Source organism: Rhizobium anhuiense (genome assembly GCF_003985145.1).
GTDB classification, from domain to species: domain Bacteria; phylum Pseudomonadota; class Alphaproteobacteria; order Rhizobiales; family Rhizobiaceae; genus Rhizobium; species Rhizobium anhuiense.
Genome location: NZ_ML133522.1, coordinates 230,687 through 343,124, shown reverse-complemented (window position 1 = coordinate 343,124; position 112,438 = coordinate 230,687). Strand labels below are relative to the sequence as shown.

The window sequence follows — 112,438 nt, the reverse complement described above, 5'->3', positions numbered from 1 at the left end:
GTGCCGATCATCAGCTTGTAGCGTTCGCGCTCGCTGAGCTGTTTGAAATCGAAGGAAACGGACATGGCTCAGCCGGCTTTCCGGACTGGCGCAAAACCGCTCATCGCCCCGCTGAAGGGTTTCGGCAGCGGCGAGGCATAGGAGCCGCGCTTGCTGGTGGAAAGCCCGAGCGACACCAGCGCCTCGGCCTGCTTGACGGCGGCCGCAACGCCGTCGACGACCGGCACGCCGTAGATCTCCTGCAGCTCGCGCGCCAGATCGGTCATGCCGGCGCAGCCGAGCACGATCGCCTCGGCGCCGTCCTCTGAAAGCGCCCGCTCGATCTCGGCCCTGAGCTTGCCGATTGCGCCCGAGGCCGCATCTTCCAGCTCCAGCACCGGGATGTCGGAGGCCCGCACCTTGGCGCGCTCGCCCATGCCGTAGCGGCGCACGAGATTGTCGATCAGCACCCGCGAGCGCTCCAGCGTCGTCACCACGGTGAAGCGCTGCGCCAGGAATCCTGCCGTCACCACGGCGGATTCGCAAAGCCCGAGGATCGGCACATCGGCAAAGCTCCGTGCCGCTTCGAGCCCGGTATCGTCGAAGCAGGCGATCACAGCCGCGTCATAGCCGACCGCCTGCCGCTCCTGGAGTTCAGAGAGCAGACCGGGGATCGCCAGCGCGCCGTCGTAATGTCCCTCGATGGAAACCGGCCCCATGCGCGACGTCGCGGCGATGATCTCCGTGCCGGAGGCTGCCACCGCACGCGCGGCGGTCGCGGCCTTCTCGGTCATGGAGGCCGTTGTGTTCGGATTGACGATGAGGATGCGCATATCAGTTTATCTTTGCCTGCCGCCGGCTGAGCATCATCATGATGCCAAGGGCGATGAGTATGATGGTGAAGGAAAACAGCGTCGTCACCGTGCCGAGCGCATAGAGCACCGGCGTCGTGACGTTGGTCGTCATGCCGTAGATTTCGAGCGGCAAGGTGTTGTAGCTGCCTGAGGTCATCAGCGTGCGGGCAAATTCGTCATAGGAGAGCGTGAAGCCGAACAAGCCGACGCCGATCAGGCTTGGCGCGATCATCGGCAGCACGACATGGCGGAACGTCTGCCAGGAGCTGGCGCCGAGATCGCGCGCCGCCTCTTCGTAAGCCGGCGAGAAACGGTTGAAGACGGCAAACATGATCAGCACGCCGAAGGGCAGCGTCCAGGTGAGATGCGCGCCGAAGGCCGACGAATACCAGGCGGGCTTCAGCCCTCCCTGCTGGAAGACCACGCCGATGCCGAGCGAGATGATGATCGACGGCACGACGAGGCTTGCGACCGTGGCGTAAAACAGCGCGGTCGAACCGCGGAAGCGGCGGCGGAAGGCAAGCCCGGCAAGCAGCGACACGACGACCGTCACCGCCATCACCATCAGCCCGAGGGTGAAGGAACGGCGGAACGAGGCGCCGAAATCGCCGACCGCCTGCTTCTCGAACAGGTTGAAGAACCAATGGGTGGAAACGCCGTTCATCGGGAAGGTCAGGCCGCCGTCCGGTCCCTGGAAGGAGAGGATCAGGATCGCCGAAAGCGGGCCGTAGAGAAACAGTACGAAGATGATGAAGAAGATCGCCAGCAGATAGAATTGCAGGCCGCGTTTTTCGTGGTTCATCTCAAAGCTCCTTGCGGATGTCGACGACGCGCAGGATGGCCGCGACCATCAGGAGCACGACGGCGAGCAGCACCACGGCATTGGCGGCCGCTGCCGGATATTGCAGCAGCGACATCTGGTTCTTCATCATCAGCGCCACCGAGGCGCTCTGGCCGCCGGACATCACCTGAACCGTCGAAAAGTCGGCCATGACGAGCGTCACGACGAAGATCGTGCCGATCGCCATGCCGGGCTTGGCGAGCGGAATGACGACGTTCCACAATATCTGCCAGCCCGACGCACCGGCATCGCGCGCCGCCTCGAACAGCGACCGGTCGATGCGCATCAGCGTGTTGAAGATCGGCGTCACCATGAACAGCGTATAGAGATGCACCATGGCGAGCACGACGGCGAAATCGGAATAGAGCAGCCATTCGATCGGCTGCGGAATGATGCCCATTTTGATCAGCGCCGAATTGACCAGGCCGTTGCGCCCGAGCACCGGGATCCACGAGATCATCCGGATGATGTTCGACGTCATGAACGGCACGGTGCAGACGAGGAAGAGGATCATCTGCGTTGAGGTCTTGCGGATGTGGAAGGCCAGGAAATAGGCGACCCAGAAGCCGATGACGAGCGTCAGCGACCAGACGATCGCGGTGAATTTCAACGTGTTGAGATAGGTCTTCCACGTCACCCACGAACCGAGCGTGTCGGTATAGTTCATGGTGAGGAAATCGGGGTAGAGACCGGCGAAATCGTAGTCCCAGAAGCTGACGACCGCGATCATGGCGATCGGCAGCAGGAAGAAGAAGCCGAGAATGGCGAACAGCGGCGTCGCCTGGAGATAGGATATCGCCGATGGGGAGAGCCTCAGTCCACGCCCGCCGCGCGCGCCCTGACCGTCCTCCTCCGTTTCCGCTGCGATGGTCGCCATATCCGGTTCTCCGTTCTGATTACGTCAAGTGGAACGAAGGTGCGTGCCACCCCCTCATCCGCCTGCCGGCACCTTCTCCCCGCTGGGGGAGAAGAGAATCGCGGCGGCGTCCGGGCCACCTGCTTTCCGACAGGGAGGGCTCAAAGGACCCCTCCCCAACCCTCCCCACAAGGGGGAGGGAGTTCTCTGCCGCACCGCCTCCGGACTCCCTCCCCCTTGTGGGGAGGGTTGAGGAGGGGAAAACGGCAATCGCATTACGCAGCGATGAACTCGTTCCAGCGGCGGACCATGTAGCGGTCCTCGTCCATGACGGAGTTCCAGCAGGCGACCGCGCCCATGCGGGCTTCGAAGGCTCCGCCGTCGCGAACGGCGCCGGCCTTTTCCATGACCTTGCCTTCAGGCGACAGGATATCGCCCTGCGCCGGCTTGCCCTCGATCCAGTAGCCCCATTCGTCGGCTGTCATGAAGTTCTTGGCCGTTTCCATGCAGGCGGAATAGTAGCCCTGGCGGTTGAGGTAGCCGCCGACCCAGCCCGACGTGTACCAGTTGATATATTCGTAAGCCGCATCGAGCTGCGCGCCCTTGAGGTGCGAGGCAAGGCCGAGGCCGCCGCCCCATGCGCGGTAGCCTTCCTTGAGCGGCTGATACTTGCAGGCGATACCCTTGGAGCGGACGGCGGCGACGGCCGGCGACCACATGGACTGGATGACCACTTCACCCGATGCCATCAGGTTGACCGATTCGTCGAAGCTCTTCCAGAAGGCGCGGAACTGGCCGTCGCCCTTAGCCTTGATGAGGAATTCGATCGTCTTGTCGATCTCTTCCTTGGTCATGTTGCCCTTGTCGGCATACTTGATGTTGCCCATAGCCTCCATGATCATCGCAGCATCCATGATACCGATCGACGGGATGTTGAGGATCGAGGTCTTGCCCTTGAACTTCGGATCCATGATGTCGGCCCAGCTCGAAATATCGCGGCCGACGAGATCGGGGCGGATGCCGAGCGTATCGGCATTGTAGATGGTCGGAACCATCGTCATCCACTGCGTCGGTTCCTTGGCAAAGGTCTTGGCGCCCGGAGCCTCGACGAAGCCGACCGTGTGCGGCGCCGTGCCCTGGGCGATGACGCTTTCCGGCTTCAGCTTGCCGTTGATGAACAGCGGCACGATCTTGTCGTAATATTTCAGCTTCTTGACGTCCATCGGCTGCAGGACGCCTGTCGGGAACACCTTCTTGGCGATCCAGTATTCGATATCGGCAATGTCGTAGCTGTCGGGCTGGGTGACGGCGCGCTGGGCGGCGGCGTCGGAATCGGTCGCCGTCATCTCCAGCGTGATGCCGAGATCGGCTTTGCACTTCTCGGCGATGGCGTTGATGTTGGAAACGCCGGTGCCGAACTGGCGAAGCGTGATGTTCGTCTGCGCCCAGATTGTCGGAAAGCCGGTGATGGCGCCGGAGCCGGCGATGGCGCCGACGGCGGCAGCGCCCGTCTTCAGCAGTGTGCGGCGGGACAGACCCTTCTCCGCCTTGGTCGATGTCGTTTCAGTCGTCATGTCAGTTCCCCTTTTCTTGATATGGAAGGTTCATGGTTCTTGATGGTGATGGCTCACGCCGAGGAGCGGCCGAGAAGCACGGCATCCTCGAGCGCCCAGCTGAGCGCGACGGTGTCGCCGACGGCGACCGGCCGGGCGAAATAGTCGCCGTCGTCTGATATGACGGTGAAATCGTCGCTGCCGGCGCCGATAACGGTGATCTTCACGGAAGAGCCGCGATATTCGATGTTGGAGACGATGCCGTTGAAGCCGAGCGTCCATTCGGTCGCCACCTGCAGGCGCACGCGATCGGTGCGGATGCCGATATCGACGCGCTCGCCGACCTCCCTGCCCGTCCCGCGCACGGAAAAGCTCTGCCCCTCCGGCACCGTCATGACCAGCACCCCGTTTTCGCTCGATGTCACCTGGCCGGACAGCACATTGTGATCGCCCATGAAGCGCGCGACGAAGGCCGTCGCCGGCCGTTCGAAGACCTCGCGGGGTGCTGCGGCCTGCTCGATCCGGCCGTCATTCATGATGACGATGACATCGGCGAGCGCCATCGCCTCTTCCTGGCTGTGGGTGACGTGCACGAAGGTGATGCCGAGCGACTTCTGCAGCTTCTTCAGTTCGGCGCGCATGCGGATCTTCAGGAACGGATCGAGCGCCGACAACGGCTCATCGAGCAGCAGCGCTTCCGGATCGGTGATCAGCGCGCGCGCCAGCGCCACGCGCTGTTGCTGGCCGCCGGAAAGCTGGGCCGGACGCCTGCTGGCATAGGCCTCCATCTGCATCAGTTTGAGCATCTCGCGCGCCTTCGCCCGCCGCTCCTGCTTGTCGACGCCTTTCATCTTCAGGCTGAAGGCGACGTTGTCGATCAGGTCGAGATGCGGGAACAGCGCGTAGGACTGGAACATCATCGCCGTGCCACGCCTGGCCGGCGGAAAGTCGGTGACCACGACATTGCCGAGCCGAATATCGCCCGACGAAATGCTCTCGTGGCCGGCGATCATGCGCAGCGTCGAGGTCTTGCCGCAGCCCGACGGGCCGAGGAAGCAGCAATAGGAGCCGGCCGGAATTTTCAGGCTGATCGCATGGACGGCCGTCGTCGCGCCATAGACCTTCGAAACGGATACTATATCGATCTCTGCCGCTTTCGACATCATGCCTTCCCCTGTTTGGAAAAGGCGATGCATCTGCCGTGCCAATTGTAGTTTCCTGCACAAAACTACTGCAAAATAAGGATTTTATCGGCGCGGAACCTACGAGGGCAAATTATAAGCACAATGCTATCTGCTCACGATTTAGGCTATCGTGCGCAATTTGTGCAAAAGATCGTATACAATTTCGGCGCTACTTCGAGCACAAATTCTATTTAACTTTTGCAGCGAACATGGATATGGTTTGCCGACCATCAGGAAATCGATTTCATGAAATCCGCTGCCAAGGCTCAGCAGGCCGACGACTCCGCCGAAACCGGCGCGCAACAGATCCGCGATGCCATTCGCGAAGCGATCGTCGAGCGCAGGCTCTCGCCCGGTACCAAGCTTTCGGAAAGCGATGTCGGCAATCTCTTCAATGTCAGCCGCACGCTTGCCCGCGCCGCCCTGCAGGCACTCTCCTATGAAGGCCTCGTCAGCGTCGAGAAGAACCGCGGCGCTTTCGTCGCCTATCCCTCGCCGGATGAGGCGCGCCAGATCTTTTCCGCCCGCCGGCTCGTCGAACCCGGCATATTGCGCGAGGCAGCCGCCCGGATCACGCCGGGTGACATCGCCCATCTGAGACAGCTGCTGCTGGAAGAAGGCCGCCTCATGAGCGAGCGCGGCCAGACGGCGCGCCGAGCCGAGATCAAGGCATCGGGCGATTTTCACCTGACGCTGGCGGCGATATCCGGCAATGCGATCATGCAGCGCTTCATGGAGGAGCTCGTTGCCCGCTCATCCCTCGTCATTGCGCTCTATGGCCAGTCGACCGCATCGAGCTGCGGCCACTCCGAACATGGCGACATCATTTCGGCGATCGAAGTCAAGGAACTCGACCGCGCCTGCCAGCTGATGCTGCATCATATCGCCCATATCGAGGCCGACCTCGATCTGCGCGAACGCAAGAGCCTCGGCCTCAAGGAAGCCTTCGAGCTCTGAACACGCAAAGGGGGAGCGCAGCTTTCGCCACCCCCGCTTTCGTTTCAGACCGAAGGCTGAAGCCTTACCAGGGTGTCTCCTTCGGCAGCGTCTCGAAGGCCGCGAAAATTTCCTCCGCGGTTTGCGGCTCGCTCGACCGCAGTCGGACGGTTCCGTCGCGCCCAATCAGGATCAGGCCGAACTCACCGGCCGGCGGTCCCTGCAGCCGCGCGCGAATATCGTCGGCATCGAGCTCCCAGTCATCATCGAACAGCGCGAACGCGCCGCCGCCGGCAATGGTGAATACCTCGACGTCTTCCTCGATGAGGCGCATTTGCGCCTTGCGCAGCCATTCGTCCTGAATGATTGGACGGTCGTCTTGCGCGTCGGCGAAGATGATCAATACCCGCTTCCTGTCGCGAAACTGCTCCAGCGATTGCGGAAGCTCCGGCTCATGCCTGGATGCGCCGATGATTTCATGAACGATGGATTTCAGCATGATGCTCGTTCCTCGGCCGTCATCACTACAGAATTGCGCGTACAGAATTGCGCGTCCGAAGACGCGAGGCGCCGTAGTGGCGGGCTGTGCGGACTAAACGGCTGGGGATGAGCGAGGTTCCGCCGAAAAGCGGAAAAGGATCGCAGCCATGGCCGCGATCCTCGTCCTGTCAGTCGCGGCTCTGGTCTTCGGCCGCGTGGGCCGAAACGGCGACGAGATCCGCCGTGCCGTTGGCGAGAAGGCGCTTGCGCACCAGCACGCGCATGACGCGTGCCGCCGTCGAGAAGGTCATCTGGTCGAGCGGGCCTTCGCCCTCCCACGGCTTGGTCAGCCGTTCGGTGACGGCGCCGACGATATTCATCGGCACGATGTCGGTGCATTCGCGCATGGCTTCGAAAACGAAGCTGATGGGGATGATCCGTCCTTCGTGGGTCACGATCGGCTCGGTCAATTCGCTATCCCATTCCTCGAAGGCATAGAGCGCTTCGCGGAACAATTGCTGGAGGGTAAACGGCGCGTGGCCGTTATGAAGTGGCGGCAGTGCATTCATCATGTCTGTCTCCTCTTGTTGGATTGAAGCCAAGTCCTCCGGTATCGGTCGGCATCAACGCGGGAACGGAAAATATTGCCCCTGCGGACCGAATAACACGATTGATTCTATAGAGTAACGTGCCGGGGATAAAGCCATTTATCGGCCTCCGCGAAAGCCAATTTCATAACCGGCTGAAATTCTTGCATTTTTTAGGCGAAATTTTCTCAGGCGACACCCTTTTAGAAAATTCATGCCACCCGCATTCAGGCGCCCCAAAACGGTACGACGAGGCGAAAAAACCCTGAAAAATCACGGAACCTTTGTCGTTGTAATTTGTTTTGTTCTCATAATTCGCAAAACAGTCTGGGGTTATCACCAATGACGCAAATCCGTGAGCCGGAGCGCCGAAGCAGAATCCTGCGCGGCCGCCCCTATAGCCTTGATGAATTCGCTTCCAAATATGGCCTGCTGAGCGATCAGGCCGAAAGCCTGTTCACCCGTTTCGGGCCCTCCTCTATCGAACTCGACCTGCTGATGGCAGCCAAACGCCGGTCGCCGGTTCTGCCGGACAGAATTGCCGAATAACACTTTGACGAGTGGAATGGATAGATGAGCGACAGACGCCACGAATGGATCAGCAAAAGAGCTTACGCGATCTGGGAAGAACAGGGCCGGCCCATTGGCCGCGACGACGAACACTGGCGCCAGGCGGTTGCCGAACGCGATGCGCTTGAGCGCACGAAGGCCTCTTCCGATGGCCGCGAGGTGCTGGTGAAGTTTCGCCCGAGATCGCAGCAGCCCGAAATGCCGCGTCAAGACTGGGTCAATCCTTCCACAATGGTCGGCTGACCCCCAATCCCAAGCCGGCTTCAGCCGTTCGGCAGCGCTCGTCCATTGCCGGAGCCCCCCGTGGTGGCCTCGTCCTTAGAGGCCCCTGCGGCGCGCATCAGGATGAGGGGGAGAGGCGTCGCCGCTTGCCTCCCCGGAGAGCAGAACGGCAAGCCAGACTCTGCACGGCACCACTCAGCACCACACGGCATACCGATCGCCCGCCTGCCACACGGCCGCCGATCAGCCGCTAGCCACGCTACACACCAATCAACCCTCATCCTGAGATGCGCAGGCCGAAGGCCGGAGCCTCGAAGGACGGGGGATGGGTGCTGCGGCCGCTCCATTGCCGGAGCGGGACCCCGGTAGCCGGCCTTGCTTCTCTCGAGGCCCTGGCGCTTCAGGATGGAAAGAGGGCTCGGCTTGCCTTTCGCAAGAGAGCGTCAGCGACGGCACAGCGCAACCGTTTCCACAAACATCATCGCTCCCTCCGCAAAGTCTCCATCAATCGTTTCGAAACAAGTCGATGAAATAATGCGGATTTCTTAACCATAGATCCAGAACGCAAAGTCCGATCCTTTCACCGCCAAATCGAATCACGACATGAATGAAGACGTATTCATCGGCAGTTTTGCAGAGCAGAAATGCTGTGGGATTTGCCTGCCGGCCGGCGTGGGTGTCATGCCTGAATTGCGGAGAAAAGGCTGAGCCGTTCGGGAAGGCCGATCGTCAGAAAGCGTTGGTTTCCTGGCAGAGCGCCCGGTGAACCTCGGTCCAGAACAGTGCCAGCGGCCTGTCGCCGTTGCGTTCGGCAACGAGGGCGCGGATCAGCGCTTCGGAGCCTGCCATGTCCTGCCAGCTGGATTTCAGGCCCTTGGCGGCCTGTTGGCATTCGGCAATCTCGAATGGTCTCTTGCTGTCCATATGAGGTCTCCTCATGACAGGCGCTAGCAGATGGGACCCGAATTGTCATTCCCCGCATATGTGGGGATGCCTTGTATTTATGACGGCCCTCGCGGTAGGATTGAGGGAATTGGGGCAGTGGAAATGATTGAGAATACCTATAGCGAAAAGTTCGAGTCCGCTTTCGAACAGATCAAGGCCGCGGCCAATGTGGATGCCGCGATCCGCATTCTGCAGGCGGAATATGGCCTCGATTTCGTCACATACCATCTCGCCCAGACCATCGCCAGCAAGATCGATTCGCCCTTCGTGCGCACCACCTATCCGGATGCCTGGGTCTCCCGCTACCTCCTGAACAGCTATGTGAAGGTCGATCCGATCGTCAAAGAGGGCTTCGAACGCCAGCTGCCCTTCGACTGGAGCGAGGTCGAGCCGACGCCGGAGGCCTATGCCATGCTGGTCGACGCCCAGAAGCACGGCATCGGCGGCAACGGCTACTCCATTCCCGTCGCCGACAAGGCGCAGCGCCGCGCCCTGCTGTCGATGAATGCCCGCATACCGGCTGACCAATGGGCCGAACTCGTCCGCCGCTGCCGCAACGAATGGCTCGAGATCGCTCACCTGATCCACCGCAAGGCCGTCTACGAGCTGCATGGCGAGAACGATCCGGTGCCGGCACTGTCGCCGCGCGAAATCGAATGCCTGCACTGGACGGCGCTCGGCAAGGACTACAAGGATATTTCGCTCATCCTGGGCATATCCGAGCACACCACGCGCGATTATCTGAAGACCGCCCGCTTCAAGCTCGGCTGCGCGACGATCTCGGCCGCCGCGTCGCGGGCCGTGCAATTGCGCATCATCAATCCCTAGAGCCTTTCCTGGTCAGATTGAAGCATTCTGTTGGCTCAAACGGAGTCGGATGGTCGACCGGCTGGCGCGCGTCGTAGCCCAGTTCTACGGCCAGGCCGACCGGTCGATCAGCCGGCCCGTTTCAGCCAACCCTCCTGCAGATTTGCTAGGCAAATCTGCAGGACTTTAGAATCGCCGGACGCACCTATTGCTTCGCATGGCGAAGCAGTGCGGCCGGTGGGCCGGGCATCTCTACGCCAGGATCAAAGGCGATCGGCTCGGACGTACCAAGAGGTATGCCCTTCGCCAAGCGCCTTTGCCCTGACGAAAACCTGCTCCGGCAGAATGCTTCAATCTGGCCAGGAAAGGCTCTGGCGCGTTTTTTGGCGCATGTCGTGATCACAAAATCTCACTTTTGCGCGGCAGGCTCTGCCCCCCTCATCTGAGGGGGCCCATCTGAGGGAATTTCCGATCCGGCCCGCCTGAACCATTCTGCCTTCCACGAACTTGAAAACGCTGGAGGGCAAAATGTTCGTTATCATTCAGGCACATGAGTATCAGAAATACGCTGCCGTACTCGACCAGATGTTTCGCCTGCGCAAGAAGGTGTTCGCCGATACGCTCGGCTGGGACGTGCCCGTCATCGGCCCTTACGAACGCGACAGCTACGATTCGCTGGCTCCCGCCTATCTCGTCTGGTGCAACGACAACCGCACCCGTCTTTATGGCGGCATGCGCCTGATGCCGACGACGGGCCCGACCCTTCTCTACGACGTGTTCCGCGAGACCTTTCCCGATGCCGCCGATCTCATCTCCCCCGGCATCTGGGAAGGCACGCGGATGTGCATCGATGAAGAGGCGATCACCCGAGATTTCCCCGGCATCGATGCCGGCCGCGCCTTCTCCATGATGCTGCTTGCGCTTTGCGAATGCGCGCTCGATCACGGCATCCATACGATGATTTCCAACTACGAGCCCTACCTCAAGCGCGTTTACAAGCGCGCAGGCGCCGAAGTGGAAGAACTCGGCCGCGCCGACGGCTACGGCAAATATCCCGTCTGCTGCGGCGCCTTCGAAGTATCGGACCGCGTGCTGCGCAAGATGCGCGCCGCCCTCGGCCTCACCCTACCCCTTTATGTCAGGCACGTGCCGGCTCGCTCGGTCGTGACCCAATTCCTGGAGATGGCAGCATGAACCGCCTCGCTGAAACCGCCACGCAGAAGGATATCGGCGCGCTGGAACGCCATGTTCTCGCATCCCGCGACCTCGCTACGCAGATAGGGGATCCCTTCCTCTCCTATCTCCTCTCGATGGCGCTGTTCACGATCTACGAGAAGAAAGCCCATCACGAGAACGAGGCGCTGAAGAGCAGCTTCAGCTGAGGGCGCTGTTCCCCTCCGCCGTGCCTGAAGACGAGCCATGTCTCCCGGCGCCTCGCGCGCAGCCGCAAAACCAGTCCCCGTTTTGCGGCTGCGCGGTGTTACTACGTCATCAGGGAATTGATCGTCGAAATCAACGTGTCGTGCATATAGGGCTTCGGCAGGAAAGCGGTATTGGCGGGTAGCGCCATCGGATCGAGCCGCACCATGCCCGAGGTGATGATGATGCCGATGTTCGGCCGCATCGCCCTCACCCGATTGGCAAGCTGGAGACCGTCCATCGAGCCGGCCATGTTGACGTCGGTGAACAGGATATCGACATCCTGCCTGCCCTTCAGCACCACCAGCGCCTCATCGGCATTCGCCGCCTCCAGCGCCACGTGGCCGACATCCTCCAGCACATCGAGGATATTGAACCGGATCATCGGCTCATCCTCCACGATGAGCACCACGGCACTGTTCAAAGCCACCATCTGCGATCGCCCTTTTCATGCGGAACGTCACTTGAATAACTGTGGTCCGCGCGGGAAGCTTCCAGTGGCTGCCCACGAATATGCATCGTCCACAGATGCGTGCGCTCTCCGCTTGTGGCTCTTCCCGATTTGCGTTAGAGCGGAACCCGTGCCGCGGGAACCATTGCCCCGGCACCCAAGCGCCGGACACCCGGCGCCAAGGGCCTGTAGCTCAATGGTTAGAGCCGGCGGCTCATAACCGCTTGGTTGGGGGTTCGAGTCCCTCCGGGCCCACCATTCCTCCCATGTTTCAGAGGCCTTAGAAGGTGGTTAGCCAGCAAGGTTAGCCATCCGGTTAGCCCTTTGTTCCTGGCTTCGACTTGATATTGAGGACATCTTCCAAGCTTCTCGCTTGATTCCGTGTTTCGTGACGCGCCTCCCATTATCGAGGCGACGATGTTTGCGGTTGGCTTTCCAATATCGCCAATCAATCACACGCTCTGCGATTTCGCCCTGATAAAGATTGTGAGTTTTGAGGAACCTATCGGTGGTCTCAGCATCCGGATTGTAGCCGATACCTTTGCTGGTCCCAACGTCGTAAAACTGGTTCGCGAGCTTTTGGACCTCTCTATCATTAGCGCTGTAGATCGGCGACATCGTCCAGCTCCAATAATCGTAGTCATCATAGGGGTCGGATAACGACAGCACCCGATCGATGCGGTCATCCGGCAGCTGTATGGATTTCAACCCACGCACGATTTCTGCGATCGCTTCACGCTTTTGTTTCGGTGATAGGCCGCTCATTCGGTTATCACCCGCGATCTGCTGGACACTACGAGCAGCAAACACCTCAGCAAAGTCTTGAAGCTGCTTCACTGTGGCCCGAGCCTCTTCCAATTGTTTCGCCAGTTTTGCCGCCAGCCCTGTTGGACCAAATGTCAGGTCTTGGATGTCATCTAATCGCGTCGCTAAGACGGCAAAAACAAGCACGAACGCCACAGAAATGAAGCGAACCTGTTCTGCTCCAGTGAGGACGAGATAAAGGAAAACTGCGAAAAGGATTAACGATGCAATCCACGCACTAACACGCATCATTTCTTTCTCCACCGCTTTTGGCAGGCTGACTTCCGCGAGAATGCTCAATAACACTCTACCGCTCACAGATCATACCGGCGACACACCTTCACCGTCCGGGACGGAATAAGTCAATTGCGCCTCGCCGGCGCCTTCTTTATCGACAGCTTACGGGAGAGTTTGGCCATCGCGTCGCGGGCCAGTTTCTGCTGCTCGGCTTCGCGGCTATAAAGCTCCGCGTGCTCGATATCGTCGTGGCCGAGCATTTCCATCAGCTGTCGAGTTGTCGATCCGCTTTCGGCCAAAAGCTTGCCGAGCGTCTTGCGCAGGCCGTGCAGGGTGCAGCCCTTCGGCATGTCGGCCATCTTCGTCCAGTGCGCCATCATTCCCGTAAGCGACTTTTCGCTATAGGGGTTGCCATAGGCGTTCAGCAGCACGAATGGCTTTGAGCGATCAGAGGATCAAGCGAAAGACGCCACTTAGCCATCTGTTTTAGAACGATTTTATGACGCCCTCCAGGCCCACCATTCAACTCTCTAAGATCCTATTTTTCCTGCATATATTTGCGTTCAAGGTCCCAGCTTTCAAGCTTAGACCCACCGAGTTAGACATTTTAGTTCTCGTTCCGATCCGGCAAGAGGAGCTTGGCGCCGTCTCCGGCTAGCTTCTTGCGACGTGCTGCGCGGGTGTAACCATCCGAATATTGCCTTGAGCTGATCGCTAGTCGCACCGTTTTTTTGCGGCGATCGAGGCTCCGGCCTTTCGCGGACAGGGCATAGCACCTTGTCCAACCATATGATCGAGCAGAGTGGCGCCTATGCCGACACAAGCCGCGGCGGCCACGCAAACAGGGCATGTTGGTCAATAGCCGCCGGTTGGTAAGGCTGACGGCGCGCTATGGTAGGGCTTCCGTTTTGCTGCCGCCGCGATGATCGACTGGACGGATCGGCCGAGCAACTAGCGCACTTCAGAGCGCGTGTCGTACTTCTCGTCGTACCGCGGTTATTGCGCCCCCTGCCTAGCTCTAAATCAGCAGCCCCCTAATCCTTGCGAAAATTCACGAGGCGCATAAATTCAATCTATCGGATAGCTTTTGCTGGTGACCACGGATGTACTGGCACCGTGCGATGCAATCAAAGAAAGGTCGGCGCGAGCATTCGCCCGACCTTTCTTTTTATAGGTTGGCGCCCGTGGCAGTGCCGACTAAAAATCGAAATACACAGTCACTCCTGACCGACGACGATAGGAGTAATCGTCGCGATAGCCGTAATAGTCGCGATGACCGTAATACCGCGGACGGTAGCACGAGCCATAATACCTGCAGTCGCGGTGGGCGTATCGCTGTTTCCAGTGGCGATTTGCATGCCATTTCCCATGTTTCCGGTGTTTGACCTGCTCGACGTCTGGGGTGTGCAGTTGTGCTGCGTTCGGCACGACAATCGGCGTGGCGTTTAGCGGCAGGGCGAACGATGCAGACAAGACAATGGCTGCAAGTGACGAAAAAAGCATCTTCATCGGATCATCCTTTCAGGCTTCGATTCTGGGTTAACAAGGATTAACCTCCGATGAACGCGCGCTTCTCAGAAAAACACCGGCCGTTGAACTTCCTTCGGCTCGGCGGACGTGATTTTTTGGAATTTTGACACGAGGTTCCCGAATTTTTGAAAAGCCCAATCAGGTCTTAAGGACGGCTCAAGGAGCGTTTAAACCGTTCTCAAAGGGCCGGCAAAATATCCTCCCGCCCGAGGTCCAATCCCGTCCGATTTCCGAGCGCTTTGCCGCGACGCGCCAGCGGTCATTGCCGCTGAAGGTCGGCCGGCGGGGGGTGGGCACACTAAGTGCGCTTATAGATCGTCGCGGATAGAAAAAACGTAGTTGTAAGGCGTTCCGGAAGAGCCTTTCCGGACCTCGTCGATCGACAGGGAACGAAATTTTCGATCTTTCAGGCAATATACAGAATATCCAAACGGCTTAAGATAGTCGATCACACTGCCGACAGCGTTGGGTCGATGTCGGTCTTCCGCTTCGATAAGCAGATTTGGGCGATCCCGGTGCAATATAGCCTCCGCGCCTTCGAGTACTTTTAGTTCGTGCCCTTCAACGTCGATCTTGATGAAGCCTACAGTGTCGAACTGATAGCTATCCAGGCGCCGGGTTGGAACGGAAATTTCTTCGACATTTTGCGTCGAAAGCCTATTCTGCTCCTCAATCGTGGCGCAGCCATCCATGCGCTGATCACTGGGGATCCGCATCGTTGCAACGCCAGCGCTGTCGGAAAGTGCGACCTGCTCCACCCGAACCGACGAACCAAGCGCGGCCTTCAGAAAAGCTACCATGTTAGGTTGAGGCTCGAAGGCGACGACATTGCGCGCATACTTGGTCAAGAACCAAGAATAGACACCGTAGTTCGCACCTATATCGATGGCAGTCTGGCTCCGACGGCATAATCGATCGAGGATCCGAAGCTCGGGCTCACCATGGCGCCATTCTCGTGAAGCGCGCGTCCATAGCCTGAACCGAGGTGGCGCAATCTTAGCAATATGAAGCATGTAGGCTCCCGGTAACTCGAAAGCATGTGCTATCCACTCGTCGAGCGGCGTGCCCCTGTTTCTTCACCTTCCGTGAATTGGCAACCAGTGGCTAGATCATCGATAGTTGATGCCTTGCGTGGCCGTTTCGCCAAGCCTAGTTCTTTAGGTGAAGCCGACGTAGCCGTGGATCCCTTCTGCAGGCATGGCCAAACAACCTTGATCGTGGCAGCAAGCGCTTGCGAAGGGGTTTTCAACAAATAACAAAATCTTGATCGGCAACGACAGTTATCAGGACGCCTCTTCGGCCTACTTGCCACGAGTATACGGACACGTTGGACAGTGAAGGGTGGGGAGATGCTTCAAACTCGCAAACTATCGGGGGCCATGACAGCCGTCTTCGTCATTGCCATGTCGGCATCGGCCTGCACCACGAGCCCAAACGACTCGATGCAAACGGGCGGGTATACCGCCCGGAGCGCTGACTTTGACCTCCGGCCTGCCTGCCGCGATGGATTCGGCAATGATCGTCCGTGCAGCTATTAGCGCGGGAAAAATTGGAAGTCTGATTGCAGCGATAGTTCGCCTCCAGCGATTGCCAGTCAGACGACTTCATCCGGCGGCATCATGCCCGATCGGCGCAGATTTCTAATAGCTGCAAGAACGCCCATCGCTCGGCCTGAACCCACCACCGCAGGCTGGGTTGAGCGGCAGATCCTCGTGGTAGTAGCCGATCGAGGAGGTTTGGTCGACGCTTCCGGACGAAGTGCAGGCCGAGATGATCGAGGCAAGGCTGATCAGCGTTCCGGTCGCGATAAATGCGAAAAATCGGTTCATCTGAGCTTCTCCTTCGGAGGGGTATCGTTTTACCCCAAGCGGGCAATCTACCACGCCACGGCGACGACAGACGAGGATTTATCGTGGCCGACCGGCCTTAGCGGCCCGATCTAACGCCAATGTGATCAGCGTGCAGGCCATCTCCTCAAGCCATGCACTGTCGCATAACTGTCATGTGAAATTGCCCATTGTTCCGGCAGTCTGGGCAAAATATATGCTGTCGGCTAACAAAAAAAAGAATGAGTGAATTGCCATGAGTGCCATACAGAGACTTTTCCACCGCAATCTCCTGACCCGCTTCGTCTCCGGTCTCGGTGCGGTTCCCCAGCGCATTCGCGCCGCACGCGAAGAGCGCCAGCCCGCCATCCATCCATCCTTCATGGACGATTTCGGCGCCTAAGCGTCCAATACATTCCCCGGCCAACGGGTAGGGAAACGCCCCTACCCTCGCCGGCGCGCGTCCTTAGTTCACTGCGGGTGCAGCCGGTTCACCCCAGCTGGAAATGGCTTGGCCGGCCTTGGTCGCCACGCGCATGTCGTAGAGCGCCAGCGAAGCCTGGAGCTGCCGCATGTCGGTGCAGCGGTTGATGATGCCTCCGATATATTGCACGCAGTCGCTGGCGTTGCCCTGTGCCGAGCCAGTCGCCCAATCCTTGACGACCCCGTCGGCGCCCACCAGGAAATAGGAAAGCCGGTTGTTCTGCGAAACGGTGGAGCTGCCGACCAGACCGACGAAATTCGTGCCGGTTTCGGTCTTGGCGCCGGGCGCCATGTGCCGGTAGATCGTCATGCCGTTCGTCAATGACGTCGCACCGATCATCGGCCCGAAGGTCGCTTCCGAGCCGGAAAGCCGCGCCATCGGCGACTGGCCGAGATTGGCGACCTCCGCATAGGGCTTGCCCAGCGCATAGCTGGTGTAAGAGCGGTTGGCGGCATTCTCCGCCTTTTCCGCCACCTGAGAACAGCCCGCCAGATCGACGGCGAGGCTGATCGAAAGAATTGCCAAGAATCGCATGCTGCCCCCTTGCCGGCCGCACGATGTGCTGTGCGGCCGCCGCTTGTTCCTTAACCCGCCATATTTGCTATCAGGTTTGCGGAATTTGGGAAGCGGTGGCGTCGTCACGTCGGTTGATGCGAGGCGAAGTATCGTTTGCCTGCGCTTTACCGGTGTGCCGTGTGAGCCCCTCTGCCCGGCAGGGCAGAGAGGGTGACCGCGGCATATCCTCTCCTCGTTACTCCACATTTTTCTCGCGATGCGCATGCGCCTGTCTTTTCCGCCGCAATAGCTTCACAATCAACCGACAGAAAGCTGTTCAGGGAAACGACAACCAAGGAATGAAAACATGGCGCCGATCTACACCAGAACTGTTCTGATGACTGCCCTTCTGGCCCTGCCGCTGACCGCCGCAGCGCCGGCATTCGCGCAGGAGGTAAAGCCGCGCGAGCCGGTGATCTCGGTGACGGGCGACGGCGAATCGTCCGCAGCGCCCGATATGGCCGTCCTCAATCTTGCCGTCGTCAAACAGGCGAAAACCGCCCGCGAAGCGCTCGACGAGAACAACAAGGCGATGAACGACGTGCTGACCGCGCTGAAGAGCGGCGGCATCGCCGAGCGCGATCTGCAGACCTCCGGCTTTTCCATCCAACCACAATACAATTATCCGCAGCCCGTCGACGGCCAGCAGCAACAGCCGCAACTGGTCGGCTACCAGACCATCAATTCGGTCACCGTCAGGCTGCGCGATCTCGCCAAGCTCGGCCAGGTGATCGATCAGGCCGTCACCCTCGGCATCAACCAAGGCGGTGACATCCAGTTCACCAACGACAAACCGGAAGCCACTCTCGAAGAGGCACGCAAGGATGCCGTCGCCGATGCCGTCAAGAAGGCGAAGACGCTGAGCGAAGCCGCCGGCGTCAAGCTCGGCCGCATCCTCGAGATCAACGAGAATGTGCCGCGCGCCATGCCGCAGCCGGTCTATCGCGCCACGATGATGAAAGAGACCTCCGACACTGCCGTTCCCGTCCAGGGCGGCGAGAATAATTACAATGTCAGCGTCACCGTGACTTTCGCCATCGAGCAGTAAAAGGAGAGCACCGCGCGTTTGAAGAAACGTGCGGTGCTCAGGCTGCCGACAATACACGAGCAAGGGTTCAGCGTGACACGACCTCCCACCGCTTGGAGATCGACGAGAGGCAGCCCTCTATCCGCGTAAACCGGACAGCAGTGGCACAATTCCGAGGATGAGGCGGGGCGAGCGAGATTTGTCATTAAACGGAGCGCTCGGCGTCTTTTCAGACCCGCAGCGCTGTAAAAAGTCTTTCAAAAAGAAAACCGCCCTTGCCGATCCGGGAAGACTGGCAAAGGCGGTTCTGGCCGCCGCATCGGGGAGACGAGGCGGTATTCTACTTGATATCAGCGGCGCAGGGCGGGGCAGCCGCGCACGTTGCCGAAGCTCATTTCATCGGGACCACGACGCGTCCAGCCCTGGACGATCACGCGGCGCGGGGTGATGTCGACGACGCGGGCGCGGCGGAAGCCGTAATCCCGGGCGAGATTTTCGGCGAGCTGCGGATTGCAGCCGCGCGACGGGCGGCCGTAGCCCGGAGGCGGACGGTCATAGCCCGGAGGCGGACGGTCATAGCCCGGAGGCGGACGGCGGTAATCCTGTGGCGGACCACGGTCCGGCTCGCCGATAATGATATTCAACTGGGCGGCGGCCGGGGCCACCGTGCCGGCAAGAGTGCCGGCTGTCAGCATGACGGCAAGACCCGCCTTTGCCAAAAACTGCATCATCGAAAAACCTTTCGTTTGAAAGTCGGAGCGGTCGAGCCGCCCTCCCCACTCTCCACATTACGCCGAAGCGTCATTTGAGAATCACTCATACAGATCAGAGAAGAGACGGCTGAAAGTGTCGCCGTCAAGGCAAAACGGACCGGAAGCGCCGCTTCGGCGCCTCCGACCGCAGTCCTCAGCGCCGGATCAGCGGGCAGCCGCGGACATTCGCGAAGACCATTCTGTCCCAGCCGCGACGGTCGCGCCCTGCGACGACGACGACGCGCGGCGACAGGCGGGTGACATGGGCTCTCCGCAGGCCGAAATCGCGCGCCTTATTCACGGCGTGTATCGGCGAGCAGCCGCGGATCGGCCGATGGTATTGTGCCTCGACGACGAAGCTCGTCTGCGGCCCCGCGGCGGCGGCCGTGGAAACAGTGGCCGGAATGGTGCAGAGGGCGAGCAGAGCGGCAAGCGAAGCCTTGGTGAGGAAGTGCGTCATGGATGTCTCCGTCGATTGAATTCCAGGCTCTCCCTTCAGGGATTGTGTCGACAGTAAACGTTGCAAAATGAATGGTGTTCGAACCGGGCATTCAGTTTGCATTCACAACAGCATGATGCCGAAAACGTCGGCGGTTTCCGGCATTATCGACTCTCTCTTTCGATGTTCAGGGGCTGAGATGCAGCACGATCTCGCGCCGGTGCGGCCGGTCTCGATGTTCGAAGAGATAGAGCCCCTGCCAGGTGCCGAGCATCAGCCGCCCCCTGGCGACGGGAATGCCGATGGAGACCTGCGTCAGCGCCGCCTTGATATGCGCCGGCATATCATCCGGCCCCTCGGCCCTGTGCACGATCCAGCTCATCTCGGGATCGGAGGCCGGCGGCACGAGACGGCGGAAGAAGGAGAGAAGATCGGTGCGCACATCGGGATCGGCATTTTCCTGGATCAGCAGCGAACAGGATGTGTGGCGCACGAAGACGGTCAGAAGCCCCTCCTCCCGCCCCGAGGCGTTGACGAAAGCGCTCGCTTGGTCGGTGAATTCGTAAAGGCCCTGTCCGCGTGTGGACAGGCTAAGGATCGTCTGGGGCAAGGCGCTCTCCCATCTCGCAATGACATTCCCCGCGAGTTGGCGCACCGCTGGCGGCGAGTCAAGCTTGCCGGGGGAAGTCAAGGCTGCCGGGCGCCATCAGAGCTTGAGCAGCATCTCGAAGCCGCCATAGATCATCCGCTTGCCGTCGAACGGCATCTGCCATTGGTCGCCCTTGAGCCTCGGATCCTCCATCACCTTGGCATTGATATCGTCGCGCTCCCGGCGCGAGCCGTAGACGATCCAGGAAAACACCACCACCTCATCCGCCTTCGCCTGCACGGCGCGGGGAAAGGAGGTCAGTTCGCCATAGGGCACGTCGTCGCCGATGCACTCGACATATTCGAGGGCGCCATATTCCTTCCAGATCGTGCCGGCAAAGGTCGAGAACTTCTTGTAGGCCTCGACATTCTCCTTCGGCACCGCGACGATGAAACCATCGACATAGGACATTGCACTCCTCCTCTCACCCGTCTGTTATTGCGGGGGAGATAGGAGCTTGGCCAAGCGGGTCCAGCCCGCTGGCGAGCGGTTGACCGCGCCGCTGATCGGCTTCGGCCCGGTCAGGGACCATTCACCAGCTTCAAGATCAGTTGCTGGATATTGCCGCCGTCACCCATTTCGATCTTGTCGAAGTCGCGGCCGCGCTGGCGCTGGCGCATCGAGATCTCGCCGAGGCGCCGGGTCAGCTCGACCCGGATCTTCTTGCAATCGGGGTCATCGGCAACGGTGAGCCCGATGCTCGTCGCCTCGATTTCCTTGACCATTTCCTTGATGGTCACGCCATGCACCCGTTCATGGGCCGCAACACCCGATATAAAGGCCTGCCAGCTGCTGTCGACGGCCGCCGGCAGCTCGCTCGCCGGCTTCGGCAGCGTGTAGGTGATGATGAGCTTCGGCCGGTTGGTGACGATCACACAGGCATTGCCCTGCGGTTCGTATTTCCTCGTCCAGGTCAGCTTGAACGTCGTATGCGCGATCACCCGGCCCGTGACCCCGGCCTTCGGTCCCCGCGCCCCGATCGATTCGTAGAGTTCGGCCCCGGTCTTGCCCGATATCGAATAGGGCCGCACCTCCTCGACCGCCTGCCATTCGGCGAGCGCTGCCGCCGGCGCCAACGCGAAAAACGCTGTCAGCGCAGAAGATAGAAAATGCCTTGTCACGCGCCGCCCCGCCAAATGATTCCCGCCGCCGAACCTAATGGGACCGCTCCCGTCTTTCAACGCGGTTGAACGAGGTGCAAGCATCAGCCCTGCAGCGTCCTGACCCTGGTCAGATCGGGGAAGAGCCGCATCCACAGGACGACGACGACGATCGTGCCGAGCCCGCCGACGACGCCGGTGGCGACCGGCCCGAGGGCTGCAGCCATCATGCCGGATTCGAATTCACCGAGCTGGTTGGAGGTGCCGATGAACAGCGAGTTGACGGCGCTGACACGGCCACGCATCTCGTCCGGCGTCAGAAGCTGTACCAGCGAGCTGCGCACGACTACGCTCACCGTATCGGAGGCGCCGACGACAAGCAGCGCCGCGACGGAAAGCGCAATATTGGTGGAGAGCGAGAAGACGATGGTGGCGACGCCGAACACCGCGACGGCGGCCAGCATCTTGCGCCCGACATTGCTTTCGAGCGGCCGGCGGGCAAGCACGATCGACATGGCGAGCGCGCCGATTGCCGGCGCTGCGCGCAGCAGGCCGAGGCCCCAGGGGCCGGCATGCAGGATATCGCGGGCAAACATCGGCAAGAGCGCGGTGGCGCCGCCGAGCAGCACCGCGAAGAGATCGAGCGAGATCGTGCCGAGCATGACAGGCCGGCTGCGGATGAAGGAGACACCGGCAAAGACGGAAGCAAGCGTCACCGGCTCGCGCCTGGCAGGGCTCCATTGCATGCGGATCGAAATGACATTGAAGCTCGCAACGGCAAACAGCAGCGCCGCGATGGCAAAGGGCGCCACGGGATGAAGGCCATAGAGCAGGCCGCCGAGCGAGGGGCCGATGATCAGCGCCGTCTGCATCATCGAGGTGGACGTGGCGACCGCCTTCTGCAGCATCGAGGCCGGCACGATATTCGGCAGCAGCGCCGCCATGGTCGGCCGCTCGAAGGCGACGACGGCGCCAAGCACGGTGACGGCGGTAAGGATGCCGGCCGGCGTCAGCCATTGCTGCCAGGTGGCGATCGCCAGCACCAGCGCCGTCACCGCCTCGATCAACTGGCAGACAAGCCCGATGCGCCGCCGGTCGAACCGGTCGGCCACATGGCCAACGACAAAGGTCAGCACCGCCATCGGCAGGAACTGGCAGAAGCCGACGAGGCCGAGCGCAAAGGCGCTGTGCGTCTGATCGTAAATCATCCAGCCCATGGCGATGCCGATGGATTGGAAGGAAAGCGAGGAAAAGACGCGGGAGGCGGCGAAGTTCAGATAGCCGGGGTGGCGAAGAACGCTCCCCGGGCTTTGGGATATGTCCATTGCGATATCACCGGCCGACGCGGCGAAGCCGTGGCCTTCATGGGGTTTTCAAAAATATTGGCACGTGTTCTGCCCCAATAAATGGTTTGTCAATTGCAATGAGCTGTTGTCACCGGATTGTGCAATGCTCGGCCTCACAAAGTTAGCGCGGTTCCCTGGAGATGCTGAGATAGCCGGGGTCGAATTCGGCGATTTCCTGCAGGCGTTCCCAGTCGACGATGGTGATCGTCCGGTTCTCCCAGGTGAACACCCCCTCGCGCCTCAACGCCTGCAGCGTCTTGTTCAGATGGACGACGGAAACGCCGAGCACGTCGGCCATCTCGATCTGCGTCAACGGAAACTGGAAGCTTGCGCCGCGCGTCCGCTTCACCACCTGCAGCCGCACGAAGAGTTCGCAGACGAGGTGAGCGATATGGGCGCGTTTGGAGCGCCGGCCCATGGCGACGATCCATTCCCGGTGAATGGCGCCATCGACCAGCGTGTCGAGCCAGAGCAGCCGGGTCAGGTGCGGCATGCGCTCGGTGATCGCCCTGAGGTCGGCGTGATCGGCAAAGGCGACATGGCAGGACGACAGCGCAACGATGCCGTGATCCATCTTCTTGATCGGGAAAGCGTGCAGATCGACGAAATCGCCGGCGACATGCAGCGCCGTGATCTGGCGGCTGCCGTCGGCCATCACCTTGTAGCGCGCCGCAAAACCGTCGAGCAGTAGCGTGCTGTAGCCAGGCCTGCTTCCTTCGGAGACGAGATCCTCCCCGGCAGCAAAATACCTGTCTTTGACGATGATCGCCCTGAGATGGCTTTCCTCTTCATCCGACAGCACATCGCGGCTTCCAAGGTTGAGCAGCAGGGATTCAATCAAGGGCCTGCCCCCCGATATCGCGAGGGGCCCGACCGATTTCGATGCAACCCAGTTTTTCTATAAGAATCAATGCCTAGCCTCGGGAACAATTGTCTTCATCTGTGATTTCCCCTCTAACGCGTAGGGAAAAACCATGGCTCGCTACTATTTCGATCTACACAACGGGGAAGGTCCCACGCGCGATGAGCACGGCACCGAGCTCAGATCTCGTGAAGACATTCCGAAGGAAGTGACCCGCATCCTGCTGGATGTGGCCCGGGACGAACTGCCTGCGGGTGACCGCATGACGATCGCCGTCACCGTTCGCAACGAGAAAGGCGATCCGGTCACGGTTGCCAGCCTCGTCTTCAACAATGAATGGCTCGACATCTTGCGATAGCGGCCGCCGTTCAAGGGCTGCCGCCGGTCACACATACGCATCAATCCGACTCGGTCGATTGTGACGCGACGCTAAGACCCGTCTTCATAGCCGACAATTAAATTTGACATAGTCTTTCGATTGCTTCGGCTCGATCGACAGCTATTCAAGGCCGGCGCGCCGATCGCGGCTCTTTCGAAATTTCTTCGAGAACCAGCCGGATTTCCGCCAGCGGCCGCCGGCTTTCATCGAAGAGTTCCACCGACAGCATATTCAAAGGCGCAGCCGGCAGGCCTTCGGCGGCCATCTCCGCGAGCACGCGCCGCGCCTCCGCTTTGGCAGCCTCGACGGAGTCGAAATCATATCCCGTCTCGGTCGCCCCGACGCCATCCCGATCGAAAAGCTGAAAGTAGAATTTCGGCACGACACATCCCCCGCTAGATGGGCCTAACGGGCCGGCGGCAAACATGTTCCGCCGGAACGGCTGCAACGGACGCCGTCAGAAGGTGCCGGCTTCCGGAGAGGCCATTTCCTCGATACCGTCGACGCGGTCGGGGTAGAAGGCGAGATGGTCCTTGATATTGCTGACCGCTGCATTCGGCGCCTCATAGGTCCAGACGGCATTCTTCGAGCGCTCGCCGCCTGCAATGATGCTGTAATAGGAGGCATCGCCCTTATAGGGGCAATGGCTGGTGTGGTCGGTGCGCTGCAGCAGCGACATGTCCACATCCCTCCGCGGAATATACTGCACCGGCGGATAGGAGGCCTCGCGCAGCGTCAGCGCATCGTGGGTATCGGCGATGATCTTGCCGCCGAGCGTGACGACGACGCGGGAGGGATTGTGCTCGACGGTGATCGGGTGGTCCGGCCCCGGGATCTTGATCGTCTTGTCTGACATGGTGGTTCGTCTCCAGGAGATATCGGCCCCTTGGAGATAGGGCGGGCACGCTGCCGGCCCAAGGCCTGGAATGCCACCTTTGCTGAAGTGTCGCTCCCTTAGAATTCAAAATGCCGCGATTCCACGCTCAGCAACGCCGTTTTCGGCGCCGCCGGCCAATGGTGCGCAAGCGCATCGGCCACCGTGGCGGCCAACCCCTCCATGTCCTCACCGGCCGAAGCATGCAAGGCCTCGGCAACGATCAGCACCGAGCGCGTCGTCTGCCGCACGGCCGAAAGCCCGCTCTGCCGGTTCGTCCAGCGCCGCGCATGCGCGTTCCCCACCCCGTCTGCGAAGATCACCTCGTTCGGCTCCGGATGTTCGCTCACGCCGCCGAAGGTCAGATAGGTCTCGTCACCCCCGGCCCGTCGAACCTCGAGATCGCCGACGATCCTTTCCGCGTCGAAGACGGCGATCGGGATGGCGAAAGCGAGCGAAATCGCATTGCTGAGATCGATGAGCGGATGCAGGCGCGGCAGCGCATGCTCCTGACGGAAGCGCCGCAGCAGCGCCTCGGAAGCGCAGCGATATTGCGTCGGCTTCAGCCCCATACGGGAGAAGCCGCGCCGCCAGGCCTGGATTTCGGGGAATTCGCCTTCCTGCGTTTCGGCCAGCCGGGCCTCGGCGATCGCGCTGAAACCTGCGATCGCCTCCTCGACATCGACATCCGCATCGATGCCTCCCGCATGGAGCGCGCCAGCGCGAAGCTCCGGAAAGACCTGCCATATGGCATCGGAATGGCTGAACTGCATGGTCTATCTCCCCTCGACGCGCTTAACCGCGACACGGCTCCCGGCAAGGGCCAGCCCGAGCACGGCGGCCAGCACGCAGGTGATGCCGGCGATCTGGCTGAGCCCGACCGGCTCGCCAAGGATGATGAAGGCAAGCATGACGGCGGAAACGGGAGCAAGCGCGGTGAAGAGCGCAGCTTCCGTGCCGCTGACCCTCTCCGCCCCCGCATACCACAATAGAAATCCGCCGACGGTCGGCACCAGCGCATAGTAGACGACGGCGGCGACCGCGCTTCCCGACAGACCCTCTGCGAGAGGCGCTTCGAAAACAGCCGGGATGACGGCGACGATGAAGCCGATACCGGTCATCAGCGCCGACTGGGCAAGCGGCGCGATCTCCGTTTTCAGTTTTTTGTTCAGCAGGATGAACACTCCCTCGCAGACCACCGCCAGGAAGATCAGCGCATTCCCGGCAAGCGAGCCTCCTGCGGCCTCCGGCGTGGCGGCGATCGACAGAACGCCTGCCGTCGCCAGCGCCACAGCGAGAAGCAGGCCACGCTGCGGCCGTTCGCCAAGCAGCAGAATGGAGATTGCGGCCGACACCACCGGCAGCGTGCCGATGATGACACCGGCATCGGCCGCCGAGGTCAGGCTGAGGCCAGAAATTAGCAGCGTCGTATAGCCGACGCTACCGGCCCCGGCTTGAATGACGAGGATGAGGCGGTCTTTTCCGGAGAGCTTCGGCAGCCGCGCGCCGGTCGCCCGCATCAACACGAGAAAGATGGGAAAGGCGATGGCGAAACGCAACGCGGTGGCGCTGAACGGCGGCAGGCCTGATGCAATGAGCTTGCTTGATACAACCGTGCTTCCCACAGTCAGCATGGCCAGCGCCAGATAGAGATAACCTTGAACCTGTCTCGACATCCGCGTCTCCTGTTGGACGCGCCGAGAAAACAGCAAGGGCCTGCCGGGGTCTTGAACGAAATTGCAGGTTCAGAGAAAGGCGCCGGCATAGAGGCGCGGCGACAGACCGTATTTGCGCACGAAGACGCGCGTCATATGGCTCTGATCGGCAAAGCCGCTGGCAAAAGCCGCTTCCGCCAGCGGCATGCCCTGAGCAATCAGCCGCCGTGCAATATGGATGCGGGCCTGGACGAGATAGGCATGCGGTGTCAGGCCGGTCGCCTTGGCAAAACCACGCAGCACCTGGAAGCGGCTGAGCCCACTTTCCCGGGAGAGATCGGCAAGCGAGACGGCGGCAAGCGGATCGTCATCGATCAGCTCTCGCGCCGCACGGATCGACGCCGGCACCGGCGGCCTCTGTTCGGCGCCGCCGCGCTCGCGCATGACGTCGGCGACGAGTTGCAGAAGCAGTTCCTCGCAGAGCAGCCCGTCCGCCGCAGCGCCGGTTGCCGCACGGAACAGCGTTTCGAAGCGGCCGGCGATCGCGCGGTTACGGATGACGGGATGCGGAATTTCCGATCGCCCTGCCCCGTCTTGGCCGATCTCTTGCGCCAGACCGGTGACGATGGCGGGATCAAAATAGAGGATGCGCCAGGATCGTCGCTGGCCGATCGGCGCGCCGTCATGCACTTCATTGGGATTGACGGTGATGATGTCGCCGGCCTCAGCCTCCACCATGCCGCGGCCGCTCAGCGACGACTGTGCCCCGGCGGACATCAGGCCGATGCCGAACTGCTCATGCGTGTGGCGCGCGAAGCTGTGATGCGTTTCCGCTTCTACCGCTTCGACGCCTATCAGCGCCGAGCGCAACATCCTGAACTGGTTTTTCGCCATCGTCTGTCCGCAGGTCCGATCACGGGCCACTCTGCCAGTCGGACGGAGAGGAGGCAACGCCTAGAAGAACTCGTCGAGCAGTTGATAGTAGCCGAGCCTCGCCGGATCCGTGGCCGGCAGGCCGTAGCGGTCGAGGAAGGGCCGCACCAGCGCCTCGCCGAAATTATAGGCGATGCTGCGGCAGGCAAGCGCGATATCCTGATAGCGGTCGGCGACGCCAAGGCGACTGCAGTCGATATAGCCGGAAAATCCCTTTTCGGAGGCGATGAAATTCGGCAGGCAGGCATCGCCATGGGTGACGACGAGATCCTCGCGGCCCGGCCTTCTGCTTTCGAGTTCGGCAAACAGGGCTTCGGCACTCTTTCCAAGCCGCGTCTCATCGAAATCGGTCTCGTCGACGATGCCGGCCTGCATCCGCGCTTTCGCCGCCGCAATGCGTCTCTCCAGCCGATGGTCGAAAGGGCAGGATGCGATCGGCAGCCGATGCAGGTCGAGAAGGGCTACCGCCAGCAGTTCGACCCGCGCAAACGGCGTCAGCGCCGACGCGCTGGCGAGGTCACGACCCGGCAGCGCGCTGATCAGCAGCCGGTTGTGCGCACCGTCGCTATCCTCTGTTATGACATCGGGACAGGGCAGACCGGACGCCTTGAGCCAACGAAGCCTGGCTGCCTCGGCGGCGAACTCGCCGAAAGGAGCGGCCTGTTCGACCTTCAGATAAAGCGTCGGCAATCCGGGAGCTTCGAGCCGGAAGACGCTCGCCGCAGAACGTCCGAGCGCATCGCGCTCGAACCGGTATCCGGCCAGGCGGGCATCAAGCGCGCCCGCTGCCAGCGGTTGATCGTCTTGGGAATTCGACATGATATCCGTGCCATTGACGCCGCCGCATTATCCCGACAGGCCGATGCACTGCAAGCGGCACGATCGGTCAGCACATATCGGCGCTGGACGCCCTCTGCGACCTCAATGAACAGTTTCGGGGGGCGCGGCTTCGAGAAGGATTTCGAAAGCCTCTTCCAGAGCAGCCACCAGAATACCGGTCAGCTCGTCGCCTTTGTTTTCCAGGAACAGCGCGCTCACGGCTTCGTCCTGACGCTCCAAAAAACGCTCGATCTCGTTCGACATATCATTTGTCCTCTTCTTCACCGGAAACATCACGGCCATGAGAAGAGGCTAGGTGCGGTTCCTTGCGCGTAGCTTGTAGCGAAGCTCATCGATGCTCAGCGTCGCCCATTGGATAGTGATAGCGCGCCCACTCACTTTTAGGGATTACATTCCCGACACCAAATTCAAACGATACAATCTTCGTCGCGTTGTCATTCACTTCGCAGCTAAACGCCAATTGGTGCAACTTCTGACCGTCATAGAATGCGCTTCCCTTGAGCGCGAGGAAATTGCCATTCGGGAGCTCGTATTGAGGCACCTCAATAATATTGGGATCATATGCGGCAGACGAATGAAGAAGCTGTTCTCTGAGCTCGCTCCAACAAAGCCGACCGCCTCGCGTTGAACGTGGCAAGTTGTTCATCGCCATCTTGACCGCGCGGTCTGAGACAAAGTCGTCGGTAAATAGCGTCTTCGCTTTCGTGAGCTTGTTCGATTCCTTAGCCTCTACGTCTGGTGGCTTTGAGGAGGTCGTTGCCGTCGAATTCGTCGACGGCTTTGCCGGCTCGAAATTCGTCTTTGCCTCATCGTGTCCTGTGGCAGCCGGCCCGTTCTTTTCCGGATTGGCCTCAGCAGTCTCTACCTCGGGAAGTTCGATATCCTGCGGCAGCGGATTCGCGGCAGGCACAGTGTCCTGAACCTCAGGCTTTTGGGGTTGCGGCGGTTCGGCGGGCGATGTTTCTTCGGGTTTTGTCTCGACGACCGGGGACTTCGGTGCTTCGGCCTGCTGCGGTATACCCCGCTCGCTTTGTTCCGGCGCTGAATCCTTCTCGGCAAACTCGAAAACCGGGCGGGCGACACGTTGTGGCTGGGGAGCGACTGGCGCTTCCGGTAGCTTCGCAGCTTTCGGCGGCGGTGGTGGCTGCTTCTTGGCCTCTTCCGGCGGCTTCGGCTCCGGTGCATTTTCCTCGGGCTTGGGCTCCGGCTTCTTCTCCTCCGGTGGCGGAACGAGTTCCACCTTGACGCTCTCGTCTTCGGCGGGCTTCGGATCGATCTTCGGCAGCCCGAAAATCAGAAGAGCAATGATGGGAATATGCGCGACAACGGACGCGACGATGCCCCAGCGGATTTCAGGCCGCTGTTTTCCCGTTTCATGCTGCGTTTCCGCTGGTTCCACGTCTTCTTCTGTCACAGCAGCGATGTGGCCTCTAAAGCCGGCAGCATCAAGCCACAAAAGAAAAAAACCGTGTGATCGCAGCAGCCATCTAACGTGCTACAGCACCCTTTGCGCGTCCGAAAAGACGCGCGGCGCTATAGTGTCATTGGTCGGCGGCTCCATCGTCGGCCACCAGATCGTGGACCTGCCATTCGCTTCGCGGAATGGCATCTCCGATGAGAAAGGCGAAGGACGCGACCTTGCCGGAGCCGGCATTGAGCTCGCATTTGAACTGAACATTGTACCACTTCCGTTTGCTGCGGAAGGCGCCGCCCTTCACCTCGACGCTGTTGCCGCTGACCTTCTCCGCCGCCATCGCATAGGGCGCGAGCGCATCCGGCGCCATCGCCGGCTGCGCGCGGCGCACCTGCTCCAGCGCCTCCAGGTCACAGAGCTGCAGATTGCGCTCGCTGCCGGCAAGGCCGCGCAACGCCTCGCGGGCGCGCCGGCTGCGCGGATCTGACAACACCGTCTCCGAAAACAGCTGGCCCGCCTGGACGAATACCTCAGGCTTCGGCGGCACCGGAGGGACGGAAGCCACTTCAGGCGACCTCGCGGCCGTCGGCGCCTTCTCCTGATGTGGCGGAGCAATCTCCTGGACCCACGCACTCGCGTCCGGCTTTGCCGTAGTGGGTGCAGGCGTCGCGACCCGCTGCGCTATCGCAGAAGGTTTGGCGACTTCCGGAACGATATCAACCGTAATGCCGTCGTCCGGCAACGGTGCCGGCGGCTCAGGTCTCGGAAGCAGCAGGAGCAGCAGTGCAAGCATGACGGCATGCAGAGCGAACGAGGCGAAAGCGCCCCGCTCGATACCTTCGCCCCGATTTTCCCACACCAGTGCCATCGCTCAGGAAGCAGCTGTCGGACAATCGAAGGCGGCCATAAAACCTGGGAACGCTTTCATCAAGAGCCCTGCCGATACGCCACGAGGAATTAAGGACAGGGCGACAGTGCCAGTCTGACGCGAGTTGCGCAACGCTTATGACCGCCGATAGCGGTCCTTTGTCGCGATCAACCAAGCGAGCCGATGATCTCACGATAGGCGGCCTCCGGAAATGCCTTCAGTGTCTGGGTGCGGACATTGCCGCCCATCGCGAGCGAGAGGCCAAACCGCGCCATGACGGCATCGTCAGGCGCTTCGCAGACAGCCACCATGTCGTGGCCGCCCATCGTCAGAAAGAACTGGTTGAAGGAGCCGCCCATGTCGCCGAGCAATTTCTTCGCCGCATCCAGCCGTTTTGACGAGTCGCGAACGTTGCGCACACCTTGGTCCGTCCAGTTGATCAACACAATGTAAGTGGTCATTTCGCACCTCCCAACGGAGGATTCGCCCGACGCGGGCATGCACCGGTCCTCGCTCGCGCATCGCGATCGATTTCTTCCCCCGTGGCCGGACTATAATCTTGTCACCACCCAGCGACAAGAAAGCCGCCGGGATCATTGGTATTAGGCATGTCGCCCAAAAGTGTGCAGAAAGTCGAGATAACCCCGCGTCTGGGACTGCGTACAAAATTTCTTCGTACACGGAGCGTCAGTGCGCGCTCGCGTGGCACCTAAAAGCGGACCTCTAAACGTTCGACATGGCAGCAGATCACAGATTGAGACGAGGCGAGCAATGTGGGGCCGAAACACCGGTTGCGAGATAACGACTGGATGACACAAAGACGGAAAGCAAAAAGCCGGACATGAAGCCCGGCTTTCGCAATCGTAGAGATCGTGTCGTCGCTCAGCTGTCGAGGAACGAGCGCAGCTTTCTGGAGCGGCTCGGATGCTTCAGCTTGCGCAGCGCCTTTGCCTCGATCTGGCGGATACGTTCACGGGTGACCGAGAACTGCTGGCCGACTTCTTCGAGCGTGTGGTCGGTGTTCATGCCGATGCCGAAGCGCATGCGCAGGACGCGTTCCTCGCGCGGCGTCAGCGAGGCCAAAACGCGGGTCGTCGTTTCGCGCAGGTTCGCCTGGATGGCGGCGTCGATCGGCAGCAGCGCGTTCTTGTCCTCGATGAAATCGCCGAGATGCGAATCTTCTTCGTCGCCCACCGGGGTTTCGAGCGAGATCGGCTCCTTGGCGATCTTCAGGACCTTGCGGACCTTTTCGAGCGGCATCGCAAGCTTTTCGGCCAGTTCTTCCGGCGTCGGCTCGCGGCCGATCTCGTGCAGCATCTGGCGCGAGGTGCGGACGATCTTGTTGATCGTCTCGATCATGTGCACCGGAATGCGGATCGTGCGGGCCTGGTCGGCGATCGAACGGGTGATCGCCTGACGGATCCACCATGTCGCATAGGTCGAGAACTTGTAGCCGCGGCGATATTCGAACTTGTCGACCGCCTTCATCAGGCCGATATTGCCTTCCTGAATGAGGTCGAGGAACTGCAGGCCGCGGTTCGTGTACTTCTTGGCGATGGAGATGACGAGGCGAAGGTTTGCTTCGACCATTTCCTTCTTGGCGATGCGCGCTTCGCGCTCGCCCTTCTGCACCATATGCACGATGCGGCGGAATTCCGAGATCGAGATCCCGGTCTCGGTCGCCAGATTCTGGATTTCCTGGCGGATGTCGCGGATCGTCGTGTTTTCGCCCCTGGCGAATTCCTTCCAGCCGCGAGCAGCCAGATTGCCGATCGACTTCATCCAGTTCGGGTCGAGCTCGGCGCCCTGGTACTGCTCCAGGAAGGAGTCGCGCTTGACGCCATAGGATTCGGCCAGACGCAGCAGGCGGCCTTCGTTGGAAACGAGGCGCTTGTTGATGTCGTAGAGCTGCTCGACCAGAGCATCGATGCGGTTCTGGTTCAGGGACAGAGACTTGACGGCCTTGATGAGCTCATCCTTGAGTTCCTTGTAGCGGCGCTCCTGGGCGGTAGACAGCGTGCCGGAAGCCGACAGCCGCTGCTCGACCTGTTGGTCCTGCAGCTTGCGCAGCTTCTTGTAGGTCTCGGCGATCGTATCCAGCGTCTCCATCACCTGCGGACGAAGCTCTGCTTCCATCGCCGCCAGCGAAAGGTTGGATTCGTCCTCGTCCTCTTCCTCCTCTTCGGGAGGCAGGCCTTCGCCGCCGACATCGGTAATGTCGTCGTCGCCGGAGCGGGCGCGGCGGGTCTTTTCCTTTTCCTCGGCGAGCTTGCGGTCGGCCTCGATCTTCTCCGGGCTCTGGAACTGCGGCGCAGCCTTGGCTTCAGGACCTGAATAGGTCGTTTCGAGATCGATGATCTCCCGCAGCAGCGTCGTGCCTTCGTTGAGTTCGTCACGCCAGATGATCAGCGCCTGGAAGGTCAGCGGGCTCTCGCAGAGGCCTGCGATCATCGTTTCGCGGCCGGCCTCGATGCGCTTGGCGATCGCGATTTCGCCCTCGCGGGAGAGAAGCTCCACCGAGCCCATCTCACGCAGGTACATACGAACAGGATCGTCTGTCCGATCTGTCGGTTCTTTCTTCTTGGCGGTCGCAAGCGCCGTGCCGCTCGAAGGCGCGAGTTCGCCGCCTTCGCTGTCCTCGTCGCCGCCGGCGTCGTCGTCATCGCCGCCGCCGGAAGCACCGGCTTCCTCGGCTTCTTCGTCTTCGATGACATTGATGCCCATGTCCGACAGCATCGACATCGTGTCTTCGATCTGCTCGGACGTCACTTCCTCGGACGGCAGGACCGCGTTGAGCTCGTCCATCGTCACATAGCCGCGCTTCTTGGCGGCCTTGATCATCTTCTTGACCGCGTCGTCGGAAAGATCGAGAAGAGGGCCGTCGCTTGCGCCGTCGCGTTCGACTTCCGCGTCTTCGTTCTCTTTGACCTTGGTTGCCATTTATATCGTCGCCTTCCTGACGCTATCCAATCTCGCTACGGTGAATGGGCCGTCTCAGGGCCTGACGCGTCGCTCGCGCCGCCCTCGAATCACCTTTGCCCACCTAACGGGATGACATTTAAAGCCTGATTAACCACGATCGCCGGCACCGGACAGCAAAGCTTTCTTGCTTTTGGATTTCCGGCCATGGTTGCGCGATCCGCCTTGACCCAGTTCACCGTTTCAACAAGTCGAACGGTGATTCCCACATTTTTTGTTCTCGTCAAGCTTTTCCAGAAAAAAAGCTCACGAAATATCGGAAAAAGCCTTATCCACAGGCTTTGAACCGCGGCAGCGATTGCGAAGCCTTATTTAAGATGCGGCGAACAAAAGACAAGGGCAGCAAATATTTTGCCCGCCATACCCGTTATTTCCACCATTTTTGCAGTTGTACCGATGATATATGCGCCTTCAGCCTGAAGAATCTAACGCGCCGCGCCGTCATAGGCCTTCACCGTCAGCGCCCCGAGATCGACCGCGGGAATGCAGCGCAGATTGATCGAGGCCATCGCCGCGCCATCCGGGGTCACGGCTTCACCAAACGGCGCGATGCCGCAATTGGCGCAGAAGTGATGCCGGATGACATGGCTGTTGAAAGTATAGGTCGAGAGATTGGCCTCGGGCGTCTTCAGCACCAGCTTGTCACGCGGCACGAAGGCGAGAAGCCCGCCCCGCCTGCGGCAGAGCGAGCAGTTGCAATCCAGCGCCTCGGTGAATTCGCCTTCGACCTCGAAAGCAACGTTGCCGCAATGGCAGCTTCCTTCATAAATCATGTCGTCCTCCTCACATCCAATCCATGACGACCTTGCCGGAGTTGCCCGACCGCATCGCCTCGAAGCCATCGCGGAAATCGTCGATGCCGATCCGATGGGTGATGATGGGCGCAAGGTCGAGGCCGCCCTGGACGAAGGCGATCATCTTGTACCAGGTCTCGAACATCTCGCGGCCATAGATGCCCTTGAGATTGAGCATCTTGAAGATCACCTTGTTCCAGTCGATCTCGAAACCAGCAGGCGCGATGCCGAGAATGGCGATCTTGCCGCCATTGTTCATCTTGTCGATCATGTCGCGGAAGGCGGGGGCCGCTCCCGACATTTCAAGCCCGACGTCGAAACCCTCCGTCATGCCGATCGCCTTCATCACATCGGCGAGGTTTTCCTTGGAAGCATCGACGACGTGGTCAATGCCGAGTTTGCGGGCGAGATCCAGCCGGTGCGGATTGATATCGGTGATGACGACCTTGCGGGCGCCGGATCGCTTGGCGACGAGCGCGCCCATGATGCCGATCGGGCCGGCGCCGGTGACGAGCACGTCCTCGCCGACAAGATCGAAGGAGAGTGCGGTATGCACGGCATTGCCGAACGGGTCGAAGATTGCCGCGATCTCGTCTGATATATCGTCCGGGATCGGCACGACATTGCTTTCGGGGATGCAGACGAATTCGCCGAAGGAACCCGGGCGGTTGACGCCGACGCCAAGCGTGTTGCGGCAGAGGTGCCCCCTGCCCGCCCGGCAGTTGCGGCACTTGCCGCAGACGATATGCCCCTCGCCGGAGACGCGCTCGCCGACATGATAGCGGGTGACCGCCGAACCGATCTCGGCGATCTCGCCGGAAAATTCATGGCCGACCACCATCGGCACCGGAATGGTCTTCTGCGCCCACTGGTCCCAGTTCCAGATATGGACGTCGGTGCCGCAGATCGCCGATTTCTTCACCCGGATCAGCACATCGTTCGGCCCGACCTCGGGCACCGGCACATTCTCCATCCAGAGCCCGACTTCCGGTTTCGCTTTGACCAGTGCCTTCATCATGTTCGACATATCTGTATTCCTTGGCCCCGTATCTGTCGCAGCCCCTCATCCGCCTGCCGGCCCCTTCTCCCCGCAAGCGGGGCGAAGGGATATGCCGCACCGTTTCCGCATTCTCAAGCGGTCCGTTGGGCACGTCCCCTCTCCCCGCGAGCGGGGAGAGGGTTAGGGTGAGGGGCAGCATCGCCTATTCTCAAATCACACCCAATTCCCGCCCTGCCTCGGCAAAAGCCGCGATCGCCCGCTCCACATCCGCCCGCGAATGCGCCGCCGACATCTGCGTGCGAATGCGGGCCTGGCCTTTCGGCACCACGGGGAAGGAGAAGCCGATCACATAGATCCCCTTCTTCAGCATCAGGCCCGCCATGTCCTGGGCGAGCTTGGCGTCACCCAGCATGACGGGGATGATCGGATGGCCTTCGCCGGCAAGCGTGAAACCGAGCTTGGTCATCTCTGTGCGGAAGAGATCCGCATTGTCGGAAAGGCGCTTGCGCAAGGCATCGCCGTTTTCGATGAGATCGAACACCTTGAGCGAGGCCGCAGCGATGACAGGCGCCAGCGTGTTCGAGAACAGATAGGGCCGCGAGCGCTGCCGCAGCCATTCGACGACTTCAGCCTTGGCCGAAGTGTAACCGCCCGAGGCGCCGCCGAGCGCTTTGCCAAGCGTGCCGGTGATGATGTCGATCCGGCCCTCGACACCGCAATGTTCGGCCGAACCGCGGCCGTTCTTGCCGACGAAGCCAACGGCGTGGCTGTCATCGACCATGACCATCGCGCCGTATTTCTCGGCGAGATCGCAGACACCGCCGAGATTGGCGATGATGCCGTCCATCGAGAAGACACCGTCGGTGGCGACCAGCTTGAACCGGCTGCCTTCGGCCTTTTTCAATTCCTCTTCGAGTGCTGCCATGTCGTTATTGGCGTAGCGGAAACGCTTGGCCTTCGAAAGCCTGACGCCGTCGATGATCGAGGCGTGGTTCAGCGCGTCCGAGATGATCGCGTCCTCTTCGGACAGCAGCGTTTCGAACAGGCCGCCATTGGCATCGAAGCAGGAGGAATAGAGGATCGTGTCTTCCATGCCGAGGAAGGCGGAGATGCGCGCCTCGAGTTGCTTATGCTCCTCCTGCGTGCCGCAGATGAAGCGCACCGAAGCCATGCCATAACCGTAGCGGTCGAGCGCCTGCTTGCCGGCCTCGGCCAGTTCCTCGTTGTCGGCAAGGCCGAGATAGTTGTTGGCGCAGAAATTCAGCACCCGCTCACCGGTGGAAATGCCGATCTCGCCCGCCTGCTTGGAAGTGATGACCCGCTCGGATTTATAGAGGCCGGCATCCTTCAGCACCGAAATCTCGTTGCGGAGATGGGAGAGAAATTGCGAGGTCATGGGGCGGCCCTTCGTGAAGATTTCCGTGCCAGCCGGGTTAGCATATCGCCGCCGGCTTGTCTTCTTCAGCGCTGGACCGAGATCAGCCGTGAGCCTTCAGCCCTTGTCGTGCGAGAGAATGATCTCGAGGAAGGCATCGCCGTAGCGTTCGAGCTTCGCCTGCCCGACGCCCGATATGGCGAGCAATTCCTTGCGGCTTCGCGGCTTCTCCGTGGCGAAGGCGATGAGTGTCGTATCGGGAAAGACGACATAGGGCGGCACGCCGAGCGATTTCGCGATCGCCATGCGCTCGGCCCGCAGCGCCTCGAAGAGAGCGCCATCGGCGCCTGACAAGCCGGATTTGCGCTCGCCGCGCTCCGCCTTCTTCGTACGCCGCTCCGAGGCCGGGCGGTCCTTGCGAAAGAACACCTGCCGCTCGTGCTTGAAGACGGCCCGCGCCTCCGGCTCCAGCTTCAGCGCGCCGAAAGCTTCGTGATCGACGCGGATCAGACCCATGGCGAGCAGCTGACGGAACACGGATTGCCAGACACGCGCCGGAATATCCTTGCCGGCACCGAAGACCGGCATCTCGGCGTGACCGAAACGCTCGGTCTTTTCGTTGACGTTGCCGAGGAGCACGTCGACGACATGGCCGGCGCCGAAACGCTCGCCGGTGCGATAGATGGCGGCCAGCGCCTTGATCGCCGCCTCCGTGCCCTCCCAGGTTTCGACCGGCTTCAGGCAGGTGTCGCAATTGCCGCAATGGCCGGCATGCGCTTCGCCGAAATGGGCAAGGATCGCCTGGCGCCGGCAAGAAGCCGTCTCGCAGATCGCCAGCAATGCGTTGAGTTTGGCGCGTTCGACCCGCTTGATCTCGGCGGCGGCACTGCCCTCGTCGATCATCCGGCCGCGCTGGATGACGTCGGCCATGCCATAGGCCATCCAGACCTCCGACGGCAGGCCGTCGCGCCCGGCGCGCCCGGTCTCCTGATAATAGGCTTCCACCGAGCCCGGCAGGTCGAGATGGGCGACATACCGCACATTCGGCTTGTCTATGCCCATGCCGAAGGCGACGGTGGCGACCAGGCAAAGATTCTCTTCTTTCAGGAAGGCATCCTGATTGGCGTCGCGAACCGCCCTGTCCATGCCGGCATGATAGGCGAGCGCGCGGATGCCCTGCCCGTTCAGCCAGTCGGCCGTATCCTCGACCTTGGCGCGCGACAGGCAATAGACGATGCCGCTGTCGCCCTTATGGCCGGAGAGGAACCTCAAGAGCTGCTGGCGCGGCTGGTCACGCTCGACGATCTCGTAGGCAATGTTCGGCCGGTCGAAACTGGTGGTGAAGATCTCCGCGGCATCGAGCCCCAACCGCTCGATGATGTCGTCGCGCGTATGCGGATCGGCCGTCGCCGTCAGCGCCACGCGCGGCACGCCGGGATATTGTTCACCGAGCCGGCCGAGGGCACGATATTCCGGCCGGAAATCATGGCCCCATTGCGAGACGCAGTGGGCCTCGTCGATGGCAAAGAGCGCGATCTTCTCGTTGGCGATCAGCTCGCGGAACCCGTCGGTCAGAATGCGCTCGGGCGTCACGTAGAGAAGGTCGAGGTGGCCTGCCGAGAGCGCGCGACGAACCTCGACGAATTCCTCGCGCGACAGCGACGAATTGAGCGCTGCGGCACGGATGCCGAGCTGCTTCATCGCCTCCACCTGATCGCGCATCAGCGCAATCAGCGGCGAAACGACGATGCCGACGCCATCGCGGCAAAGCGCCGGGATCTGAAAACACAGCGATTTGCCCGCACCTGTGGGAAAGAGCACGACAGCGTCGCCGCCGGAAACCACATGTTCGACCACCTGCTGCTGCTTGCCGCGGAAGGAGGAATAGCCGTAGACCTGCTTGAGGATAGCGAGTGGCGAGCGGCCGGAAGAAAACAGCGCGCCGGAAGCGCAAAAGCCCGGTTCATTGCGTTCGGTCAGCGACATCAGTGGTTCGCCGCCCCTTTGACGCGGCCGGAAAGCACCCCGAAGCCATCGATGATCGCCTCCTGGTTCTCAAGGCGCACCCCTTCGAAATGCACTTCCTGCTGCGCGCGCATCAATTGAACGATCGCCTCGCCGTCGCCGGCTTCGGTCGCCAGCGCAATCTCTCGCTCGAGTTCGATCTTCTGCCGGCGCAGCGCCTTCGCCCGCTTGTGGAAGGCCAGCGCCTGGCGGTAGCCTTCGCGCGCATCCTCCATCGCCGCCTCCTCGGTCGCCGTCCAGAGCCGGGCATTGCGCACCTGCTGATCGAGGCTCTTGATGAGCGGACCGAAACCCTCGAATTCCAACCGTTCGGTGAGATATTCGCGTGTCAGATGCGGGCCGGCGACGGCAGCGGCAGCCCCGAGCATCGCCGACCAGAGCCGCTGCAGCTCGCGGCTGTCATAGTCGATCGCGGCGATTTCGTCATAATCGTCGATCATCAGCGAGGGGTGATTGATGACAGTCAGCGCCAACACGCTTTCGCGCAACGCCGTATTGTCCCGGTGGCCGCGCACGGGGCCGGAGCGGGCGAGCCGGTCGGAAATGATGCTGGGGCTTTTCGGCCCCGCCTTGCCGGCATTGTCGCGGCCCGGGCGGTAATTGCCATTGCCCGCGAAGCCGCCGCGGCGCTCGCCATTGTTGCGGTTCTGGAACTGCGGCTGGAAGAAAGCGTTCAGCCGGTCGCGAATATCCTGCTGGTAGTGGCGGCGCACATTCTCGTCGGCGATGACGGCGACCAGTTGCTTCAGCCGTGCTTCGAGCTCGGCGCGCGCCTCGGGCGTGTCGAACTTGCCGGTATTGATCTCCCGGCTCCACAGCATCTCGGAAAGCGGCTTTGCCTGGCTCATCACCTTGTCGAAGGGCGCGCGGCCCTCGTCGCGCACAAGATCGTCCGGGTCCTTGCCGTCGGGCAGAAGCGCGAAGCGGACGGAACGGCCGGGCTTCAGATGCGGCAGCGCCAGTTCGGCGGCGCGATTGGCGGCGCGGATACCGGCCCCGTCGCCATCGAAGCAGAGCACCGGTTGCGGCACCATCTTCCAGAGCAGTTCGAGCTGGTTTTCGGTAAGCGCCGTGCCGAGCGGCGCAACGGCATTCTCGACGCCGGCCTGATAGAGCGCGATCACGTCCATATAGCCTTCGACGGCGATGATGGTGCCCGTCGCATTGTCATCCTGAGGGTCGCCGCGGCCCGGTCCCTGGATCGCGCGCCGCGCACGGGCGAAATTATAAAGAACATTGCCCTTGTGGAAGAGCTCCGTCTCGTTCGAGTTCAGATATTTCGCCGGCGCATCCGCAGACATGGCACGGCCGCCGAAAGCGATGACCTTCTCTCGCGACGAAAGGATCGGGAACATAATGCGGTCGCGGAAGCGATCGTAGGAAACCGGCACGTTTTCATGGACGACCAGGCCACAGGCCTCGATCTGCTCCTTGAGCACGCCCTTGCCGGCAAGAAATTCCTTCAGCGCATTGCGGCTGTCGGGCGCATAGCCGAGACGGAAGGTCTCGATGGTGCGTCCCGTCAGCCCGCGGTCGCGCAGATAGGCCCGTGCCCTCGCCCCATTCGCCGTCTGCAACTGGTCCTGGAAAAATTGCGTCGCCATTTCCATGACGTCGATCAGCGAACCGCGCTCCTTCTCACGCTTCTCCATCACAGGATCGGCCAGCGGCATCGGCATGCCGGCCATATCGGCGATCTGCTGCACCGCCTCGGGAAAACTCAGGCCCTCGAGTTCGGTCAGGAAGCGGAAATGGTCGCCGGTGACCCCACAGCCGAAGCAGTGATAGCGGCCCTTTCGGTCCTCGCAGTGGAAGCTCGGCGATTTCTCGCCGTGGAACGGGCAGCAGGCCCAATAATCGCCGCGCGATACGTTGGTCTTGCGCTTGTCCCAGCTGACGCGGCGCGCAATCACGTTCGAAATCGGAACGCGGTCGCGGATCTCATCGAGAAAGGTGTTGGAAAAGCGCATCTATACCTCTTGGCCAAGCTCCATATAAGCTGCTTTGCCGCTCCATGCCACGAAACTTGTCATGAAAACCCGCTATTCACAGGCAAGTGCACCGGTTGCTTGCGATGTCGGTTTTCCAATCAACAACACGTTATCGCCCCTGCGACAGGGGTGCGACATTATTGTCCTCGCAGATCGGGAACGGCACCGTCGTGAGTGCTCCACAAAGAGCCAAAGCCTGCCGAATTCCCATATTAAATCCTTTAAAAACAGTGACATATCAATTCCGACGCTCGGACACCCCCGTCTTACAGCCTACTGCCCGACCTCCGCTTTGATGCCCCCCAAACCGCCGTTTTCGCCAATCATTATTTTTTTGTAATTTGAATAAGCAGCCAGCCCGCAATAGGTTCGATCTCAACAAAGCGATCCCCGAGCGAAGCACCATCCCTACCCCCGGCGCCGCTTCGCAAGGGTGCCTTTGCAAATACCCTCCGGCTTGGGCCTCGGCCCTGCGTTGCCGGCGGAAGCAAAGAGCAAGAAGGCAGGAGCGCCCCCAGCTCCTGCCTTCTTAAATTTCTGGCTCCCTCTGCGACAACTCTCCCTTTGAAATTAACCGCTTATTGACAAAACCGTTGACAGGCGGCGCTGGCATGAAAGATGTATGCGCCGAACTCCTGGACCTCTCCAATGGCTTTTACCGCGGAAAATCTTGCAGCAGACGATCGATTTTTCGCTGCGATCCTGCAGTGCGCCGATCAGATGCTCGCCATCTATCGCGAGAGCCCGCGCATCGCCTCGATCTTCGCCGCGCAGCAGCGCTGGCTGATGGCCCATGCCGGTTTCGCCCTTCACTACGGTCATCCCGACGGCGGCAAGAGCGGCCTCTATTCCGGCCGCTTCATCGATTTCGCGGTCAAGAACGATATCGCCAGCCGCAACACGGCCGCAGCCTTCATGCAGGAAATGCTGGCCTATCGCTTCCTGCGACCGGTTCCCGGCCCCGACAAGCGCACACGCTACCTGGAGCCGACCGAAATCGCCGAGCAGCATTTCACCCGTTGGCTCGTCACCCATATGATGATCCTCGATAGCCTCGACGGCGGTGAGCGCGCCGACAAGATCACTGCCGATCCCTCGGCGATGATGGCAGCGATCCAGCCGCTGATCGCCAAGGCGATCATCGGGAGTGAAGCGGTGCGCAATCCAGGCCCGACCTTCAACCTCTTCAACTGGGCAAATTCCGGCGGACTGGTGATGGACTACCTGATCTCGCGCCTTCCGGAATTTCCCCGGACGGCCGACCGCGTCGTTCTCGGCCCTCTATCGCTCAGGGAACTGCGCGAACAGTTCATGATCTCCAACACCCATCTCAAGCGGCTACTGACGCAGGCGGCGACCATGGAAAGCGTCGGCTGGACAGAACTCTCCCGCAAGGGCGACTTCTGGCTGTCGGGCCACTTCATCCGCGAATATTGGAATTATCAGGCGGCGAAATTCGCCATCGTCGATGCCGCCGCCGAAGCGGTGCTCGGGCCTGCGGTCCGTGACGAACCGCAGGCAAGACGCGTTATCTGAAACTTATCCGTTCAACAGTTCCTTGACGGTCGCCGAGGCCTTGGCGAAATCCATCTGGCCGGCATAACGCTCCTTCAGCGCTGCCATCACCTTGCCCATATCCTTGGCGCCTGCGGCACCCGTCTCGGCGATGATCGCCGAGACGTTGGCGCGCACTTCACTGTCGGAAAGCTGCTTCGGCATGAAATCCTGGATGACGGTGATTTCGGCGCGCTCCTTGGCGGCAAGCTCCGGTCGGGAATTCTCCTCGTAGATCTTTGCCGATTCGTCGCGCTGCTTCACCATCTTGGCGAGAATCTGCAGGATCTCGTCGTCGCTCGCCTGCTCCTTGCCGGTGCCGCGATTGGCGATATCGCGGTCCTTGACTGCGGCCTGAATCAGCCGGACGGTGGAAAGCCGCTCCGCATTCTTGGCCTTCATCGCCTCTTTCAGCTGGGTGGCGAGTTGATCGCGCAGCATGGTCTTCACTCCTGTTTTGATGCCGCTTCATAAACCACGCTGATGCGGCGGATCAAATAAATTGCGCGGTCGTTGCGACAAAGCGCAGGAAAACAGCGGCAATCTCGGCTACAAAGATTGACGCTAAGCGATTGCGTGGCTATTTACCGCCACCTGCACCAAAATTCGTGATCAGGCCTGAAGCGCGCGGCATTGCCGTGTCCACACGCCTGCGAGATCAAATGGCGACGAGCGCGGCAACGCGCCCACCTGCCGGAAACGGGATGAAGATGACCGCGACAGCACCCTGGACAATCGAAAAGCCGACCGCCCTGCTCGTTCTTGCCGACGGCACGGTCATCGAAGGCAAGGGCATCGGCGCCACCGGCAAAGTGCCGGCCGAAGTGGTCTTCAACACGGCGCTGACCGGCTATGAGGAGATCCTGACGGACCCCTCCTATCTCGGCCAGATCGTCACCTTCACCTTCCCGCATATCGGCAATATCGGCACCAACGAGGAAGACATCGAGGATCTGACGCCGGCCGCCCGGCACGGCGCCGTCGGCGTCATCTTCAAGGCCGACATCACCGACCCTTCGAACTACCGCGCCGCCAAGCACCTCGACCAATGGCTGAAGGCACGCGGCGTCATCGGCCTCTGCGGCATCGACACGCGCGCGCTGACAGCCTGGATCCGCGAGAACGGCGCCCCGAACGCGGTGATCGCCCACGATCCGAACGGCGTCTTCGACATCGAGACGCTGAAGGCCGAAGCCAAAGCCTGGAGCGGCCTCGAAGGTCTCGACCTTGCCAAGATCGCCTCGTCGGGCCAGTCCTCGCAGTGGACCGAAACGCCGTGGGTCTGGAACGAAGGTTACGGTGAACTCAAGGCTACGGACGCCAAATTCCACGTCGTCTGCCTCGATTACGGCGTCAAGCGCAACATCCTGCGCCTGTTTGCCGGCCTCGACTGCAAGGTGACCGTCATGCCGGCCACAACGAGCGCCGAAGACGTCCTCGCCATGCAGCCGGACGGCATCTTCCTGTCGAACGGCCCGGGCGATCCGGCGGCAACCGGCGAATATGCCGTGCCTGTCATCAAGACGCTGATCAAGACCGACATCCCGGTTTTCGGCATCTGCCTCGGCCACCAGATGCTGGGTCTCGCACTCGGCGCAAAGACCGAGAAGATGCATCAGGGCCATCACGGCGCCAACCACCCCGTCAAGGACCATACGACGGGCAAGGTCGAGATCGTCTCGATGAACCATGGCTTCGCGGTCGACTCGAAGTCGCTGCCTGATGGCGTTGAAGAGACTCACATTTCGCTTTTTGACGGCACCAATTGCGGCCTGCGCGTGCTCGGCAAGCAGGTCTTTTCCGTCCAGCATCATCCGGAAGCCTCTCCCGGCCCGCAGGACAGCCACTATCTCTTCCGCCGCTTCATCAACATGGTGCGCGAAAAGAAGGGCGAACCGGCACTCGCCGAACGCTGATTTCAAGCCACAGCGATTTCCGATGAAGGCTCGCCCAGGCGGGCCTTTTTCTTTATCCGCCCCTTGACCTCAGCTTAAGTTGAGGAATTACAGATCTGCCTGCAAACATCTGATGCAGGAGAAAACTGGATGAGCGGAGCTTTCTACAGGATAGACAAGTTCGTCGTGCCGGCAGCGGCGCGAGAAGAATTTCTCGTCAAAGTGATGATGACCCACAAGCTGTTGGAGGCGCAGGACGGTTTCATCGATCACAGGGTACTGGAACAGGTCGCCGGCCCAGGCGAATTCAATTTCGTCACGATCGCCGAATGGGAAAATACGGAGGTCGTCGAGCGCGCGCGGGCGGCCGTTGCAGCGGCCCATAGGGCCGCCCATTTCGATCCGCAGGAAATGTTTGCACGTCTCGGCATTCGCGCCGATATCGCCAGTTACAAGCCCGTCGCGGCCTGACGGCAGAGGCGGACGGCTCAGGCGTGGGCCAGTTCCGCCTCCCGGCGAAGGAGAAGGTAGAAGCGCGCACAGAGCATGACGGCGGCGGCTGCCAGCCCGACGAGGAAGCCGAACCAGATGCCGATACCGCCGAAACCCAGCGGGAAGGCAAAGGCCCAGGCCAGGAAGAAGCCGATCGGCCAGTAAGCGATCAACGCCATGATCATCGGTACGCGCGCGTCCTTGAGACCGCGCAGCAATCCATTGGCGATCACCTGCAGCCCGTCGACGAGCTGGAAAAGCCCGGCAACGACGATCAGCGGCCCGGCATAGGCAAGCACCTCCGGCGCTTCGGGCGAGTTGACGTCGAGGAACCAGCTGCCGAGGAATTGCGGCATGGTCGCAAAGAGTACCGAGCCCACCGCCGAAATGGCGCAGGCGAGGATGAGCACCATGATCGAAGCCCGCACCAGCCCCTGATGGTCGCCCTGCCCGTGCGCGACGCCGACGCGCACCGTCGCCGCCTGGCTGAGGCCGAGCGGGATCATGAATGCGATCGACGCCCATTGCAGGGCAATGCCGTGAGCCGCAAGCTCGATGGTGCCGATATAACCCATCAGCAGCGAGGCCACCGTGAACAGGCTGACTTCGGCAAGGATGGTGACGCTGATCGGGAAACCAAGCCGGATGACCTCCAGCAGCGCATGCCAGTCGGGTTTCCAGAACCGCACGAAGATCTCGTAGCGCCGGGTCTCTTCCCGCCGCTGCACGAAAGCCAGGATGAAGAGGAAGCCTGCCGTCTGCACGACGACCGAAACGATCGCCGCGCCCTCGAGCCCCATTGCCGGAAAGCCGAAATGGCCGAGCACGAGCATATAGGCGAAGATCGCATTCATCACCAGCGTGGCGATGGTGACGTTGAGGATGATGCCCGCCTTGCCGATGGCGCTGACCAGCGCCCGCATGACGTTGAAGAGCAGCGCCGGCAGCACGCCGAACTGGCCGATCATGATGTAGCCGTGGGCGAGTTTGGCCACCTCGGGCTTCTGCTGTGCGAAGAGAAGGACCTGCTCCGAATTGAAGAAGGCCGGCTGCATGATCACCCAGTACCCGATCACCACCCACAGACCCATGCGCAGCGACCGGCGCACCGAGACAACGTCGCCGCGGCCGTAGGCCTGCGCCACCATCGGAATGACGGCGATGGCAAAGCCCGAGCCGAAGATCAGGATCGTGAACAGGAACTGCGCCGCAAGCACCATCGCCGCCAGATGCTCGGCGCCGAGCCGGCCGACGATCATCACGTCGGTGGTGTTGATGCCGAGCTGGGCAAGCTGCGCGCCGATCAGCGGAATGCCGAGCGCCAGCGTTGCACGGAAATGTGCGCCCCAACGATTATCGGTTGTCGGCGCAAGCCTGCGCGCGTCGATCGGCGTGTCCATGACACCAGTCCTGTGATTGAAATATGCGTCGCCGCAGGTTGCGGCGAAATAACATCCGGACTTAGAGCAAAGCCCCGCAAAGAACTACCCCAGATGAGGCAGATGATGAAAAATTCATCATCGCATCAGCGTTTCTGATCGATCAACCTGCCGCTTCCAGTGCCTCGGCCGGTTCACGGACCCGAACCCGCATGAGGAACACGCCGGCGGCCACCAGGATGAACAGGGCAGCGGTCAGATAGGGTGCCCCGGCGAAGGTGACCGGCGCCTCGGGCCGCGTGAAATAACCGAACATCTGCGTGAAGATCAGTGGCCCAAGGATGGTGGTGATGCTGCTGAGGCTGGTCAGCGCGCCTTGCAACTCGCCTTGCGCCGAGGGCGGCACCTTGCCGGCGGCGATGCTGCGCAGCGGCGGATCGGCGACGTTTTCCATGACGGTCGCAACGATGATGACATAGACGACCCAGCCCTCCCAGGCGAAGGCATAGCCGGTGAGCCCGACGGCCGAGAAGCAGAGGCCGAGAAGAGCGGTCTTCCACTCGCCGAGTACCGGCACGATCCGCGGCAGAACCAGCCCCATGACGATCACCGCGCCGATGCCATAAATGCCGAGCGACAGGCCGATCTGTCCCTCGCTCCAGCCGTAACGATAGGTCGAGACGAACGACCAGACCGAGGGATAGACGGCATGCGCCAGGAAAAACAGGAACATGACGAGGCTGACCCAGCCGATGCCGGGATAATGGCGCATCTGGCGCAACGCGCCGAGCGGATTGGCGCGTTTCCATTCGAACCGGCGGCGGTTCTTCGCCGCCAGCGTTTCCGGCAGCAGGAAGCAGGCGGCGATGAAATTGATGAGCGATAGCGCGGCCGCGCCGAGGAACGGCACACGCGGGCCGAATTCGCCGAGGAAGCCGCCGACGACGGGGCCGATGGTGAAGCCGACGCCGAACGCAATGCCGATCAGCCCGAAATTCTTCGCCCGGTTCTCCTCGGTGCTGATATCGGCGATATAGGCCGAGCAGGTGGCGAAGCTGCCGCCGCTGATGCCGGCAAGCACGCGGCCGACGAACAGCATCCAGAAACTGGTGGCGATGCCGCAGATGAAATTGTCGATCGCAAAGGTCAGCACCGAAAGCAAAAGAATCGGACGACGGCCGAAACGGTCGGACAGGTTTCCGAGCAGCGGCGCGAACAGGAATTGCATACCGGCATAGACGAGCATCAGCCAGCCGCCGTCGATCGCCGCATCGCTGACGCTGCCGCCGGTCAACTGCTCCAGATAGGCGGGCAGCACCGGCATGATGATGGCGATGCCGATAATGTCGAGGAAGAGGATGATGAAGACCAGGAAAAGGCCGCGGCGAACGAATTTGGGGTCCAGCATGAGGCATCTCTACAGCGGTTGGTTCTGAAAAGACGATCTCATCGCCGAGAAAGTGACATAGCTCAGAAAAGAAACCGAAACAATCCGTGAACATTTCAAAGTTTTTGATAATGCTAGGCGGGAAGTTCATGAGATGCCTCAACCGGAGGGCGCGCGCTGCCGTTCCAGCTTCAGGAGATCGAGAGCCGCCCAGCCGATCGCCGGGCGACACGTTCCCTTGCAATCGCTGCGACGGCTTCCAGATCACCAGAGAACACCGGTAAAAAGACTGGTCATTGTGCATTTCGCCGCACAGCCCGTCCTGTGCCGCCCGATTATCGCCCGCATGCGAAAGCGGTAGAACGGCATCGAGGACACCCCGGCGCGGATACCCGATTGCGCCGCGTGGCGCAAACTGATGGAGAAGACAAATGCAGACTTATCGTTTGGGAAAGACCGGACCCGATGTCTCGGCCATCGGTCTCGGCTGCATGGGCATGTCGGGCATGTACGGTCCCTCGGATCGCGCAGAAAGCATCGCGACGATCCATGCCGCGCTCGATGCCGGCATCAACCTGCTCGACACCGGCGATTTCTACGGCATGGGCCACAATGAAATGCTGATCGGCGAGGCATTGAAAGGCCGTAGGCGCGAGAGCGCCGTCATCAGCGTCAAGTTCGGCGGCCTGCGCGATCCCGTCGGCGGCTGGAACGGCATCGATGCCCGCCCGGTCGCGGTGAAGAACTTCCTCAGCTACACGCTGCAGCGCCTCGGTGTCGACTATATCGACATCTACCGCCCGGCCCGCCTCGATCCGAACGTGCCGATCGAGGACACGGTCGGCGCCATCGCCGACATGGTCAAGGCAGGTTACGTCAGGCATATCGGCCTGTCGGAGGTCGGTGCCGATACGATCCGCCGCGCCGCCACTGTTGCCCCGATCATCGACCTGCAGATCGAATATTCGCTGATCTCGCGCGGCATCGAGGAGAAGATCCTGCCGACGACACGCGAACTCGGCATCTCGATCACCGCCTACGGCGTGCTCTCGCGCGGCCTGATCAGCGGCCACTGGCAGAAGGGCCAGGGTGCGACGGCCGGCGATTTCCGTGCCTACAGCCCGCGCTTCCAGGAAGGCAATATCGAACAAAACCTCGCTCTGGTGGAGAAGCTGCGCGAGATCGCCGAGGCAAAGAGCGTCTCGGTCGCCCAGATCGCCATCGCCTGGGTCGCCGCCAAGGGCAAGGATATCGTCCCGATCATCGGCGCCCGCCGCCGCGACCGGCTGAGCGAGGCGCTCGGCTCACGCGCGGTCGACCTGTCACCAGACGATTTCGCCGCCATCGAACGCGCCGTGCCGAAGGATGCGGCTGCAGGTGGGCGTTATCCCGAACATATGCTGCAGGATATGGACAGCGAGAAGTAAGCAAAAGGATTGAAACGGCTGCGTGGGCGCGTGCTACGCGCCTCTACCTCTCACCCTCTCAGATCGGCCCGGAAAACGTATCGCAGGCCGACAGCTGGCCGCTGTCGAAACCGCGCTTGAACCATTTGACGCGCTGCGCCGAGGTGCCGTGGTTGAAGCTTTCCGGGACGACGTAGCCCTGCGACCGTTTCTGCAGCGTGTCGTCGCCGATCTGCTGGGCAGCGTTCAGCGCTTCCTCCAGGTCGCCGGACTCCAAGAGGCCCTTCTGCTGGGTATATTTGCCCCAGATGCCGGCAAAGCAATCGGCCTGCAACTCGACGCGCACCGACATCTTGTTGGCTTCCTCCTCGCTCATGCGCTGGCGGGCCTGATTGAATTTCGGCAGGATGCCGAGCAGGTTCTGCACATGATGGCCCACCTCGTGGGCAACGACATAGGCCTCGGCAAAATCGCCCGACGCGCCGAACCGGTCGGAAAGCTCCTGGAAGAATTCGGTGTCGAGATAGACCTTGTGATCGCCAGGGCAGTAGAACGGCCCGGTAGCCGATGATGCGGAGCCGCAGGCCGATGCGGTCGAACCCGAGAACAGCACGAGGCGCGGCTCCTCGTAATTCTGGCCCTGCGCCTGGAAGATGCCCTGCCAGGTATCCTCGGTCTCGGCAAGAACGGTGCGCATGAAAGCGGTCATCTCGTCATTGGCAGGCGTGCGCGTTCCGCCCGACTGGCTCTGCTCGTAGCCGGGGCCGGTCGTCACGCCGCCGGTGTCGAGCACCTGCAACAGGTCGATGCCCATCATCTTGAAGATGAAATAGATGACGACGAGGAAGATGATCGTGCCGATACTGAGGCCGCCGCCGGCGCGGCGAACGCCACCGCCGGACGGAAAATTGAAGCCGCCCCCGCGGCCGAAACCTCCGCCGCCCGGATCACCGCGGCGATCCTCGACATTGTCGGACTGACGCCGGCCTCTCCATTCCATCTTCGCTCTCCCCGGCAATGCCCCGTGCTTGCACTCAAGGAATCTATATATCCGTCAGCGGCCGGAATTCCAGCGGCTTCATCGAGCCATCAGGCGCCCGCGCCGGCGACGCAGCGCGATTGCAGCCAGGATCGAGCCGATCACCGCCGCGGCAAGGGCCGCCGGCCATTGCCCGCCGGTGAAGACGACCGCATGCATGATCCGGCCGGGCAGGAAGGTAAACAGGCCGGCAAGAACGATGCCGCCGAAATAAAGACCGGCGACGATGCGCCTGTGAACACGGATATCGCCGCGACGAGCCGCCGCGATCGCATTCCAGCTGCCGAACAATGTTGCGATGGACAGAAGATGGATCGGGCTGAACCCGTAGAAAAGATCGAGCTCATGAATGAAGAAGCTCGATATCGCCGTCACGACCATCAGCGCCATCCAGATCCTACCGAACAGCCGGTGGCGCGGCGTGCCTTTGGGGCGCAGCAGGATATAGGCGCCGAGAAGTGCTGCCGGCGTAACGGCGGCGACATGGATCTGGACGGCAAGCGGGGCGTCGAGGAGCGGTTCGAGGGTCATGGGCGGCATCCGGTTGAATTCGATCCGTCTTTCCGCCAAGACTGCATCTGCCTCAATCCGAACCGCGCGAACGGCAGGAAAACTTCGTGATTCACCCCTTCTTGCAATCCACGCTTCGCGAATTGCAGGTCTTTCTCCATTCCCGGCGCTTCTGGGGAACCTTTGCCGCGATCGTCCTGCTCTTTGCCGTCACCGGCCCCTACGGCACGATGGAAAGCATGGCCTTCGGCGAACGCCTCGCCTACTGGCTGACCCTGCATGCCCTTGCCTGGGCGATCGCCATTCTCTGCGCGGTCATCGCCGAAAGACTGTTGCGGGAGGTGGTCGCTTCGATGTTTGCCCGCATGATGGCCGGTTCGCTCATAGCCGCCCTGCCGATCGGTTTTGCCATCGGCCTCGTCGACTACGCCTTCACCGGTGAAGCGACGACGCTGGAAAGCGGCCTCTACCGCGCGCTCTTCGCCATCCCTCTCTGCGCTCTTTTCTGCCTTCTGACTTACATGGCGATGAGCCAGAAAATCGCCGAAGCCGCAGTTCCTGAGGAAACCAGCCCCCGCCTCTCGATCCTCGATCGGCTGAAGCCTGACAATCGTGGCCCTCTGCTGCGCCTTTCCGTCCAGGATCACTATACCGAGGTGGTGACCAGCCGCGGGCGCGAACTGCTGCTCCTGCGTTTCGCCGACGCGCTGAAGGAAACCGCCGCGACGCCTGGTCTTCGTGTCCATCGCTCGCATTGGGTGGCCGACGCCCATGTCGAAAGCCTGAAACGCGACAATGGCAGGCTGCTGATCCTCACCCGTGACGGCACGCAAATCCCGGTCAGCCGCAGTTATGCCGAGGACGTGCGCCGCCGCTTCACCTAAAGAAGACGCACGGCGCCGCAGGCCCTTGGCGGGACTCCCGCTTTCGCTCGTCCCGAAGCAAGGCTAGGGATTCCGGCTGCTCGTCGGGCCGGACGCTAAATAGCCGTTCGCGCCGTGTTGGATTCCTGTCGATTCCGCGATTTATGGGGTTCCGTTTGCAAATACATTTGCCTATAAGCCGCTTCTAGCCTGAAAAGACCCTCAATGCGCGACCCGACCCGGTGATCTCCCACCCTGGCCGGCTTTTTGCGCAGCTAGAAATGGATATCGCCCATGCCGAAGCGCCAAGACATCAAATCGATCCTCATCATCGGCGCGGGACCGATCGTCATTGGCCAGGCTTGCGAGTTCGACTATTCCGGCACCCAGGCCTGCAAGGCGCTGAAGGAGGAAGGCTACCGCGTCATCCTCGTCAACTCCAACCCGGCGACGATCATGACCGATCCGGGCCTTGCCGACGCCACCTATGTCGAACCGATTACCCCCGAGGTCGTCGCCAAGATCATTGCCAAGGAGCGCCCGGATGCGCTGCTGCCGACCATGGGCGGCCAGACGGCGCTGAACACCGCGCTTTCGCTGAAGCGCATGGGCGTGCTCGATCGCTACAATGTCGAGATGATCGGCGCCAAGCCCGCCGCTATCGACATGGCCGAAGACCGCGCGCTGTTTCGCGAGGCGATGGCCCGTATCGGCCTGGAAACGCCGCGTTCGATGCTGGCCAACGCCACCGACATCAAGGACCTCGACCGCAAGACGCACGAGGCCGAGCGCAACAAGCTGCGCGAAAGCCTGTCCGGATCCGAGCTCGACAAGGCGCTGGACGAACTGGAAAACCAGTGGAACCTCGGCGAGAGCGACCGCAAGCAGCGTTACATGAGCCATGCCATGGCGATCGCCGCCCAGGCCATCGATCATGTCGGCCTGCCCGCCATCATCCGCCCCTCCTTCACGCTCGGCGGCACCGGCGGCGGCATCGCCTACAACCGCTCGGAATTCTTCGAGATCGTCGGCGGCGGCCTCGACGCCTCGCCGACCACCGAAGTGCTGGTCGAGGAATCGGTGCTTGGCTGGAAGGAATATGAAATGGAGGTCGTCCGCGACAAGGCGGACAACTGCATCATCATCTGCTCGATCGAAAACATCGATCCGATGGGCGTCCATACCGGCGATTCGATCACCGTCGCGCCGGCGCTGACGCTGACCGACAAGGAATACCAGATCATGCGCAACGCCTCGATTGCGGTGCTGCGCGAGATCGGCGTCGAAACCGGCGGCTCGAACGTCCAGTTCGCCGTCAATCCGAAGGACGGCCGTCTCGTCGTCATCGAAATGAACCCGCGCGTCTCGCGCTCGTCGGCGCTCGCCTCCAAGGCCACCGGCTTCCCGATCGCCAAGATCGCCGCCAAGCTCGCGATCGGTTATACGCTTGACGAACTGGAAAACGACATCACCGGCGGCGCAACGCCTGCCTCCTTCGAACCGTCGATCGACTACGTCGTCACCAAGATCCCGCGTTTCGCCTTCGAGAAATTCCCCGGCGCTTCGCCGGTGCTGACCACGGCGATGAAGTCGGTCGGCGAAGTCATGGCGATCGGCCGCACCTTCGCCGAATCACTGCAGAAGGCGCTGCGCGGTCTCGAAACCGGCCTGACCGGCCTCGACGAAATCGAGATTCCTGATTTCGAGGAAGGTGAATCCAGTCAGAACGCCATCCGCGCCGCCATCGGCACGCCGACGCCGGACCGCCTGCGCATGGTTGCCCAGGCGCTGCGCCAGGGCCTCAGCATCGAAGAGGTGCATGAAGGCTGCAAGATCGACCCGTGGTTCCTCGCTGAGCTCAAGAACATCGTCGACATGGAAGCCCGCATCCGCGAGCACGGCCTGCCGGAGGATGCCACCAACCTGCGCATGCTGAAGGCCATGGGCTTCTCCGACGCCCGCCTGGCGACGCTGACCGGCAAACGCCCGAAGGAAGTCGCCGAACTGCGCAACGGCCTGAACGTCCGGCCGGTCTTCAAGCGCATCGATACCTGTGCCGCCGAATTCGCTTCGCCGACTGCCTATATGTATTCGACCTACGAGACGCCCTTCGCCGGCGCCGCCCGCTCGGAGGCCGAAGTCTCCGACCGCAAGAAGGTCGTCATTCTCGGCGGTGGCCCGAACCGCATCGGCCAGGGCATCGAGTTCGACTATTGCTGCTGCCATGCCGCCTTCGCGCTGAAGGATGCCGGTTATGAAGCGATCATGATCAACTGCAATCCCGAAACCGTCTCGACCGATTACGACACGTCGGACCGCCTCTATTTCGAGCCGCTGACCGCCGAGGACGTGATCGAGATCCTGCGCGCCGAGCAGGAAAAGGGCGAAGTCGTCGGCGTCATCGTCCAGTTCGGCGGCCAGACGCCGCTGAAGCTTGCCGAGGCGCTGGAAAAGAACGGCATTCCGATCCTCGGCACCGCGCCTGACATGATCGACCTTGCCGAAGACCGCGACCGCTTCCAGAAGCTCCTGATGAAGCTCGATCTCAACCAGCCGAACAACGGCATCGCCTATTCGGTCGAGCAGGCCCGCCTGGTCGCGGCCGAAATCGGCTTCCCGCTGGTCGTGCGCCCGTCCTACGTGCTCGGCGGCCGCGCCATGCAGATCCTGCATTCTGAGGGCCAGTTGCAGAGCTACTTGCTCGACACGGTTCCGGAACTGGTGCCTGAAGATATCAAGCAGCGCTATCCCAACGACAAGACCGGCCAGATCAACACCCTGCTCGGCAAGAACCCGCTGCTCTTCGACAGCTATCTCTCTCATGCGATCGAAGTCGACGTCGACTGCCTCTCCGACGGCACCGACGTCTATGTCGCCGGTATTATGGAGCATATCGAGGAAGCCGGCATCCATTCCGGCGACAGCGCCTGCTCGCTGCCGCCGCGCTCGCTGCCCGTCGAACTGATCGACGAGCTGGAGCGCCAAGCCAAGGCGATGGCCAAGGCGCTCAATGTCGGCGGCCTGATGAACGTCCAGTTCGCCATCAAGGACGGCATCGTCTACGTTCTCGAGGTCAATCCGCGCGCCTCGCGTACCGTGCCCTTCGTCGCCAAGACCATCGGCGCGCCGATCGCCAAGATCGCCGCCCGCGTCATGGCCGGCGAGAAACTCGACGCGACCTTCGCCGCCTACGGCGAAAAGCCCGATCCGCGCAAGCTGAAGCACATCGCCGTCAAGGAAGCCGTCTTCCCCTTCGCCCGTTTCCCCGGCGTCGACACCCTGCTCGGCCCGGAAATGCGCTCGACCGGCGAAGTCATCGGCCTCGACACCGATTTCGCCCTTGCCTTCGCCAAGTCGCAGCTCGGCGCCGGCGTAGAGCTGCCGCGTGACGGGACGGTCTTCGTCTCAGTGCGCGACGAGGACAAGCCGCGCGTGCTGCCGGCGATCCGCATCCTTGTCGAGCAGGGCTTCAAGGTGCTGGCGACCGGCGGCACCGCCCGCTTCCTCGGCGAAAACGGCATCACCGCCACCAAGATCAACAAGGTGCTGGAAGGCCGTCCGCACATCGAGGACGCAATCCGCAACCGGCAGGTCCAGCTTGTCATCAACACCACCGACGGCAACAAGGCGATCTCGGACTCCAAGTCGCTGCGCCGTGCAACGCTGATGCAGAAGGTGCCCTATTATACGACGATGGCAGGTGCCGAGGCCGCCGCCCAGGCGATCAAGGCGCTGAAGGCCGGCAATCTCGAAGTGCGGCCGCTGCAGAGCTACTTCGCCTGAGATAGGGCAGCATCACCGCTCGATGAGCGGTGATGCACACCTCGAAGCTCCGGAATCGATTTATCCAGCCGCTGCCATAAGCCGCTGGATTTTCGCCATATCTTCGCGAAACCGCGCCAGCTCCTCGGCTTTCAGCCGCTCGTCGGGAATACGCAGCAGATAGGAAGGATGCACCGTCACGAAGAGCGTTCGCCTGTCGTCGATCGCAATGGCTTTCCCCCTGACATCCTGCAACCGCTGCTTCGCATCGGTCAGCGCCGCCAGCGCCGTCGCTCCCATGGCAACGATGAGCTTCGGTTTGACCAGCGCCATCTCCAGATCGAGCCACCAGCGGCAATGCTTCACCTCGCCCATATTGGGCTTCTGGTGGATACGACGCTTGCCGCGCGGCTCATATTTGAAATGCTTGACGGCATTGGTGACATAGAGCCGCGAGCGGTCGATGCCCGCTTCTGCGATCACCTGATCCAGCAGCCGGCCGGCCGGACCGACGAAGGGACGCCCTGATATATCCTCCTGGTCGCCTGGCTGCTCGCCGACGAACATCACCTCGGCATCGCGTGGCCCCTCCCCGAATACGGTTTGCGTCGCCGTCGCATGCAGCGGACAGCGGGTACAGACGGCAGCGTCCGCGCGCAGCGCTTCCAGCGTGCCCGCCGGCGCTTCGGGCACGACAGGAATATTGCGCGCGGCCTCCTGCAAGCGATCGTGGAAGGGCAGTGACTGCGTCGCCTCCCGTGCGGCCATGGCCCGCACCTTGCTCTCCGCCGAGGCGATCAGCCCGGGGATGAGATCGGCTTCCGGCAGGTTCTTCCAGTATTTTTTCGGCATCTCCGACTGCATCGCCTTCAGCTTCAATCGCGCTGGGTTGAAGATACTGGCGTAATAGGTGCGCCATAGTTCATCGGTGGCATCGGTGAGATTGGGCTTTTCACACGGCGCGTCGTTTAGCATCAGCCGCTCGCCGTCCCAGGCGGCTGACCCTTTGGGCGTGGCGATCAGCCAGTCCATGTCGGTGAAGCGTCGTTGGAAGAAGGGCGCTGTGCGCCTGACGATATGGTGGTCCGGCTCGAACCAGGCGAGGAATTTCCGACGGTCTGCCGATACCGCACCCACTTCCTTGAAGCGGACGAAAGCCGTCATCTTGTGCGCGTCGCGTCGAACGTTTTTCGCCATCAGCCTGGCACGGACAACGTCCTCGTCGGAGGCCACTTCGAGCAGCTGCCGGTCCAGCTGCAGCCGCCAGAGCAACCGGTAAAGCAGGGAAAACCGCACCGGATCGGAATGGCAGAGAACGGTCTCGGCAAGATCGATGAAGGCGGTCGGCACTATCATCGGCTTGCGTGCCATGATCGGCGCCGGCGGCATGGCGTCGCGCTGAAAAGCGAGATCGGCCTCTTCATCTTTTTCGCGCCAATCGATCTCTTCAGGCGATATGCCGGCGGCAGCAAAGGCCCGCGCGGCATCACGCCATTCGGCAAGATCCCCGCGTCCTGCCAGCACGACCCGGCGCATCACAGCAACGACAATTGTTCAGGTTGCGGCTCGAACATGGCGCGAAGGTCGGGGCGGTCGATCAGACGGCGCGGCGACCAGCCTTCCGCTGAAATAAAGGACTGGACCTTCTTGATCGAAATGCCGAGCCGCTGGAGATCGTCGATCCGCAGGCGGCGAAAACGGCGAGCCGAAACGATCGCTTTGACGGTCTTGGTGCCGAGACCGGGCACGCGCAGCAACCGCTCGCGCTCGGCTTTGTTGATATCGACAGGAAATTCGGCCCTGTTGGCGAGCGCCCAGGCAAGTTTCGGGTCGAGGGTGAGATCGAGCATGCCTCCCGCCTGGTTCGCGGTGATCTCATCGATGCCGAAACCGTAGAATCGGTAGAGCCAGTCGGCCTGATAAAGCCGGTGTTCACGCATCAGCGGCGGCTTGATCAGCGGCAGGTTTTTCGACGAATCCGGGATCGGGCTGAAGGCGGAATAATAGACGCGCTTCAGGCCATAGCTGCTGTAAAGCCGGCCGCTGGTGGCAAGGATCGTCGCGTCGTTGGCGCCATCGGCGCCGACGATCATCTGCGTGCTCTGACCGGCCGGCACAAAACGCTGACGCTTCTTCGTCCGCAGCGTCGGCTCGCCGGCGGCCTCGATCTTCAGCCTCAGATCCCCCATCGATCGCCTTATATTGGCGGGCTTCTTTTCCGGCGCGAAACGGGTAATGCCGCTATCCGTTGGCAACTCGATATTGAGGGACAGCCTGTCGGCATGAAGCCCCGCCTCCTCGATCAGATGCGGTGATGCTTCAGGGATCGACTTCAGATGGATATAGCCGCGAAAATTATGCGTCACACGCAGTTCGCGGACGACGCGAACCATCTGTTCCATCGTGTAATCGGACGAACGAATGATGCCGGAAGAAAGAAACAGGCCCTCGATATAATTGCGGCGATAGAATTCCAGTGTCCGCCAGATGACCTCTTCAGGCGTAAAGCGCGCCCGTTCGACATTGCTCGACGAGCGATTGACGCAATAGGCGCAGTCGTAGATGCAGAAATTGGTCAGCAGTATTTTCAGCAGCGAAATGCACCGTCCATCCGGCGCATAGGCATGACAAATGCCGGATCCCTCGGTCGAACCGAGGCCGCCGCTTGCGTGAGAATCACGTTTCACCGTGCCGCTGGAAGCGCAGGAAGCGTCATATTTCGCAGCATCGGAAAGGATGGCCAAGCGTTCTGTTAGCGACTTCTTCATAGTATGTTCACTATATGTTCTTATATGCAAAGTCAATGGGAGCGACGTCACCTTTGCCCATCTTTCAGGCGCGCCACCGGATGCCGCGGTGGGTTGCGTTTCGTTTATGCGAATTTTCTGGAAATCGGCCTTGGCGATCTGCTATAAGCACTTAACTAGGATTGTGGCACGGTTCCGAAGCTCCCCTTCGGGACCTGTTTTCTTTTGTGTCTGCGGCTGATTGCTCGAAAAGCACGGACGAGCGGATACAAGGAGTGAAGGACAGAAAAATGGTTGAAAAGGTACCGATGACACAGGGTGGTTTCGTCAAGCTGCAGGAAGAGCTGCGCTGGCGTCAGCAGGAGGAGCGCCCCCGAATCATCGAGGCGATCGCCGAAGCCCGTGCTCATGGCGACCTTTCCGAAAACGCCGAATATCACGCCGCCAAGGAAGCCCAGAGCCATAATGAAGGCCGCATCAGCGAACTGGAAGACCTGACGGCGCGTGCCGAGGTCATCGACCTCACGAAGATGTCGGGCGACAAGATCAAGTTCGGCGCCAAGGTGAAGCTCGTCGACGAGGACACCGAGGAAGAAAAGACTTATCAGATCGTTGGCGACCAGGAAGCCGACGTCAAGGCCGGCCGCATCTCCATCTCTTCGCCGATCGCCCGTGCGCTGATCGGCAAGGAAGTCGGCGACTCCATCGAGGTCAATGCGCCGGGCGGCTCCAAGGCCTACGAAATCCTCCAGGTTTCCTGGGGCTGATCGCCCGCCAGCCGCGAGACCTATCCCTTGCCCGATATGCGTGACGTCGAGATCATCGCGCCCAATTTCAAGCGCCGGCTCTCCGGCGTCACGTCGACCATTGTTCAGCTCATTCCCTGCCAGATCCGGCTCGGCATAAAGATCGCAACCCTTGGCCCCGGCCTGCCGGAAGGCCTGCCGAAACTGAGGTGGCGCCAGCTTCTTGGCCTCTGGCGCCCGCCGGCACGCCGGCGCCAGCGTGTCTGGCACGCGCGCCGCAACAACGAGATGGCCGTCGGCATCCTGCTTCGCCATCTCATGCGCATGCCGCTGAAGCTGCTCTTCACCTCGGCTGCCCAACGCCGCCACACCGCCTATACGAAATGGCTGATCCGCCGCATGGACGCCGTCATCGCGACCAGCGACCGTTCCGGCTCGTTCCTCGAGGTGCCGCACACGGTCATCCAGCACGGCGTCGACCTTGCCCTCTTTCATCCGCCGGAAACGGCAGAGGACGGCATCGCCGCCACCGGCCTGCCCGGACGCCATCTTATCGGCTGTTTCGGCCGCGTGCGCCACCAGAAGGGCACCGATCTTTTCGTCAAAGCGATGATCGAACTGCTGCCGCAGAATCCGGAATGGACAGCGATCGTCTCCGGCCGCGTGACGGCGGAGCATGCGGCATTCGGTGACAAGCTCAAGGCCGATGTCGCCGCCGCCGGGCTTAGCGACCGTATCCTCTTTCTCGGCGAAGTGCCCGACATCAAGATCTGGTATCGCCGCCTGACGCTTTACGTCGCGCCCTCCCGCAACGAGGGCTTCGGCCTGACGCCGCTTGAAGCCATGGCTTCGCGCACCGCGGTGGTGGCATCGGATGCGGGCGCCTACGCCGAGCTCATCGTTGAGGGCGAGACGGGTTCGGTCGTTGCCGCCGGCGATGGCGAGGCGCTGACGCGGGCAATCGCGCCCTATATCACCGATCCCGCCTTGGCGATTGCGCATGGCGAAAATGCGCTGCGGCATGTCAGGGCGAATTTCGCGCTGGAGAAGGAAGCAGGCGCGATCGCCGCCGTTTACAACAGCCTGCTCGGCGACAACCGCGGCTGAAGCAGAAAAGAGAAACGGCCCGCTGAAGAACGGGCCGCTGCAGGATTTTCAAGACTGTGAACGTCCTGGCCGATTACTCGGCCGGCTGGAGCCCGGCAGCCGGAGCGTCCTCGCTTGTCTGGCCGTCCAGCGCCGCGGCCAGCTGCGCCGTATCCAGCTCATTTTCCCAGCGTGCCACGACGATCGTTGCAACCGCATTGCCGACAAGGTTGGTCAGCGCCCGGCATTCCGACATGAAACGATCGATGCCGAGGATGAGCGCCATGCCGGCGACCGGTACGGAGGGGACGACGGAGAGCGTCGCTGCCAGGGTGATGAAGCCGGCGCCGGTGATGCCTGCGGCACCCTTGGAGCTCAGCATCGCCACCAGGAGCAGCAGGATCTGGTCACCCCAGGAGAGATGGATGCCGGTTGCCTGGGCAATGAAGAGTGCAGCCAGCGTCATGTAGATGTTGGTGCCGTCGAGATTGAAGGAATAGCCTGTGGGGATGACGAGGCCGACGACCGAGCGCTTGCAGCCGGCCTTTTCCATCTTGTTCATCAGGCCCGGAAGCGCCGCCTCCGAAGACGAGGTGCCGAGAACCAGCAGCAGCTCTTCCTTGATGTAGCGCAACAGCGCCACGATCGAGAAGCCGTTGTAGCGGGCGACGGCGCCGAGAACGATGAAGACGAAGAGCAGAGAGGTGACGTAGAAGGTGCCGATCAGCATGGCGAGGTTGGCGATCGATCCGACGCCGTACTTGCCGATGGTGAATGCCATGGCGCCGAAGGCGCCGATCGGGGCAGCCTTCATGAGGATGGCGACGAGCTTGAAGACGGGAGCCGTCAGGGAATTCAGGAAATTGACGACCTGCTCGCCCTTTTCGCCGACCATGGCGAGCGCGATGCCGAAGAGCACCGAGAAGAACAGGACCTGCAGAATATCGCCATCGGCAAAGGCGCCGACAATCGTCGTCGGGATGATATTGGTGAGGAAGCCGACGATGCTCTGCTCATGCGCCTTGGCGGCAAAGGTGGCGACGGCGGCCGGATCCAGCGAGGCCGGATCGATGTTCATGCCGGCGCCAGGCTGGACGACGTTGGCGACGATCAGGCCGATGATGAGCGCCAATGTCGAGAAGGTCAGGAAGTACAGCATCGCCTTGCCGGCGACACGGCCAACCTTCTGCAGATCGCTCATGCCGGCAATGCCGGTCGCGACGGTCAGGAAGATGACCGGGGCGATGATCATCTTGACGAGCTTGATGAAGGCATCGCCGAGCGGCTTCAGCTGGGTGCCGAGTTCGGGGTAGAAATGGCCGAGAAGGATACCCGCAGCAATGGCCACGAGAACCTGAACGTAAAGATGGCTATAAAAGGGCTTCTTGCCCTTGCTGCCTGCGACTGCATCGAGTGGTGCTGCGATCATGATGTCCTCCTAATGGCTCGCCCGGAACGAACTCCGGCCTCCCGAGCCGTTCGCTTCAAGTCCAACAGCTCAGCCGTTGTTGCCATCTCCTTCGCAATCACCGTGCCAGTTTCACGCCGACCAACCAACAGATTGAATTTATTAATGAAAAATTTACGGGGCTGCTGACAGCTAATTAAGCAATGCGGAAATCCGCACAAATCCATTTGCGTTTCGTGCAGAAAAATGCACAAATCCGCCATGTCCGTGTCGCCGAAATTGTGGCCTTCCCTGCCCCTGCAGCACCGGATCCACCGGATGTGGTGGACCTATGCCGTGTTCGCCCTCCTCGCCGTCGTCGCAAGCCTCTGGGCTGGCGGCGAGATCGGCCGGCACCGGGCGGAGGCCGCCCTTGAGGAACAGGCCCGCATGGATGCGAGACTGAATGCGGCTTTGCTGCGCACGGTTCTCGAAAAATACCGGGCGCTTCCCTTCGTTCTGTCGCAGGACGCAGCACTCGCCGCGGCGCTGGCCGGAAAGGATGCCGGCGCGTTCGAGCGGCTCAGTCAGAAGCTGGAAAATTTGGCGGCGGGCACGAAGGCCGCCGTCATCTATGTCATCGACAAGGACGGCATGGCGGTTTCGGCCAGCAACTGGCGCGAACCGACGAGCTTCGTCGGCAATGACTACCGCTTCCGCGAGTATTTCCAAGGGGCAGTCGAACGAGGACAGGCCGAGCACTTCGCACTTGGCACGGTCAGCAAGAAGCCGGGCCTCTATATCTCCCAGCGGATTTCGGGCAGCAATGGCCTGCTGGGTGTCGTCGTGGTCAAGGTCGAATTCGACGACGTCGAGGCGGATTGGAATGCCTCGGGCACCCCGTCCTATGTCGTTGACGAGCGCGGCATCGTCCTCATCACCAGTCTTCCATCATGGCGGTTCATGACGATCGGCCGGATCGCCGAAGACCGGCTGACTGCGATCCGCGAAAGCCTTCAATTCGGCGCTGCGCCGCTTCAGCCCCTGCCGCTCGATCTTATCAGGAACCTCGGGGACGGCCTTGACGTCGTTGAGATCGTCATGCCCGGCGATGCCGGAAAAACCAGGTTTCTCGATGTCGGGATGCCGGTTCCGGCCACCGGATGGCAGCTGCAGCATCTCGTGACGCTCGGGCCGTCCGTCGATGCGGGAATTCGCGAAGCCCGCATGCTGGCCTTGCTCATCCTCTTGCCTCTGCTGGCGGCAGCAGCCTTCCTGTTGCGCCGCCGGCATGCGATCACCCTGCGGATATCCAGAGAACAGCAGGCGCGGGAGGAACTGGAACGGCGGGTAGTCGAACGGACGCTGGATCTCAGCCAGGCGCGGGACCGGCTGCAGGCCGAAATCATCGGCCATAAGAGCACGGAGCAGAAGCTGCAGGCGGTGCAGCAGGATCTGGTGCAGGCCAACCGGCTGGCCATCCTGGGCCAGGTGGCGGCCGGCGTCGCTCATGAGATCAATCAGCCGGTGGCGACCATCCGTGCCTATGCAGACAATGCCCGCACCTTCCTCGATCGCGGCCAGGCGGCGCCAGCCGGCGAAAATCTCGAAAGCATTGCGGCGCTGACGGAGCGCATAGGTGCGATCACCGAAGAGCTGAAGACCTTTGCCCGCAAAGGCCGAGGCAGCGCCGAACCGACAGGATTGAAGGACGTCATCGAGGGTGCTGTGATGCTGTTGCGCAGCCGGTTTGCCGGGCGCATGGATTTGCTCGACATCGACTTGCCGCCGCCTGAGCTGCAGGTGATGGGAAACCGGATCCGTCTCGAACAGGTGCTGATCAACTTGCTTCAGAATGCCCTGGAGGCGGTGGCGCCGAAGGCCGGAGAGGGCCGCGTCGAGGTCAGAACGTCAGCCGATGCGGAGATGATAACGGTGACGGTCGCCGACAATGGCCCCGGCATTCCGCCTGAAATCCGCAAAGGCCTGTTCACCCCGTTCAACACCTCGAAAGAGAGCGGTCTCGGCCTGGGGCTGGTCATCTCCAAGGATATCGTCGGCGATTACGGCGGCCGGATGGAGGTCGTCAGCGACAGCGGGGGAAGCCGGTTCATCGTTCATCTGAGGAAGGCTTGAGCTCATGGACACACTGAGCCCCGTTGCGCTGATCGACGACGACAAGGACCTGCGCCGCGCCACCGCCCAGACGCTCGAACTCGCCGGTTTCACCGTGTCCGCCTATGACGGGGCGAAAGCCGCGCTGGCGCAGCTGCCGGCCGACTTCGCCGGCCCCGTCGTCACCGATATCCGCATGCCGGAGATCGATGGACTGCAGCTCTTCGCCACGCTGCAGGGAATGGATGCCGACCTGCCGGTGATCCTGATGACCGGCCACGGCGATATTCCGATGGCCGTTCAGGCGATCCAGGACGGCGCCTATGATTTCATTGCTAAGCCTTTTGCAGCCGATCGGCTCGTCCAAAGCGTGCGTCGCGCCAGCGAGAAGCGGCGGCTTGTTCTGGAGAACCGCATGCTGCGCAAAGCAGCCGAGGATGCGCAGGAGAACTTGCCGCTGATCGGCCAGACGCCTGTCATGGAAAACTTGAGAAACATTCTTCGCCATATCGCCGATACCGATGTGGACGTGCTGGTCGCCGGCGAAACGGGCAGCGGCAAGGAAGTGGTTGCCCAGATCCTGCATCAGTGGAGCCACCGCCGGAAGGGCAATTTCGTGGCGCTCAACTGTGGCGCTCTGCCCGAAACCGTCATCGAAAGCGAACTGTTCGGCCACGAAGCCGGCGCCTTTACCGGCGCTCAGAAGCGCCGCACGGGCCGCATCGAACATGCAAGCGGCGGCACGCTTTTCCTCGACGAGATCGAGAGCATGCCGGCCGCCACGCAGGTCAAGATGCTGCGAGTGCTGGAGATGCGCGAGATCACGCCGCTCGGCACCAACGAGGTGCGCCCGGTCGATCTTCGCGTTGTCGCGGCTGCCAAGATCGACCTCGGGGATCCCTCGGTGCGCGGCGATTTTCGCGAGGATCTCTATTACAGGCTGAATGTTGTGACGATCTCCATTCCGCCGCTGCGAGAACGCCGCGACGATATTCCGCTGCTGTTCTCCCATTTCGCCGCCCGTGCCGCGGAGCGGTTTCGCCGCGAGGTCCCGCCGCTTTCGCCCGGTGTGCGGCAGCATCTCGCCTCGCATACATGGCCCGGCAATGTCCGCGAACTCTCGCATTATGCCGAACGCGTGGTGCTTGGTGTGGAAGGCGGTGGAGCGGCAGTGGTCCCTGCGCAGCCGGCGGGCGCCACGCTTCCCGAACGACTGGAACGCTACGAGGCGGAGATCATCCGCGACACGCTGTCGGCCAATGACGGCGACGTGCGCCGCACCATCGAAGCTCTCGGTATTCCGAGAAAGACGTTCTACGACAAGCTCCAGCGCCACGGCATCAACCGGGGCGGCTATATCTCGCGCAAGTAATGGACGGGAGCAATTGGGAGTCTAGACTTCCACCAGTCCCAGCTTCTTCACCTGCCGGATCGTCAGCATGGTGCGCACGGTATCGACATGTTCGTTCGCCGTCAGCACCTCGATGACGAAATCCTGGAAGCGGGTGAGGTTCTCCGCCACGCAATGCAGCAGGAAATCGCTGTCGCCGGAGACCATCCACGCCTGACGCACCAGCGGCCATTCGGTGGTGGCGGCGGCAAAGGCCTTGAGATTGCCTTCCGACTGGTGCTTGAGGCCAACCATGCAGAAAGCGACGAGGTCGAAGCCGAGCTTCGGGCTGTTCAGCATCGCGTGATAGCCCTCGATGATGCCGGCTTCCTCGAGCTTGCGCACCCGGCGCAGGCAGGGCGGCGCCGAGATGCCGACGCGATCGGCGAGCTCCACATTGGTCATGCGGCCGTCGGCCTGCAGCTCCCGGAGTATCTTTATGTCGATGACGTCGAGTTCGGCGCGACCCACATCATTGCCTTTCTTTAATTCTCCGCGGGGAGCTTCTATATAAAGCGGCGGAATACGCAAGAATGTTTCACGCCGATGACGGATTCTTGCACATCCTGGCGATTTGCCTTGTTGGTAACGCAAGGCTGCCCTTGAATAAAAGCATTGGACGTTCATAAATGGCCCATGGACCGCGAAACGGCCGCAATCACCACTTAGCCGCCGCCCTCCTGCCAGTCGAAAGGAAATGACATGCCCGCCCGCCATACCAAGGTGCTCATCATCGGTTCCGGACCCGCAGGCTATACTGCCGCGGTCTATGCCGCGCGCGCCATGCTGAAACCGGTTTTGATCGCCGGTCTCGAACAGGGCGGCCAGCTGATGATCACCACCGATGTGGAGAATTATCCGGGCTTTGCCGATCCGATCCAGGGTCCCTGGCTGATGGAACAGATGCTGCAGCAGGCAAAACATGTCGGCGCCGAGATCGTCAACGATCTCGTGACCGAAGTCGACATGAACCAGCGTCCCTTCGTCGCCCGCACCGACAGCGGCCAGGTCTGGACCGCGGATACACTGATCATCGCCACCGGTGCCAAGGCCAAATGGCTCGGCATCGAGAGCGAACAGCATTTCCAGGGATTCGGCGTTTCGGCTTGCGCCACCTGCGACGGCTTCTTCTATCGCAACAAGGATGTGATCGTTGTCGGCGGCGGCAACAGCGCCGTCGAAGAGGCGCTCTATCTCTCCAACATCGCCAAGTCGGTCACCGTAGTGCACCGCCGCGATTTCTTCCGGGCCGAGAAGATCCTGCAGGAGCGTCTGTTCTCCAAGGACAATGTCAAGGTGCTGTGGAACACCGAAGTGGCAGAGATCACCGGCACGCCGGCCAAGCCGCCGATGCCGCAATCCGTATCCGGCGCCCGCCTGCGCGACACGCGTACCGGGGCGATCACCGAGGTTACGATCGACGGCGTCTTCGTCGCCATCGGCCACGCGCCGGCAACCGAGCTCTTCAAGGACAAACTGAAGCTGAAGGACAATGGCTATCTCTGGACCGCACCGGATTCGACCGCGACCAGCCTGGAGGGGGTGTATGCTGCGGGCGACGTGACCGACGACACGTTCCGCCAGGCGATCACCGCCGCCGGCCTGGGCTGCATGGCAGCACTGGAAGCCGAGCGATATCTGACGGGCCACATGCCCGTCGCCGTGGCCGCGGAGTAAGATCGGCATGAGGGGTGGGGGAATGCCATTGGATTGGGACAAGCTGCGTATTTTCCACGCAGCTGCCGAGGCGGGTTCGTTCACGCATGCGGCGGATAAACTGCATCTGTCCCAATCCGCCATCAGCCGCCAGGTAAGCGCGCTGGAGCAGGATGTCGGCACCAAGCTGTTTCACCGCCATGCGCGCGGCCTGATTCTGACGGAGCAGGGCGAACTGCTTTATCGCACCGCCCACGACGTGCTGCTGAAGCTCGAAACCGTGAAGATGCAGCTCACCGAGACGACCGAGACGCCGTCCGGCAAGCTGCGCGTCACGACGACGGTCGGTCTCGGCCAGGGCTGGCTGACCGACAAGATCCAGGAATTCCTGCAGCTCTATCCCGATGTGCAGATCCAGCTGATCCTCGACAACGAGGAAGTGGATGTGAACATGCGCCATGCCGACTGCGCGATTCGCCTGCGCCAGCCGCAGCAATCCGACCTCATCCAGCGCAAGCTCTTCACCGTGCACATGCACGTCTATGCGGCTCCGTCCTATATCAACCGCCATGGCGAGCCGCAGAAGATCGAGGATCTCGACAATCACCGCATCATCACCTTCGGCGAGCCGGCGCCGAGCTACCTGCTCGACGTCAACTGGCTGGAGGTCGCTGGCCGCTCGTCCGACAACAAGCGCATCCCGCATCTGCAGATCAACAGCCAGACCTCGATCAAGCGAGCCGCCCTGCTCGGCATCGGCGTCGCCTGCCTGCCGGATTACATCGTCGGTCGCGACCCCGGCCTGATTCAGCTGGCGATCAATGCCGACGTCCCCTCCTTCGATACGTATTTCTGCTATCCCGATGAAATCAAGAACGCCGCCAAGCTGAAGGCCTTCCGCGATTTCATCGTCAGCAAGGCTAGAAACTGGAACTTTTAAGCCCGATTTTGTCGACGTTTTGCATACTATGCAGAAGGCGCATGACTGGCATGCACAAATGAGGGTTGCCGTTTGCCCATTAAACCACCATATCGCACATAGCTGATGCACATGGTGGCTTTTCCTCCCAGTTCCACCGCATTAGCTGTTCCCCTCTGGAGGTTTTTGACCTTCACACTTATAAGGGCCCTGGTTTTCCAGTGGCCCTCTTTTTTTGCCTTGCTTGCCCAGGGAAATGCCGCACCGCAAAAAAATTGTGCCGCGCATAGCAGACATGCACAAAAAAGCATTGAAACCTGCTCAAGGAAGCACCATATCCATCTCAGCTGATGCATCTTGTGGTTTCTCTCCCAGTACCACCGCATTAGCTGTTCCCCTCTGGAGGTTTTTGACCTTCACAATTACAAGGGCCCTGGTTTTCCGGTGGCCCTCTTTTTTTGCCCAAAAATTGCGCACCCACTAAAAGCCGCCACCTCACGCCTCCGTGATTTGCATATCGAGTTCCGACGATCAATATATCGGTCAAACACGATTTATAGTTCGGCGAACGACGATGGACAAAGACGAGATTATCAAGGCACTCGCTCATCCCGCCCGGATGGACATTCTGAACTGGCTGAAAAACCCCGAACAACATTTCCCCTCGCAGGAGCACCCTTTCGAAATGGGTGTCTGCGCCAGTCAGTTCGAGCGCTGCGGCCTGTCGCAGTCGACGGTCTCGGCTCATCTCGGGACGCTGCATCGCGCCGGCCTCGTCACCACCAAACGCGTCGGCCAGTGGATCTTCTACAAGCGAAACGAAGAAACGATCGCCGCTTTTCTCAAGCAACTGACGCAGGACCTTTAGAATGCCCCTCGCCCTCCTCGTTCTCGCCTTGAGCTCGTTTGCGATAGGCACCACCGAATTCGTCATCATGGGTTTGCTGCCTGAGGTCGCCGCCGATCTGTCGGTGACGATCCCGCAGGCCGGATGGCTGGTAACCGGTTATGCGCTGGCGGTCGCGATCGGCGCACCCGTGATGGCCGTTTCGACTGCGAAGCTGAAGCGCCGCACCGCCCTGATTGCGCTGATGGCCTTCTTCATCGCCGGCAACCTGCTGTGCGCTCTGGCGAGCGGCTACTGGGTGCTGATGATCGCCCGCATCGTGACCGCGCTTTGCCACGGCGCCTTCTTCGGCATCGGCTCGGTCGTCGCCGCCGGACTGGTCGCCGAAGACCGCAAGGCTCGCGCCGTCGCGCTGATGTTCACCGGCCTGACGCTTGCCAATGTTCTCGGCGTGCCGCTCGGCACCGCGATCGGCCAGGCCTATGGCTGGCGCGCCACCTTCGGTGTCGTCACCGTCATCGGCATCGTCACTATATCAGGCCTGATCGCCATTTTGCCGAGGGACAAGCAGCAGGAAAACAGCAGCATCCTGCGCGAGATCGCGGCACTCCGGAATGGCGGCCTGTGGCTGGCGCTCTCCACCACCGTCTTCTTCGCCGCCTCGATGTTCGCCCTCTTCACCTATATCGCGCCGCTGCTGCGCGACGTCACCGGCGTGTCGCCCGAAGGCGTCACCTGGACGCTGTTCCTGATCGGCCTCGGGCTGACCGTCGGCAACCTCGTCGGCGGCAAGCTTGCCGACTGGCGGCTCGGCGCGACGCTTGCCGGCGTCTTTGCCGCGATCGCCATCACCTCGATCGCCTTCAGCTATACGAGCCGCTTCTTCATCCCGGCCGAAATCACCCTCTTCCTTTGGGCACTGGCAAGCTTTGCCGCCGTGCCGGCGCTTCAGGTCGGCGTCGTCGGCTTCGGCAAGGACGCCCCGAATCTTGTTTCGACGATCAACATCGGCGCCTTCAACACCGGCAATGCGCTCGGCGCCTGGGTCGGCGGCCTGGTCATCGACGCGGGCTTCGATCTCACCCGCGTTCCACTCGCCGCAGCCTTGATGGCCCTAATCGGCCTCGGCGCGACGGTGCTCACCTATCTCTCCGCCAGGGGCCGAGCCGCCCTCGCTCCTGCCGAGTGATCCTCCCGCAAAAGAAAGGACCATCATGGCCAAGCTTTTCGAACCCACGAAAGTCGGCGACATCCCCGTCAAGAACCGCATCGTCATGGCGCCGCTGACCCGCAACCGCTCGCCGGGCGCAATCCCCAACGACCTCAACGTCGAATATTACCGCCAGCGCGCCAGCGCCGGCCTGATCATCACCGAAGCGACAGCCATCACACATCAAGGCCAGGGTTATGCCAATGTGCCGGGTCTCTATACCAAGGAGGCTCTCGACGGCTGGAAGCGCGTCACCGACGCGGTCCATGCTGCTGGCGGCAAGATCGTCGTGCAGATGTGGCATGTCGGACGCATCTCGCACACGACGCTGCAGCCGAACGACGGCAAGCCGGTTTCCTCGACCAACCGCGTCGCCAAGGCCAAGACCTATCTGGTCAATGCCGACGGCACCGGCAGCTTCGCCGACACCTCCGAGCCGCGCGCGCTTGAAACCGCCGAAATTCCCGGCATTATCGAGGATTACCGCAAGGCCGCCCGGGCCGCGATCGATGCCGGCTTCGATGGTGTCGAGATCCACGGCGCCAACGGCTACCTGCTCGACCAGTTCATCCGCGACGGCGTCAACGACCGTAGCGATGCATATGGCGGCTCGATCGAAAACCGTGCCCGCCTGACCTTCGAAGTCGTCGATGCCGTGGTCAAGGAAATCGGCGCCGGCCGCACCGCGATCCGTATCTCGCCGGTGACGCCGTCCGGCGAAAGCTACGATTCCAATCCGCAGGCGACCTTTACACACATCGTCGAAGGCCTGGCCAAATACGACCTCGCCTATCTCCATGTCATCGAAGGCCAGACCGGCGGCGACCGTGACTACAAGCAGGGCGATAATCCCTCCTTCGACTATAAGGCGCTGCGCCAGGCCTATGAAAAGGTCGGCGGCAAGGCCAATTGGATGGTCAATAACGGCTATGACCGCGATCTGGCGATCGACGCCGCCGAAAGCGGCCGCGCCGATCTCGTCGCCTTCGGCAAGCCCTTCATCGCCAATCCCGATCTCGTCGAACGGCTGGCAAAGAACCTGCCGCTCAATACGCCCGATCAAGCGACGTTCTACGGCGGCACCGGCAAGGGCTATATCGACTATCCTATCCTCGAAAAGGTCGCCTGAGCCTTTGCAATGCGAACCGCGAAATCCCGCCGAAAGGCGGGATTTCCATTTTCGATGCATCTTTGTAGCGTGTCGCCATGTTCGATTCTTATCTCCATCGCTGGTCGCTCATACAAGACGGCGAGCCGATCATCACCCATTCGAGCCTGTTGCTGCCGGTCCTCTGGCAGGATGGGCCCGCCATGTTGAAAGTGGCTGCCGATATCGACGAGCGATATGGCGCACTGCTGATGCAATGGTGGGATGGTGACGGCGCAGCCTATGTCTTCGCCCGTGAGGACGACGCCGTGCTGCTGGAAAGGGCGATGGGGAAACGCTCGCTGCTTGCCATGGCGATGAATGGTGAGGACGACGAGGCAAGCCGCATTCTCTGTCAGACAGCGGCACGGCTGCATGCGCCGCGCGAAAAACCGCTTCCCGATCCCGTGCCCCTCACCCGCTGGTTCCGCGATCTGGAGCCGGCAGCAGCCAAGCATGGCGGCACGCTTGCCGATTGTTCGGCGATCGCCAACGCCCTCCTTGCCGATCCGCGTGACGTCGCCATCCTTCACGGCGACATCCACCACGGCAATATCCTCGATTTCGAGTCGCGCGGCTGGCTGGCGATCGATCCGAAGCGGCTCCACGGCGAACGCGGCTTCGATTTCGCCAACATCTTCGCCAATGAGGAATTGCCAACGATCACCGATCCGGCTCGCTTCCGCCGCCAGCTCGCAGTCGTCTCAGCAGCGGCTGGGCTCGAGCCGAAACGGCTGCTGCAATGGATATCTGCCTATTCCGGCCTTTCCGCCGCCTGGTTCCTCGGCGATCCGAACATCGAGCAGGCAGAAAAAGCCCTGACGGTCGCCCGGATTGCGCTGGCCGAACTTCGGACCTAACGCATCTTTTCAGGCGAATGCCCGATAAAGGCGGTCGTCATGTCGCGATGCGGTTCAGGCAGGCAGCCAAGCGCCGCGAGCGAAGCCCTGACGGCCTCGTCGATCGGCGTCTGCGGCTCCCTTCCGAGCTCGGCCGTGAGCCTGGTGTTCCGCATCCGCGCCGGCACCTTCCAGAGATAACGCATCTCCTTGATCTCCCGCATCACAGGAACGAAGGGTGCTGCCAGCGGCACGATCCACCAGGGAAAGCCGGCGATCTTCGCCTTGCCGCCGGCGACGCGCTTGATCGCTTCGGCCATCTGCATGCCGTCCGCATCCCAGAAGCCCTCCATATGATAGACGGCGAAAGGCGGCAGCCGATCGGCCCGCTCGACGAGCTGGGCGATGGTTTCCGCCATGTCGGGCAGATAGGCCCATTGATGGCCGATGCCGCGCCGTGCGGGATTCCTGATCGTGCCGACCGGCTTACCGGGGGTTACGAGGCCAGACGAAAACCAGCTGTTACCAGTCGTGCCCGGACCGAAGAAATCCCCCGCCCTGACGATGATGACGCCGGCACCGGACTGCGAGGCGGCCTTCAGCCGCTTCTCCATGTCGACGCGGATCGCCCCTTTCTTCGTCACCGGATGCTGCGGGCTTTCCTCCGTCGGCGCCGGCAAGGCATCGGGGCCGAAATTATAGACGTTGCCCGGCAGCACAATGCGCGCGCCGACGGCGCGGGCGGCGGCGATTGTATTGTCGAGCATCGGCAGCACCAGCTTTTCCCAGTCGCGGTAGCCGGGCGGATTGACGGCGTGGACGATCAGGCCGACGCCTTCAGCCGCCCTCAGCACGTCACCGGCATTCATCGCATCGCCCTGCAGCCATTCGAAAGCCGGCTCGCGCCTCGACGCCTTGGCTGCATCACGGTTGAGCGCCCGGATGCGCCAGCCGCGCCCAAGCAGCTTGCGGGCAACCGCGCCGCCGATACCGCCGGTCGCGCCGAGGACGAGGGCCGTCATCTGCATTTCGCTGTTCATGACACTCATCTCCTTCGGTTGGATGAGAGGATCATGCCATCAGCAAGACATAAACAAAATTGACGAAATAGTGCATCTGCTATACAAAAATATATGAGCGTTGAACCAAGCTGGGATTTCTACCGCAGTTTCCTGACCGTGCTCCAGCAGGGATCGCTTTCAGCCGCCGCCCGAGAACTGGGGCTGACCCAGCCGACCATAGGCCGCCATGTCGATGCACTGGAACTGGCGATCGGCGCCGAACTCTTCACCCGCTCGCCGAATGGATTGCTGCCGACCGACGCCGCACTGGCGCTCAAGCCCTATGCCGAAACACTGGCGGCAACCGCTGCCGCCCTGTTGCGCACCGCATCCGGTGAGCGCGAACGCGTGGCTGGAACGGTCAGGGTCAGCGCCAGCGAAGTCATCGCGGTCGAGGTGCTGCCTGGGATTCTCGGACCGCTGCAGGAGACCTATCCCGACCTCCAGATCGAGCTCTCGGCTTCCGATATCATCGAGGACCTGGTGAACCGCGAGGCCGACATCGCCGTGCGCATGGCCGAGCCGCAGCAGGATGCGCTCCTCGTGCGCCGCATCGGCGATATCCCGCTCGGCTTTCACGCCCATCGCCGCTATCTCAGCCGATACGGCATTCCGCAAACCTTGGCTGACCTCGCAAACCACCGGCTGATCGGCTTCGACCGGCAGACGGCCTATGTACGCATGGTGATGAAACGCTATGCGGTGCCCGGCATCGAATTCTCCTACAGGACCGACAGCAACCTTGCCCAGCTTTCCGCAATCCGCGCCGGCGTCGGCATTGGCATCTGCCAGACCGGGCTTGCGCGGGAAAATCCTGACCTGGTGCACATCCTGCCCGATGCCTTCAAAATCCCGCTCGGTACGTGGGTGGCGATGCATGCGAGCCTGAAGACCTCGCCGCGCTGCCGCGCCACGTTCGACGCCCTGGTCAACGGTCTGCAGGACTATTACCGATATTCGACCAGCGCATAAGTGCGAAAATCGGAATCGATTTTCGGAAAGAATCATGCGCAAATTTCAAAGCAATAGGCTCCTTGGCACGTCCTGTCGGACGGGCGCTCCGGCGGGAAGGGAAAATGACGACGCACAACCCGGTTGAACTCGTGCCCCACGATCCGCAATGGCCCCAAGCCTTCCGGCGCATCCGCGACAGGTTGCTGGGCTTGCTGCCGCAGGCGCTCTCCATCGATCACATCGGCAGCACGTCCATACCCGGCATGACCGCCAAGCCGCTTATCGATATCGACATCATCCTTCCCGGCCTCGGGCATATCGAAGGCGCCACCCGCGTGCTTCTGGCAGAAGGCTACGAGCCGCGCGGCAACCGCTATGACGACGATGTCTGGGCGTTTTTGTCGAGAGGTTCAGTGCCGGCGGAGCGCGTCTATCTTTGCCCGCCCGGCAACAGCACCCATCGAAACAGGCTGGCTTTCCGGGATTATCTCATCGCGCATCCGCAAGCGGCGGCGGAGTATGCCGCGCTCAAACGCAGGCTGGCAGCCGAATTCAGGATGGACGGCGATCGCTATACCGCGCATAAGCGTGAATTCGTCGACGCGATCGTCGCGCGGGCATTGACGGGCAATCGGTAACTTCAAATGCCTGGCGAGGCCCCGGCCGCGTGACCTTTCCAGAGACCATCCACCACCTCGGTTTCCGGCCGGTCGCCGCCTTCGGCATATTCCTCATGCCACTTGCCGTTCTCGTCCTGCCAGCTGATCTCGGCGGAATCGCCGCCGACCTGCTGTTCGGCCGCGACGATGCGCGCAGCTTCGAGTGCCTCGGCATGGGTCGGAAATGCCTCGGAATAGACACCTCCCAGCCTGTAGGCCCAGCCGCCGTCATGCGGCACGACTTCGTAGACCACCTTGATCATGCATCCGTCTCCTCATCTTCTTGTTGCGCATTCGCACGCTTCCGGACAGGATCCGGATCATCGCGGCCGCTTGACGAGAATTCGAGGACGCCGCGATCTGCTTTCCGGCCCCGATGACGTTCAGTATTCCATTAAACGCCGAAGACTGCAAACGGGACTGGCCCCGGGCCTGCTTGATAGGCGAAATCAGTGACTTAGATAAAACGCATGAATCGGGACAGGAGCTCAGGCTTGGGGATCGCGTCACGCTTTAAAGAAGAAAAGTTTCTGGTCGTCGCACTTGTCGTTGCAGTGATCGCCTATCTCATGGAACACGCGGTGATCGAGATGGGGCGCGGCGTCGCGCTGATCGCAGCCGTCGCCCTGGTCGGCACCATTGTGCTCGCCTCTATCCGCGTCGCCCATCATGCCGAACTGCTCGCCGTCAAAGTCGGCGATCCCTACGGCACGATGATCCTGACCCTTTCGGCCGTCGCCGTCGAAGTCATCATCCTCGCCATCATGATGAGTGGCGAGAGTTCGCCGACGCTGGTGCGCGACACGATCTATTCCGCCCTAATGCTCGATATCAACGGCATTCTTGGCCTCGCCGCGCTGCTCGGCGGCCTCAAGCACGGCGAACAGCCCTATAACGATAACTCCGGCAAGACCTACGGCGTGATGATCCTCACCGCCATGGGCATCTCGATGATCGTGCCGGAATTCGTGCCCCGCGACAAATGGCACTATTATTCGGCCTTCACCATCGTCGCGATGATCGCGCTCTACGGCCTCTTCCTGCGCATGCAGGTCGGCCAGCACAGCTATTTCTTCAGCTATAGCTATCCGCGCTCCGAGCGGAAGAAAGAAAGTCCGGACGAGCACGCCCCCGACGAGTCGGCCGCGATCTCGATCGCCACCCTTCTCGTCGGCGTGGTCATCATCGGCCTGCTGGCGGAGTTCATGTCGGCCTTCATGGCCGAGGGGCTGCGCGACAGCGGCGCGCCGATCGCGGTGACCGCCGTCGTCGTCGCGGCGATTTCGGCCGCCCCCGAGATCCTGACGGCATTGAGGGCAGCCCTCAGGAACCGCATGCAGGCGACGGTCAACATCGCCATGGGCGCTTCACTGTCGACGGTGATCCTGACGGTACCCGTCATGGAGGCGATCGCGCTCTACACCGGCCAGCCCTTCATCATGGCCATGACCCCGGTGCAGACGGTAATGGTGACGATCACGCTGATTGCCGCGGCGATCAACCTCAACGACGGCGAGACCAACGCCATCGAGGGCATGACGCATTTCATCCTCTTTGCCACCTTCATCATGCTGACGGCGCTGGGACTTTGACGGTGGCGGCTGACATCGCCTTCTTGGCAGTTCACCCTTGTTGGCAGGTCCCTGCGGCAGTCATTCCTTCGACTTTTCGAGGAAACGCTGCTTGCGGGTTTTCGGCTTGAAGCGCCGGAAGAAACCCTCAATGGCGCGGATCGATTTGGTGACGGACATCAGCCGGTCGATCTGGCCGTTCGCATTGTGGAGCCGTTCCGACAGAACTTCGGCCGCCGTCATCGCAATCTCGATCGGCGGCACCTGCGGAAACCGTTTGGCCAGCGCCGAATAGGGGCTGGCATCGACGCCGCCCATCATCGAGATCGCGCCCATCCTGGCAAAGAGACGCAGGAAGATCTGCTCGAACGTCCAGTCGTGCACGTCGAAGACCTTCCACTTCTCGCTTCTCTTTGCCGAAAAACCGGCAAGCAGGATCTTGCCCGGCAGTTGCAGGTCGGCCAGCCAAAGCGCCATCGCAAAGCCGCTCGTCGCGATCTTGCCTGTCGGATAGAGATCGCCGAGCATTTGCGTCAGATCGAGATGGCGGGTTCTGGCGCCTTTGAAGCCGCTCTCCTCACTGAAGTTTTCCTCCGGGGAGGCGCGAATATTGACGACACCCAAAAAATCGTTGCCGGCAAAGAAACGCAGAACATCCGCCGCCTCGCGCCGGTGGACGATATTGGCGCCCATCACGCCGCTGCGGGCAATCAGCACCGCATGGCCGGTGAAGGCTTCGTCGAGCACCTTATAGACATTGTTGAAGAAGACGTAGAGCGTCGTCTCCGGCAATTCGCTTCGCAACCGCTCGAAATCGACTGCTTCGCTGTTTGCCACCAGCACGACGTGGGAATAAGGTGACAACAGTGCCTTCCACGCCTCCGGCGTCAGGAAGTTGAAGCCGCCATCCGCGGCGGCCCTCTGCGTGTCACTGGGGATTGCTTCCATATCGGCTCACATGCACTTTCCAAGGACGATGCGCACTGCCCGCCTTACTAGCTGTTGCTGAAATAGGCGCGCGTCCGTGCCAGCCGCGTCAGCCCGCCGATACGCTTTCCCACATGCGAAATGAAACCCGCGACCCGGCCCATCATCGACGGCTGCCTGCAGAACGAGGCCCACGGCGTATTGCTGAGATCCTCGATATAACGCTTGGCCATCCGGCGGTGCACCCAGGGTACGGTGGCCTGCCACGGTTTTTTCCGGCCGGTAAAATGAATGATCGCCGGCCGGCCGACAAAGGGCAGAAGGCCGGTCTGCGTATTCCAGCGCGGATCGAGCACCAGCCAGTCGCCGTCGAAGGTGACGTTCAGCGCATCCTGATCGTTATTCTCGAAAAGATGCGACCGCTCCTCGAAGATCTCCCGTGTCCTGGCAAAAAGCTCCCTCTCCCGGCAGGCCACCCAGTCGAACAGCAGCACACCGGCATTGAAATAGCGGCCACCCTCGTGCATGCCGATCTTCCGCTGCCGTGCGCCGGCCTTCTCGGGAAAGGCCATGACATAGTCGTCGACGGCGGCAAGCGCCTTGCCTTGAAAATCCCTGCTGAAGAGTTCGTCAACTGGCGCAACTGCCAGCACATCGGCGTCGAGGTAAAGCAGACGCTCGATATGAGCGGGTATGTGGAGATCCATGTAGAGCCGCGCCAGCGTCGCACCCGACCAGCGGCCCCGCGCCTGCTTTGCCGTATCCGGCGTATTGTAGGGCAGCACAGTGATCGCCATGCCGTGCATCCGCGCGAAATTTCCGACCTCGGCGCTTTCATTCGGCGTAAGGTCGATGCCGAGAAGCAGGAACTCCACGGCAGAACCGCCGAGATTGCGCTTGACGGAAAGCAGGGTGCAGCAGGCGGCCGGCAGCATGTTGACATCCGAACAGACGATCACCGCACTCTGCTGCAAAATCCCGGCCTCCCGAAGCGGCAACGTAAACTTGATGCCGGATATCTAGTTGGTTTGATGCCAACCCGCAACCGCCGATCACCCGCCGAGCCGTCACCCTGCGTCACGTTTTGAATCGGAATTCAACGACTTGCGAGGCAAAGTTGAATCAACTCTGCAGCATGTTGAATCGGAACGTGAACGACAATCACAGCGCCAGCCCAACCTCGCCACAAAGAAAAAGGCCCGCCGTCCCGGCGGGCCTTTGATCGATGCTATGCCGATCGGCTTACTTGCAGGCGCCGCAGAAGCGCTGGATACGGCGGCAGGCTTCCTCGAGCTGTGCTTCCGAAGTTGCATAGGAGATGCGGAAGTTCGGGCCGAGACCGAAGGCCGAACCGTGAACGACGGCAACGCCTTCCGATTCCAGCAATTCGGAAACGAAATCCTCGTCCGTCTCGATGACCTTGCCCGACGGAGCCGTCTTGCCGATCAGGCCCTTGCAGGAGGGATAGACGTAGAAGGCGCCTTCCGGCACCGGGCAGACAATGCCCTTGGCCTGGTTCAGCATGGAAACGACGAGATCGCGACGGCCTTCGAAGATCTTCTTGTTCTCCGGGATGAAGTCCTGCGTGCCGTTCAACGCTTCGACAGCAGCCCACTGGGCGATCGATGTCGCACCCGAGGTCTGCTGGCCCTGGATCATGTCCATGGCCTTGATGAGCTGCAGCGGGCCTGCCGCGTAGCCGATACGCCAGCCGGTCATTGCATAGGCCTTGGAGACGCCGTTCATCGTCAGCGTCCGGTCGTAGAGCTTCGGCTCGACTTCGACAGGCGTGACGAACTTGAAGTCGCCATAGGTCAGGTGCTCGTACATGTCGTCGGTCAGCACCCAGACATGCGGATGTTTCATCAGCACATCCGTCAACGCCTTCAACTCGTCATGCGTATAGGCCGCACCCGTCGGGTTGGACGGCGAGTTGAAGATGAACCACTTTGTCTTCTCGGTGATCGCCTTTTCGAGATCGGCCGGCTGGAGCTTGAAATTATGCTCCTGGGTGGCCGAAACGAAAACCGGCGTGCCGCCGCACAGCGCCACCATCTCGGGATAGGAAACCCAGTAAGGCGCCGGGATGACGACTTCGTCGCCGGGGTTCATCGTTGCCATGAAAGCGTTGAAAAGGATCTGCTTGCCGCCGGTGCCGACGATCGTCTGCTCCGCTGTATAGTCCAGGCCGTTCTCGCGCTTGAACTTGGCGGCAATTGCCTTGCGCAGCTCAGGAATGCCGGAAACCGGCGTGTACTTCGTCTCGCCGCGGTTGATCGCGTCGATGGCGGCCTTCTTGATATTGTCGGGCGTATCGAAATCCGGTTCACCCGCACCGAGGCCAATGACGTCACGTCCTTTTGCTTTCAGCTCGCGCGCTTTCTGGGAGACGGCGATGGTGGCTGAAGGCTTCACACGGGAAAGAGCATCGGCAAGGAAGGCCATGATAACGGTCCTATTGGTTGAAACGGGCAGAAAGCCGGGACCGGAGTTCTGCGGTTAGCTCTATGTCCAATGTATGACGGCATTTCAAGCGGAAAGGCGTCATGGCGGCATGATTCTTATTGATCATTTCGCCGCGCCGCCCGCCCGGCCTGTCCACGCCTTCGGACTGGCCGGCGTCACGAGGTTGAATCGTGCTGCGCGGATCTTGAATCAAACTCTGAAGTCATCCGGATTTATACCCTGAAATCAGTGGCATCGCCGGATTCGACCATCGCCACGAATAAGCCGCAACAAATGCCGAGCCACGCCGCAATTCGGTCGTGAGCGCGCCGAGATCGAAGCCGCATCATCCGGCATCCGAAATTGGTTATTGAGGGTATGCCAATGTTTCTGGAAGATGAGTTTGCCATAGGGCGCATTCGCGCCCGCCGAATTTCCGTTTCAGTCCTTGTTGCCGTCACCGCTCTTGCCGCCTGCATAGCGGCGATGCTGGGGTTTGCCTCCACAGTCCGCGCCGAGCAGGCGCCGCAGGCATCCAACCAACTGGCGGCGCTTGTCCGGCCGAATGACGTCAACAGCGGCTCGCTGCTCTTTCCGTCGAAGGAGCCGGGCTTTTATGTCGAAGCGCCGCGGCTGAAGACCGATGTCGCCATCGACGTCTCCGGCCCGATCGCCAGGGTGAAGGTGACGCAGCGCTTTCAGAATCCAAGCCAGGGTTGGGTAGAAGGCACCTACGTCTTCCCGCTGCCGGACAATTCCGCCGTTGACGCCCTGAAAATGCAGATCGGCGAACGCTTCATCGAAGGCCAGATCAAGCCTCGCCAGGAAGCCCGTGAAATCTACGAGCAGGCCAAGGCCGAGGGCAAGAAGACGGCGCTGCTCGAACAACAGCGGCCGAACATTTTCACCAACCAGGTCGCCAATATCGGTCCCGGCGAAACCGTCGTCGTCCAGATCGAATATCAGCAGACGGTCCACCAGTCGGGCGGCGAGTTCTCGCTGCGTTTTCCGATGGTCGTCGCCCCGCGCTACAATCCGGCGCCGATCGTCCAGACCGTCGAGTTCAATAACGGCGCCGGTTTCGCCACACCACGCGACCCGGTGGAAAACCGCGACAAGATCGAAGCCCCCGTACTTGATCCGCGTGAGAACGCCAGGATCAATCCGGTTTCGCTGACCGTCGACCTCAAGGCAGGCTTCCCGCTTGGCGACGTCAAATCGTCCTTCCACGCGGTCGATATCAGGCAGGATGGCGACCAGGCGAGGACGATCGGCCTGAAGGCGGACACCGTTCCCGCCGACAAGGATTTCGAGCTCACCTGGAAGGCCGCCCCCGGCAAGATGCCGAGTGCCGGCCTCTTCCGGGAAGTCATGAACGGCAAGACCTATCTGCTCGCCTTCGTCACCCCGCCCACGGCTCCGGATGCGGCAGCGCCGCCGGCAAAACGCGAGGTAGTCTTCGTCATCGACAATTCCGGCTCCATGTCCGGTCCGTCGATCGAGCAGGCAAGGCAGAGCCTGGCGCTTGCCATTTCCAAGCTGAACCCCGACGACCGTTTCAACGTCATCCGTTTCGACGATACGATGACGGATTACTTCAAGGGTCTCGTTGCTGCCACCCCGGACAATCGCGAAAAGGCCATTGCCTATGTCAGGGGCCTGACAGCCGACGGCGGCACGGAAATGCTGCCCGCCCTGGAGGCTGCATTGCGCAACCAGGGACCGGTCGCAAGCGGAGCGTTGCGCCAGGTCGTGTTCCTGACGGATGGCGCAATCGGCAACGAGCAACAGCTCTTCCAGGAAATCACTGCAAACCGCGGCGATGCCCGCGTCTTCACCGTCGGTATCGGCTCGGCGCCGAATACCTATTTCATGACCAAGGCCGCCGAAGTCGGCCGTGGCACCTTCACGGCGATCGGCTCGACCGATCAGGTGGCAAGCCGCATGGCCGAGCTTTTCGCCAAGCTGCAGAACCCAGCCATGACCGATATCGCCGCGACCTTTGAAGGCATAAAAGCCGAGGATATCACGCCGAACCCGATGCCGGACCTTTACAGTGGCGAACCCGTCGTGCTGACCGCCGAACTGCCTGAGGACAAACCCGCCGGCAAGCTGCAGATCTTCGGCAAGACAGGCGAGCAGCCCTGGCGCGTCGACATGGATATCGCCAATGCCGCCGACGGCAAAGGCATTTCCAAGCTCTGGGCCCGCCGCAAGATCGACGATTTCGAAGCCCGTGCCTATGAACGTCAGGATCGGGCCGCGCTCGACAAGGATATCGAGACGGTCGCTCTCGCCCACCATCTCGTCTCCCGCCTCACCAGCCTCGTTGCCGTCGACGTTACCCCGTCACGCCCGGCCGACCAGCCGCTCGGCTCAACCAAGCTGCCGCTCAATCTGCCTGAAGGTTGGGACTTCGATAAGGTCTTCGGCGAAAACCCTGTCCCTCCTGCCGGCGGAGAACGCCATGGCTCGGCGACGCCGGCAGGAAACGCCGGACCGGAACAGGCGGCAGCCGAAACACAGGATCTCGCCGCATCGCCCGGGATCGCAAACATGATGGCAGCAGCCCCGACCGCCAAGGCCGCCACCATGATCGCGCAGAAGAGCTCGACCGTGAACCTGCCGCAGACGGCAACGCGCGCCGACGAGCAGATCATCCGCGGGCTTACCATGCTGCTCCTGGCGCTGACGGCGGCAAGCGGGCTGGCCATCTGGCGCCGGCGCATCAAACGGGTGATCGCGGTCGGGGCCAAGCGTTATGGTCTCTAGGCTCTCCGCAAGCCACAACGAGGAAGCGGCCGAATTCGAGCCGCTTCCGACCTATCTGGAACTCGCCATGGCGGCCGCCACGGCCTATGACAGGCCGAAGGCGCGCCCGAGCAAGGGCTTTTTCCTCTGGCGTCTTTCCTCGATCGAAAAGGCAATCGCCTTCGCCATTGCCGGTCTTGCCCTCTATGGCCTGGCGCTGATCGGCGACGGCTTCCTGCTGAAAGCGAAGGCGGAGCTCTCCCAGATCCTGCTGAAACGCGCTTTCGCCGCGGAGCTGCAGGGGAAAGAGACAAAGCCCTGGCCCTGGGCGGATTTCACCACCGAGGCCAAGGTGCGCGCCCCGCGCCTCGGCAAGGAGGCGATCGTGCTTTCCGGCGCCTCCGGCGAGGCTCTCGCCTTCGGTCCGGCCTGGCTCGTCAACACCCCACAGCCGGGCGAGGAAGGCACCTCCGTGATCGCAGCCCATCGCGACACGCACTTCCGCTGGCTGCAATATATAAAGCCCGGCGATACGATCGAAGTCACGCGCCGCGACGGCAAACTATTGACCTTCAAGGCGGGCGAAGGCCGCATCGCTCCGTGGGATGCAAACGGCATCGATCCCTCCTCCGACGGCCGCCGTCTCGTGCTGACCACCTGCTGGCCCTTCGACGCGACGGAGCGCGGGCCCTTGCGCTACATCCTCGAGGCGGAACTGGTCGACCCTCAGGCGACCGGCTCGGTTCAACCGCCAAACACAAAGCCGTTATATCAGGTCGAATGAGGGTTGAAGCTGTTTCCTGTCCGCTCCACGTTCAGCCTGGAGAGACGACAGGGAAAACACGATGAAGAGAATATCCGCCCTCCATTTGGCCGCAGCGCTGGTCCTGTTCGGGGCTATATCCGCGGATGCGGCTGATACCATCAAAGCGCAGGATCTTACAGTGCGAGTCGACAAGCTCGCCGACGGTCTCGAACATCCCTGGGCGGTCGAGGTGTTGCCCGACGGCGCCTATCTCGTCACCGAGCGGCCGGGCCGCATGCGCATCATCCGAGAGGGCAAGGTCTCCGACCCGATCGGCGGCGTGCCGAAAGTCAGCGCCCGTGGCCAGGGCGGCCTGATGGACGTGGCGCTCGCCCCGGACTTTGCGACGAGCCGAAAACTCTATTTCACCGCCGCCATCGCCAACAGGCAGGGCTCCGGCACCGAAGCCTTCAGCGCCACACTTTCGGCCGATGAAAAGACCCTGGACGCAGTAAAGCCGGTTTTCACCATGCGGCGCTTCACATCAGGCAATATCCAGTACGGCTCGCGTATCGCGATATCCGGCGACGGCTCGCTGTTCATCAGCGTCGGCGACCGCGGCGACCGCGACCGCTCGCAGGACTGGCAGGACGATGCCGGCTCGATCATCCATATCAATGCCGACGGCAGCATCCCCGCCGACAATCCGTTCAAGGACGGCGGCAAGGCGCTGCCGGAAATCTGGTCGAAAGGCCACCGCAACCCGCAGGGCATCACCTTCGACGCCAGGGATGGCAAGCTCTATACCGTCGAACACGGCGCCCGCGGCGGCGACGAGATCAACCAGCCCCAGGCCGGCAAGAATTACGGCTGGCCGATCATCACCTATGGACGCGACTATTCCGGCGCCGAGATCGGCGAAGGCACAGCCAAGGAAGGGCTGGAACAGCCGCTGCATTATTGGGATCCTTCGATCGCACCCGGCGCGCTCGTCGTCTATCGCGGCGCCATGTTTCCGGAATGGGACGGCAATTTCATCGTCGCAGCGCTGAAGTTCCAGTTGCTGTCGCGCATGCAACGTGACGACAACGGCGCCTTCGTCGCCGAAGAGCGCCTGTTCGAGGGCGAATACGGCCGCATCCGCGACGTCGTCGTCGCACCCGACGGAGCGCTGCTGATGGTGACGGACGAGGACGACGGCGCGCTGCTCAGGGTCTCCAGGGCGCAAGCCCGCAACGGCTGAGAGATCACAACGGGCCGCGCAGTTCCTTGCGGATGACGAATTTCAGCCCGGACCAGATCTCGTCGACGGCGCAGACCTTGACGTCGACCAGGCCCGTCGGGAGCAGAACCTCCCGCAACACGTCCTCGGTGATGTCGGTCGGCACGCGTGAACTCTTCTTCGGCCAGGAGATCCAGACCATGCCGCTCGGCATCAGGACAGAAAAAAGCGTGGGCGCAACAGCCTCCAGCGCCGCCCGTTCTGTTGTAAACAAATGCACATAGTCGAAGGCGCGCTGAGGCGTCTCGGGAAGCGCGCGGACGACCGAAGCAAAACCGTCGAAACCATGGATCTCGCCGATCGTCTCGGGAACACCGAGAAGAGCCGCGGCCTGCCCATCAGCCAGGCCGAGCTTCCGGGCAAGCGGCGTGCCGGAATAGCCTGCCGTCTTAGCCGCTGCGGTGTCGCCGGCTGGCCGTTCTTCACGTCGCATGCCTTCACCTCCGTTCACACCGCCCAAAGTCTTCACCCTTGCCGGAAGGAAACGCAACTGCTAACCGCTTGACCACACCTCCCTTCCCCATCGAGGACGACATGACGCGCGTTCAGGCGAACCTCCTCCTGTTGCTTGCAGCCGCCATCTGGGGCGGCGGCTTCGTCGCGCAGTCGACGGCGATGAAGGCGATCGGTCCCTTCTGGTTCATCTGCCTGCGTTTTGCCGTCGCCACGCTGGCGGTGCTGCCTTTCGTCCTTTTTGAGGCGCGCAAGGCCAAAGAGAAGACCAGCGCGCGCCATGCGAAGCTCTACATCCTGACCGGCCTTGCCCTTTTCGGCGGTGCAGCCACGCAGCAGGTCGGACTGCAGACGACGACGGTGACGAATTCCAGCTTCATCACCGGCCTCTATGTCGTCTTTGTGCCGCTGATTGCCGTGTTCTTCCTGCGCCGCGCCCCGCATTGGATCATCTGGCCCGGCGCGCTGCTGGCGATCACCGGCATCTACCTCCTGTCCGGTGGCCATCTTTCGGCGCTGACGCCGGGCGATCTGCTGACCGTCGTCTGCGCCGTCTTCTGGGCGATCCAGATCACCCTCGCCGGCACGACCGTTTCGGCGACCGGAAGGCCGCTCGCGCTCTCCGCCGTGCAATTCGCCGTAACCGCGACCTGTGCGCTGGCCGTTGCCGCAGCCGTCGAACCTGTCAGCCTTGCGGCGATTTGGGCGGCGGCGCCGGAGATCCTTTACGTCGGAATTTTCTCCTCTGGCCTGGCTTTCGTCCTGCAGGTGATAGCCCAGCGCTATACGACGCCCTCGCAGGCCGCGATCTTCCTTTCTTCCGAAGCGATCTTCGGCGCATCGCTCGGAGCCCTGCTGCTCGGCGAAACGATGCCGGCGACAGGTTATGCAGGTTGCGCGCTCATGTTGATCGCTATGCTTGTAGTCGAACTCGTCCCTGGATTCGCCCGACGGCGGCTGCCAGCCACGTGAACACGCGTCCAAATATGGGTGAGTCCCACAGCGGAAAAAAATTTACTGGGGGCGGAAAGACGCGTTCACGTTGCATTTTTGGGAAAATCTGCTCGGAACTTATATTGCAGACGATATAAAACGTTAATCATTCCCTATCGGCGAAGGAAATTTTGCGTTTTTGCGCAAATTGTTTATCGGCAGGGGTGTGCCAGGAACGACACGCTAAAAAACTTTTGCTTGCCAAAATCCTTTAAACGCAGCACTCTCAGCGCGTTCGGGCATTTTGCGAGCATGGGAAGTCCTTAAGTATTTGCGCGCCGGGAACGCTAATATTCCGGTCAGCCGGTTCCAAAAATGGCGGGCGAAAGTCCTGCCTGGAACAGGCCGAGGTAGAGGGGACCTTTTTCTCACATTTCAAGAATTGCCTGCCAACACCTCCCGCAAGGAGGCAATGCTATGATGCTGCCCGTGTGGATGGCGGGCAGAGAGAAAAGGACCTGACGCATGGCAGAGACTGGCACTGTAAAATTCTTCAATACCGACAAAGGCTTCGGCTTCATCAAGCCGGACCGGGGCGGCGCCGATATCTTCGTTCACATTTCTGCCGTTCAGGCCTCCGGGCTGGCCGGTCTGACGGAAAACCAGAAGGTAAGCTTCGACACGGAGCCGGATCGCCGCGGCAAGGGCCCGAAGGCCGTCAATCTGCAGATTGCGGGCTGAACCCTTAACGGCTGTCAAATTCGAGTTGAAGCCCGGCAGCAATGCCGGGTTTTGTCGTTCAGCCTTCGTTCAGCTACAAATCGATAGGACTGTCACCATCGAGAAAGGAACCGGCGTTCGGTTCCCTGGATTGGGATTTATGCTTATGAACAGGCTCGCCAAGACTCTTCTGCTGACGGCAACGGCTGCCGCGCTCACTCTCTCCGCCATTGGCGAAGCATCGGCACGCGACCGCCACTGGCGCCATCATGACGGCAACGACGCGCTCGTCGGCGGTGCCGTCGGCCTCGCAACCGGCCTGATCGTCGGTTCGGCCATCGCCAACGCCAATAACGGCCCGGTCTACGAAGAGCGCCGCTACATCGACCCGGCCTACGAGCCGGATTATTATGAGCCCGCTCCGGTCTATCGCGCCCCGCGCCGAGTCTATGCCGAGCAGCCGCAATATTACGAGCCGGTCCGCACGGCGGTGGAACCCTGGTCGCCGCAATGGGAGCGTTACTGCTCTTACCGCTACCGCTCTTTCGATCCGCGCAGCGGCACCTATATCGGCAATGACGGCCGCAGCCATTTCTGCACTGCCGGCTGATTTCGCCATCATCCCTGATGCCAAGCGCCGCTCTTCAGCGGCGCTTTCTTTTTGTCGATCCCTCAACTGGTCCTCTACCGCGTCCGCTTTCTCGACATTGCCCACCCCGCACCATATCCACGTGGCCGGGGAAAAATATTTCTACAAATTCCATAGAAATAGAAGCTATAGGTTTCTCGCCCGTCACCAGTGCTCGTAGGCTATCTCGACCTATCGATGGCAATGGTAAGGAGAGGAATAAGTTATGGGCGTGTTTCGTTCGGCGATGATCGGTGTCGCGGTTGCTTTGGGGCTGGGCCTGTCATCGGCTGGCGCGGCCGATCTTTCAGAAATCAGGATCGACTGGGCGACCTATAATCCCGTCAGTGTTCTTCTGAAGAAGGAAGGCCTGCTGGAAAAGGAATTCGCCAAGGACAATATCAGCATTCGCTGGGTACAATCCGCCGGCTCGAACAAGGCGCTGGAATTCCTGAACGCCGGATCGATCGATTTCGGCTCGACAGCGGGTGCGGCAGCACTGATCGCGCGGGTCAACGGCAATCCGATCAAATCCATTTATGTTTATTCGCGCCCCGAATGGACGGCTCTGGTCACCCGCGCCGATAGTCCGATATCCACCGTCGAGGATCTGAAGGGCAAGACGATCGCGGTGACGCGCGGCACCGATCCGCATGTCTTTCTCGTCCGTGCCTTGGCGGATGCCGGCCTGAAACAATCGGACGTGAAGCTGGTGCTGCTACAGCATGCCGACGGCAAGCTTGCGCTTCTGCGTGGCGATGTCGATGCATGGGCAGGCCTCGATCCGCTGATGGCGGCCGCCGAAGTGGACGACAAGGCGAAGCTCTTCTATCGCAAGCCGGAAAACAACAGCTGGGGCGTGCTCAATACGACCGAGACATTTGCCGCCGAACATCCCGACATCATCAAGCGCGTCGTCGCCGTCTATGAGCAGGCACGGGCCGAGGCGCTGGCCGATCCTGCAGCGCTCAAGGCAGCGCTGGTGGAGGCGGCAAAACTGCCGGACAATGTCATCGCCAAGCAGCTGGAGCGGACGGACCTCTCGCAACCGACGATCGGCGACCTGCAGCGCGACACGATCTCGAAAGCGGGTATCGCCTTGCAAAGCGCCGGCGTCCTGCCCGCCGACGTCGACATTGCCAAAGTCACGAACGAACTGATCGACGACCGTTTTGCCGTGGGGAAAACCCAGTGACAGAGCATCGATCATCGCTATGACGGACTTGGCCGAAACCGGTATCAAGACGGAAACAAGGACGCCGCGCCCGGTCGCGGCTTCGATCTTTTATGGCGTGAGCAACCGGATGGCGGTGGCCGTTCTGCTGCCTGCGCTCGGCCTCTTGTTCTGGGAGATTGCGGTCGCGGCCGGCTGGTTCTCAGGCCGTCTCATGCCGCCACCATCCAGGGTCGCAGCGACGCTATGGGCGCTCTTGAGGTCCGGCGAATTGCTCGACCATATCGGCATCACCACCGTCCGGGTATTCTTCGGATTTGCGATCGGCGCCGCCACGGCCACGATCGCCGGCGCCATAACGGGATATTTCGGTCTCGCCCGCCGACTGATCGATCCGTCGCTTCAGGCGCTCCGCTCCATCCCGTCGATCGCCTGGGTGCCGCTCTTCATTCTCTGGTTCGGGATCTTCGAGACATCGAAAGTGGCGCTGATCGCCGTCGGGGTGTTTTTTCCGATCTATCTCGGCATCTCCGGCGCGATCCTGTCGGTTGATCGCAAGATTGTCGAGGTCGGCCGCATCTTCCGGCTTTCCGGTTTCGCACTGGTGCGGCGGGTCATGCTGCCTGCGGTCTTTCCAGCCTATGTGACTGCCTTGCGATCCGGCCTCGGCCTCGGTTGGATGTTCGTCGTCGCAGCGGAATTCATGGGCGCTTCGGAGGGCCTCGGCTATCTCCTCGTTGATGGCCAGCAAATGGGCAAGCCGGACCAGATCATGGCTGCCATCATCACCTTCGCGGTCGTCGGCAAGTTGACGGACAGCCTGTTGCTTGCGGCGACGGCACCCTTCCTGACCTGGCAGGATAGTTACAGGCGGGAGGGATGAGCCGATGCTGACGCTGCGAAACTTGGAAAAAACCTATGCGAATGGGGTGCGCGCACTGGAGGGCTTTTCGCTCGGGCTGGCTCCGGGAGAAATCGTCGCCGTCATCGGCGGATCCGGTTGCGGCAAGAGCACGTTGCTGCGATTGATCAGCGGTCTCGACATTCCCACGCAGGGAACGGTCGAGCTGAATGGCGAACAGGTCACCAAGCCGCATCCGCTGATCAATCTCATCTTTCAGGAGCCACGCCTCTTCCCCTGGCTGAGTGTCGCAAACAATGTCGGCTTCGGCCTCGCCGAGCTCGAAGGTGATGACCGCCGGCAACGGGTGGAGGCCGCATTGGAAAAGGTCGGCCTGGGGAAATTGGGCGGACGCTGGCCGAAGGAGTTGTCCGGCGGCCAGGCCCAGAGAGTGGCAATCGCTCGCGCACTGATTACCCGACCGGAAGTGCTGCTGCTGGATGAGCCTTTCTCGGCCCTCGATGCTTTCACGCGCGCCGATCTGCAGGATCACCTGCTCGACATATGGGCCGAAACGCGCCCAACGCTCGTGCTGGTGACGCATGATATCGACGAGGCGCTCGTCCTTGCCGACCGGATTATCGTGATGCGACCGTGGCCGGGGCGCATTCTCGAGGAGATCCGCATCGATCTGCCGAGGAAGCGCGATCGGGCATCGGCCTCGTTCGAGACCGCGAAAAGACAGCTGCTCATGTCGCTTAACGTCTCGCTGCAGCCCAATTGATCCAGCTCATTTGATGCAGGCCTGTTAGGCTGGGATGCGGATCGTTGCCCTTAGTCCACCAAGCGGGCTGTCGCTCAGCGTGACGTTGCCACCATGGCTGCGGGCAATGTCGCGGGCAATCGCAAGCCCGAGCCCGGTCCCCGATGCGTCGAGATTGCGCGCCGTATCCAGCCGGAAGAATGGTTTGAACACGTCCTCACGATTCTTTTCGGGAATGCCCGGCCCGTCATCGTCGAAGATGACCGTCAGCCATTTGGCATTGTGCTTGGCCTCGATGTCGAGGCGGTCGGCATAACGGCGCGCGTTCGAGGCAAGGTTGGTCACGAGACGCATGAAGGCGTTCGGCCGGACCGATATGTCGTCATCGCCTTCGATCGAATAGCTGAATTTTTTGCCGTGCAGGGCGAAATCGGATTCCAGCTTCGCAAAGATCTCGCTGAGTTTCAGCTCGCCGACATCCTCTTCGACCTCGCCGCGGGCGAAGGCCATGTAGGCCTCCAGCATAGTCTGCATATCGTTGACGTCGTCATTCAGCCCGTGCAGGTCGGGATTGTCTCCGGCGAGCGCCAATTGCAGCTTGAAGCGGGTGAGGATGGTTCGCAGATCATGGCTGACGCCGGAGAGCATCGCGGTGCGCTGCTCGATCTGCCGCTCGATCCGCTCGCGCATCAGGATGAAGGCAAGGCCGGCGCGCCTGACCTCGTCGGCCCCGCGCGGATAGAAATTATCGGGTTTCTGCCCCTTGCCGAAGCTTTCGGCCGCTCGCGCCAGCATCAGGATCGGCCGGATCTGCCCGCGCAGGAAAAGGATCGAGATGCCGATCAGCACCAGCGACGTACCGACCATCCAGACGATGAAGATATGGGTGTTCGAGGCATAGGTCTGACTGCGCTTGGTCAGCACCCGCAAGATCTTGTTTTCCAGCTTGATGCGGATCTCGACGAGGTTCGAATTGCCGACCGTGTCGATCCAGAAAGGCCGGTGGATCTCGTCGGTGATCTCGTCGCTGAGGATGCCGTCGAGGATCGAGAAGAACGGCTTGACGCGCGGCGGCGGCAGGTCGCCATCCGGCTCGATCGAGATCTGCAGGCTGAGCTGGTCGCGGGCGATGCGGATGATCTCGCTGTAGTCCGAATTCTGCGGATAGGTCTCGATGATCTCGATGATCGCGGCAATGTCGCGGGTGACGGCAAGCGACAGCCGCTCGGTCACCATCTGCCAGTGGCGCTCCATGAAGACGGCCGCGACGACGGATTGCAGGAGCACCATCGGAATGATGATGATCAGCAGCGAGCGCGCGTAAAGTCCGGTCGGCAGCCGGCGGCGCAGCCAGCGGACGATCCAGCGCCAACCCTGCGCAGGAGTGCGGTCTTCCCGCCGCAAGCTGTCGATCGTCACCATCAGCGCCGGTCCCGAACCTTGAGTTTAGTCGATGCTCAGCCTGTATCCGATGCCGCGCACCGTCTGCAGCCAGACCGGATTGGCGGGATCGTCCTCGATCTTGCGCCGCAGCCGGTTGATCTGCACGTCGATCGTCCGCTCGCCGACTTCGGTGTCGTTGCCGATCAGTTCGTGGCGCGGGATCGTGTCGCCGGCGCGCCGTGCAAAGAGCAGCATGATCTCCTGCTCGCGGTCGGTGAGCCGGATCACCTCGCTGGCCTTCTTCAGCTCCTTGCGGGTCAGCGAGAAGGTGTAGGGGCCGAACATCACCTGTTCGATCTTCGGTCCCTCGCCGCCGGCATTTCGGCGCAAGATGTTGTTGATGCGCAGCACCAGTTCGCGTGGGTCGAAGGGCTTGGAAAGATAATCGTCGGCGCCTGCCTCGAGGCCTTCGATGCGATTGCCCGATTCCGCCAGCGCCGTCAGCATGATGATCGGTACGTTCTTGATGGCGCGAAGCCCCCGGGTGACGTCGATGCCGGATTCGCCGGGCATCATCACATCCATGATGATCAGGTCGAAATCGAGACCGGTGAGCTTGCGCTGCGCCTCGGCGCCATCGGCAGCGACGGTGACGCGGAAGCCGTTCTCGGCGAGATAACGATTGAGCAGCGCCCGGATGCGGGAGTCGTCATCGACCACCAGCAAATGCGCCGCATCGTCTGAAATACCTGTCTTGACCGCCATTCACTCCGCCCTCTGTCTGTCCCGCATCCCTCTGAGGAAAGCTTTTACGCCCTCCCGCACCTCCGCAGAAGCCCCTTCGAATGCCCGCTCAATGCGGCGCGATTGCGGCTCGGCAAGGGCAAGCGCCAGCTCTCGTCCCGATTTCGTCGGATAGAGCTTGCGCTGTCGCCGGTCTTCGGGGCCTGCGACCTGGCGAATATAGCCTGAATCGATCAGCTGTTTCAGCACCCTTGCGAGGCTCTGCTTGGTGATCTTCAGCGTATCGAGAAGATCGGCGACCGTCATGCCGGGATTGCGGTTGACGAAATGCACGACGCGGTGATGCGCCCGGCCGAAACCGCTCTTTTCTAGGATGGCGTCGGGATCGGAAACGAAGTCGCGATAGGCGAAGAAGAACAACTCGATGATCTCGAAATCTATAATATCGGTATCTTCCATCGGCGTGGCCAGCGGCTCTGGTTTGCCTGCTTTCGGGCCGGTCTGTCGTGACACTCGGCATTTCCTTTCTGTTTCCGCGCATAGGGAAACCTTCGCGAGGATATGTCAGCTTTATTGACATAAATTTGAATCGCGGCCAGCTTCCCCGAACTCTGCGGGAGCCCCGCACGGCCTCTCATGTCCCTGGCATTTCTGGAAACCAAGGCCGTCCGGCACACCGACGCAATACGCGAGTTCCCCTTCCGTCTGTGGATAAAACGTAATGGGGACAACAATCAACAGGCATGGCGCCCGCGGCGACCGTCGAGCTCCCGAAGCGCCAGGGGTTTAGGCATGCCTCGGTCCAATTGCCTGGCGCGAGACAGCAAGATGATGAACGTTTCGGCGCAGGCCAATCGCATCAACCGGAAGTTACCCCGGTTTCGGAAAGCGGTCCGTATCGCTTCACGCCGTCGATGATCTCCGAAGCGCTGACGAACGACTGTATGAAGGAGGTCTATCCGGCCGCAGTCGCCGCCGGATAAGAGCCTCACGCGATCGGTCCGGCCACTGCATAATTCCTCAAATCGGAACCGATTTAAGGATAAAATTACGCAGCCATTCAACGTGCTCCAGCAGCCTTTCCGCGTCCCAAAACAGGCGCGGCGCTGTCGGTAAACGTCTGCCGGGCCTTCTTTACCTGTGCGCCCGTGCCATGACCAGTCCGGCGAGCGTCGAGAGAATACCGCCGCCGATCAGGCCGCCGATGCCGTCGGCGAGCAGGCCGGTCATAGCCGCTTCCCCGCCGACCATGCTGAGCAGCATGCCGCCGCCGACGCCGCCGATCGCGCCTGCGATCGTACGAGCGACGACATTGATCGCGTGCTGCTTCAAAGCGGCGCTCGCGGCATTGCCGCCGATTGCACCGGCTATCAATTGTGTGATGAGCGGAAGTAGCGCTTCCATGATTTCCTCCTCTGGCGATCTCCCCGATCGCCGATCCATGCCGAACCTTCGGCATATTAGGATTTTATCATATTTCGGAAGACAGCGTTAAGAAAATCAACCGATGCGGGATTAAGGCAGGGAGAACTGCCCTGGAACGAGGCGGCCCGACGTTCCGCCTCGCCTCAGTTCTTGCCGATTCACGTCATTGATAGACGTAGACGATCCGGCGCGTACCGGGATCGACCAGCACCGGCCGGTCGTTGATCCTCGTATAGCGGTACTCATAGTCGGGGATCGTCTGGAAGGTGACATCGGCAGGCACTTCCGCGCCGACGACGACATCGCCGCCAAGTCGCACCGTCTCACCCGGATTGGTGTCGATATAGGTGCGAACCGTCTCCGGCGGAGTGATGGTCTCGACCGACCCGACGGGGCCGAGCAGTTCGTCGCCCGGCGCCGGCTGCGGCTCGGCCGGAACGACGCTTGCGGTCGACTCGTAGGTGACGGCGGGAACGCCGATCTCGGCACGATGCTCCTCGACGATAACGCGGCTGCCGCCATGATCGACCTGCAGATAATCGGCATAGACCCAGCCGCGCATGCCGTTGACGTCGACACGGCACCATCGGCTGCCTTCGATGCAGCCGTCGAGGACTGCGGTGGAGCCGCGGGTGGCAAGACCGACCGAGGGATATTGCGGGCCGGGGCCAGCGCGGACGTTGAGATCATCGACCGTCGTCGCCATCATCTCCGCCTGCGCAAGACCGGCGCTCGCTATCAGCACCGCGCCTGCCAGCAGAATGTTTCTCTTTAAGGTCATGTGAGCGTCTCCTTGGTTTCGATGGGCTGACAACGTGCGGGGTTCCACGATGTTCCCATGCGCTCAGCCCGGCGGAACATCGCCTCTATGAGAATTCCTGCAAGTGCCTTGAAAAATTGAATAAAACCCGATTTCTTCGCCTGATGACGATGACAAAAGCAGGTATAAACTCTTGTTGCAGTCTGTCTTTTTGCCGTGAGGCCGACCGTAAATGGGAGAAGATTCCGGCTGTCCTCGCCGTGGTTTCGGACTATACCCTGGATATCCGAGACACCAAGCGAGGCACCTATGGGCATGCTCCAGGCCGGCATTATTCCGGTGACACCCTTCCAGCAGAACTGCACGATCTTCTTCGATCCAGATACCAAGGAAGGCGTCGTCATCGATCCGGGCGGCGACGTGCCGCTCATCCTGCAGGCGATCGCGGAAAACGGGTTGACCATCAAGGAAATCTGGCTGACGCATGGCCATCTCGACCATGCGGGCGGCGCCAGCGAACTGAAGGAGGCCCTCGGGGTCGATGTGGTCGGCCCGCATCAGGACGATCTGCCGCTGCTGCAGCGGGTCGAGAGCCAGGCTGCGAAATACGGCATATCAGGATTGCGTAACGTCGTGCCCGACCGCTGGCTGAAGGATGGCGACAAGATCTCCTTCGGCGCCCACGAATTCGAGGTCTATCACACGCCCGGCCATGCCCCCGGCCACGTCATCTATTTCAACCGCGCGCAGAATTTCGCCCATCTCGGCGACGTGCTCTTCAACGGCTCGATCGGCCGCACCGACCTGCCGGGCGGCGATCATCAGCAGCTTCTTGATTCGATCCGCGACAAGGTGCTGCCGCTCGGCGACGACGTCGGCTTCATCTGCGGCCACGGTCCCGGCAGCCGCATCGGCGATGAGCGGCGAAGCAATCCGTTTTTGCGGGAAATCTGACCTAGTGGAGAATGGGCGGCGAAGCTGCGCTCCGCCCGCTCACATCATCTTCCGGCCGTTCGGCACCGGCTGCTCGACGGCCGCAAGCACGATCGCGCCGTTCTCGTCCTCGAATCCCAGCGTCAGCACTTCCGAGCGGAACGGCCCGATCTGGCGCGGCGGGAAATTGACGACGCCGAGCACCTGCCGGCCGATCAGGCTTTCCGGCATATAATGCACGGTGATCTGCGCTGAGGATTTCTTCGTGCCGATCTCAGGGCCGAAATCGATCACCAGCTTGATCGCCGGCTTGCGCGCTTCCGGAAAGGGGCTGGCCTCGATGATCGTGCCGACACGAATATCGACACGCTCGAAATCGGCATAGGTGATCTCTTCGGCCATGTCGTCTCCGTCAGCCGGCCAGTTCCTCGGCCCGCTTGCGCGCCGCCGCGAGTGCCGCGTCGAACAGAGGCTGCATGCCGTCCTCTGCCATCAGCACGGCGAGCGCCGCCGCCGTCGTGCCGCCGGGAGAGGTCACATTCTCGCGCAGCCGCGAAGCGCCGTCGGGGGACTGGTGCAAAAGTTCACCAGCCCCCGCGACTGTTTCCCGCGCAAGACGCATGGCGAGGTCCGCCTGCAGACCGAGTTTACGGCCTGCCTCCGCCATACATTCGACGAGATAGAAGACATAGGCCGGACCACTGCCCGAAAGCGCCGTCACGGCATCGATATCGGCTTCCGCGGGCACCCACTCGACAGGCCCCGAGACGCGCAGAAGGGAATGGACGCGCTCACGCTGCTGATCGCTGACCCCTGAATTGGCAAAGGCGCCGGTGACGCCGCGCCCAACCATAGCGGGCGTGTTCGGCATGGCGCGCACCATGGCGGCTTTACCCAGATGCTTCTCGAGGAAACCGAGCGTCTTGCCGGCCGCGACCGAGACGACGACCGTGTCCGGCCCGATCGCACTCTTCACCGTCGGCAGCACCGTCTCCATCACCTGTGGCTTGACCGCGAGGAACAGCACGCTTGCCTTCAAATCCGCCGGGAGCGCGGTCACATGGGTGGCGCCAGCTTCGTTGATCGTCGCCAGCATCGCCGGCGACGGACCGGGATCGACGACAATGACGGCCGAGCCCGGGACGCCGCTTTTCAGCCAGCCCGATAGCATCGCCCCGCCCATGTTTCCGGCGCCGATCAAAAGGACGGGATTTGTCGAGGAGAAACGCTTCGTCGGCATCTTATGCCTCGCCGACTGTTTCGAACAGCACGGCTTCCATCGCCTTCGTCGCTTCCATGCCGGACCAGACGACGAACTGGAATGCCTGGAAATAGGCTTCGCAGGTATCGAGCGCGCTGGAAAGCAGCACCTCCACCTGACGGTTGGTGGGCTCTGCACCGCCGGCGAGCAGCAGCGACTGGCGGAAAATGACGACATCTTCCTGGCGCCAGAGATCGAAATGACCCATCAGCACCTGCCCGTTGATCGCCGAGAGCAGCTTGACCACCTCGTTGACCCTGATGTCGGGAACTTTGATATCGAAGGCGCAGCCAAGGTGCAGCGCCTCGAACTCCTCCATCCAGGAGAAGGAGACGTGATAGTCCGTCCAGCGACCCTCGACCGTCATCGCGATCTCGTCCTCGCCGGACCGTTCAAACGACCAGTCGTTGTTGGAGGCAACGTACTCGATCATATCGACCGGGTTCGACTGACGCTCGACTTCCAATTCCATCAGGTTCATGCAGCACCTTCTTGACCGGAACGAATGCGACTTAACTTGGTGTACGAACACAAGAAAGACACACGCAAATACCGGAAACCACCACTCGGATGATCGTTGAACCGCTGCCAGACTTAACGCAGATAACCTGCCCGGAGCTTACCAAGTCGCTTCGAATCATCATTTAAAATCAGTGTATAGCGCCCCTTGCCCCCTGCCAGCCCCCCGAACGGAAAATAGGACCGGCCACTGTGGAAAGGCTCTTCGAAATTCAATTCAGAAGGGAGAATAAGCGACTCTGCGAATTGGCTTTTTTGGCAGTGTCCACAGGTGGAAAACTCACCTGAATTTTTTGTGACAGATGCGGCATCTGCCAGGAAGACGTGCCGCACCTGCGTCATATCGGGACTTCAGTGCCCTTCGCCGGCAAGCTTCGCCTCGAGTGCCGCGACGCGGGCGGCGAGCGCCTCGTTCTCGTCGCGTGCCTTGATCGCCATCTCGCGCACGGCCTCGAACTCCTCGCGCTTAACGACGTCCATACTGTTCAGCCAACGCTCGGCCTGGGCGTTGAACGCGGTTTCGATCTCCTTGCGGACGCCCTGGGCGGCACCGGCCGCATCGGTCATCAGCTTGGCGAATTCGTCCATGATGCGGTTCGTTCCGGTCGTCATGGCGTTTTTCTCCCTTCGCATGAGGTGAATTCAGCCCTTCGGGGCCTCGAGGATTGAGGTAGGGCTTCACCATCGACGATGCAAGCGCTTTGCACGGGATAGGCCTCGGGAAGCGGCCGCAAACGGGCCATCACGAACAATGGACTTGACCGTCCGGGATCGCAGCGGCATGTTCCGCGCAACCAAACAGGTGGGAAAACCTTGCCGACAGCAGCCAATCTCCTTGCCATCATGCCTTTCCCGGATATCGATCCGATCGCCTTTTCGATCGGTCCGGTGGCGATTCACTGGTATGGTCTTGCCTATGTCGCCGGCATCCTGCTCGGCTGGGCCTATGCGCGCCGCCTCGCCGCCAATGACAGTCTCTGGCCCGGCAACGTCTCGCCGATATCAAGGACGCAGCTCGACGATTTCATCGTCTGGGCAGCGCTTGGCGTCGTCCTCGGCGGCCGTCTCGGCTATATCTTCTTCTATGATCTCCCTGCCGTCCTGCGCAGTCCCGTCCGCGCGCTCGAGATCTGGAACGGCGGCATGTCCTTCCATGGCGGCCTGACCGGCACGACGATCGCCATGATCCTCTTTGCCCGCCGCAACGCCATCCCGATCTGGAGCCTGTTCGACATCGTCGCTGCTGTCGTTCCCTTCGGGCTGTTTTTCGGCCGCATCGCCAATTTCATCAATGGCGAGCTCTGGGGCCGGTTGACCGACGTGCCCTGGGCCGTGGTCTTCCCGACCGGCGGCCCGTTCGCCCGCCATCCGAGCCAGCTTTACGAAGCCGGCCTCGAAGGCATCGTTCTGCTGCTGGTGCTGGCCGCCCTCGTCTATTTCATGCGGGCGCTGAAAAGCCCCGGTTTCATCACGGGTGTCTTTGTCTGCGGTTATGCGTTGTCGCGCATTTTCGTCGAATTCTTCCGCGAGCCTGACGCCCAGATCGGTTACCTCATCGGCACGAACTGGCTGACCATGGGCATGGTGCTCTCTTTCCCGATGATCCTGCTTGGCCTCTGGGCGATGCTGCGGGCCCGCCGCCAGGCTGCGCTGCAGCTCTGAAACGGCAGGACGCGCGACATGACCACCGCTCTAGGCGAAAAGATCAAGGCGATCATCCAGGCGAACGGCCCGATCAGCGTCACCGATTATTTCTCGCTGTGCCTCGCCGATCCCGAACACGGCTATTACCGCACCCGCGAGCCCTTCGGCCGTTCCGGCGACTTCGTCACCGCGCCCGAGGTCAGCCAGATTTTCGGCGAGATGATCGGCGTCTTCATCGTCCATGCGTGGCAGCGTCACGGCACGCCGGCCGACGTCCGCCTCGTCGAGATCGGCCCTGGCCGCGGCACGATGATGGCAGACATGCTGCGCGTCATCTCCCGCATCGCTCCACCGCTTTTCGACGCCATGACCGTGCATCTCGTCGAAACCAGTGAGCGCCTGCGCGACGTCCAGAGCCAGACGCTCGAACCCCACGGCGAGAAGATTTCCTGGCACGATGGCTTCGACGAAGTACCATCAGGCTTCACCTTGATTGCCGCCAACGAACTCTTCGACGCCATCCCGATCCGCCAGTTCGTCCGCATGCCGACGGGTTTCCGCGAACGCATGGTCGGCATCGACGCCGATGGCGAACTGACCTTCGCCGCCGGCGTCGCCGGCCTCGATCCCGCGCTTCTTCCCGAACCGGTGCAGAACGTGCCGGTCGGTACGCTCTTCGAGATCTCGCCGGCCCGCCAGGCGGTGATGATGGCGATCTGCGAGCGGCTGCGCGCCTTCGGCGGCACGGCGCTCGCGATCGACTACGGTCATCTCGTCACCGGCTTCGGCGATACGCTGCAAGCCGTGCGCATGCATGAATTCGACCCGCCGCTCGCCCATCCCGGTGAAGCCGATCTGACGAGCCATGTCGACTTCCAGCAGCTCGCCGAAACGGCGCTTGCGGCCGGCGTCCATCTGAACGGCGCCCTGCATCAGGGTGATTTTCTGACCGGCCTCGGCATCCTCGAGCGCGCGGCCGCCCTCGGCCGCGACCGCGAGCAGCAAACCCAGCAGATCATCCAGACGGCGGTCGAAAGGCTCGCCGGCGCCGGTGAAGGCCGGATGGGCGAACTCTTCAAGGTAATGGCGGTCTCCCATCCCGCCGTCGATCTCATGCCCTTTCGCCCGGTGGATTGACAGGGCGCACGCGGCTGGTTCAACATCCCAGCGCAACAAGAACTTGAAGCGCGCCGCATATGCGATGCGCTTGGGATAATAACAAACCCCTTAAAAACCCCGGAATCACAGATGCAGGACGCGGCCTCTCCCGCACCGATCGAAAGCACGCTGCTGAACGAAGCGGCGGGCAGCACCATCCGCCACGGTTATTTCACTCGGGCCGGCGGCGTTTCCGAAGGGCTGTATCGCGGCCTCAATGTCGGCCTCAGCTCCAGCGACGAACGCGACAAGGTCCTGGAAAACCGCCGCCGTGTCGCCGCCTGGTTCGACCTGCCGGTCGAACGGCTGGCAACCGTGCATCAGGTTCATTCCCCCGATGTCGTGACGATCCGCGCCAATTACGACGGTGCCCGCCCCGACGCCGATGCGATGGTGACGGCGGCCCCCGGCATTGCGCTTGGCGTGCTCGCCGCCGATTGCGGGCCGATCCTTTTCGCCGACCCCGACAACCGCGTCATCGGCGCCGCCCATGCCGGGTGGAAGGGCGTGCTGACGGGCGTGCTCGAAAATACCATCGCCGCCATGGAGGCGCTGGGTGCGGACCGCGGCAGCATCGTCGCCTGCCTTGGCCCCTCGATCAGCCAGGCAAGTTATGAAGTCGGTCCCGAGTTCGTCGAGCGTTTCGTCGCCGAGAACCCGGATGACGATCGCTTCTTCGTGCCTTCCGCAACATCAGGCCACGCCATGTTCGACCTGCCGGGGCTGACCGTCGATCGGCTGACGAAAGCCGGCGTGCGCGCCGAAAGTCTCGGCCTGTGCACCTATCCGGACAGCGAGCGCTTCTTTTCCTATCGCAGAACGACACATCGCAAGGAGCCGGATTACGGCCGCCAGATTTCCGCGATATCAATCAGGGAGACTTGAGCAGAATGGCACTGCACTTCGAAAAGGCTGAATTCGCAAGCCGGCTTGCGCGCCTCACCGAGAAGATGAAGGAAGAAAAGCTCGACGCCCTGCTGCTCTTCGCCCAGGAAAGCATGTACTGGCTGACCGGCTACGACACCTTCGGCTACTGCTTCTTCCAGACGCTGGTCGTCAAGAGCGACGGCACCATGGCGCTGATCACCCGCTCGGCCGATCTTCGCCAGGCCAGGCACACCTCGATCCTCGAGGACATCCATATCTGGGTCGACCGGGTCAATGCCGATCCGACGCTCGACCTGAAGAACCTGCTGGTCGAGATGGATCTGCTCGGCACCCGCATCGGCGTCGAATATGATACGCACGGCATGACCGGCCGCGTCGCCCGCCTGCTTGACGCGCAACTGACCACCTTCGGCCAGATCGTCGACGCCTCCTACCTCGTCAGCCGCCTGCGCCTGATCAAGAGCCCGACCGAGGTCGCCTATGTCGAGCGCGCCGCCGTTCTGGCCGACGATGCGCTCGATGCCGCAATCCGGTTGACGAAGCCCGGCGCCGACGAGGCCGATATCCTCGCCGCCATGCAGGGCGCGATCTTTTCCGGCGGCGGCGACTATCCCGCCAACGAGTTCATCATCGGTTCCGGCGCCGACGCCCTGCTCTGCCGCTACAAGGCCGGCCGCCGCAAGCTCGACGCCAACGACCAGCTGACGCTCGAATGGGCCGGCGCCTATGCGCATTACCACGCCGCCATGATGCGCACGATCGTCGTCGGCGAGCCGACGCACCGCCATCGCGAGCTTTACAACGCCTGCCGCGAGACCATCGAGGCGATTGAGACCGTGCTGAAGCCCGGCCATACCTTCGGCGATGTCTTCGACATGCATGCCAGGATCATCGATGAGCGCGGCCTGGCTCGCCACCGGCTGAATGCCTGTGGTTATTCGCTCGGCGCCCGCTTCTCGCCGTCCTGGATGGAGCACCAGATGTTCCATGTCGGCAATCCGCAGCCGATCGAGCCGAACATGTCGCTCTTCGTGCATATGATCATCGCCGATTCCGACACGGGCACGGCGATGACGCTCGGCCAGACCTATCTGACGACAGCGGATGCACCGCGCCCGCTGTCCCGGCATCCGCTCGACTTCATCGGCCTCTGACCGGTGAGAATCCGGAATTGACAGACGACCATCCCCGCCCGCATAAATTCGGGTGGGGCTGATTGCAATTGTGGGAAGGACGGATCAAGGGATGACGCGAGCTGCGATTGTGCCCACGCTCCTGTTCGTCACAGCTCTGCTGACCGCTTGCAATACCACCGATGCACTGACGCCGCAGGTCGATATCGGCGATTCCTCCGGGGCGACATCGTCGAGCCCGGTGTCGCAGAGCGAAGCCGAGCGTTTGGCGGGTACCCGCCAGCCGGGTTTCGCGGCAAGTGCGCAGCAGGGCGGCTACCATCCAGCCTACAATCAGTCGCAGCAGGCCTATCGGCCCGGCAGCGGCGCGCCGCCGACGACGATGCAGCAGCAGGCAGACGCCCTGTCGCGGAGCGGCTCCTCGCCGGCCGCCTCTACTCCGATCGAGGGGCAATCGCTGCCACCGGCGGCGGCCAATGGCGGGCTTCCCGCACAGCCGGCTCAGCCGGCCGAGGCGCAACAGCCACAGCAGACCGCGGCCCTGCCGCCCAGTTCTTCCTCCGGCCGCGGCAATACCGTACGCTTCCTGCCGATCATCGGCGCGCCGGTGCAGGCCGTGACCCCGCTCTCACGTCAGCTCGGCGCCGAGGCGCGCGCGCACGGCCTTTCCATCAAGAGCTCGACCGATGCGAGCAGCGATTACATCCTCAAGGGCTATCTCTCAGCCTTCAGCGACGACGGCAAGGTCACAGTGGTCTATGTCTGGGACATTCTCGACAGCGCCGGCGGTCGCCTGCACCGCATCCAGGGGCAGGAAAGCGTGCCGGCGGCCGCGGCCGATCCCTGGGCAGGCGTTCCCGCCTCGGTCATGCAGCAGATCGCCTCGAAAACCATCGCGGAATTCTCCTCCTGGCGACAGACTCAGGGCGGTTAGTCACAAACTTTTTGCAAATATGAAAGCCTGTGGCACCTTTGCCCTTGCATTCATCGGGAAGCTGACTAAAAAGCGCGGCTATCAGCGCATAACAGGCGGACCAAAATGAAGGTTTTCGCAGGCAATTCGAACCGGCAACTCGCCGAAGCGATCTGCACCTATCTCAATGTTCCCTTGGGGAGAGCCAGCGTCCGAAGGTTTGCCGATCAGGAAATCTTTGTGGAAATCCAGGAAAATGTCCGCGGTGAGGACGTTTTCCTCGTGCAGCCGACTGCCTTCCCGGCCAACGACCACCTGATGGAACTGCTGATCATGATCGATGCGATGCGTCGTTCGTCAGCCCGTCGCATCACTGCCGTGCTTCCCTATTTCGGTTATGCGCGTCAGGACCGCCGCGCTTCCGGCCGTACGCCGATCTCCGCCAAGCTGGTGGCAAACCTGATCACCGAAGCCGGCGCCGACCGCGTCATGACGCTCGATCTCCACGCAGGTCAGATCCAGGGCTTCTTCGATATACCCACAGACAACCTCTTTGCGCTGCCGGTGCTGACCCGCGACATCAAGAGTCACTATGATCTCAGCAACGTCGTGGTCGTCTCGCCTGACGTCGGCGGCGTGGTTCGCGCCCGCGCGCTCGCCAAACGGCTGGACTGTCTTCTGGCCATCGTCGACAAGCGTCGCGATCGGCCGGGTGAATCCGAAGTCATGAACATCATCGGCGACATTGCCGGCAAGGACTGCCTGCTGATCGACGACATCGTCGATTCCGGCGGAACGCTCTGCAACGCGGCCGACGCGATGCTGGCCAAGGGCGCATCCAGCGTCACCGCCTATATCACCCACGGCGTTCTCTCGGGCGGCGCAGTCACCCGCGTGACCTCCTCGAAGCTGCGCGAACTCGTCATCACGGATTCGATCCAGCCGACCACCGCCGTGCTCTCGGCCCACAATATCCGCATCGTGACGACGGCGCCGCTGATCGGCGAAGCCATCAGCCGAACGGCCCAGGAAGAGTCCGTCTCCAGCCTCTTCGATTGACCGGCCGCTTCAATAAAAAAGAGCCGGCATCGACCGGCTCTTTTTAATTTCTGCATCAGATGGACCAAGCTATTGCCGGGCAGGCCCTCCGAGCCGCGTCAACTGCTGGCCGTTGATCGTCGCGGAGCCGCCTTCGTTGACAGCGAAAGCCCAGAATAAATCGTCGTCCCGATCGTTGGCCTCGGTGAAGCGTGTGACTTAAAACAAAGAGGCCGGCACAAGGCCGGCCTCTTCATGTCTGATCCCAATTGATAACGCTCAAGGCTGCTGCGGCGGCGCAGGTACCGCATCCTGACCCTGATCCGGTTCCTGCTCCTGATCTGGCTCCAGCCCTTGATCTTGATCCTGATCCGGACCATCCGGCCCCTTGATCTGCTGGCCGTTGACGGCGACCGCACCATCGCGGCTGACACTGATGTCCCACCGCGAGCGTCCATCCGCATCGGTCTTGGCGAAGCCCTTCACCATCATGATGCCGAAGGAGACCTGGTTGAGATCGGGATCGGTCTTGGCAAGCTCCTGAACTGCGGCGATCGTCTTGTCGAGATCGCGGGCGAGGATCGTCGCCTCCATCGAATAGTCCTTCTGGGTATCGACGCGCCCCTCGATCTTGCCCGTCATGTCGATGTCATAGACATCCGACTTGGCGCTGATCTTCGGAAACTCGACGGTGAGCCGACCATCGCGGAAGAGCTTCTTGCCCATCTCCTCACCGCTCGTCTCCGGCGCCTTCTCATTGAAATCCATCGCCATCAAGGCGTCGCCGAAACTTGCGAAGTCTAGATTCGGCATGGCGAGCTGCAGATCGAAGCTGGTCGGCAGGAAAGGCGAATAGCTTGCCGGCATCAGCGGGCTGTCGAAGCTGATCTCCTGCGCATTCATGCCGAAGCCGAAGCGCATCGCGTTGGTCGGCCCATCGATGGCGACGTTATAACCGAAGGCCTTGACGCCGCCGCTGCCCACCTGGGTGCTGACGGTCAAATTGTTGACCCCGATCGTCTCGCTGAACGAGGCCAGAAGCGGGAAGGCTTCCTTGAGGATTCCCTTGATCCTGTCGCTGTTTTCGGGGCTCAACTCCTTCTCCTCGACATGATCGAGAATGAAGAAGACCATCTCGCGGATCTGCTTCGCCGGCAGGCCGTTCACCTTGGCCTCGACATCGACCGAGTCGGCACGGATTTCAACGGGCGGCATTTGCGCGCCGGAAATCTGCTCGACGAAAGCCGACATCGAACCGCTGCCCGTAAGATCGATACGCCCGTTGCCGCCTGCGCTGTCCGTCGAACTCAGCTTTTGATCCATGCTGGCGATGCTGGCGCTGACTTCCTCAGTCTCGGACTTGCTGGTGAGCTTGATGTCCTTGGCCGTAGAAGTGGCGGAGCGCAGATAGCTAATCGCAGGATCGAAGACGCCGCTGTAAACAAGCGATGCGATAGAATAGGAGAAATCCGTCGGCTTCTCGTCCTTGCCTTTGAAATGGCCGGAGACGTTGAACTTGTTGTCGCCTTCGATATTCCAAAGCCCGCTATCGAGCGGTGTAGCGAACGTCGAGAACGGCGCCAGCCCGTTGATCGCGAATGTCGCGGGATCGGCCTTGGCAAGCAGCTTCGCCAGATCGTAGATGATCTCGTAGCGCGTGCCTGCCGGATTGACGGTGATCAGGCCGCTCTTTGCCAGATCCTCCGGAAGCAGCTTCGTCAGGGTACCTTTGAGCGCGTCGGCGCCGCCCTGATTGATCTCGACACCCTGGGCCGTAGTGACAAGGCAAAGTGCCAGCAAGCTCGTTGCCGTGACAAGTTTAAGACGCATAGTCCGATTTCTCCTCAGCCGCTTTTTGAATGCGGCATCCAAAGAGGTGAAGCGTGCCGATGTCAACCTCGGCCGCAGCGGGAATGCTGAATTTTGCCGCTTGCTGGACCGGGAATACGATCGCTGCGAAGTCGGCTGCGGTTTCGGCTTGCCGAAGCGCGTATTTCGCCGGAAAACAGCCTGAAACCGCAACTTGCGTTTCCGATCGACTTATAATATAGGCCACCGGTCCGCGTAGACACCCTTGGAGGCAACGCGGATGAGGTTGGGTTATACCCGCCTCCGGTTCGACGGAGCAAGGCATTGCCCGCCCGCCGAACTCTCCAAATAACCTCGAAAGGAATAGCCATGAGCCAGGAAACTTACGAGCTCAAGGCCGAGGCGCGCGAACGGGTTGGTAAGGGGTCCGCCCGTGAACTTCGCCGCAACGGTTTGATTCCCGCTGTCATCTATGGTGACAAGCAGGCCCCCATTGCCATCGCTCTCAACACCAATGAGGTGACGAAGCGCATTCATGCCGGTGGTTTCATGACCACCGTGGCGACGATCGAAGTCGGCGGCAAGAAGTACAAGGTTCTGCCGAAGGACTATCAGCTCGATCCGGTCCGCGACTTCACGATGCATGTCGATTTCCTGCGCGTCTCCGGTAACACCCAGGTGAGCGTCGAAATCCCGGTTCACTTCGTCAACGAAGCGAAATCCCCGGGCATCAAGGTCGGCGGCGTTCTGAACATCGTTCGCCATGAAGTCGAAGTTCATTGCCCGGCCGATGCGATCCCGGAATTCTTCAATGTCGACCTCAGCGGCAAGAAGATCGGCGACAGCATCCATATTTCGGAAGTCACCCTGCCGAAGGGCGTCACCCCGGTCATCGACCGCGACTTCACGATCGCGACCATCATTGCCCCGGCTGCCGGCATCGACGAGACTGCTGCCGAAGGCGAAGCCGAAGCCTGATCGCTTCGACCAATTTGTAAAGCATATGGCCCGCTTTCCCCTGGAAAGCGGGCTTTTCATTGCCCGGCAACTGCCCCGTTTCAGCAACATTTAACAAATTCGTGAAAGCATGCTTCGTCAGCTGCGAAGAAGCCCGCCTTGACGCGCGACAGGAAATATGGCCGGCCTGGGGGAGTAAACGGAACCATGAACAATTCCGTTGAGAACAGATTTTTTGCGATAGTTTGCGGTGCGCTGCTTGTTTTTGTCGCTCCGCTTTTTGTTCTCTTCCTTTTTCTTTCCTCGGAACGGGCCGATAAGGAAATACGCGACCATATCTCCGTTCTTCTTGTCGCCAATGCCCAGGCGCTGGCCAAACCCCTGTGGGACCTCGATGAGGATAGCGTCACCCAGATCAGCGCGACGGTCGTTTCCCAGGGCGCCATCGTCAAGGTCGAGGTGCGCGATCAGTCAGGCCAGCTTGACGTCAGCCAGTCCACCATTCCGCGCTCCTTCAACGGTCAGCTCGTGCAGGTGTCGCGCGCCATCATCTACAATACCGTCGACGGTCCGAGGAACCTCGGCAGCATCAGCGTTTATTATCCCGCACTCGGGCTGTTTTCCGGCCTGAAGCAGGAAGAGGTCGTCTTCATCTCGATCTTCATTTTCGCCGTGCTGACCGTTTTCGGCACGGCGCTGATCGGCAACCGTTTCTTCGTCATCCAGCCGCTGATGCGGCTGACGGCGGCAATCGAGGCCACCCGCCAGCTGGGCTCCCGCCATCATGTCGACTGGCAGTCGAACGACGAGATGGGACGGTTGGCTCGCAGCTTCAACGAGATGCAGACCAAGCTTGAAAGCGAGGAAAAGGAGCTGAAGTTCGCCCACCGCCGCGCCACCGACATCTACAATCTGACGCCCGCCATGCTCTTCTCGCTCGACGAGGAGGACCGCATCACCGCCGTCAGCGACTACTGGCTGCTGGCCACAGGGTATAACCGTGCCGCCGTCATCGGCCGCAACTTCGCCGATCTCGTCACCTCGACCACCCGCGACAAATTCGGCAAGCGCCGCCTGGCCGAAAGCGGCATGACCGTAACCGTCAAGTTCGTCTGCCTGGACGGCCGCATCATGGACGTCCTCATCATGGAATCGGAGGCGGGAGCCGGCGCTCATGACCGCCTGTCGCTATCGGTCATGACCGATGTGACCGAACTCAAGGCCTCCGAGGACCGCAACCACCGCCAGGCGATCACCGATCACCTGACCGGTCTTCTCAATCGCCAGGGCTTCGAAGCCGTCCTCGATAACAAGATCGCCGACGCCGACGCCGCCGGCCAGGAACTCGCCTGCCTCTTCGTCGATCTCGACCGCTTCAAGTGGATCAACGACAATATGGGCCATGCCGCCGGCGACATGGCGCTGATCGAGCTCGTCGAGCGCCTGAAGACCCATCTTGCCCCTTCCGACGAAGCGGCCCGTCTCGGCGGCGACGAATTTGCCATCCTGCTGCCGGCCAGGGACGCCGAAAAACGCGCCAAGGTGATGTGCGAGCAGATCGCCTCGATCTTCGAAACGCCCTTCGCCCCCGACATGCATCTGAGCGCGTCCATCGGCATCGCCGTCTATCCGCATCATGCCGCAACCGCAGCCGAACTGCTGCAGAAATCCGACATGGCGATGTATGCCAAGAAACGCGACGGCAAGAACGGCGCGCAGCTCTTCGACAACGCCATGCTCGACCGGGCCCGCCGCCGCGCCGAGATCGAGGCCAATATCGAAGCCGGCCTCATCGACAACTGGTTCGAGGCCTTCCTGCAGCCGATCGTCAACCTGAACGGCCGCGGCATTGCCGGTTTCGAGGCGCTGATGCGCCTCAACCATCCGCAGAAGGGTTTGATGCCGCCGGCCGAAATCATCAGCGTCGCCGAGGAAACGGCAAAGATCGTCAGGGTCGGCAACGTCATCATGGAAAAGGCGATCGCCAACCTCGCGAAGATTTCCCGCATACCGGGCATGCAGGATAGCTATCTCGCCATCAACTTCTCACCGCTGCAGTTCGACCCGGCGCTGCCGGCCCGTCTTGCCGCCATCGTCGGACGCCACGGCATCCGCCCCGAGCGCATCGTCGTCGAGATCACCGAAGCCGTGCTGATGCACGACAACCCCGAGATTCGCATGATTGTCACCGAGCTTCGTCGCTTCGGCTGCCGCATCGCGCTCGACGACTTCGGCACCGGCTATTCGTCGCTGAGCTACCTCAACCGTTTCCCCGTCGACATCATCAAGATCGACCAGTCCTTCACCCGCGCGATCAACGACGGCGACGACGACGTCCGCCAGAAGAGCCGCATGCTGATCGAAGGCATCACCACGCTTTCCCACAAGATGAACTGCACCGTCATTGCCGAGGGCATCGAGACCGAAGAGGAATGCCGCACGCTCCATCAGATGGGGCTTGACTACGGCCAGGGCTACCTCTTCCATCGTCCGCAGCATGCAACCGCGCTCATCGAGCAACTGGTAGGCTCACAATCGGCCGTGGCACGCGCCTCGTGAATGAAGAACGAAGGAGATGATATGATGAAAAAGCTCCTGCTTCTCGCATGCCTGGCGCTGCCCTGCGCCGCCCATGCGCAAACCGTGACCTTCACGACTGAGGACTATGCCCCCTTCAATTATCGCGAAGGCAAGGAGATCAAGGGCGCCACCGTCGAGCAGGTCGAAAAGGTGATGGCCGCGATCGGCGTCGACTACACGATCGAGATCATGCCCTGGGCGCGCGCTTTCGGCCTTGCCCGCACAGCGCCGATGACCTGTGTCTTCGCAACCGCCCACAACGGCGCACGCGACCCGCTGTTCAAATGGGTCGAGCCGCTGCTCATCGACCGCAACATCCTGATCACCCGCAAGGGCTCGGGCGTCATCGCCAACAATCTGGAAGAGGCAAAGAAATATACGGTCGGCACTCAGCGTGAGGATTACACCGAGACGATCCTGAAAGAGAAAGGCTTCACCAAGCTCGATGTCGCCAGCGACTTCAACGCGACGCTGCGCAAGCTGCTCGGCGGACGCATCGACATGATGCCGATCTCCGAACTCTATTTCGAAAAGCTGAAGGCCGACCAGCCGGTGGAGATGGTGACCGTGCTCTCCGCCCAGCCGATGAGCATCGCCTGCGAGAAGAGCTTTCCGGACGATCTGCTCGTCAAGATGCAAGCTGCCCTCGACAAGCTGATCGCCGATGGCGACCAGAAGCAGATCTTCCTGAAATACGGCATGAATCTGTCGCAGTGACTGCGACGGATACTGCCCTTTCCGCTTGACTTTGCGGTCATTTACAGGTGGTGAACGGCGGGAAATTCTAGCAAGGAAAAACAGACCATGCTGATCATCGCGGGTCTCGGCAATCCTGGCGGCAAATACGCCGGCAACCGCCACAATATCGGCTTCATGGCCGTCGACGCCATTCATCGGCGCCACAGCTTCTCGCCCTGGTCGAAGAAATTCAGGGCCGAGATCGCCGAGGGCGAGATCGGCGGCGAGAAGGTGCTGCTGATCAAGCCGCAGACCTTCATGAATCTCTCCGGCGAATCCGTCGGCGAGGCGATGCGCTTCTACAAGCTCCAGCCCGCCGACCTCGTCGCGATCTACGACGAACTCGATCTTCCCCCGGGCAAGGCGCGGCTTAAGACCGGCGGCGGCCATGGCGGCCATAACGGCATCAGGTCGCTGGACGCCCATTGCGGCCGGGAGTACCGGCGGCTGCGCCTCGGCATCGGCCATCCGGGCGTCAAGGAAATGGTGCAGAACCACGTGCTCGGCGATTTCGCCAAGGCCGACAAGGTCTGGCTGGAGCCGCTTCTCGACACCCTCGCCGACAATGCCGACATGCTGGTGCGAAACGAGGATTCGCAGCTGATGAACAAGATCGCGCTGGCGCTCGGCGGCAAGGCCGAGGAAGAGAAGCCGCGGAAGGAAAACAAGAATACCGAAAAGAAGCCGACCGGCCAGTCGCATATCCATCAGGCCCGCAACCACAATCAGCCGAAGTTGCCGGCCAGCGGCCCGATGGCCGACATGTTGAAGAAGATGTTCGGCAACAAGGGAGAATGAGGCCGGTGCCGGTTCACGACCAGGACCAGGATTTCGCCATCCGCCCGGCCGCCGTCGGCGATCTTCCCGGGCTGATCACCCTCTACCAGCATTTGAACTCGACCGATCCGGTTCTCGACAAGGCCATGGCCGAAGAGCGCTTCTCCGCCATCCTCGCCCAACCCGGCATGACTCTCTTCATCGGCTTTGCCGGCGATCTCGCTGCGGCCACCGTCACGCTGATCGTCGTGCCGAACCTGACGCGGAACGGCGCCTCCTATGCCCTGATTGAAAACGTCGTCACCCACGCCGATCACCGTCGGCGCGGTTATGCCGGCGCCGTCATCGGCCATGCCGTGACGGAGGCCTGGAAAGCTGGCTGCTACAAGGTGATGCTGCTCACCGGCTCGAAAAACCCGGCGACCCTGCGCTTCTACGAGAATTGCGGCTTCGTGCAGGACAAGACCGGCTATCAGATCCGCAGCACCTGAATCCGCAGCATCTATTCTTCCGGCTCCGTTGTGAACATCAGCGGAAAGCCCATGCCCTTGGCAAGGTCGATGCCCTCCTTGGCTTTGGTCTCGGCGATATCCCTGGCGCAGACCACGACCACGCAGGAACCGAGCTTGTGCGCTGTTATCATCACCCGGTAGCCCGTCTCCTCGCTCATGCGGAACACGGCCTTCAAGATCACGATGACGAATTCGCGCGGCGTATAGTCGTCATTAACGAGAATGACCTTGTAGAGCTTCGGCTTATCCAGCTTCGGCCTCACCTTGGTCTTCGGTTTCAGGGCAATGTCATTGTCACTCATCGGAAAAATCCAGCCGTTGATGACATGGGGTCAGGAATGTTCAAACCAGCTAATCAGTGTCGATGACGAATTTTCGACGGTCAGCCGCCACAGCTCCCGGCCTCAAACAGGCAGGATCTCGTCCCCGGCTTCGGCGCAGAGAGAAGCAATTGCATCTGCGTGGGAGTGACCTGGCATTCTGGTGAAATCCGCAATGCGTCGAAAATCTCAGTCGCATTCAAAAATAGGCCAGCACCGATCCATCGGCAAGTGAGCAGCGGTAAAAGCTCTCTAAGACTTGACCATATTGCTCCTTTATCCCATAGGCACCAGCAAGGAATTCAAGAACAGCAGGTTTTAGCCATGGGCTTCAAATGCGGCATCGTCGGTCTGCCGAACGTCGGCAAATCGACCCTCTTCAACGCGCTCACCAAGACGGCGGCTGCGCAAGCGGCAAACTATCCCTTCTGCACCATCGAGCCGAACACCGGCGAAGTCGCCGTGCCCGATCCGCGCATGCGCAAGCTTGCCGACATCGCCAAGTCGAAGGAACTGATCCCGACCCGCATCTCCTTCGTCGACATTGCCGGCCTTGTGCGCGGCGCCTCGAAGGGTGAAGGTCTCGGCAACCAGTTCCTCGCCAATATCCGCGAGGTCGATGCCATCGTCCACGTGCTGCGCTGCTTCGAAGACAGCGACATCACCCATGTCGAAGGCCGCATCAATCCCGTCGCCGATGCCGAGACGATCGAGACGGAACTGATGCTCGCCGATCTCGAAAGCCTGGAGCGCCGCACCGAGCAGACGCGCAAGCGCGCCACCAGCAAGGACAAGGATTCGATGGCGATGCTGCCGATCATGGAAGCCTCGCTGCAACTGCTCAACGAGGGCAAGCCGGTACGCACGCTGCTGTCGACGCTCGATGCCGAGGAAATCGCCATCCTCAAGGGCCTCAACCTTCTGACCTCGCATCCGGTCCTCTATGTCTGCAACGTCGCTGAGGCCGAGGCTTCGACAGGCAATGAATTCACCGAGGCTGTCGCCGTTATGGCTCGGGAACAGGGTGCCGAAACCGTCGTCATCTCGGCGGCGATCGAGGCCGAGGTCGCCCAGCTTCCCGAGGATGAAGCCAAGGAATTCCTTTCCGCCCTCGACCTTGACGAGGCGGGCCTCGACCGGCTGATCCGCGCCGGCTACAAGCTGCTCCACCTCATCACCTATTTCACCGTCGGCCCGAAGGAAACGCGGGCCTGGACGATCGAGCGCGGCACCAAGGCGCCGCAGGCCGCCGGCGTTATCCATTCGGATTTCGAACGCGGCTTCATCCGCGCCAACACCATCGCCTATGACGATTACATCAAATACAACGGCGAAGTCGGCGCCAAGGATGCCGGCAAGGCGCGTGACGAAGGCAAGGAATACGTCGTCCAGGACGGCGACGTCATCCATTTCCGCTTCAACACCTAAATAAGAAATGCTGCCGCCTTAACCAGGCGGCAGCCTGTTTGCGATTGCCGGGGGCAGTGCCCGCAGCACCAGCCGTCGCAGTGGCATCCAGCCTGTTCCGATAATGAGAACGATCGCGCCCACGACGATCAGCGTCGTGAAGATGTAGGTGTCGACAGTCGCGCTTCCGTGCCGGAAGACGCTGAAGATCGCAACACCGAGTGATAGCAGCCCCGAGGTGACGAAAGCGCGGCGATCGATGATCAGACCGATCAGCATCAGCGCCGCCACGGTCGCGACGACCACGGGGGTCTGGGCCGACATGTTCGCCAGGTCGAAGATACGGCCGCCTTCTCCTAGAGACAGCAGAGAAACGGTGCTGTAGAGCAGCGCCGGCGCCGCACCGAGATGCAGCCAGAAAGCAATATCCGAGCGCGTCGTCCGGCGCAGCCGGTCGCCGAGATCGAAATAGAGCGCCATCGCGAAGAGGCCGAGCGCGCAGACGAGGGACACCGCAGCCAGCAGGGCAAGATGGTCGACGAAAAATGCGGGATTGCCGCTTAGCCATTGCGCTAAACGTAAAAGCAGGGTGAGCACCAGGGCAAGTATCGACATGATGGCGAGCGCCAGCGTCAAGGGCACGCGATAGCGGGCATAGTAGATGCCGAGAAGGATCGGGAAGCCGGCAATGAACTGCGTGAGGTCCGCCCCTATCTCGAAGGTCCACGGCGTAAAGACACGGGACATCAGCAAAAATGTCCAGCAGAACAGCGCGATCGTCAAGCCGACGGCCGGCAGGGCGAGCCGCTGACGCCGCACGAGAATTTCCGAAAG

Annotated in this window: 116 protein-coding genes, 1 tRNA gene and 1 pseudogene (2 of these 118 cut by a window edge); 52 read left to right on the top strand and 66 right to left on the bottom strand. The window is 61.4% G+C overall.

From position 1 onward, the window contains the following. The 6 genes from EEQ99_RS07770 to EEQ99_RS07745 form a co-directional block, all read right to left on the bottom strand. Positions 1-65: the start of a flavin reductase family protein gene (locus EEQ99_RS07770; RefSeq protein ID WP_028756353.1), read on the bottom strand. It extends 547 nt beyond the left edge of the window; only the first 65 of its 612 coding nucleotides appear in the window; the start codon lies at positions 63-65; its stop codon lies off the left edge, out of view. Between the two features lie 3 nt (positions 66-68). Further along, positions 69-812: an aspartate/glutamate racemase family protein gene (locus tag EEQ99_RS07765; RefSeq protein ID WP_028756354.1), complete on the bottom strand. Its 744-nt coding sequence runs from the start codon at positions 810-812 to the stop codon at positions 69-71. A 1-nt stretch (position 813) separates the two neighbouring features. Continuing rightward, positions 814-1,635, bottom strand: a complete 822-nt coding sequence (locus EEQ99_RS07760) for an ABC transporter permease (RefSeq protein ID WP_047611022.1) — start codon at positions 1,633-1,635, stop codon at positions 814-816. Position 1,636: 1 nt separating this feature from the next. Continuing rightward, a complete protein-coding gene (locus EEQ99_RS07755) occupies positions 1,637-2,551 on the bottom strand; it encodes an ABC transporter permease (protein ID WP_028756356.1) in 915 nt (304 codons plus the stop codon). 254 nt (positions 2,552-2,805) lie between these two features. Further along, the gene (locus EEQ99_RS07750; protein WP_047611023.1) at positions 2,806-4,104 is read right to left on the bottom strand and encodes an ABC transporter substrate-binding protein; all 1,299 of its coding nucleotides are present in this window, start codon (positions 4,102-4,104) and stop codon (positions 2,806-2,808) included. Between the two features lie 53 nt (positions 4,105-4,157). Next, positions 4,158-5,246: an ABC transporter ATP-binding protein gene (locus tag EEQ99_RS07745; RefSeq protein ID WP_028756346.1), complete on the bottom strand. Its 1,089-nt coding sequence runs from the start codon at positions 5,244-5,246 to the stop codon at positions 4,158-4,160. A 267-nt stretch (positions 5,247-5,513) separates the two neighbouring features. On the opposite strand from EEQ99_RS07745, the gene EEQ99_RS07740 reads away from it, so the two are divergent. Then, complete coding sequence (locus tag EEQ99_RS07740; RefSeq protein WP_028756345.1) at positions 5,514-6,224, top strand: GntR family transcriptional regulator; 711 nt, start codon at positions 5,514-5,516, stop codon at positions 6,222-6,224. Positions 6,225-6,288: 64 nt separating this feature from the next. Here EEQ99_RS07740 and EEQ99_RS07735 read toward each other — a convergent pair whose 3' ends face one another. Both EEQ99_RS07735 and EEQ99_RS07730 read right to left on the bottom strand, forming a co-directional pair. Continuing rightward, positions 6,289-6,702, bottom strand: coding sequence for a DUF4174 domain-containing protein (locus EEQ99_RS07735; protein WP_028756344.1), 414 nt, complete (start codon positions 6,700-6,702; stop codon positions 6,289-6,291). Positions 6,703-6,871: 169 nt separating this feature from the next. Beyond that, complete coding sequence (locus EEQ99_RS07730) at positions 6,872-7,255, bottom strand: BRA0787 family protein (RefSeq protein WP_028756343.1); 384 nt, start codon at positions 7,253-7,255, stop codon at positions 6,872-6,874. A 357-nt stretch (positions 7,256-7,612) separates the two neighbouring features. On the opposite strand from EEQ99_RS07730, the gene EEQ99_RS07725 reads away from it, so the two are divergent. Both EEQ99_RS07725 and EEQ99_RS07720 read left to right on the top strand, forming a co-directional pair. After that, positions 7,613-7,819 (top strand): hypothetical protein, encoded by a 207-nt coding sequence (locus tag EEQ99_RS07725; RefSeq protein ID WP_028756342.1) that lies wholly within the window; start codon positions 7,613-7,615, stop codon positions 7,817-7,819. Positions 7,820-7,843: 24 nt separating this feature from the next. Next, positions 7,844-8,083, top strand: a complete 240-nt coding sequence (locus tag EEQ99_RS07720) for a DUF2934 domain-containing protein (RefSeq protein ID WP_028755998.1) — start codon at positions 7,844-7,846, stop codon at positions 8,081-8,083. Positions 8,084-8,791: 708 nt separating this feature from the next. Here the strand turns inward: EEQ99_RS07720 and EEQ99_RS07715 are convergent. After that, positions 8,792-8,986: a hypothetical protein gene (locus EEQ99_RS07715; protein WP_018242928.1), complete on the bottom strand. Its 195-nt coding sequence runs from the start codon at positions 8,984-8,986 to the stop codon at positions 8,792-8,794. Between the two features lie 123 nt (positions 8,987-9,109). On the opposite strand from EEQ99_RS07715, the gene EEQ99_RS07710 reads away from it, so the two are divergent. The 3 genes from EEQ99_RS07710 to EEQ99_RS07695 all read left to right on the top strand — a co-directional run bounded on the left by EEQ99_RS07710 (position 9,110) and on the right by EEQ99_RS07695 (position 11,196). After that, a complete protein-coding gene (locus EEQ99_RS07710; RefSeq protein WP_028755999.1) occupies positions 9,110-9,835 on the top strand; it encodes a LuxR family transcriptional regulator in 726 nt (241 codons plus the stop codon). A 507-nt stretch (positions 9,836-10,342) separates the two neighbouring features. Further along, entirely contained in the window at positions 10,343-11,008 is a 666-nt protein-coding gene (locus EEQ99_RS07700; protein WP_097594206.1) for an acyl-homoserine-lactone synthase, read from the top strand. Further along, positions 11,005-11,196 (top strand): hypothetical protein, encoded by a 192-nt coding sequence (locus tag EEQ99_RS07695; protein ID WP_028756001.1) that lies wholly within the window; start codon positions 11,005-11,007, stop codon positions 11,194-11,196. Before EEQ99_RS07700 ends, EEQ99_RS07695 begins: the two co-directional genes overlap by 4 nt. Positions 11,197-11,297: 101 nt before the next feature. Here EEQ99_RS07695 and EEQ99_RS07690 read toward each other — a convergent pair whose 3' ends face one another. Beyond that, positions 11,298-11,666 (bottom strand): response regulator, encoded by a 369-nt coding sequence (locus EEQ99_RS07690; RefSeq protein WP_028756002.1) that lies wholly within the window; start codon positions 11,664-11,666, stop codon positions 11,298-11,300. A gap of 200 nt (positions 11,667-11,866) precedes the next feature. On the opposite strand from EEQ99_RS07690, the gene EEQ99_RS07685 reads away from it, so the two are divergent. After that, positions 11,867-11,942, top strand: a tRNA-Ile gene (locus EEQ99_RS07685). Between the two features lie 33 nt (positions 11,943-11,975). Here the strand turns inward: EEQ99_RS07685 and EEQ99_RS07680 are convergent. The 4 genes and pseudogenes from EEQ99_RS07680 to EEQ99_RS07665 all read right to left on the bottom strand — a co-directional run bounded on the left by EEQ99_RS07680 (position 11,976) and on the right by EEQ99_RS07665 (position 15,268). Next, positions 11,976-12,788 carry a hypothetical protein gene (locus EEQ99_RS07680; protein WP_244604774.1) on the bottom strand — a complete coding sequence of 271 codons (813 nt, stop codon included), beginning with the start codon at positions 12,786-12,788 and terminating at the stop codon, positions 11,976-11,978. Between the two features lie 62 nt (positions 12,789-12,850). Beyond that, a pseudogene (locus EEQ99_RS07675) lies at positions 12,851-13,156 on the bottom strand (tyrosine-type recombinase/integrase); the annotation flags it as partial. Between the two features lie 766 nt (positions 13,157-13,922). Further along, positions 13,923-14,234, bottom strand: coding sequence for a hypothetical protein (locus EEQ99_RS07670; protein WP_082849686.1), 312 nt, complete (start codon positions 14,232-14,234; stop codon positions 13,923-13,925). Positions 14,235-14,563: 329 nt separating this feature from the next. Beyond that, positions 14,564-15,268, bottom strand: a complete 705-nt coding sequence (locus EEQ99_RS07665; RefSeq protein WP_028756004.1) for an FkbM family methyltransferase — start codon at positions 15,266-15,268, stop codon at positions 14,564-14,566. 336 nt (positions 15,269-15,604) lie between these two features. Here EEQ99_RS07665 and EEQ99_RS35080 point away from each other — a divergent pair, with 336 nt between their 5' ends. Next, a complete protein-coding gene (locus tag EEQ99_RS35080; RefSeq protein WP_127430205.1) occupies positions 15,605-15,793 on the top strand; it encodes a hypothetical protein in 189 nt (62 codons plus the stop codon). A 102-nt stretch (positions 15,794-15,895) separates the two neighbouring features. Here the strand turns inward: EEQ99_RS35080 and EEQ99_RS07655 are convergent, their stop codons facing one another. Further along, positions 15,896-16,084, bottom strand: a complete 189-nt coding sequence (locus EEQ99_RS07655) for a hypothetical protein (protein WP_028756005.1) — start codon at positions 16,082-16,084, stop codon at positions 15,896-15,898. Positions 16,085-16,337: 253 nt separating this feature from the next. Here EEQ99_RS07655 and EEQ99_RS34495 point away from each other — a divergent pair, with 253 nt between their 5' ends. Further along, a complete protein-coding gene (locus EEQ99_RS34495) occupies positions 16,338-16,484 on the top strand; it encodes a hypothetical protein (protein WP_164735911.1) in 147 nt (48 codons plus the stop codon). A gap of 63 nt (positions 16,485-16,547) precedes the next feature. Here the strand turns inward: EEQ99_RS34495 and EEQ99_RS07650 are convergent, their stop codons facing one another. Further along, positions 16,548-17,099: a hypothetical protein gene (locus tag EEQ99_RS07650; RefSeq protein ID WP_028756006.1), complete on the bottom strand. Its 552-nt coding sequence runs from the start codon at positions 17,097-17,099 to the stop codon at positions 16,548-16,550. Positions 17,100-17,427: 328 nt separating this feature from the next. Between EEQ99_RS07650 and EEQ99_RS07645 the strand changes: the two genes are divergently transcribed. After that, the gene (locus EEQ99_RS07645) at positions 17,428-18,168 is read left to right on the top strand and encodes an SIMPL domain-containing protein (protein WP_028756007.1); all 741 of its coding nucleotides are present in this window, start codon (positions 17,428-17,430) and stop codon (positions 18,166-18,168) included. A 329-nt stretch (positions 18,169-18,497) separates the two neighbouring features. On the opposite strand, the gene EEQ99_RS07640 is transcribed toward EEQ99_RS07645, so the two are convergent. The 7 genes from EEQ99_RS07640 to EEQ99_RS07610 form a co-directional block, all read right to left on the bottom strand. Continuing rightward, positions 18,498-18,878, bottom strand: a complete 381-nt coding sequence (locus EEQ99_RS07640; protein WP_127430204.1) for a hypothetical protein — start codon at positions 18,876-18,878, stop codon at positions 18,498-18,500. Between the two features lie 175 nt (positions 18,879-19,053). Beyond that, positions 19,054-19,359, bottom strand: coding sequence for a hypothetical protein (locus EEQ99_RS07635; protein ID WP_097542121.1), 306 nt, complete (start codon positions 19,357-19,359; stop codon positions 19,054-19,056). 166 nt (positions 19,360-19,525) lie between these two features. After that, positions 19,526-19,948, bottom strand: a complete 423-nt coding sequence (locus EEQ99_RS07630; RefSeq protein WP_028756009.1) for a secondary thiamine-phosphate synthase enzyme YjbQ — start codon at positions 19,946-19,948, stop codon at positions 19,526-19,528. A gap of 96 nt (positions 19,949-20,044) precedes the next feature. Then, complete coding sequence (locus tag EEQ99_RS07625) at positions 20,045-20,398, bottom strand: DUF1428 domain-containing protein (protein ID WP_063474568.1); 354 nt, start codon at positions 20,396-20,398, stop codon at positions 20,045-20,047. Between the two features lie 110 nt (positions 20,399-20,508). After that, positions 20,509-21,108: a DUF922 domain-containing Zn-dependent protease gene (locus EEQ99_RS07620; RefSeq protein WP_028756011.1), complete on the bottom strand. Its 600-nt coding sequence runs from the start codon at positions 21,106-21,108 to the stop codon at positions 20,509-20,511. An 83-nt stretch (positions 21,109-21,191) separates the two neighbouring features. Then, the gene (locus EEQ99_RS07615; RefSeq protein ID WP_063474567.1) at positions 21,192-22,412 is read right to left on the bottom strand and encodes an MFS transporter; all 1,221 of its coding nucleotides are present in this window, start codon (positions 22,410-22,412) and stop codon (positions 21,192-21,194) included. A gap of 142 nt (positions 22,413-22,554) precedes the next feature. Then, entirely contained in the window at positions 22,555-23,274 is a 720-nt protein-coding gene (locus EEQ99_RS07610) for a Crp/Fnr family transcriptional regulator (RefSeq protein WP_028756013.1), read from the bottom strand. A 133-nt stretch (positions 23,275-23,407) separates the two neighbouring features. Here EEQ99_RS07610 and EEQ99_RS07605 point away from each other — a divergent pair, with 133 nt between their 5' ends. Continuing rightward, positions 23,408-23,653 (top strand): DUF6894 family protein, encoded by a 246-nt coding sequence (locus EEQ99_RS07605; RefSeq protein ID WP_028756014.1) that lies wholly within the window; start codon positions 23,408-23,410, stop codon positions 23,651-23,653. 145 nt (positions 23,654-23,798) lie between these two features. Here the strand turns inward: EEQ99_RS07605 and EEQ99_RS07600 are convergent, their stop codons facing one another. The 16 genes from EEQ99_RS07600 to dnaG all read right to left on the bottom strand — a co-directional run bounded on the left by EEQ99_RS07600 (position 23,799) and on the right by dnaG (position 40,401). Further along, positions 23,799-24,056 carry a DUF6894 family protein gene (locus EEQ99_RS07600; protein ID WP_063474566.1) on the bottom strand — a complete coding sequence of 86 codons (258 nt, stop codon included), beginning with the start codon at positions 24,054-24,056 and terminating at the stop codon, positions 23,799-23,801. Positions 24,057-24,131: 75 nt separating this feature from the next. Then, positions 24,132-24,530, bottom strand: coding sequence for a DUF427 domain-containing protein (locus EEQ99_RS07595; protein WP_063474565.1), 399 nt, complete (start codon positions 24,528-24,530; stop codon positions 24,132-24,134). A gap of 98 nt (positions 24,531-24,628) precedes the next feature. Beyond that, positions 24,629-25,321, bottom strand: coding sequence for a B3/B4 domain-containing protein (locus tag EEQ99_RS07590; RefSeq protein ID WP_127430203.1), 693 nt, complete (start codon positions 25,319-25,321; stop codon positions 24,629-24,631). 3 nt (positions 25,322-25,324) lie between these two features. Then, positions 25,325-26,224, bottom strand: coding sequence for a DMT family transporter (locus EEQ99_RS07585; protein ID WP_127430202.1), 900 nt, complete (start codon positions 26,222-26,224; stop codon positions 25,325-25,327). A gap of 69 nt (positions 26,225-26,293) precedes the next feature. Then, positions 26,294-27,097, bottom strand: coding sequence for a helix-turn-helix transcriptional regulator (locus EEQ99_RS07580; RefSeq protein WP_127430201.1), 804 nt, complete (start codon positions 27,095-27,097; stop codon positions 26,294-26,296). 60 nt (positions 27,098-27,157) lie between these two features. Continuing rightward, complete coding sequence (locus EEQ99_RS07575) at positions 27,158-27,955, bottom strand: APH(3')-II family aminoglycoside O-phosphotransferase (RefSeq protein WP_127430200.1); 798 nt, start codon at positions 27,953-27,955, stop codon at positions 27,158-27,160. Between the two features lie 102 nt (positions 27,956-28,057). Further along, positions 28,058-28,219 (bottom strand): hypothetical protein, encoded by a 162-nt coding sequence (locus EEQ99_RS34490; RefSeq protein WP_164735910.1) that lies wholly within the window; start codon positions 28,217-28,219, stop codon positions 28,058-28,060. Between the two features lie 85 nt (positions 28,220-28,304). After that, complete coding sequence (locus EEQ99_RS07570; protein WP_127430199.1) at positions 28,305-29,432, bottom strand: DUF930 domain-containing protein; 1,128 nt, start codon at positions 29,430-29,432, stop codon at positions 28,305-28,307. A gap of 85 nt (positions 29,433-29,517) precedes the next feature. Next, complete coding sequence (locus EEQ99_RS07565; RefSeq protein WP_127430198.1) at positions 29,518-30,258, bottom strand: DUF930 domain-containing protein; 741 nt, start codon at positions 30,256-30,258, stop codon at positions 29,518-29,520. A 167-nt stretch (positions 30,259-30,425) separates the two neighbouring features. Then, the gene (locus tag EEQ99_RS07560; protein WP_018242976.1) at positions 30,426-30,719 is read right to left on the bottom strand and encodes a GYD domain-containing protein; all 294 of its coding nucleotides are present in this window, start codon (positions 30,717-30,719) and stop codon (positions 30,426-30,428) included. A gap of 421 nt (positions 30,720-31,140) precedes the next feature. Further along, positions 31,141-33,198 carry an RNA polymerase sigma factor RpoD gene (gene rpoD / locus EEQ99_RS07555; protein WP_047611085.1) on the bottom strand — a complete coding sequence of 686 codons (2,058 nt, stop codon included), beginning with the start codon at positions 33,196-33,198 and terminating at the stop codon, positions 31,141-31,143. Positions 33,199-33,662: 464 nt separating this feature from the next. Beyond that, complete coding sequence (locus EEQ99_RS07550) at positions 33,663-34,010, bottom strand: GFA family protein (RefSeq protein ID WP_063474559.1); 348 nt, start codon at positions 34,008-34,010, stop codon at positions 33,663-33,665. 10 nt (positions 34,011-34,020) lie between these two features. After that, entirely contained in the window at positions 34,021-35,058 is a 1,038-nt protein-coding gene (tdh, locus tag EEQ99_RS07545; RefSeq protein ID WP_028758333.1) for an L-threonine 3-dehydrogenase, read from the bottom strand. A 181-nt stretch (positions 35,059-35,239) separates the two neighbouring features. Further along, positions 35,240-36,427, bottom strand: a complete 1,188-nt coding sequence (locus tag EEQ99_RS07535) for a glycine C-acetyltransferase (protein WP_028758332.1) — start codon at positions 36,425-36,427, stop codon at positions 35,240-35,242. 96 nt (positions 36,428-36,523) lie between these two features. Beyond that, a complete protein-coding gene (gene recQ / locus EEQ99_RS07530; RefSeq protein WP_127430197.1) occupies positions 36,524-38,392 on the bottom strand; it encodes a DNA helicase RecQ in 1,869 nt (622 codons plus the stop codon). Next, positions 38,392-40,401: a DNA primase gene (gene dnaG / locus EEQ99_RS07525; protein WP_047611091.1), complete on the bottom strand. Its 2,010-nt coding sequence runs from the start codon at positions 40,399-40,401 to the stop codon at positions 38,392-38,394. The genes recQ and dnaG overlap by 1 nt, the downstream gene beginning before the upstream one ends. Before the next feature lie 669 nt (positions 40,402-41,070). Between dnaG and EEQ99_RS07515 the strand changes: the two genes are divergently transcribed. Beyond that, positions 41,071-41,958, top strand: coding sequence for a hypothetical protein (locus EEQ99_RS07515; RefSeq protein WP_063474556.1), 888 nt, complete (start codon positions 41,071-41,073; stop codon positions 41,956-41,958). Positions 41,959-41,961: 3 nt separating this feature from the next. Here EEQ99_RS07515 and EEQ99_RS07510 read toward each other — a convergent pair whose 3' ends face one another. Further along, positions 41,962-42,417: a GatB/YqeY domain-containing protein gene (locus tag EEQ99_RS07510; RefSeq protein WP_028758328.1), complete on the bottom strand. Its 456-nt coding sequence runs from the start codon at positions 42,415-42,417 to the stop codon at positions 41,962-41,964. A 269-nt stretch (positions 42,418-42,686) separates the two neighbouring features. Between EEQ99_RS07510 and carA the strand changes: the two genes are divergently transcribed. Both carA and EEQ99_RS07500 read left to right on the top strand, forming a co-directional pair. After that, a complete protein-coding gene (gene carA, locus EEQ99_RS07505; protein ID WP_097542371.1) occupies positions 42,687-43,892 on the top strand; it encodes a glutamine-hydrolyzing carbamoyl-phosphate synthase small subunit in 1,206 nt (401 codons plus the stop codon). Positions 43,893-44,021: 129 nt separating this feature from the next. Continuing rightward, entirely contained in the window at positions 44,022-44,342 is a 321-nt protein-coding gene (locus EEQ99_RS07500) for an antibiotic biosynthesis monooxygenase family protein (protein ID WP_047611094.1), read from the top strand. A gap of 17 nt (positions 44,343-44,359) precedes the next feature. On the opposite strand, the gene EEQ99_RS07495 is transcribed toward EEQ99_RS07500, so the two are convergent. Together EEQ99_RS07495 and EEQ99_RS07490 are read right to left on the bottom strand one after the other, a co-directional pair. Beyond that, positions 44,360-45,763: an MATE family efflux transporter gene (locus tag EEQ99_RS07495; RefSeq protein WP_047611097.1), complete on the bottom strand. Its 1,404-nt coding sequence runs from the start codon at positions 45,761-45,763 to the stop codon at positions 44,360-44,362. 142 nt (positions 45,764-45,905) lie between these two features. Then, positions 45,906-47,150 carry a TCR/Tet family MFS transporter gene (locus EEQ99_RS07490; protein WP_063474554.1) on the bottom strand — a complete coding sequence of 415 codons (1,245 nt, stop codon included), beginning with the start codon at positions 47,148-47,150 and terminating at the stop codon, positions 45,906-45,908. A 410-nt stretch (positions 47,151-47,560) separates the two neighbouring features. On the opposite strand from EEQ99_RS07490, the gene EEQ99_RS07485 reads away from it, so the two are divergent. Continuing rightward, a complete protein-coding gene (locus EEQ99_RS07485) occupies positions 47,561-48,556 on the top strand; it encodes an aldo/keto reductase (RefSeq protein WP_127430196.1) in 996 nt (331 codons plus the stop codon). Between the two features lie 58 nt (positions 48,557-48,614). On the opposite strand, the gene ypfJ is transcribed toward EEQ99_RS07485, so the two are convergent. Further along, positions 48,615-49,535, bottom strand: a complete 921-nt coding sequence (gene ypfJ, locus EEQ99_RS07480) for a KPN_02809 family neutral zinc metallopeptidase (RefSeq protein WP_028759077.1) — start codon at positions 49,533-49,535, stop codon at positions 48,615-48,617. Positions 49,536-49,613: 78 nt separating this feature from the next. Beyond that, entirely contained in the window at positions 49,614-50,144 is a 531-nt protein-coding gene (locus EEQ99_RS07475; RefSeq protein ID WP_127430195.1) for a DUF2306 domain-containing protein, read from the bottom strand. 47 nt (positions 50,145-50,191) lie between these two features. Between EEQ99_RS07475 and EEQ99_RS07470 the strand changes: the two genes are divergently transcribed. Both EEQ99_RS07470 and carB read left to right on the top strand, forming a co-directional pair. Beyond that, entirely contained in the window at positions 50,192-50,968 is a 777-nt protein-coding gene (locus EEQ99_RS07470; RefSeq protein ID WP_063474551.1) for a LytTR family DNA-binding domain-containing protein, read from the top strand. Between the two features lie 273 nt (positions 50,969-51,241). After that, positions 51,242-54,730: a carbamoyl-phosphate synthase large subunit gene (gene carB / locus EEQ99_RS07465; protein ID WP_047614239.1), complete on the top strand. Its 3,489-nt coding sequence runs from the start codon at positions 51,242-51,244 to the stop codon at positions 54,728-54,730. Positions 54,731-54,790: 60 nt separating this feature from the next. On the opposite strand, the gene EEQ99_RS07460 is transcribed toward carB, so the two are convergent. After that, positions 54,791-56,245, bottom strand: a complete 1,455-nt coding sequence (locus EEQ99_RS07460) for a UdgX family uracil-DNA binding protein (RefSeq protein ID WP_127430194.1) — start codon at positions 56,243-56,245, stop codon at positions 54,791-54,793. Continuing rightward, positions 56,245-57,477, bottom strand: coding sequence for a putative DNA modification/repair radical SAM protein (locus tag EEQ99_RS07455; protein ID WP_127430193.1), 1,233 nt, complete (start codon positions 57,475-57,477; stop codon positions 56,245-56,247). Before EEQ99_RS07455 ends, EEQ99_RS07460 begins: the two co-directional genes overlap by 1 nt. A 269-nt stretch (positions 57,478-57,746) precedes the next feature. Here EEQ99_RS07455 and greA point away from each other — a divergent pair, with 269 nt between their 5' ends. Both greA and EEQ99_RS07445 read left to right on the top strand, forming a co-directional pair. After that, positions 57,747-58,223 carry a transcription elongation factor GreA gene (gene greA, locus EEQ99_RS07450; protein ID WP_017965278.1) on the top strand — a complete coding sequence of 159 codons (477 nt, stop codon included), beginning with the start codon at positions 57,747-57,749 and terminating at the stop codon, positions 58,221-58,223. A gap of 27 nt (positions 58,224-58,250) precedes the next feature. Continuing rightward, positions 58,251-59,309, top strand: coding sequence for a glycosyltransferase family 4 protein (locus EEQ99_RS07445; protein ID WP_082849685.1), 1,059 nt, complete (start codon positions 58,251-58,253; stop codon positions 59,307-59,309). 73 nt (positions 59,310-59,382) lie between these two features. On the opposite strand, the gene EEQ99_RS07440 is transcribed toward EEQ99_RS07445, so the two are convergent. After that, on the bottom strand, positions 59,383-60,717 hold the full coding sequence (locus EEQ99_RS07440; protein WP_047611120.1) for a dicarboxylate/amino acid:cation symporter: 1,335 nt from the start codon (positions 60,715-60,717) through the stop codon (positions 59,383-59,385). Positions 60,718-60,942: 225 nt separating this feature from the next. Between EEQ99_RS07440 and EEQ99_RS07435 the strand changes: the two genes are divergently transcribed. After that, positions 60,943-62,811: an ATP-binding protein gene (locus EEQ99_RS07435; protein ID WP_127430192.1), complete on the top strand. Its 1,869-nt coding sequence runs from the start codon at positions 60,943-60,945 to the stop codon at positions 62,809-62,811. A 4-nt stretch (positions 62,812-62,815) separates the two neighbouring features. Next, entirely contained in the window at positions 62,816-64,162 is a 1,347-nt protein-coding gene (locus tag EEQ99_RS07430; protein WP_127430191.1) for a sigma-54-dependent transcriptional regulator, read from the top strand. A gap of 21 nt (positions 64,163-64,183) precedes the next feature. Here EEQ99_RS07430 and EEQ99_RS07425 read toward each other — a convergent pair whose 3' ends face one another. Further along, positions 64,184-64,651: an Lrp/AsnC family transcriptional regulator gene (locus tag EEQ99_RS07425; protein ID WP_017994786.1), complete on the bottom strand. Its 468-nt coding sequence runs from the start codon at positions 64,649-64,651 to the stop codon at positions 64,184-64,186. Between the two features lie 231 nt (positions 64,652-64,882). Between EEQ99_RS07425 and trxB the strand changes: the two genes are divergently transcribed. The 6 genes from trxB to EEQ99_RS07395 all read left to right on the top strand — a co-directional run bounded on the left by trxB (position 64,883) and on the right by EEQ99_RS07395 (position 70,819). Beyond that, on the top strand, positions 64,883-65,857 hold the full coding sequence (trxB, locus tag EEQ99_RS07420; RefSeq protein WP_028758411.1) for a thioredoxin-disulfide reductase: 975 nt from the start codon (positions 64,883-64,885) through the stop codon (positions 65,855-65,857). Positions 65,858-65,879: 22 nt separating this feature from the next. After that, entirely contained in the window at positions 65,880-66,776 is an 897-nt protein-coding gene (locus EEQ99_RS07415) for a LysR family transcriptional regulator VtlR (protein WP_003581089.1), read from the top strand. Positions 66,777-67,329: 553 nt separating this feature from the next. Further along, the gene (locus EEQ99_RS07410) at positions 67,330-67,623 is read left to right on the top strand and encodes an ArsR/SmtB family transcription factor (protein ID WP_028758410.1); all 294 of its coding nucleotides are present in this window, start codon (positions 67,330-67,332) and stop codon (positions 67,621-67,623) included. A 1-nt stretch (position 67,624) separates the two neighbouring features. Beyond that, complete coding sequence (locus tag EEQ99_RS07405; RefSeq protein ID WP_127430190.1) at positions 67,625-68,791, top strand: MFS transporter; 1,167 nt, start codon at positions 67,625-67,627, stop codon at positions 68,789-68,791. Between the two features lie 25 nt (positions 68,792-68,816). Then, positions 68,817-69,941, top strand: a complete 1,125-nt coding sequence (locus tag EEQ99_RS07400; RefSeq protein WP_127430189.1) for an alkene reductase — start codon at positions 68,817-68,819, stop codon at positions 69,939-69,941. Positions 69,942-70,018: 77 nt separating this feature from the next. Then, positions 70,019-70,819 carry an aminoglycoside phosphotransferase family protein gene (locus tag EEQ99_RS07395; protein WP_127430188.1) on the top strand — a complete coding sequence of 267 codons (801 nt, stop codon included), beginning with the start codon at positions 70,019-70,021 and terminating at the stop codon, positions 70,817-70,819. Here the strand turns inward: EEQ99_RS07395 and EEQ99_RS07390 are convergent. Next, complete coding sequence (locus EEQ99_RS07390) at positions 70,816-71,838, bottom strand: NAD(P)H-binding protein (RefSeq protein ID WP_127430187.1); 1,023 nt, start codon at positions 71,836-71,838, stop codon at positions 70,816-70,818. The two genes, EEQ99_RS07395 and EEQ99_RS07390, sit on opposite strands and share 4 nt — an antisense overlap. 93 nt (positions 71,839-71,931) lie before the next feature. Here EEQ99_RS07390 and EEQ99_RS07385 point away from each other — a divergent pair, with 93 nt between their 5' ends. After that, positions 71,932-72,831 (top strand): LysR family transcriptional regulator, encoded by a 900-nt coding sequence (locus EEQ99_RS07385; protein WP_063474547.1) that lies wholly within the window; start codon positions 71,932-71,934, stop codon positions 72,829-72,831. A 104-nt stretch (positions 72,832-72,935) separates the two neighbouring features. Continuing rightward, positions 72,936-73,451, top strand: coding sequence for a GrpB family protein (locus EEQ99_RS07380; RefSeq protein WP_028758404.1), 516 nt, complete (start codon positions 72,936-72,938; stop codon positions 73,449-73,451). A 2-nt stretch (positions 73,452-73,453) separates the two neighbouring features. Here the strand turns inward: EEQ99_RS07380 and EEQ99_RS07375 are convergent, their stop codons facing one another. Further along, positions 73,454-73,735 carry a DUF2188 domain-containing protein gene (locus EEQ99_RS07375; protein ID WP_028758403.1) on the bottom strand — a complete coding sequence of 94 codons (282 nt, stop codon included), beginning with the start codon at positions 73,733-73,735 and terminating at the stop codon, positions 73,454-73,456. A 231-nt stretch (positions 73,736-73,966) separates the two neighbouring features. On the opposite strand from EEQ99_RS07375, the gene EEQ99_RS07370 reads away from it, so the two are divergent. Then, positions 73,967-75,064 carry a calcium:cation antiporter gene (locus tag EEQ99_RS07370; protein WP_127430186.1) on the top strand — a complete coding sequence of 366 codons (1,098 nt, stop codon included), beginning with the start codon at positions 73,967-73,969 and terminating at the stop codon, positions 75,062-75,064. 60 nt (positions 75,065-75,124) lie between these two features. Here the strand turns inward: EEQ99_RS07370 and EEQ99_RS07365 are convergent, their stop codons facing one another. The 3 genes from EEQ99_RS07365 to EEQ99_RS07355 all read right to left on the bottom strand — a co-directional run bounded on the left by EEQ99_RS07365 (position 75,125) and on the right by EEQ99_RS07355 (position 78,415). Then, positions 75,125-75,991 (bottom strand): 3-deoxy-manno-octulosonate cytidylyltransferase, encoded by an 867-nt coding sequence (locus tag EEQ99_RS07365; RefSeq protein WP_127430185.1) that lies wholly within the window; start codon positions 75,989-75,991, stop codon positions 75,125-75,127. 47 nt (positions 75,992-76,038) lie between these two features. Next, positions 76,039-76,944, bottom strand: a complete 906-nt coding sequence (locus tag EEQ99_RS07360; protein ID WP_127430184.1) for a glycosyltransferase family 8 protein — start codon at positions 76,942-76,944, stop codon at positions 76,039-76,041. Positions 76,945-77,212: 268 nt separating this feature from the next. Then, positions 77,213-78,415 carry a pyridoxal phosphate-dependent aminotransferase gene (locus EEQ99_RS07355; protein WP_028758400.1) on the bottom strand — a complete coding sequence of 401 codons (1,203 nt, stop codon included), beginning with the start codon at positions 78,413-78,415 and terminating at the stop codon, positions 77,213-77,215. A gap of 384 nt (positions 78,416-78,799) precedes the next feature. Between EEQ99_RS07355 and EEQ99_RS07350 the strand changes: the two genes are divergently transcribed. From EEQ99_RS07350 to EEQ99_RS07340, 3 genes are all read left to right on the top strand, one after another. Further along, positions 78,800-81,187, top strand: coding sequence for a marine proteobacterial sortase target protein (locus EEQ99_RS07350; RefSeq protein ID WP_047611151.1), 2,388 nt, complete (start codon positions 78,800-78,802; stop codon positions 81,185-81,187). Further along, positions 81,177-81,950 carry a class GN sortase gene (locus tag EEQ99_RS07345; RefSeq protein ID WP_063474544.1) on the top strand — a complete coding sequence of 258 codons (774 nt, stop codon included), beginning with the start codon at positions 81,177-81,179 and terminating at the stop codon, positions 81,948-81,950. Before EEQ99_RS07350 ends, EEQ99_RS07345 begins: the two co-directional genes overlap by 11 nt. A 61-nt stretch (positions 81,951-82,011) precedes the next feature. Further along, on the top strand, positions 82,012-83,154 hold the full coding sequence (locus EEQ99_RS07340; RefSeq protein ID WP_063474543.1) for a PQQ-dependent sugar dehydrogenase: 1,143 nt from the start codon (positions 82,012-82,014) through the stop codon (positions 83,152-83,154). 4 nt (positions 83,155-83,158) lie between these two features. On the opposite strand, the gene EEQ99_RS07335 is transcribed toward EEQ99_RS07340, so the two are convergent. Further along, on the bottom strand, positions 83,159-83,626 hold the full coding sequence (locus tag EEQ99_RS07335) for a hypothetical protein (protein WP_063474542.1): 468 nt from the start codon (positions 83,624-83,626) through the stop codon (positions 83,159-83,161). Between the two features lie 101 nt (positions 83,627-83,727). Here EEQ99_RS07335 and EEQ99_RS07330 point away from each other — a divergent pair, with 101 nt between their 5' ends. The 6 genes from EEQ99_RS07330 to EEQ99_RS07305 all read left to right on the top strand — a co-directional run bounded on the left by EEQ99_RS07330 (position 83,728) and on the right by EEQ99_RS07305 (position 88,726). Next, positions 83,728-84,618, top strand: coding sequence for a DMT family transporter (locus EEQ99_RS07330; RefSeq protein ID WP_063474695.1), 891 nt, complete (start codon positions 83,728-83,730; stop codon positions 84,616-84,618). Positions 84,619-85,104: 486 nt separating this feature from the next. Continuing rightward, the gene (locus tag EEQ99_RS07325) at positions 85,105-85,320 is read left to right on the top strand and encodes a cold-shock protein (RefSeq protein WP_003561293.1); all 216 of its coding nucleotides are present in this window, start codon (positions 85,105-85,107) and stop codon (positions 85,318-85,320) included. 139 nt (positions 85,321-85,459) lie between these two features. Continuing rightward, positions 85,460-85,909 (top strand): BA14K family protein, encoded by a 450-nt coding sequence (locus tag EEQ99_RS07320; protein WP_174824439.1) that lies wholly within the window; start codon positions 85,460-85,462, stop codon positions 85,907-85,909. A 244-nt stretch (positions 85,910-86,153) separates the two neighbouring features. Beyond that, positions 86,154-87,122, top strand: a complete 969-nt coding sequence (locus tag EEQ99_RS07315; protein WP_047611186.1) for an aliphatic sulfonate ABC transporter substrate-binding protein — start codon at positions 86,154-86,156, stop codon at positions 87,120-87,122. A 19-nt stretch (positions 87,123-87,141) separates the two neighbouring features. Next, positions 87,142-87,984: an ABC transporter permease gene (locus tag EEQ99_RS07310; RefSeq protein ID WP_047611189.1), complete on the top strand. Its 843-nt coding sequence runs from the start codon at positions 87,142-87,144 to the stop codon at positions 87,982-87,984. Positions 87,985-87,988: 4 nt separating this feature from the next. Beyond that, complete coding sequence (locus EEQ99_RS07305; RefSeq protein WP_047611192.1) at positions 87,989-88,726, top strand: ABC transporter ATP-binding protein; 738 nt, start codon at positions 87,989-87,991, stop codon at positions 88,724-88,726. Between the two features lie 24 nt (positions 88,727-88,750). Here EEQ99_RS07305 and EEQ99_RS07300 read toward each other — a convergent pair whose 3' ends face one another. From EEQ99_RS07300 to EEQ99_RS07275, 5 genes are all read right to left on the bottom strand, one after another. Beyond that, positions 88,751-90,127, bottom strand: coding sequence for an ATP-binding protein (locus EEQ99_RS07300; RefSeq protein WP_063474541.1), 1,377 nt, complete (start codon positions 90,125-90,127; stop codon positions 88,751-88,753). A 24-nt stretch (positions 90,128-90,151) separates the two neighbouring features. Beyond that, a complete protein-coding gene (locus EEQ99_RS07295; protein ID WP_018073989.1) occupies positions 90,152-90,853 on the bottom strand; it encodes a response regulator in 702 nt (233 codons plus the stop codon). Then, complete coding sequence (locus EEQ99_RS07290; protein ID WP_047611199.1) at positions 90,854-91,345, bottom strand: MarR family winged helix-turn-helix transcriptional regulator; 492 nt, start codon at positions 91,343-91,345, stop codon at positions 90,854-90,856. It abuts the gene before it with no gap. Positions 91,346-91,966: 621 nt separating this feature from the next. After that, entirely contained in the window at positions 91,967-92,236 is a 270-nt protein-coding gene (locus EEQ99_RS07280) for a hypothetical protein (protein WP_047611201.1), read from the bottom strand. Between the two features lie 184 nt (positions 92,237-92,420). Continuing rightward, the gene (locus tag EEQ99_RS07275; protein ID WP_047611204.1) at positions 92,421-93,038 is read right to left on the bottom strand and encodes a DUF1236 domain-containing protein; all 618 of its coding nucleotides are present in this window, start codon (positions 93,036-93,038) and stop codon (positions 92,421-92,423) included. A gap of 288 nt (positions 93,039-93,326) precedes the next feature. Between EEQ99_RS07275 and EEQ99_RS07270 the strand changes: the two genes are divergently transcribed. Further along, the gene (locus EEQ99_RS07270; protein ID WP_047611207.1) at positions 93,327-93,971 is read left to right on the top strand and encodes an MBL fold metallo-hydrolase; all 645 of its coding nucleotides are present in this window, start codon (positions 93,327-93,329) and stop codon (positions 93,969-93,971) included. Positions 93,972-94,010: 39 nt separating this feature from the next. Here EEQ99_RS07270 and EEQ99_RS07265 read toward each other — a convergent pair whose 3' ends face one another. The 4 genes from EEQ99_RS07265 to EEQ99_RS07250 form a co-directional block, all read right to left on the bottom strand. After that, complete coding sequence (locus EEQ99_RS07265; RefSeq protein ID WP_063474537.1) at positions 94,011-94,352, bottom strand: tRNA-binding protein; 342 nt, start codon at positions 94,350-94,352, stop codon at positions 94,011-94,013. 10 nt (positions 94,353-94,362) lie between these two features. Then, on the bottom strand, positions 94,363-95,190 hold the full coding sequence (gene proC / locus EEQ99_RS07260) for a pyrroline-5-carboxylate reductase (RefSeq protein ID WP_063474536.1): 828 nt from the start codon (positions 95,188-95,190) through the stop codon (positions 94,363-94,365). A gap of 1 nt (position 95,191) precedes the next feature. After that, the gene (locus tag EEQ99_RS07255; RefSeq protein WP_003541709.1) at positions 95,192-95,692 is read right to left on the bottom strand and encodes a type III secretion system chaperone family protein; all 501 of its coding nucleotides are present in this window, start codon (positions 95,690-95,692) and stop codon (positions 95,192-95,194) included. Between the two features lie 389 nt (positions 95,693-96,081). Then, a complete protein-coding gene (locus EEQ99_RS07250; RefSeq protein WP_063474535.1) occupies positions 96,082-96,342 on the bottom strand; it encodes an accessory factor UbiK family protein in 261 nt (86 codons plus the stop codon). Between the two features lie 201 nt (positions 96,343-96,543). Here EEQ99_RS07250 and lgt point away from each other — a divergent pair, with 201 nt between their 5' ends. The 6 genes from lgt to EEQ99_RS07220 all read left to right on the top strand — a co-directional run bounded on the left by lgt (position 96,544) and on the right by EEQ99_RS07220 (position 102,525). Continuing rightward, positions 96,544-97,392 (top strand): prolipoprotein diacylglyceryl transferase, encoded by an 849-nt coding sequence (lgt, locus tag EEQ99_RS07245; protein ID WP_063474534.1) that lies wholly within the window; start codon positions 96,544-96,546, stop codon positions 97,390-97,392. An 18-nt stretch (positions 97,393-97,410) separates the two neighbouring features. Continuing rightward, positions 97,411-98,511: a class I SAM-dependent methyltransferase gene (locus tag EEQ99_RS07240; protein WP_063474533.1), complete on the top strand. Its 1,101-nt coding sequence runs from the start codon at positions 97,411-97,413 to the stop codon at positions 98,509-98,511. Positions 98,512-98,622: 111 nt separating this feature from the next. After that, positions 98,623-99,417 (top strand): peptidoglycan editing factor PgeF, encoded by a 795-nt coding sequence (gene pgeF / locus EEQ99_RS07235; RefSeq protein WP_047611227.1) that lies wholly within the window; start codon positions 98,623-98,625, stop codon positions 99,415-99,417. 5 nt (positions 99,418-99,422) lie between these two features. After that, positions 99,423-100,574, top strand: a complete 1,152-nt coding sequence (locus EEQ99_RS07230) for a M24 family metallopeptidase (RefSeq protein ID WP_047611230.1) — start codon at positions 99,423-99,425, stop codon at positions 100,572-100,574. 91 nt (positions 100,575-100,665) lie between these two features. Further along, positions 100,666-101,487, top strand: coding sequence for a hypothetical protein (locus EEQ99_RS07225; protein WP_047611232.1), 822 nt, complete (start codon positions 100,666-100,668; stop codon positions 101,485-101,487). A 105-nt stretch (positions 101,488-101,592) separates the two neighbouring features. Continuing rightward, positions 101,593-102,525, top strand: a complete 933-nt coding sequence (locus EEQ99_RS07220) for a ribose-phosphate pyrophosphokinase (RefSeq protein ID WP_047611235.1) — start codon at positions 101,593-101,595, stop codon at positions 102,523-102,525. Between the two features lie 258 nt (positions 102,526-102,783). On the opposite strand, the gene EEQ99_RS07215 is transcribed toward EEQ99_RS07220, so the two are convergent. Beyond that, positions 102,784-104,334: a hypothetical protein gene (locus tag EEQ99_RS07215; RefSeq protein ID WP_047614279.1), complete on the bottom strand. Its 1,551-nt coding sequence runs from the start codon at positions 104,332-104,334 to the stop codon at positions 102,784-102,786. A gap of 348 nt (positions 104,335-104,682) precedes the next feature. Between EEQ99_RS07215 and EEQ99_RS07210 the strand changes: the two genes are divergently transcribed. From EEQ99_RS07210 to EEQ99_RS07190, 5 genes are all read left to right on the top strand, one after another. Continuing rightward, the gene (locus EEQ99_RS07210) at positions 104,683-105,291 is read left to right on the top strand and encodes a 50S ribosomal protein L25/general stress protein Ctc (RefSeq protein WP_047611239.1); all 609 of its coding nucleotides are present in this window, start codon (positions 104,683-104,685) and stop codon (positions 105,289-105,291) included. Between the two features lie 186 nt (positions 105,292-105,477). Next, a complete protein-coding gene (locus tag EEQ99_RS07205) occupies positions 105,478-107,829 on the top strand; it encodes a putative bifunctional diguanylate cyclase/phosphodiesterase (protein WP_063474531.1) in 2,352 nt (783 codons plus the stop codon). Between the two features lie 24 nt (positions 107,830-107,853). After that, complete coding sequence (locus EEQ99_RS07200) at positions 107,854-108,567, top strand: substrate-binding periplasmic protein (RefSeq protein WP_047611786.1); 714 nt, start codon at positions 107,854-107,856, stop codon at positions 108,565-108,567. Between the two features lie 87 nt (positions 108,568-108,654). Next, positions 108,655-109,386 (top strand): aminoacyl-tRNA hydrolase, encoded by a 732-nt coding sequence (pth, locus tag EEQ99_RS07195; protein WP_063474530.1) that lies wholly within the window; start codon positions 108,655-108,657, stop codon positions 109,384-109,386. Next, a complete protein-coding gene (locus EEQ99_RS07190; RefSeq protein WP_063474529.1) occupies positions 109,383-109,856 on the top strand; it encodes a GNAT family N-acetyltransferase in 474 nt (157 codons plus the stop codon). Before pth ends, EEQ99_RS07190 begins: the two co-directional genes overlap by 4 nt. A gap of 11 nt (positions 109,857-109,867) precedes the next feature. Here EEQ99_RS07190 and clpS read toward each other — a convergent pair whose 3' ends face one another. Further along, positions 109,868-110,179, bottom strand: coding sequence for an ATP-dependent Clp protease adapter ClpS (gene clpS / locus EEQ99_RS07185; protein ID WP_047611252.1), 312 nt, complete (start codon positions 110,177-110,179; stop codon positions 109,868-109,870). Positions 110,180-110,521: 342 nt separating this feature from the next. Between clpS and ychF the strand changes: the two genes are divergently transcribed. Further along, positions 110,522-111,625 carry a redox-regulated ATPase YchF gene (ychF, locus tag EEQ99_RS07180; RefSeq protein ID WP_063474528.1) on the top strand — a complete coding sequence of 368 codons (1,104 nt, stop codon included), beginning with the start codon at positions 110,522-110,524 and terminating at the stop codon, positions 111,623-111,625. An 18-nt stretch (positions 111,626-111,643) separates the two neighbouring features. Here ychF and EEQ99_RS07175 read toward each other — a convergent pair whose 3' ends face one another. Then, positions 111,644-112,438: the 3' portion of a hypothetical protein gene (locus EEQ99_RS07175; protein WP_063474527.1), read on the bottom strand. 279 nt of this gene lie beyond the right edge of the window; the window shows 795 of its 1,074 coding nt (coding positions 280-1,074); its start codon lies off the right edge, out of view — the gene reads right to left on this strand; its stop codon occupies positions 111,644-111,646.

Coding starts and splice junctions, on each gene's coding strand:
- EEQ99_RS07580 (WP_127430201.1), bottom strand. CDS start 27,097: ATGGCGAAAAACCAGTTCAGGATGTTGCGCTCGGCGCTGATAGGCGTC.
- EEQ99_RS07765 (WP_028756354.1), bottom strand. CDS start 812: ATGCGCATCCTCATCGTCAATCCGAACACAACGGCCTCCATGACCGAG.
- EEQ99_RS07355 (WP_028758400.1), bottom strand. CDS start 78,415: ATGGCCTTCCTTGCCGATGCTCTTTCCCGTGTGAAGCCTTCAGCCACC.
- EEQ99_RS34495 (WP_164735911.1), top strand. CDS start 16,338: ATGAGTGCCATACAGAGACTTTTCCACCGCAATCTCCTGACCCGCTTC.
- EEQ99_RS07690 (WP_028756002.1), bottom strand. CDS start 11,666: ATGGTGGCTTTGAACAGTGCCGTGGTGCTCATCGTGGAGGATGAGCCG.
- EEQ99_RS07510 (WP_028758328.1), bottom strand. CDS start 42,417: ATGCTGCGCGATCAACTCGCCACCCAGCTGAAAGAGGCGATGAAGGCC.
- carB (WP_047614239.1), top strand. CDS start 51,242: ATGCCGAAGCGCCAAGACATCAAATCGATCCTCATCATCGGCGCGGGA.
- rpoD (WP_047611085.1), bottom strand. CDS start 33,198: ATGGCAACCAAGGTCAAAGAGAACGAAGACGCGGAAGTCGAACGCGAC.
- EEQ99_RS07495 (WP_047611097.1), bottom strand. CDS start 45,763: ATGGACACGCCGATCGACGCGCGCAGGCTTGCGCCGACAACCGATAAT.
- EEQ99_RS07725 (WP_028756342.1), top strand. CDS start 7,613: ATGACGCAAATCCGTGAGCCGGAGCGCCGAAGCAGAATCCTGCGCGGC.
- EEQ99_RS07700 (WP_097594206.1), top strand. CDS start 10,343: ATGTTCGTTATCATTCAGGCACATGAGTATCAGAAATACGCTGCCGTA.
- ychF (WP_063474528.1), top strand. CDS start 110,522: ATGGGCTTCAAATGCGGCATCGTCGGTCTGCCGAACGTCGGCAAATCG.
- EEQ99_RS07305 (WP_047611192.1), top strand. CDS start 87,989: ATGCTGACGCTGCGAAACTTGGAAAAAACCTATGCGAATGGGGTGCGC.
- EEQ99_RS07550 (WP_063474559.1), bottom strand. CDS start 34,010: ATGATTTATGAAGGAAGCTGCCATTGCGGCAACGTTGCTTTCGAGGTC.
- EEQ99_RS07320 (WP_174824439.1), top strand. CDS start 85,460: ATGCTTATGAACAGGCTCGCCAAGACTCTTCTGCTGACGGCAACGGCT.
- EEQ99_RS07715 (WP_018242928.1), bottom strand. CDS start 8,986: ATGGACAGCAAGAGACCATTCGAGATTGCCGAATGCCAACAGGCCGCC.
- EEQ99_RS07230 (WP_047611230.1), top strand. CDS start 99,423: ATGGCACTGCACTTCGAAAAGGCTGAATTCGCAAGCCGGCTTGCGCGC.
- EEQ99_RS07190 (WP_063474529.1), top strand. CDS start 109,383: ATGAGGCCGGTGCCGGTTCACGACCAGGACCAGGATTTCGCCATCCGC.
- EEQ99_RS07605 (WP_028756014.1), top strand. CDS start 23,408: ATGGCTCGCTACTATTTCGATCTACACAACGGGGAAGGTCCCACGCGC.
- EEQ99_RS07695 (WP_028756001.1), top strand. CDS start 11,005: ATGAACCGCCTCGCTGAAACCGCCACGCAGAAGGATATCGGCGCGCTG.
- EEQ99_RS07300 (WP_063474541.1), bottom strand. CDS start 90,127: ATGGTGACGATCGACAGCTTGCGGCGGGAAGACCGCACTCCTGCGCAG.
- EEQ99_RS07730 (WP_028756343.1), bottom strand. CDS start 7,255: ATGATGAATGCACTGCCGCCACTTCATAACGGCCACGCGCCGTTTACC.
- EEQ99_RS07380 (WP_028758404.1), top strand. CDS start 72,936: ATGACGACGCACAACCCGGTTGAACTCGTGCCCCACGATCCGCAATGG.
- EEQ99_RS07310 (WP_047611189.1), top strand. CDS start 87,142: ATGACGGACTTGGCCGAAACCGGTATCAAGACGGAAACAAGGACGCCG.
- EEQ99_RS07745 (WP_028756346.1), bottom strand. CDS start 5,246: ATGTCGAAAGCGGCAGAGATCGATATAGTATCCGTTTCGAAGGTCTAT.
- ypfJ (WP_028759077.1), bottom strand. CDS start 49,535: ATGGAATGGAGAGGCCGGCGTCAGTCCGACAATGTCGAGGATCGCCGC.
- EEQ99_RS07375 (WP_028758403.1), bottom strand. CDS start 73,735: ATGATCAAGGTGGTCTACGAAGTCGTGCCGCATGACGGCGGCTGGGCC.
- EEQ99_RS07330 (WP_063474695.1), top strand. CDS start 83,728: ATGACGCGCGTTCAGGCGAACCTCCTCCTGTTGCTTGCAGCCGCCATC.
- EEQ99_RS07385 (WP_063474547.1), top strand. CDS start 71,932: ATGAGCGTTGAACCAAGCTGGGATTTCTACCGCAGTTTCCTGACCGTG.
- EEQ99_RS07720 (WP_028755998.1), top strand. CDS start 7,844: ATGAGCGACAGACGCCACGAATGGATCAGCAAAAGAGCTTACGCGATC.
- dnaG (WP_047611091.1), bottom strand. CDS start 40,401: ATGCGCTTTTCCAACACCTTTCTCGATGAGATCCGCGACCGCGTTCCG.
- EEQ99_RS07205 (WP_063474531.1), top strand. CDS start 105,478: ATGAACAATTCCGTTGAGAACAGATTTTTTGCGATAGTTTGCGGTGCG.
- EEQ99_RS07750 (WP_047611023.1), bottom strand. CDS start 4,104: ATGACGACTGAAACGACATCGACCAAGGCGGAGAAGGGTCTGTCCCGC.
- EEQ99_RS07755 (WP_028756356.1), bottom strand. CDS start 2,551: ATGGCGACCATCGCAGCGGAAACGGAGGAGGACGGTCAGGGCGCGCGC.
- EEQ99_RS07250 (WP_063474535.1), bottom strand. CDS start 96,342: ATGACGACCGGAACGAACCGCATCATGGACGAATTCGCCAAGCTGATG.
- EEQ99_RS07460 (WP_127430194.1), bottom strand. CDS start 56,245: ATGCGCCGGGTCGTGCTGGCAGGACGCGGGGATCTTGCCGAATGGCGT.
- EEQ99_RS34490 (WP_164735910.1), bottom strand. CDS start 28,219: ATGTCGAACGAGATCGAGCGTTTTTTGGAGCGTCAGGACGAAGCCGTG.
- EEQ99_RS07485 (WP_127430196.1), top strand. CDS start 47,561: ATGCAGACTTATCGTTTGGGAAAGACCGGACCCGATGTCTCGGCCATC.
- EEQ99_RS07350 (WP_047611151.1), top strand. CDS start 78,800: ATGTTTCTGGAAGATGAGTTTGCCATAGGGCGCATTCGCGCCCGCCGA.
- EEQ99_RS07340 (WP_063474543.1), top strand. CDS start 82,012: ATGAAGAGAATATCCGCCCTCCATTTGGCCGCAGCGCTGGTCCTGTTC.
- EEQ99_RS07435 (WP_127430192.1), top strand. CDS start 60,943: ATGCACAAATCCGCCATGTCCGTGTCGCCGAAATTGTGGCCTTCCCTG.
- EEQ99_RS07280 (WP_047611201.1), bottom strand. CDS start 92,236: ATGGAAGCGCTACTTCCGCTCATCACACAATTGATAGCCGGTGCAATC.
- EEQ99_RS35080 (WP_127430205.1), top strand. CDS start 15,605: ATGCTTCAAACTCGCAAACTATCGGGGGCCATGACAGCCGTCTTCGTC.
- EEQ99_RS07670 (WP_082849686.1), bottom strand. CDS start 14,234: ATGAAGATGCTTTTTTCGTCACTTGCAGCCATTGTCTTGTCTGCATCG.
- recQ (WP_127430197.1), bottom strand. CDS start 38,392: ATGTCGCTGACCGAACGCAATGAACCGGGCTTTTGCGCTTCCGGCGCG.
- EEQ99_RS07215 (WP_047614279.1), bottom strand. CDS start 104,334: ATGCGTCTTAAACTTGTCACGGCAACGAGCTTGCTGGCACTTTGCCTT.
- EEQ99_RS07315 (WP_047611186.1), top strand. CDS start 86,154: ATGGGCGTGTTTCGTTCGGCGATGATCGGTGTCGCGGTTGCTTTGGGG.
- tdh (WP_028758333.1), bottom strand. CDS start 35,058: ATGTCGAACATGATGAAGGCACTGGTCAAAGCGAAACCGGAAGTCGGG.
- proC (WP_063474536.1), bottom strand. CDS start 95,190: ATGCCGACGAAGCGTTTCTCCTCGACAAATCCCGTCCTTTTGATCGGC.
- EEQ99_RS07735 (WP_028756344.1), bottom strand. CDS start 6,702: ATGCTGAAATCCATCGTTCATGAAATCATCGGCGCATCCAGGCATGAG.
- EEQ99_RS07225 (WP_047611232.1), top strand. CDS start 100,666: ATGACGCGAGCTGCGATTGTGCCCACGCTCCTGTTCGTCACAGCTCTG.
- EEQ99_RS07270 (WP_047611207.1), top strand. CDS start 93,327: ATGGGCATGCTCCAGGCCGGCATTATTCCGGTGACACCCTTCCAGCAG.
- EEQ99_RS07490 (WP_063474554.1), bottom strand. CDS start 47,150: ATGCTGGACCCCAAATTCGTTCGCCGCGGCCTTTTCCTGGTCTTCATC.
- EEQ99_RS07635 (WP_097542121.1), bottom strand. CDS start 19,359: ATGACGCACTTCCTCACCAAGGCTTCGCTTGCCGCTCTGCTCGCCCTC.
- EEQ99_RS07575 (WP_127430200.1), bottom strand. CDS start 27,955: ATGTCGAATTCCCAAGACGATCAACCGCTGGCAGCGGGCGCGCTTGAT.
- EEQ99_RS07295 (WP_018073989.1), bottom strand. CDS start 90,853: ATGGCGGTCAAGACAGGTATTTCAGACGATGCGGCGCATTTGCTGGTG.
- EEQ99_RS07500 (WP_047611094.1), top strand. CDS start 44,022: ATGAGCGGAGCTTTCTACAGGATAGACAAGTTCGTCGTGCCGGCAGCG.
- clpS (WP_047611252.1), bottom strand. CDS start 110,179: ATGAGTGACAATGACATTGCCCTGAAACCGAAGACCAAGGTGAGGCCG.
- EEQ99_RS07650 (WP_028756006.1), bottom strand. CDS start 17,099: ATGCGATTCTTGGCAATTCTTTCGATCAGCCTCGCCGTCGATCTGGCG.
- pgeF (WP_047611227.1), top strand. CDS start 98,623: ATGCAGGACGCGGCCTCTCCCGCACCGATCGAAAGCACGCTGCTGAAC.
- EEQ99_RS07535 (WP_028758332.1), bottom strand. CDS start 36,427: ATGACCTCGCAATTTCTCTCCCATCTCCGCAACGAGATTTCGGTGCTG.
- EEQ99_RS07200 (WP_047611786.1), top strand. CDS start 107,854: ATGAAAAAGCTCCTGCTTCTCGCATGCCTGGCGCTGCCCTGCGCCGCC.
- EEQ99_RS07220 (WP_047611235.1), top strand. CDS start 101,593: ATGAAGGTTTTCGCAGGCAATTCGAACCGGCAACTCGCCGAAGCGATC.
- EEQ99_RS07655 (WP_028756005.1), bottom strand. CDS start 16,084: ATGAACCGATTTTTCGCATTTATCGCGACCGGAACGCTGATCAGCCTT.
- EEQ99_RS07210 (WP_047611239.1), top strand. CDS start 104,683: ATGAGCCAGGAAACTTACGAGCTCAAGGCCGAGGCGCGCGAACGGGTT.
- pth (WP_063474530.1), top strand. CDS start 108,655: ATGCTGATCATCGCGGGTCTCGGCAATCCTGGCGGCAAATACGCCGGC.
- EEQ99_RS07585 (WP_127430202.1), bottom strand. CDS start 26,224: ATGTCGAGACAGGTTCAAGGTTATCTCTATCTGGCGCTGGCCATGCTG.
- EEQ99_RS07515 (WP_063474556.1), top strand. CDS start 41,071: ATGGCTTTTACCGCGGAAAATCTTGCAGCAGACGATCGATTTTTCGCT.
- EEQ99_RS07430 (WP_127430191.1), top strand. CDS start 62,816: ATGGACACACTGAGCCCCGTTGCGCTGATCGACGACGACAAGGACCTG.
- EEQ99_RS07415 (WP_003581089.1), top strand. CDS start 65,880: ATGCCATTGGATTGGGACAAGCTGCGTATTTTCCACGCAGCTGCCGAG.
- carA (WP_097542371.1), top strand. CDS start 42,687: ATGACCGCGACAGCACCCTGGACAATCGAAAAGCCGACCGCCCTGCTC.
- EEQ99_RS07710 (WP_028755999.1), top strand. CDS start 9,110: ATGATTGAGAATACCTATAGCGAAAAGTTCGAGTCCGCTTTCGAACAG.
- EEQ99_RS07560 (WP_018242976.1), bottom strand. CDS start 30,719: ATGACCACTTACATTGTGTTGATCAACTGGACGGACCAAGGTGTGCGC.
- EEQ99_RS07740 (WP_028756345.1), top strand. CDS start 5,514: ATGAAATCCGCTGCCAAGGCTCAGCAGGCCGACGACTCCGCCGAAACC.
- EEQ99_RS07365 (WP_127430185.1), bottom strand. CDS start 75,991: ATGGAAGCAATCCCCAGTGACACGCAGAGGGCCGCCGCGGATGGCGGC.
- EEQ99_RS07595 (WP_063474565.1), bottom strand. CDS start 24,530: ATGTCAGACAAGACGATCAAGATCCCGGGGCCGGACCACCCGATCACC.
- EEQ99_RS07345 (WP_063474544.1), top strand. CDS start 81,177: ATGGTCTCTAGGCTCTCCGCAAGCCACAACGAGGAAGCGGCCGAATTC.
- EEQ99_RS07390 (WP_127430187.1), bottom strand. CDS start 71,838: ATGAACAGCGAAATGCAGATGACGGCCCTCGTCCTCGGCGCGACCGGC.
- EEQ99_RS07275 (WP_047611204.1), bottom strand. CDS start 93,038: ATGACCTTAAAGAGAAACATTCTGCTGGCAGGCGCGGTGCTGATAGCG.
- EEQ99_RS07240 (WP_063474533.1), top strand. CDS start 97,411: ATGACCACCGCTCTAGGCGAAAAGATCAAGGCGATCATCCAGGCGAAC.
- EEQ99_RS07325 (WP_003561293.1), top strand. CDS start 85,105: ATGGCAGAGACTGGCACTGTAAAATTCTTCAATACCGACAAAGGCTTC.
- EEQ99_RS07440 (WP_047611120.1), bottom strand. CDS start 60,717: ATGATCGCAGCACCACTCGATGCAGTCGCAGGCAGCAAGGGCAAGAAG.
- EEQ99_RS07565 (WP_127430198.1), bottom strand. CDS start 30,258: ATGGCACTGGTGTGGGAAAATCGGGGCGAAGGTATCGAGCGGGGCGCT.
- EEQ99_RS07405 (WP_127430190.1), top strand. CDS start 67,625: ATGCCCCTCGCCCTCCTCGTTCTCGCCTTGAGCTCGTTTGCGATAGGC.
- EEQ99_RS07615 (WP_063474567.1), bottom strand. CDS start 22,412: ATGGACATATCCCAAAGCCCGGGGAGCGTTCTTCGCCACCCCGGCTAT.
- EEQ99_RS07645 (WP_028756007.1), top strand. CDS start 17,428: ATGGCGCCGATCTACACCAGAACTGTTCTGATGACTGCCCTTCTGGCC.
- EEQ99_RS07760 (WP_047611022.1), bottom strand. CDS start 1,635: ATGAACCACGAAAAACGCGGCCTGCAATTCTATCTGCTGGCGATCTTC.
- trxB (WP_028758411.1), top strand. CDS start 64,883: ATGCCCGCCCGCCATACCAAGGTGCTCATCATCGGTTCCGGACCCGCA.
- EEQ99_RS07255 (WP_003541709.1), bottom strand. CDS start 95,692: ATGAACCTGATGGAATTGGAAGTCGAGCGTCAGTCGAACCCGGTCGAT.
- EEQ99_RS07665 (WP_028756004.1), bottom strand. CDS start 15,268: ATGCTTCATATTGCTAAGATTGCGCCACCTCGGTTCAGGCTATGGACG.
- EEQ99_RS07335 (WP_063474542.1), bottom strand. CDS start 83,626: ATGCGACGTGAAGAACGGCCAGCCGGCGACACCGCAGCGGCTAAGACG.
- EEQ99_RS07455 (WP_127430193.1), bottom strand. CDS start 57,477: ATGAAGAAGTCGCTAACAGAACGCTTGGCCATCCTTTCCGATGCTGCG.
- EEQ99_RS07400 (WP_127430189.1), top strand. CDS start 68,817: ATGGCCAAGCTTTTCGAACCCACGAAAGTCGGCGACATCCCCGTCAAG.
- EEQ99_RS07395 (WP_127430188.1), top strand. CDS start 70,019: ATGTTCGATTCTTATCTCCATCGCTGGTCGCTCATACAAGACGGCGAG.
- EEQ99_RS07410 (WP_028758410.1), top strand. CDS start 67,330: ATGGACAAAGACGAGATTATCAAGGCACTCGCTCATCCCGCCCGGATG.
- EEQ99_RS07590 (WP_127430203.1), bottom strand. CDS start 25,321: ATGCAGTTCAGCCATTCCGATGCCATATGGCAGGTCTTTCCGGAGCTT.
- EEQ99_RS07625 (WP_063474568.1), bottom strand. CDS start 20,398: ATGTCCTATGTCGATGGTTTCATCGTCGCGGTGCCGAAGGAGAATGTC.
- EEQ99_RS07640 (WP_127430204.1), bottom strand. CDS start 18,878: ATGATGCAGTTTTTGGCAAAGGCGGGTCTTGCCGTCATGCTGACAGCC.
- EEQ99_RS07265 (WP_063474537.1), bottom strand. CDS start 94,352: ATGGCCGAAGAGATCACCTATGCCGATTTCGAGCGTGTCGATATTCGT.
- greA (WP_017965278.1), top strand. CDS start 57,747: ATGGTTGAAAAGGTACCGATGACACAGGGTGGTTTCGTCAAGCTGCAG.